Annotated in this window: 106 protein-coding genes and 1 tRNA gene (1 of these 107 running past the window's edge); 66 read left to right on the forward strand and 41 right to left on the reverse strand. The window is 67.7% G+C overall.

Going from position 1 to position 112,542, the window contains the following annotated elements:
- Positions 1 to 250 carry the 3' portion of an MFS transporter gene (locus tag AC1DEY_RS04005; RefSeq protein ID WP_476866865.1) on the forward strand. It extends 1,295 nt beyond the left edge of the window, so 250 of the gene's 1,545 nt are visible here — the last part of the coding sequence; its start codon lies beyond the left edge, outside the window; its stop codon occupies positions 248 to 250.
- 56 nt (positions 251 to 306) lie between these two features.
- Here AC1DEY_RS04005 and AC1DEY_RS04010 read toward each other — a convergent pair whose 3' ends face one another.
- Entirely contained in the window at positions 307 to 1,662 is a 1,356-nt protein-coding gene (locus AC1DEY_RS04010; protein ID WP_476866866.1) for a uracil-xanthine permease family protein, read from the reverse strand.
- A gap of 264 nt (positions 1,663 to 1,926) precedes the next feature.
- On the opposite strand from AC1DEY_RS04010, the gene AC1DEY_RS04015 reads away from it, so the two are divergent.
- The 3 genes from AC1DEY_RS04015 to AC1DEY_RS04025 all read left to right on the forward strand — a co-directional run bounded on the left by AC1DEY_RS04015 (position 1,927) and on the right by AC1DEY_RS04025 (position 4,655).
- Entirely contained in the window at positions 1,927 to 2,532 is a 606-nt protein-coding gene (locus tag AC1DEY_RS04015; RefSeq protein ID WP_441408272.1) for a malonic semialdehyde reductase, read from the forward strand.
- 278 nt (positions 2,533 to 2,810) lie between these two features.
- Positions 2,811 to 3,350, forward strand: coding sequence for a 2'-5' RNA ligase family protein (locus AC1DEY_RS04020; protein WP_476866867.1), 540 nt, complete (start codon positions 2,811 to 2,813; stop codon positions 3,348 to 3,350).
- A gap of 147 nt (positions 3,351 to 3,497) precedes the next feature.
- The gene (locus AC1DEY_RS04025; RefSeq protein ID WP_476866868.1) at positions 3,498 to 4,655 is read left to right on the forward strand and encodes a GGDEF domain-containing protein; all 1,158 of its coding nucleotides are present in this window, start codon (positions 3,498 to 3,500) and stop codon (positions 4,653 to 4,655) included.
- Here the strand turns inward: AC1DEY_RS04025 and pgm are convergent.
- Positions 4,645 to 6,306 (reverse strand): phosphoglucomutase (alpha-D-glucose-1,6-bisphosphate-dependent), encoded by a 1,662-nt coding sequence (gene pgm, locus AC1DEY_RS04030; RefSeq protein ID WP_476866869.1) that lies wholly within the window; start codon positions 6,304 to 6,306, stop codon positions 4,645 to 4,647. The genes AC1DEY_RS04025 and pgm overlap by 11 nt on opposite strands.
- A gap of 149 nt (positions 6,307 to 6,455) precedes the next feature.
- On the opposite strand from pgm, the gene AC1DEY_RS04035 reads away from it, so the two are divergent.
- A complete protein-coding gene (locus tag AC1DEY_RS04035) occupies positions 6,456 to 7,262 on the forward strand; it encodes a DUF4190 domain-containing protein (protein ID WP_476866870.1) in 807 nt (268 codons plus the stop codon).
- A 44-nt stretch (positions 7,263 to 7,306) separates the two neighbouring features.
- Here AC1DEY_RS04035 and AC1DEY_RS04040 read toward each other — a convergent pair whose 3' ends face one another.
- The 3 genes from AC1DEY_RS04040 to AC1DEY_RS04050 form a co-directional block, all read right to left on the reverse strand.
- Positions 7,307 to 8,161: a phosphotransferase gene (locus AC1DEY_RS04040; protein ID WP_476866871.1), complete on the reverse strand. Its 855-nt coding sequence runs from the start codon at positions 8,159 to 8,161 to the stop codon at positions 7,307 to 7,309.
- 4 nt (positions 8,162 to 8,165) lie between these two features.
- A complete protein-coding gene (locus AC1DEY_RS04045) occupies positions 8,166 to 9,671 on the reverse strand; it encodes a peptide MFS transporter (protein WP_441408266.1) in 1,506 nt (501 codons plus the stop codon).
- 151 nt (positions 9,672 to 9,822) lie between these two features.
- Positions 9,823 to 10,944: an alcohol dehydrogenase catalytic domain-containing protein gene (locus AC1DEY_RS04050; protein ID WP_476866872.1), complete on the reverse strand. Its 1,122-nt coding sequence runs from the start codon at positions 10,942 to 10,944 to the stop codon at positions 9,823 to 9,825.
- A 367-nt stretch (positions 10,945 to 11,311) separates the two neighbouring features.
- On the opposite strand from AC1DEY_RS04050, the gene AC1DEY_RS04055 reads away from it, so the two are divergent.
- A complete protein-coding gene (locus tag AC1DEY_RS04055) occupies positions 11,312 to 13,297 on the forward strand; it encodes a sialate O-acetylesterase (protein ID WP_476866873.1) in 1,986 nt (661 codons plus the stop codon).
- Positions 13,298 to 13,557: 260 nt separating this feature from the next.
- On the opposite strand, the gene AC1DEY_RS04060 is transcribed toward AC1DEY_RS04055, so the two are convergent.
- Positions 13,558 to 15,003, reverse strand: a complete 1,446-nt coding sequence (locus AC1DEY_RS04060) for an amidase (protein ID WP_476866874.1) — start codon at positions 15,001 to 15,003, stop codon at positions 13,558 to 13,560.
- Positions 15,004 to 15,290: 287 nt separating this feature from the next.
- Here AC1DEY_RS04060 and AC1DEY_RS04065 point away from each other — a divergent pair, with 287 nt between their 5' ends.
- The 3 genes from AC1DEY_RS04065 to AC1DEY_RS04075 all read left to right on the forward strand — a co-directional run bounded on the left by AC1DEY_RS04065 (position 15,291) and on the right by AC1DEY_RS04075 (position 16,935).
- Positions 15,291 to 15,617, forward strand: a complete 327-nt coding sequence (locus tag AC1DEY_RS04065; protein WP_390201660.1) for a rhodanese-like domain-containing protein — start codon at positions 15,291 to 15,293, stop codon at positions 15,615 to 15,617.
- A gap of 18 nt (positions 15,618 to 15,635) precedes the next feature.
- Positions 15,636 to 16,619 carry a prephenate dehydratase gene (gene pheA / locus AC1DEY_RS04070; protein WP_476866875.1) on the forward strand — a complete coding sequence of 328 codons (984 nt, stop codon included), beginning with the start codon at positions 15,636 to 15,638 and terminating at the stop codon, positions 16,617 to 16,619.
- 94 nt (positions 16,620 to 16,713) lie between these two features.
- The gene (locus tag AC1DEY_RS04075; protein WP_390201662.1) at positions 16,714 to 16,935 is read left to right on the forward strand and encodes a hypothetical protein; all 222 of its coding nucleotides are present in this window, start codon (positions 16,714 to 16,716) and stop codon (positions 16,933 to 16,935) included.
- A gap of 23 nt (positions 16,936 to 16,958) precedes the next feature.
- Here the strand turns inward: AC1DEY_RS04075 and AC1DEY_RS04080 are convergent, their stop codons facing one another.
- Positions 16,959 to 18,023 carry a diacylglycerol/lipid kinase family protein gene (locus AC1DEY_RS04080; protein WP_476866876.1) on the reverse strand — a complete coding sequence of 355 codons (1,065 nt, stop codon included), beginning with the start codon at positions 18,021 to 18,023 and terminating at the stop codon, positions 16,959 to 16,961.
- A 78-nt stretch (positions 18,024 to 18,101) separates the two neighbouring features.
- On the opposite strand from AC1DEY_RS04080, the gene serS reads away from it, so the two are divergent.
- Entirely contained in the window at positions 18,102 to 19,382 is a 1,281-nt protein-coding gene (gene serS / locus AC1DEY_RS04085) for a serine--tRNA ligase (RefSeq protein WP_476866877.1), read from the forward strand.
- Between the two features lie 148 nt (positions 19,383 to 19,530).
- Entirely contained in the window at positions 19,531 to 20,451 is a 921-nt protein-coding gene (locus AC1DEY_RS04090) for an HAD family hydrolase (RefSeq protein WP_476866878.1), read from the forward strand.
- Positions 20,452 to 20,499: 48 nt separating this feature from the next.
- On the opposite strand, the gene AC1DEY_RS04095 is transcribed toward AC1DEY_RS04090, so the two are convergent.
- The 3 genes from AC1DEY_RS04095 to AC1DEY_RS04105 all read right to left on the reverse strand — a co-directional run bounded on the left by AC1DEY_RS04095 (position 20,500) and on the right by AC1DEY_RS04105 (position 22,542).
- Positions 20,500 to 21,099, reverse strand: coding sequence for a hypothetical protein (locus tag AC1DEY_RS04095; protein ID WP_476866879.1), 600 nt, complete (start codon positions 21,097 to 21,099; stop codon positions 20,500 to 20,502).
- A 92-nt stretch (positions 21,100 to 21,191) separates the two neighbouring features.
- Positions 21,192 to 21,950 carry a DUF429 domain-containing protein gene (locus AC1DEY_RS04100; protein ID WP_476867076.1) on the reverse strand — a complete coding sequence of 253 codons (759 nt, stop codon included), beginning with the start codon at positions 21,948 to 21,950 and terminating at the stop codon, positions 21,192 to 21,194.
- A gap of 100 nt (positions 21,951 to 22,050) precedes the next feature.
- A complete protein-coding gene (locus tag AC1DEY_RS04105; protein ID WP_441408258.1) occupies positions 22,051 to 22,542 on the reverse strand; it encodes an inorganic diphosphatase in 492 nt (163 codons plus the stop codon).
- A 151-nt stretch (positions 22,543 to 22,693) separates the two neighbouring features.
- Between AC1DEY_RS04105 and dacB the strand changes: the two genes are divergently transcribed.
- The 15 genes from dacB to AC1DEY_RS04180 all read left to right on the forward strand — a co-directional run bounded on the left by dacB (position 22,694) and on the right by AC1DEY_RS04180 (position 37,976).
- Complete coding sequence (gene dacB, locus AC1DEY_RS04110; RefSeq protein ID WP_476866880.1) at positions 22,694 to 24,223, forward strand: D-alanyl-D-alanine carboxypeptidase/D-alanyl-D-alanine endopeptidase; 1,530 nt, start codon at positions 22,694 to 22,696, stop codon at positions 24,221 to 24,223.
- A gap of 97 nt (positions 24,224 to 24,320) precedes the next feature.
- Positions 24,321 to 25,472: a zinc-dependent metalloprotease gene (locus AC1DEY_RS04115; RefSeq protein WP_476866881.1), complete on the forward strand. Its 1,152-nt coding sequence runs from the start codon at positions 24,321 to 24,323 to the stop codon at positions 25,470 to 25,472.
- Positions 25,473 to 25,570: 98 nt separating this feature from the next.
- Positions 25,571 to 26,608, forward strand: coding sequence for a tRNA lysidine(34) synthetase TilS (tilS, locus tag AC1DEY_RS04120; RefSeq protein WP_476867077.1), 1,038 nt, complete (start codon positions 25,571 to 25,573; stop codon positions 26,606 to 26,608).
- Between the two features lie 30 nt (positions 26,609 to 26,638).
- Positions 26,639 to 27,190 carry a hypoxanthine phosphoribosyltransferase gene (gene hpt, locus AC1DEY_RS04125; protein ID WP_091255514.1) on the forward strand — a complete coding sequence of 184 codons (552 nt, stop codon included), beginning with the start codon at positions 26,639 to 26,641 and terminating at the stop codon, positions 27,188 to 27,190.
- A 199-nt stretch (positions 27,191 to 27,389) separates the two neighbouring features.
- Complete coding sequence (gene ftsH / locus AC1DEY_RS04130) at positions 27,390 to 29,456, forward strand: ATP-dependent zinc metalloprotease FtsH (protein ID WP_441408255.1); 2,067 nt, start codon at positions 27,390 to 27,392, stop codon at positions 29,454 to 29,456.
- 9 nt (positions 29,457 to 29,465) lie between these two features.
- A complete protein-coding gene (gene folE / locus AC1DEY_RS04135; RefSeq protein WP_476866882.1) occupies positions 29,466 to 30,110 on the forward strand; it encodes a GTP cyclohydrolase I FolE in 645 nt (214 codons plus the stop codon).
- A gap of 11 nt (positions 30,111 to 30,121) precedes the next feature.
- Positions 30,122 to 31,066: a dihydropteroate synthase gene (gene folP, locus AC1DEY_RS04140; RefSeq protein ID WP_476866883.1), complete on the forward strand. Its 945-nt coding sequence runs from the start codon at positions 30,122 to 30,124 to the stop codon at positions 31,064 to 31,066.
- A gap of 13 nt (positions 31,067 to 31,079) precedes the next feature.
- A complete protein-coding gene (gene folB / locus AC1DEY_RS04145) occupies positions 31,080 to 31,439 on the forward strand; it encodes a dihydroneopterin aldolase (RefSeq protein WP_441408252.1) in 360 nt (119 codons plus the stop codon).
- On the forward strand, positions 31,436 to 32,002 hold the full coding sequence (folK, locus tag AC1DEY_RS04150) for a 2-amino-4-hydroxy-6-hydroxymethyldihydropteridine diphosphokinase (protein WP_476866884.1): 567 nt from the start codon (positions 31,436 to 31,438) through the stop codon (positions 32,000 to 32,002). Before folB ends, folK begins: the two co-directional genes overlap by 4 nt.
- The gene (locus AC1DEY_RS04155; protein WP_441408250.1) at positions 31,999 to 32,523 is read left to right on the forward strand and encodes a DUF3180 domain-containing protein; all 525 of its coding nucleotides are present in this window, start codon (positions 31,999 to 32,001) and stop codon (positions 32,521 to 32,523) included. The genes folK and AC1DEY_RS04155 overlap by 4 nt, the downstream gene beginning before the upstream one ends.
- Positions 32,504 to 33,016: a PH domain-containing protein gene (locus AC1DEY_RS04160; protein WP_476866885.1), complete on the forward strand. Its 513-nt coding sequence runs from the start codon at positions 32,504 to 32,506 to the stop codon at positions 33,014 to 33,016. Before AC1DEY_RS04155 ends, AC1DEY_RS04160 begins: the two co-directional genes overlap by 20 nt.
- 18 nt (positions 33,017 to 33,034) lie before the next feature.
- Positions 33,035 to 34,636 (forward strand): PH domain-containing protein, encoded by a 1,602-nt coding sequence (locus tag AC1DEY_RS04165; RefSeq protein ID WP_476866886.1) that lies wholly within the window; start codon positions 33,035 to 33,037, stop codon positions 34,634 to 34,636.
- Positions 34,629 to 35,549 (forward strand): Rossmann-like and DUF2520 domain-containing protein, encoded by a 921-nt coding sequence (locus AC1DEY_RS04170; RefSeq protein WP_441408247.1) that lies wholly within the window; start codon positions 34,629 to 34,631, stop codon positions 35,547 to 35,549. Before AC1DEY_RS04165 ends, AC1DEY_RS04170 begins: the two co-directional genes overlap by 8 nt.
- A 1-nt stretch (position 35,550) precedes the next feature.
- A complete protein-coding gene (panC, locus tag AC1DEY_RS04175) occupies positions 35,551 to 36,453 on the forward strand; it encodes a pantoate--beta-alanine ligase (RefSeq protein WP_476866887.1) in 903 nt (300 codons plus the stop codon).
- A 182-nt stretch (positions 36,454 to 36,635) separates the two neighbouring features.
- Complete coding sequence (locus AC1DEY_RS04180; RefSeq protein WP_476866888.1) at positions 36,636 to 37,976, forward strand: DHA2 family efflux MFS transporter permease subunit; 1,341 nt, start codon at positions 36,636 to 36,638, stop codon at positions 37,974 to 37,976.
- An 83-nt stretch (positions 37,977 to 38,059) separates the two neighbouring features.
- On the opposite strand, the gene AC1DEY_RS04185 is transcribed toward AC1DEY_RS04180, so the two are convergent.
- The 3 genes from AC1DEY_RS04185 to AC1DEY_RS04195 all read right to left on the reverse strand — a co-directional run bounded on the left by AC1DEY_RS04185 (position 38,060) and on the right by AC1DEY_RS04195 (position 40,606).
- Positions 38,060 to 38,893, reverse strand: coding sequence for an alpha/beta fold hydrolase (locus AC1DEY_RS04185; protein ID WP_476866889.1), 834 nt, complete (start codon positions 38,891 to 38,893; stop codon positions 38,060 to 38,062).
- 128 nt (positions 38,894 to 39,021) lie between these two features.
- Entirely contained in the window at positions 39,022 to 39,648 is a 627-nt protein-coding gene (locus AC1DEY_RS04190; protein WP_476866890.1) for a thymidine kinase, read from the reverse strand.
- A gap of 46 nt (positions 39,649 to 39,694) precedes the next feature.
- A complete protein-coding gene (locus AC1DEY_RS04195; protein ID WP_476866891.1) occupies positions 39,695 to 40,606 on the reverse strand; it encodes an alpha/beta fold hydrolase in 912 nt (303 codons plus the stop codon).
- Positions 40,607 to 40,717: 111 nt separating this feature from the next.
- Between AC1DEY_RS04195 and lysS the strand changes: the two genes are divergently transcribed.
- The 9 genes from lysS (at position 40,718) to dhaM (ending at position 51,671) form a co-directional block, all read left to right on the forward strand.
- Positions 40,718 to 42,250, forward strand: coding sequence for a lysine--tRNA ligase (lysS, locus tag AC1DEY_RS04200; RefSeq protein ID WP_441408241.1), 1,533 nt, complete (start codon positions 40,718 to 40,720; stop codon positions 42,248 to 42,250).
- A gap of 2 nt (positions 42,251 to 42,252) precedes the next feature.
- Positions 42,253 to 42,435 (forward strand): hypothetical protein, encoded by a 183-nt coding sequence (locus AC1DEY_RS04205; protein ID WP_441408240.1) that lies wholly within the window; start codon positions 42,253 to 42,255, stop codon positions 42,433 to 42,435.
- A 153-nt stretch (positions 42,436 to 42,588) separates the two neighbouring features.
- Positions 42,589 to 42,915 (forward strand): histone-like nucleoid-structuring protein Lsr2, encoded by a 327-nt coding sequence (locus AC1DEY_RS04210; RefSeq protein ID WP_390201687.1) that lies wholly within the window; start codon positions 42,589 to 42,591, stop codon positions 42,913 to 42,915.
- Between the two features lie 423 nt (positions 42,916 to 43,338).
- Positions 43,339 to 45,831 (forward strand): ATP-dependent Clp protease ATP-binding subunit, encoded by a 2,493-nt coding sequence (locus tag AC1DEY_RS04215; RefSeq protein ID WP_441408239.1) that lies wholly within the window; start codon positions 43,339 to 43,341, stop codon positions 45,829 to 45,831.
- Between the two features lie 213 nt (positions 45,832 to 46,044).
- Entirely contained in the window at positions 46,045 to 48,168 is a 2,124-nt protein-coding gene (locus tag AC1DEY_RS04220; protein ID WP_476866892.1) for a S9 family peptidase, read from the forward strand.
- A 116-nt stretch (positions 48,169 to 48,284) separates the two neighbouring features.
- Positions 48,285 to 48,818, forward strand: coding sequence for an amino-acid N-acetyltransferase (locus AC1DEY_RS04225; RefSeq protein ID WP_476866893.1), 534 nt, complete (start codon positions 48,285 to 48,287; stop codon positions 48,816 to 48,818).
- 542 nt (positions 48,819 to 49,360) lie between these two features.
- Positions 49,361 to 50,362 (forward strand): dihydroxyacetone kinase subunit DhaK, encoded by a 1,002-nt coding sequence (dhaK, locus tag AC1DEY_RS04230; RefSeq protein ID WP_441408236.1) that lies wholly within the window; start codon positions 49,361 to 49,363, stop codon positions 50,360 to 50,362.
- Between the two features lie 2 nt (positions 50,363 to 50,364).
- Positions 50,365 to 50,991, forward strand: a complete 627-nt coding sequence (gene dhaL, locus AC1DEY_RS04235) for a dihydroxyacetone kinase subunit DhaL (protein ID WP_441408235.1) — start codon at positions 50,365 to 50,367, stop codon at positions 50,989 to 50,991.
- Positions 50,988 to 51,671, forward strand: coding sequence for a dihydroxyacetone kinase phosphoryl donor subunit DhaM (dhaM, locus tag AC1DEY_RS04240; RefSeq protein ID WP_441408234.1), 684 nt, complete (start codon positions 50,988 to 50,990; stop codon positions 51,669 to 51,671). The genes dhaL and dhaM overlap by 4 nt, the downstream gene beginning before the upstream one ends.
- Positions 51,672 to 51,696: 25 nt before the next feature.
- Here the strand turns inward: dhaM and AC1DEY_RS04245 are convergent, their stop codons facing one another.
- Positions 51,697 to 52,194, reverse strand: a complete 498-nt coding sequence (locus AC1DEY_RS04245; protein WP_476866894.1) for a hypothetical protein — start codon at positions 52,192 to 52,194, stop codon at positions 51,697 to 51,699.
- 16 nt (positions 52,195 to 52,210) lie between these two features.
- The gene (locus AC1DEY_RS04250; RefSeq protein ID WP_441408232.1) at positions 52,211 to 53,047 is read right to left on the reverse strand and encodes an A/G-specific adenine glycosylase; all 837 of its coding nucleotides are present in this window, start codon (positions 53,045 to 53,047) and stop codon (positions 52,211 to 52,213) included.
- Positions 53,048 to 53,451: 404 nt separating this feature from the next.
- Here AC1DEY_RS04250 and AC1DEY_RS04255 point away from each other — a divergent pair, with 404 nt between their 5' ends.
- Positions 53,452 to 54,039 (forward strand): hypothetical protein, encoded by a 588-nt coding sequence (locus tag AC1DEY_RS04255; protein ID WP_441408231.1) that lies wholly within the window; start codon positions 53,452 to 53,454, stop codon positions 54,037 to 54,039.
- Between the two features lie 32 nt (positions 54,040 to 54,071).
- On the opposite strand, the gene disA is transcribed toward AC1DEY_RS04255, so the two are convergent.
- Positions 54,072 to 55,148, reverse strand: a complete 1,077-nt coding sequence (gene disA / locus AC1DEY_RS04260; protein ID WP_441408230.1) for a DNA integrity scanning diadenylate cyclase DisA — start codon at positions 55,146 to 55,148, stop codon at positions 54,072 to 54,074.
- Between the two features lie 385 nt (positions 55,149 to 55,533).
- Between disA and AC1DEY_RS04265 the strand changes: the two genes are divergently transcribed.
- On the forward strand, positions 55,534 to 57,147 hold the full coding sequence (locus AC1DEY_RS04265) for a peptide chain release factor 3 (protein WP_476866895.1): 1,614 nt from the start codon (positions 55,534 to 55,536) through the stop codon (positions 57,145 to 57,147).
- 174 nt (positions 57,148 to 57,321) lie between these two features.
- Positions 57,322 to 58,683, forward strand: a complete 1,362-nt coding sequence (locus AC1DEY_RS04270; RefSeq protein ID WP_476866896.1) for a protein kinase domain-containing protein — start codon at positions 57,322 to 57,324, stop codon at positions 58,681 to 58,683.
- 65 nt (positions 58,684 to 58,748) lie between these two features.
- Here AC1DEY_RS04270 and AC1DEY_RS04275 read toward each other — a convergent pair whose 3' ends face one another.
- Positions 58,749 to 59,957 carry a PucR-like N-terminal domain-containing protein gene (locus AC1DEY_RS04275; protein ID WP_476866897.1) on the reverse strand — a complete coding sequence of 403 codons (1,209 nt, stop codon included), beginning with the start codon at positions 59,955 to 59,957 and terminating at the stop codon, positions 58,749 to 58,751.
- Positions 59,958 to 60,054: 97 nt separating this feature from the next.
- Here AC1DEY_RS04275 and AC1DEY_RS04280 point away from each other — a divergent pair, with 97 nt between their 5' ends.
- Complete coding sequence (locus AC1DEY_RS04280; protein ID WP_476866898.1) at positions 60,055 to 61,137, forward strand: ferredoxin reductase; 1,083 nt, start codon at positions 60,055 to 60,057, stop codon at positions 61,135 to 61,137.
- Between the two features lie 13 nt (positions 61,138 to 61,150).
- Positions 61,151 to 62,368, forward strand: a complete 1,218-nt coding sequence (locus AC1DEY_RS04285) for a fatty acid desaturase family protein (RefSeq protein WP_476866899.1) — start codon at positions 61,151 to 61,153, stop codon at positions 62,366 to 62,368.
- A 150-nt stretch (positions 62,369 to 62,518) separates the two neighbouring features.
- On the opposite strand, the gene AC1DEY_RS04290 is transcribed toward AC1DEY_RS04285, so the two are convergent.
- From AC1DEY_RS04290 to AC1DEY_RS04310, 5 genes are all read right to left on the reverse strand, one after another.
- A complete protein-coding gene (locus AC1DEY_RS04290) occupies positions 62,519 to 63,154 on the reverse strand; it encodes a class I SAM-dependent methyltransferase (protein ID WP_476866900.1) in 636 nt (211 codons plus the stop codon).
- 14 nt (positions 63,155 to 63,168) lie between these two features.
- On the reverse strand, positions 63,169 to 65,349 hold the full coding sequence (locus tag AC1DEY_RS04295) for a heavy metal translocating P-type ATPase (protein WP_476866901.1): 2,181 nt from the start codon (positions 65,347 to 65,349) through the stop codon (positions 63,169 to 63,171).
- Between the two features lie 158 nt (positions 65,350 to 65,507).
- The gene (locus AC1DEY_RS04300; protein ID WP_476866902.1) at positions 65,508 to 65,834 is read right to left on the reverse strand and encodes an SHOCT domain-containing protein; all 327 of its coding nucleotides are present in this window, start codon (positions 65,832 to 65,834) and stop codon (positions 65,508 to 65,510) included.
- A gap of 169 nt (positions 65,835 to 66,003) precedes the next feature.
- Complete coding sequence (gene radA / locus AC1DEY_RS04305) at positions 66,004 to 67,377, reverse strand: DNA repair protein RadA (protein ID WP_441408220.1); 1,374 nt, start codon at positions 67,375 to 67,377, stop codon at positions 66,004 to 66,006.
- Between the two features lie 77 nt (positions 67,378 to 67,454).
- The gene (locus AC1DEY_RS04310; RefSeq protein ID WP_476866903.1) at positions 67,455 to 68,582 is read right to left on the reverse strand and encodes an FUSC family protein; all 1,128 of its coding nucleotides are present in this window, start codon (positions 68,580 to 68,582) and stop codon (positions 67,455 to 67,457) included.
- Positions 68,583 to 68,928: 346 nt separating this feature from the next.
- Between AC1DEY_RS04310 and pstS the strand changes: the two genes are divergently transcribed.
- The 4 genes from pstS (at position 68,929) to pstB (ending at position 73,118) form a co-directional block, all read left to right on the forward strand.
- Entirely contained in the window at positions 68,929 to 70,050 is a 1,122-nt protein-coding gene (pstS, locus tag AC1DEY_RS04315; protein WP_476866904.1) for a phosphate ABC transporter substrate-binding protein PstS, read from the forward strand.
- A 197-nt stretch (positions 70,051 to 70,247) separates the two neighbouring features.
- Positions 70,248 to 71,180, forward strand: coding sequence for a phosphate ABC transporter permease subunit PstC (gene pstC, locus AC1DEY_RS04320; RefSeq protein ID WP_441408217.1), 933 nt, complete (start codon positions 70,248 to 70,250; stop codon positions 71,178 to 71,180).
- Positions 71,181 to 72,290 carry a phosphate ABC transporter permease PstA gene (pstA, locus tag AC1DEY_RS04325; protein ID WP_476866905.1) on the forward strand — a complete coding sequence of 370 codons (1,110 nt, stop codon included), beginning with the start codon at positions 71,181 to 71,183 and terminating at the stop codon, positions 72,288 to 72,290.
- A 48-nt stretch (positions 72,291 to 72,338) separates the two neighbouring features.
- On the forward strand, positions 72,339 to 73,118 hold the full coding sequence (gene pstB, locus AC1DEY_RS04330; protein WP_476866906.1) for a phosphate ABC transporter ATP-binding protein PstB: 780 nt from the start codon (positions 72,339 to 72,341) through the stop codon (positions 73,116 to 73,118).
- Between the two features lie 12 nt (positions 73,119 to 73,130).
- Here the strand turns inward: pstB and AC1DEY_RS04335 are convergent, their stop codons facing one another.
- From AC1DEY_RS04335 to AC1DEY_RS04345, 3 genes are all read right to left on the reverse strand, one after another.
- Positions 73,131 to 74,144, reverse strand: a complete 1,014-nt coding sequence (locus tag AC1DEY_RS04335) for an inorganic phosphate transporter (protein WP_476867078.1) — start codon at positions 74,142 to 74,144, stop codon at positions 73,131 to 73,133.
- A 4-nt stretch (positions 74,145 to 74,148) separates the two neighbouring features.
- Complete coding sequence (locus AC1DEY_RS04340; protein WP_441408214.1) at positions 74,149 to 74,766, reverse strand: DUF47 domain-containing protein; 618 nt, start codon at positions 74,764 to 74,766, stop codon at positions 74,149 to 74,151.
- Positions 74,767 to 75,091: 325 nt separating this feature from the next.
- A complete protein-coding gene (locus tag AC1DEY_RS04345; protein ID WP_441408213.1) occupies positions 75,092 to 75,745 on the reverse strand; it encodes a hypothetical protein in 654 nt (217 codons plus the stop codon).
- Between the two features lie 194 nt (positions 75,746 to 75,939).
- Between AC1DEY_RS04345 and AC1DEY_RS04350 the strand changes: the two genes are divergently transcribed.
- The 4 genes from AC1DEY_RS04350 (at position 75,940) to AC1DEY_RS04365 (ending at position 77,768) form a co-directional block, all read left to right on the forward strand.
- Positions 75,940 to 76,012 (forward strand) — tRNA-Lys (locus tag AC1DEY_RS04350).
- 146 nt (positions 76,013 to 76,158) lie between these two features.
- Positions 76,159 to 76,650 (forward strand): MarR family winged helix-turn-helix transcriptional regulator, encoded by a 492-nt coding sequence (locus AC1DEY_RS04355; RefSeq protein ID WP_476866907.1) that lies wholly within the window; start codon positions 76,159 to 76,161, stop codon positions 76,648 to 76,650.
- A 104-nt stretch (positions 76,651 to 76,754) separates the two neighbouring features.
- Positions 76,755 to 76,994, forward strand: a complete 240-nt coding sequence (locus AC1DEY_RS04360) for a hypothetical protein (RefSeq protein ID WP_476866908.1) — start codon at positions 76,755 to 76,757, stop codon at positions 76,992 to 76,994.
- A gap of 21 nt (positions 76,995 to 77,015) precedes the next feature.
- On the forward strand, positions 77,016 to 77,768 hold the full coding sequence (locus AC1DEY_RS04365) for a serine/threonine-protein kinase (RefSeq protein ID WP_476867079.1): 753 nt from the start codon (positions 77,016 to 77,018) through the stop codon (positions 77,766 to 77,768).
- On the opposite strand, the gene AC1DEY_RS04370 is transcribed toward AC1DEY_RS04365, so the two are convergent.
- A complete protein-coding gene (locus AC1DEY_RS04370; RefSeq protein ID WP_476866909.1) occupies positions 77,752 to 78,846 on the reverse strand; it encodes a lactonase family protein in 1,095 nt (364 codons plus the stop codon). The genes AC1DEY_RS04365 and AC1DEY_RS04370 overlap by 17 nt on opposite strands.
- A 240-nt stretch (positions 78,847 to 79,086) precedes the next feature.
- On the opposite strand from AC1DEY_RS04370, the gene AC1DEY_RS04375 reads away from it, so the two are divergent.
- Entirely contained in the window at positions 79,087 to 79,989 is a 903-nt protein-coding gene (locus AC1DEY_RS04375) for a putative protein N(5)-glutamine methyltransferase (protein ID WP_476866910.1), read from the forward strand.
- 63 nt (positions 79,990 to 80,052) lie between these two features.
- Here AC1DEY_RS04375 and AC1DEY_RS04380 read toward each other — a convergent pair whose 3' ends face one another.
- From AC1DEY_RS04380 to AC1DEY_RS04400, 5 genes are all read right to left on the reverse strand, one after another.
- On the reverse strand, positions 80,053 to 80,340 hold the full coding sequence (locus tag AC1DEY_RS04380) for a YtxH domain-containing protein (protein WP_476866911.1): 288 nt from the start codon (positions 80,338 to 80,340) through the stop codon (positions 80,053 to 80,055).
- Between the two features lie 90 nt (positions 80,341 to 80,430).
- Positions 80,431 to 80,694 carry a GlsB/YeaQ/YmgE family stress response membrane protein gene (locus tag AC1DEY_RS04385; protein ID WP_476866912.1) on the reverse strand — a complete coding sequence of 88 codons (264 nt, stop codon included), beginning with the start codon at positions 80,692 to 80,694 and terminating at the stop codon, positions 80,431 to 80,433.
- 153 nt (positions 80,695 to 80,847) lie between these two features.
- A complete protein-coding gene (locus tag AC1DEY_RS04390; protein WP_476866913.1) occupies positions 80,848 to 81,819 on the reverse strand; it encodes an aldo/keto reductase in 972 nt (323 codons plus the stop codon).
- A 98-nt stretch (positions 81,820 to 81,917) separates the two neighbouring features.
- Complete coding sequence (locus AC1DEY_RS04395; protein WP_476866914.1) at positions 81,918 to 82,127, reverse strand: dodecin; 210 nt, start codon at positions 82,125 to 82,127, stop codon at positions 81,918 to 81,920.
- 52 nt (positions 82,128 to 82,179) lie between these two features.
- Positions 82,180 to 83,145: an SGNH/GDSL hydrolase family protein gene (locus tag AC1DEY_RS04400; protein ID WP_476866915.1), complete on the reverse strand. Its 966-nt coding sequence runs from the start codon at positions 83,143 to 83,145 to the stop codon at positions 82,180 to 82,182.
- A 137-nt stretch (positions 83,146 to 83,282) separates the two neighbouring features.
- Between AC1DEY_RS04400 and AC1DEY_RS04405 the strand changes: the two genes are divergently transcribed.
- Complete coding sequence (locus tag AC1DEY_RS04405; RefSeq protein ID WP_441408203.1) at positions 83,283 to 83,540, forward strand: metal-sensitive transcriptional regulator; 258 nt, start codon at positions 83,283 to 83,285, stop codon at positions 83,538 to 83,540.
- A 99-nt stretch (positions 83,541 to 83,639) separates the two neighbouring features.
- Here AC1DEY_RS04405 and AC1DEY_RS04410 read toward each other — a convergent pair whose 3' ends face one another.
- Positions 83,640 to 84,350, reverse strand: coding sequence for a FadR/GntR family transcriptional regulator (locus AC1DEY_RS04410; RefSeq protein WP_476866916.1), 711 nt, complete (start codon positions 84,348 to 84,350; stop codon positions 83,640 to 83,642).
- A 203-nt stretch (positions 84,351 to 84,553) separates the two neighbouring features.
- Here AC1DEY_RS04410 and AC1DEY_RS04415 point away from each other — a divergent pair, with 203 nt between their 5' ends.
- The 8 genes from AC1DEY_RS04415 (at position 84,554) to AC1DEY_RS04450 (ending at position 92,888) form a co-directional block, all read left to right on the forward strand.
- Complete coding sequence (locus tag AC1DEY_RS04415; protein ID WP_476866917.1) at positions 84,554 to 86,053, forward strand: four-carbon acid sugar kinase family protein; 1,500 nt, start codon at positions 84,554 to 84,556, stop codon at positions 86,051 to 86,053.
- Between the two features lie 31 nt (positions 86,054 to 86,084).
- Complete coding sequence (locus AC1DEY_RS04420) at positions 86,085 to 86,984, forward strand: NAD(P)-dependent oxidoreductase (protein WP_476866918.1); 900 nt, start codon at positions 86,085 to 86,087, stop codon at positions 86,982 to 86,984.
- 127 nt (positions 86,985 to 87,111) lie between these two features.
- The gene (locus AC1DEY_RS04425) at positions 87,112 to 88,578 is read left to right on the forward strand and encodes a GntP family transporter (protein ID WP_476866919.1); all 1,467 of its coding nucleotides are present in this window, start codon (positions 87,112 to 87,114) and stop codon (positions 88,576 to 88,578) included.
- Positions 88,578 to 89,438, forward strand: coding sequence for a class II fructose-bisphosphate aldolase (locus tag AC1DEY_RS04430; RefSeq protein WP_476866920.1), 861 nt, complete (start codon positions 88,578 to 88,580; stop codon positions 89,436 to 89,438). Before AC1DEY_RS04425 ends, AC1DEY_RS04430 begins: the two co-directional genes overlap by 1 nt.
- A gap of 116 nt (positions 89,439 to 89,554) precedes the next feature.
- Positions 89,555 to 90,919 carry an acyltransferase family protein gene (locus tag AC1DEY_RS04435; RefSeq protein ID WP_476866921.1) on the forward strand — a complete coding sequence of 455 codons (1,365 nt, stop codon included), beginning with the start codon at positions 89,555 to 89,557 and terminating at the stop codon, positions 90,917 to 90,919.
- The gene (locus AC1DEY_RS04440; RefSeq protein ID WP_229995895.1) at positions 90,916 to 91,260 is read left to right on the forward strand and encodes a GNAT family N-acetyltransferase; all 345 of its coding nucleotides are present in this window, start codon (positions 90,916 to 90,918) and stop codon (positions 91,258 to 91,260) included. The genes AC1DEY_RS04435 and AC1DEY_RS04440 overlap by 4 nt, the downstream gene beginning before the upstream one ends.
- 127 nt (positions 91,261 to 91,387) lie before the next feature.
- Entirely contained in the window at positions 91,388 to 92,080 is a 693-nt protein-coding gene (locus AC1DEY_RS04445; RefSeq protein WP_476866922.1) for a hypothetical protein, read from the forward strand.
- A 25-nt stretch (positions 92,081 to 92,105) separates the two neighbouring features.
- On the forward strand, positions 92,106 to 92,888 hold the full coding sequence (locus tag AC1DEY_RS04450) for an SDR family NAD(P)-dependent oxidoreductase (protein ID WP_476866923.1): 783 nt from the start codon (positions 92,106 to 92,108) through the stop codon (positions 92,886 to 92,888).
- Positions 92,889 to 92,953: 65 nt separating this feature from the next.
- On the opposite strand, the gene AC1DEY_RS04455 is transcribed toward AC1DEY_RS04450, so the two are convergent.
- Positions 92,954 to 94,444, reverse strand: a complete 1,491-nt coding sequence (locus AC1DEY_RS04455) for a helix-turn-helix domain-containing protein (protein ID WP_476866924.1) — start codon at positions 94,442 to 94,444, stop codon at positions 92,954 to 92,956.
- 120 nt (positions 94,445 to 94,564) lie between these two features.
- Between AC1DEY_RS04455 and pxpA the strand changes: the two genes are divergently transcribed.
- The 6 genes from pxpA (at position 94,565) to AC1DEY_RS04485 (ending at position 100,240) form a co-directional block, all read left to right on the forward strand.
- The gene (gene pxpA / locus AC1DEY_RS04460; RefSeq protein WP_476866925.1) at positions 94,565 to 95,320 is read left to right on the forward strand and encodes a 5-oxoprolinase subunit PxpA; all 756 of its coding nucleotides are present in this window, start codon (positions 94,565 to 94,567) and stop codon (positions 95,318 to 95,320) included.
- Between the two features lie 43 nt (positions 95,321 to 95,363).
- Positions 95,364 to 95,609, forward strand: a complete 246-nt coding sequence (locus AC1DEY_RS04465) for an acetyl-CoA carboxylase (protein WP_144672119.1) — start codon at positions 95,364 to 95,366, stop codon at positions 95,607 to 95,609.
- The gene (locus AC1DEY_RS04470; RefSeq protein ID WP_476866926.1) at positions 95,606 to 96,961 is read left to right on the forward strand and encodes an acetyl-CoA carboxylase biotin carboxylase subunit; all 1,356 of its coding nucleotides are present in this window, start codon (positions 95,606 to 95,608) and stop codon (positions 96,959 to 96,961) included. Before AC1DEY_RS04465 ends, AC1DEY_RS04470 begins: the two co-directional genes overlap by 4 nt.
- Complete coding sequence (locus AC1DEY_RS04475) at positions 96,958 to 97,869, forward strand: 5-oxoprolinase subunit B family protein (RefSeq protein ID WP_476866927.1); 912 nt, start codon at positions 96,958 to 96,960, stop codon at positions 97,867 to 97,869. The genes AC1DEY_RS04470 and AC1DEY_RS04475 overlap by 4 nt, the downstream gene beginning before the upstream one ends.
- Positions 97,859 to 98,818 carry a 5-oxoprolinase subunit C family protein gene (locus AC1DEY_RS04480; protein WP_476866928.1) on the forward strand — a complete coding sequence of 320 codons (960 nt, stop codon included), beginning with the start codon at positions 97,859 to 97,861 and terminating at the stop codon, positions 98,816 to 98,818. Before AC1DEY_RS04475 ends, AC1DEY_RS04480 begins: the two co-directional genes overlap by 11 nt.
- Positions 98,819 to 98,908: 90 nt before the next feature.
- Entirely contained in the window at positions 98,909 to 100,240 is a 1,332-nt protein-coding gene (locus AC1DEY_RS04485; protein ID WP_476866929.1) for a purine-cytosine permease family protein, read from the forward strand.
- 83 nt (positions 100,241 to 100,323) lie between these two features.
- On the opposite strand, the gene AC1DEY_RS04490 is transcribed toward AC1DEY_RS04485, so the two are convergent.
- Both AC1DEY_RS04490 and AC1DEY_RS04495 read right to left on the reverse strand, forming a co-directional pair.
- Positions 100,324 to 101,379 (reverse strand): FUSC family protein, encoded by a 1,056-nt coding sequence (locus AC1DEY_RS04490; protein WP_476866930.1) that lies wholly within the window; start codon positions 101,377 to 101,379, stop codon positions 100,324 to 100,326.
- 144 nt (positions 101,380 to 101,523) lie between these two features.
- On the reverse strand, positions 101,524 to 103,125 hold the full coding sequence (locus tag AC1DEY_RS04495; protein ID WP_476866931.1) for an MFS transporter: 1,602 nt from the start codon (positions 103,123 to 103,125) through the stop codon (positions 101,524 to 101,526).
- Positions 103,126 to 103,495: 370 nt separating this feature from the next.
- On the opposite strand from AC1DEY_RS04495, the gene AC1DEY_RS04500 reads away from it, so the two are divergent.
- The gene (locus tag AC1DEY_RS04500) at positions 103,496 to 103,753 is read left to right on the forward strand and encodes a hypothetical protein (RefSeq protein WP_441408191.1); all 258 of its coding nucleotides are present in this window, start codon (positions 103,496 to 103,498) and stop codon (positions 103,751 to 103,753) included.
- 36 nt (positions 103,754 to 103,789) lie between these two features.
- Here the strand turns inward: AC1DEY_RS04500 and AC1DEY_RS04505 are convergent, their stop codons facing one another.
- Positions 103,790 to 106,471, reverse strand: coding sequence for an ATP-dependent DNA ligase (locus AC1DEY_RS04505; protein ID WP_476866932.1), 2,682 nt, complete (start codon positions 106,469 to 106,471; stop codon positions 103,790 to 103,792).
- A 40-nt stretch (positions 106,472 to 106,511) separates the two neighbouring features.
- Between AC1DEY_RS04505 and ku the strand changes: the two genes are divergently transcribed.
- Entirely contained in the window at positions 106,512 to 107,507 is a 996-nt protein-coding gene (ku, locus tag AC1DEY_RS04510) for a non-homologous end joining protein Ku (RefSeq protein ID WP_476866933.1), read from the forward strand.
- Positions 107,508 to 107,539: 32 nt separating this feature from the next.
- Here the strand turns inward: ku and AC1DEY_RS04515 are convergent, their stop codons facing one another.
- The 5 genes from AC1DEY_RS04515 to AC1DEY_RS04535 all read right to left on the reverse strand — a co-directional run bounded on the left by AC1DEY_RS04515 (position 107,540) and on the right by AC1DEY_RS04535 (position 112,299).
- A complete protein-coding gene (locus AC1DEY_RS04515; protein WP_476866934.1) occupies positions 107,540 to 107,827 on the reverse strand; it encodes a DUF7218 family protein in 288 nt (95 codons plus the stop codon).
- Positions 107,828 to 108,062: 235 nt separating this feature from the next.
- Complete coding sequence (locus AC1DEY_RS04520; RefSeq protein ID WP_018774864.1) at positions 108,063 to 108,344, reverse strand: HPr family phosphocarrier protein; 282 nt, start codon at positions 108,342 to 108,344, stop codon at positions 108,063 to 108,065.
- Positions 108,345 to 108,413: 69 nt separating this feature from the next.
- A complete protein-coding gene (locus AC1DEY_RS04525; RefSeq protein ID WP_476866935.1) occupies positions 108,414 to 110,495 on the reverse strand; it encodes a PTS fructose transporter subunit IIABC in 2,082 nt (693 codons plus the stop codon).
- A gap of 2 nt (positions 110,496 to 110,497) precedes the next feature.
- Entirely contained in the window at positions 110,498 to 111,484 is a 987-nt protein-coding gene (locus tag AC1DEY_RS04530; RefSeq protein ID WP_476866936.1) for a 1-phosphofructokinase family hexose kinase, read from the reverse strand.
- Complete coding sequence (locus AC1DEY_RS04535; RefSeq protein ID WP_441408185.1) at positions 111,481 to 112,299, reverse strand: DeoR/GlpR family DNA-binding transcription regulator; 819 nt, start codon at positions 112,297 to 112,299, stop codon at positions 111,481 to 111,483. The genes AC1DEY_RS04530 and AC1DEY_RS04535 overlap by 4 nt, the downstream gene beginning before the upstream one ends.
- Positions 112,300 to 112,542: the final 243 nt, after the last annotated feature.

The following is a 112,542-nucleotide window of genomic DNA, read 5'->3' on the forward strand; positions in this document are numbered from 1 at the left end:
CATTGCCACCTCGGCCGTCGGCGCCGTGGCGGTCTACTTCATCCGCGAAACCGCCGGACGCCCGCTCCTCGGCTCCATGCCGAGCGTGGACACGGTGGAGGAAGCCCATGAGCTGGTTGCGGGCCAGGACACCAATGACAACCTGAATCTCAACGAGATGCCTTTTGACCACACCTACGAGCCGGCGGAACCGGCCAGTGCGGAAGGCGGGGCAGGGGCAGCAGAGGCGAAGGACCGGCCGGCGGAGTAGCCAGCCCTGAGTATCGGGTTATCGCCCGCCAGCAGTGCTTTCCCAGCAGTAGTTTCCTAGCGGCGCTTCTTGGGGGTGCGCTTGACGGCTGCCTTCACCGCGGCCGCCGAGGCCGCAGCCGGCGCCGGATCTTCGGTTTCCGGCTCCGCCACCGTGCCGCGCGCCTTCGCGATCGCCTTCATGCCGTGGTAGATCACCAGGGCCGCGGCCGAGCCCAGCGCGATCCCGGTGAACTTCAGGTCGCCAATGGTCCAGGTGTAGTCCGCAATCCCGACGATCAGGGCCACGGCGGCCGTGGTCAGGTTGATCGAGTTTGAGAAATTCACCTTGTTCTGGACCCAGATCTTCACGCCCAGCACGCCGATCATCCCGTAAAGCATCGTGGCCGCGCCGCCCAGGACACCGGCAGGGACAGTGGCGATCAGCTCGCCGAACTTCGGCGAGAAGCTCAGGATCACCGCGAAGATGCCGGCCACCCAGTAGGCCGCCGTCGAATACACCTTGGTGGCAGCCATGACGCCGATGTTCTCCGCGTACGTGGTAGTACCGGACCCGCCGCCAAACCCGGCAAGCATGGTGGCGGCGCCGTCGGCCAGCAGCGCCCGGCCGGAGACGCCGTCGAGGTTCTGGCCCGTCATGGCCGACACGGACTTCACGTGGCCGATGTTCTCCGCCACCAGCACCAGCACCACCGGAACGAAGAGGCCCACGACGCCGAGGTGGAATTCGGGAGTCTGGAAATGCGGCAGGCCCACCCACGCGGCACCCTCCATCTTGGAGAAGTCCACCTCGCCCCGGATCATCGCAACCAGGTAGCCCACCAGAACGCCCACCAGGATGCTCAGCCGGCCCAGCATGCCGCGGAACAGCACGCTGACCACGATGATGACGGCCAGGGTGATGAAGGCCGTGACGGGGGCCAAGTCGAAGTTGGCCTTCGCCGCGGGCGCCAGGTTCAAACCGATCAGCGCCACGATCGCGCCGGTCACGATCGGCGGCATGACCCGGTTGATCCAGCCGGCACCGAATTTCTGCACCACGGCACCGACGACGGCGAGCGTCGCGCCCGCCAGCACCACCCCGCCCAGTGCCCCGGGGACGCCGAACTGCTGCTGGGAAGCCATGATCGGGGCTATGAACGCGAAGCTGGAACCGAGGTAGCTCGGCACCCGCCCCTGCGTGATGACCAGGAACAGGAGGGTGCCGATGCCGGAGAAGAACAAGGTGGTGGCCGGCGGCATGCCCGTGATGATCGGGACCAGGAAGGTGGCGCCGAACATCGCCACGACGTGCTGCATCCCGATCCCCACCGTCAGGGGCCAGGTGAGCCGCTCATCAGGCCGGACGACCTCACCGGGGCGGACAGACTTGCCGTTGCCGTGGAGCTTCCATTTGGTGCCGAGCATGCTCATTGCCGGGAGCCTTTCAGAGAATGTGGGGCGGGCGCGGAAGGAATCTTCCCGAGCAACTTTACCGCGCAGGGTTTTGCCGGCCGTCCGCCTCGGGACGGTTGGGGCCGGGTCTAGCAGTGGCCGCTTTGGGTGGTGTGTGCCGGAGGTCACAGGGCTTTGCGGGAAGCAGACGCCGGAAGTTGAAGTTGCAAGTAGTGACCACAAACTATGGACAGCAAAAGCCGGCCACCCAAAGGGCGCGCCGGCACAGCGAAAGGGATGCCAATGACAATCGCCCACGATGAAGCAGTAATCGAGGCAGCCGCCGTCGACGCCATCTTTGCCGAAGCCCGCACCGCGAACGCCTTTACCGGCGACGTTACCGAGCAGCAGGCCCGCGCCATCTACGAACTGACGAAGTTCGGACCCACCGCTTTCAACTCACAGCCGCTGCGCGTCACCTACGTGCGTTCCGACGACGCCCGGGCCACACTCGTGGATGCCCTGTCCGCCGGAAACCGCGCCAAGACGGCCTCCGCGCCGCTGGTCGCCGTCCTGAGCTACGACACCGCCTGGCAGGAGCAGTGGGACACGTTCCTTCCCGGCTACAACGCCCCCAAGGCCATGTACGACGCCGCACCGGACCTCGCCGCGTCCACCGGCAACAACAACGCCCACCTGCAGGCCGGCTACTTCATCCTCGCGGTCCGCTCCCTGGGCCTGGCCGCCGGTCCCATGACCGGTGCCGATTTCGCCAAGATCGACGCCGCGTTCTTCCCCGACGGGAGCCAGAAGAGCTTCCTGGTGGTCAACATCGGCCAGCCCGGTGAAGACGCCTGGGGCGCAGCCAAGCCGAAGTTCGCCTACGAGGACGTCGTCCGTACCGTCTAAAGGCCCTAGCTCGCGGAGGTGCCTCCGGCGCTGCCTATCCGCGGAGGTGCCTCCGACGCTGCCTATCCGCGGAGGTGCCTCCGGTGCTGTCTTTCCGCGGAGGTGCCTCCGGCACCATGGGGGACAGGCCGGAGGCACTCGGGATGTGATTCTGCGGTTCAGCGCACGGCCCACATCCAGGGCCACTTCTAATTTTAGTCCGCGCCCTTGTCTCCGGCACCGTGTGTTTTCGCAAAATGCCACGGTCCGTGGCGGCCTTGGCATGGCACACTTTTCCCATGCGGAACCTGATCGCGGTGGCCTTCGTGGAGCCGGTAGCCGAGGGGCTCGAGTTTCCCCGTGATGACTGGCCGCTGCACATCACATTGGTCAAGTTCGACGTCGTCGAACCCCACCAGGACGCACGCGCCGAAACCGAACCGGGCACAATGCCGGTCCAGGACGATCCGCTCGCCGGGCAGATCGCCGCACTCATGGCGGATCCGGTGGCCGCGGTCCTGGGTTCCAGCCTGCGCGTGGCCGGCGAAGCCGGTTTTGGCCGCGCCGGCTCCATCCCGGTCAGCCTGATCGAACCCAGCGACCAGCTGCAGTTTCTCCACAACCAGCTGGTCCGGATGGTGGAGCAGCTGCCCGGCAGGATTTCCACGCCTGCGTACACCCTGGAAGGGTACCGGCCGCACGTCTCCCACCACGGCGACAAACGGCTCCGGCAGGGCGACGCCGTCGCGCTGGACCGGATAGCGCTGGTGGACATGGCCCCCGACGGCAGGCACGCCACCCGCCGGGTACTCAAAATGTGGACCGAAGTCCCGGCCTGAGCACCGGAACGGCCTCCTACGAGGTCCAACACGTCATATCTGTGACCCCAGCGGTGGATTCCCGCACGACCGGTGCCATACTAAGGGCAACTTCGACGATGAAGCGATGCATTCGGGCAAGTCAAGAGCGGACCGGGGGGCCACTACATGATGCTTGACACCGCGACACTGAGGGTTTCCTTGGCGCTGGTCGACCTGACACTGCTGCTGCTTTTCTACTTCATTACGTTCCGGCGCACGAGGTCCCCCTACAGCGGCTGGTGGTGCATGGCCCTCCTGCTGTTCCTGGTCGGCAATGCCGCGTATCTGATGGACGGAACGGTCCACCAGGCCTGGGCCATTCCGGCCGGCAACGTCCTGCTGGTCGCCGGCGCCGCAAGCATCTGGGCCGGTGGGCGATCGCTGCGCGCCCCTTCACCGCGGTCCTGGCACCTCGCGGCCGGCCCCGCCGCCACCGCCGTCGCTTCAGCCTTGGACCACCCGGCCACCAACACGTGGGCGGGAGGCCCGGTGTACCTGGGATTCATGGCCCTGCTGATCGGCATGGGATCCCGGGAGCTGTTCCTGCTCGAACGCGACTACTCCCGCGTGCATCGGCCCCTCGCTGTCGGAGCCGGCATCCTGGCTGTTTTCTACCTGGGCCGCCTCGTCGTGTTCCTGACGAACGGGCCGGACAGTGCAATCTTCACCACGGTCTTCGGCTCCGGCCCCATGACCGTCTTCTCGACGATCACGCTGGTGGTCGCCTCCTTCACCATGGCCGAGCTGAGCTACGAACAACAGACCCAGGATCTGCGGGCACGGGCCACCGTGGACGGCCTCACTGGCCTGCTCAACCGCTCGGCGTTCCTGGACCTGGCGGAGAACGAACTGCGCCGCCTGCGCCGGACCGGCACCACGGCCTCGCTCATCCTGGCGGACCTTGACCACTTCAAGGCGATCAACGACCAGTTCGGCCACTCGGCCGGGGACTCCGCCCTGCAGGCCTTTGCCAAGGCCTGCGCCGGAACCGTCCGCTCCACCGACCTCGTGGGCCGCTACGGCGGAGAAGAATTCATCCTCCTGCTGCCGGGGGTCACGCCGGAGCGGGCGCAGTCAATCGCAGCCGACATCAGCGCCAAGCTCCATCAATCCGCGTCCGCCGACATTCCCCGGCTGCCCACCGTGAGCTACGGCATCGCGTCCACCGGCTCCGCGCCTGGTGGACTCGACGCCGCAGTGGTCTCGGCCGACGCGGCCCTGTACCAGGCAAAGACGCTTGGCCGGGACCGCGCCGAGTTGGCCACCGGCGGACCTACGAAATAACGCCGTCCACCAGCGCTTTCGCTTCGGCCTGGACCTGCTTCAGGTGCTCGGCGCCTTTGAAGGACTCTGCGTAGATCTTGTAGACGTCCTCCGTGCCGGAGGGACGGGCCGCGAACCAGGCGTTTTCGGTGACCACCTTGAGGCCGCCGATCGCCGCGCCGTTGCCCGGCGCCTCGGTCAGTTTGGCGGTGATCGTTTCGCCGGCCAGCTCGGTGGCAGTGACGTCCGACGGCGAGAGCTTGCCCAGCGAGGCCTTCTGCTCGCGCGTGGCGGCGGCGTCGATCCGGGCGTACACGGGGTCGCCGAACTGGTCCGTGAGCCCCTTGTAGAGCTGCGACGGCGACTTGCCGGTGACGGCCGTGATCTCCGAGGCCAGCAGGGCCAGCAGGATGCCGTCCTTGTCCGTGGTCCAGACGCTGCCGTCCATCTTGTTGAAGGAGGCGCCCGCGGATTCCTCGCCGCCGAAAGCCCCTTCGCCGGACAGCAGGCCGGGAACGAACCACTTGAAGCCCACCGGAACCTCAACGAGCTTCCGCCCCAGGCTCTGCGCCACACGGTCGATGATCGAGGAGGACACCAGGGTCTTGCCGATCACGGACTGCGGGTTCCACCCGGTGCGGTGCCGGTAGAGGTAATCGATGGCGACGGCGAGGTAGTGGTTCGGGTTCATCAGCCCGCCCTGTCCATCAACAAAAGGCGTCACGATGCCGTGCCGGTCGGCGTCGGCGTCGTTGCCGGTGGCGATGTCGAACTTCGCCCCTTCGGACATCCTCGTGATCAGCGAGGCCATCGCCGACGGCGAGGAGCAGTCCATCCGGATCTTCTCGTCCCAGTCCAGGGTCATGAAGGCCCACTGCGGGTCAACGGTCGGGTTAACCACCGTGAGGTTCAGGTGGTGGCGCTCGCCGATCTCGCCCCAGTAGTCCACGGACGCGCCGCCCATGGGGTCCGCGCCGATCCGGACACCCGCCTCGCGGATGGCATTCAGGTCCAGCACCGAGGGAAGGTCGTCGACGTAGCTGCTAAGGAAATCGAACTTGCCGGTGGTGTCTGCCGCGAGGGCTTCGGCGACGGGGATCCGCTTGACGCCGCGCAGGCCATTCTCGAGTAGCTCGTTGGCGCGGTTGGCGATCCAGCCGGTGGCGTCGGTGTCCGCGGGGCCGCCGTGCGGCGGGTTGTACTTGAATCCGCCGTCGCCCGGGGGGTTGTGGCTGGGGGTCACCACGATGCCGTCGGCCTGCGGTGCGCCGGGGGCGGCGTTCCGGTTGTGCGTGAGGATGGCGTGGCTTAGGGCAGGGGTGGGCGTGTAGCCGTGGCGGGCATCGATGAGGACATTAACGCCGTTGGCCGCCAGTACTTCGAGGGCGGAATTCTGAGCCGGTTCGCTCAGGCCGTGGGTGTCCTTCGCCATGTAGAGGGGGCCGGTGATGCCCTGGCCCGCACGGTATTCCACGATCGCCTGCGTGATGGCGAGGATATGGGGTTCGTTGAAGGAGGCCTTTAGGCTCGATCCCCGGTGTCCGGAGGTGCCGAAGGCCACACGCTGGCCCGGGTCCGAGAGGTCCGGCGAAACGTCGTAGTACGCATCCAAAAGCGCAGTGAGGTCAACAAGGTCCTGGGGTTGGGCAACTGTGCCCGCGCGGCTAGCCATGGCACCAGCATGCCAGACGACACCGGCGTGCAACACGGTTTCGCGTCAAAGCCGGTCCTATGACGAAAAGAAAACCCGCCGAAGGGCCTGGTCCCAAGCCAACCCCACGGCGGTACGCTGGACGCAGGGACTTCTTGAGGGGACATGCCATGACTGACCAGCCAAAACAAGGCAAAGACGAGACCCCGGAGGGCTACCAGCCGACGCTGCGCCTCCCGGACCAGCAGCCGGACGCTCCGCAGCAGCAGGCAGCGCCCGGTGGCGGCCAGGACCAGGAACAATCGGCGACGCAGCAGTTCGCGCAGCCCGAGCCCCCGCGGCAAGCTGAGCCCCCGCAACAGCCTGATGCCCCCCAACAGCCCGAGCCCCCGCGGCAAGCTGAGGCCCCGCAGCAGCCTTCGGCCACGCAACAGCAGTGGCAGGAACAGCCCTACACGGGTCAGCAAGCAGGCCAACCGCAGCCCGGCCAGCAAGCAGGTCAGCCGCAGCCTGGCCAGCCGGCGCCGGACCAGGGCCCGTACTCCAGCCCTTACCCGCCGATCTACGGCGACTCCGGCCGCACGCCGTATACCGCGGGATCGGCGGGCTATGGACAGCCTGCCTATGGCCAGCCCTCCTCGCCGTATGGCCAGCAGCAGTCGCCGTACGCCCAGCCGGGCAGCCCCAATGCCTACGGCCAGCCGGCGTACTACGGCGTGCCGGCAGCGCCCAAGAGCCTGAGCATCGCCAGCATGTGCTGCGGCATCGCCGCCCTGGTGGGCTTCGGATTCTTCCTGCTTCCGCAGCTGGCCGCCGTCATCCTGGGACACCTGGCCCTGCGGCGCGAACCGGCCGGCCGGGGCATGGCGATCGCCGGCCTCGTGATGGGGTACGTGGGCATCGCCGTCACCGTCCTGGTGCTGGTCATCTTTGGACTGGTCATCGGCACGGCCCGCAACAGCGGATACGGCACCTAACCGCTCCCGCGGCGGCCATCGCCGGTCTGCATCAAAGCGTCGGCTCAGCGCGTCAGCGCGGCCACCAGCGGTTCGGCATTGGCCTCAAGCCACGCGCGGCGGCGGTTGATGAGGCCGCCCACGCCGTCCTCCCACATCCGAGCCCAGCCGCCGCCAAGGGCGGCGGCGTTGTGCCGCATCCGCTCGTAGCTCAGCGCGGCGGCATCGATCCCGGCGACGGGAACCCGACGTCGTTCATTCTCCGTCCAGCCGTAGGCGTCGGCGAAAATGCGCAGCCGGCGGAATGGGTCCTGGTCTTCCCAGCCTGGCCAGGCGTCTGACGGGTCGCGGAGCGGAACCCAGTGCATGGCAGTGTTGAGCGAATCGTGGAGTGCCGTGGCGGGTCCGGCGAGGTCGAAATCGACAAGTCCCGCGGCCAGGCCGCCCCGGACCACCACATTCTGGGGTGTGACGTCCAGATGGCAGATGAGCGCGGTGGCATCGGAGGGGTTCGGCCGGACCGGCCTGGGCGGGAACGAGTGGGCCCGCGGCACGAAGCCCGCCGACGCCGTGTGCAGGCGCCGCACCAGGCGGGCCACGGAGGCCAGCAGCCTCTCGGACTGCGCCCACGCTTCCGGTTGCGCCCCGGCGCACCGGCCCTGAACAAAGGTCAGGACATCCCGGCTCTGTGCGTCGCGGCCGAGGAAGCGTGGGGAGCCCGCAAAGCCTGCGTCCTCCAGCCAGTCGAGGTACTCGGCAACGGCGAGGGATTGCGGTTGGTGCGGGCGGCGGATGGTTCCGCCAACCCGCACCACACCATCGGTCACGTCGCCCGCCGGCATGATTTCGACGTCGGACGCCTCGCCGGGGGTGGGAGTGTAGACGCGCGATTCAACCGGGACGCGACGTGCGGGGCTCATCGGGTCAGCGTACGCCGCCCATGAGCTTCTTGATCGCCGGCGAGGCGATTGCCAGGCCCACGGCCAGCAGCATCGCGGTTCCGCCGATGCCGATGAAGTAGGGCAGCTCGTCCTTCGGGTTGTACAGGCCGGACAGGATGCCGGCCAGTGTGGTGCCCAGGGAAACTGACAGGAAGAACAGGGCCACCATCTGGGTGTGGAAGGCCTTCGGCGCCAGCTTGGTGGTCACGGACAGGCCGATGGGGGAGAGGAACAGCTCTGCGAGAGTGAACAGCAGCAGGATTCCGACCAGGGCCAGCAGAGGGGTCTTGCCGCCGCCGGCCAGCGGGATGAAGGCCAGGAAGGCCAGCCCCATGACGAAGAGGCCTACGGAGAACTTCAGGGCAGAACCGGGCTGCTTCCGGCCGAGTCTGGTCCACAGGGCGGCCATGATGCCGGCAAAGATGATGATGAACACCGGGTTGATGGACTGGACCCAGGCGGCAGGCATTTCCCAGCCGAAGAGGTTCCGGTCCAGCTTCTCTTCCGAGTAGACGGCAATGAAGGTGAACTGCTGCTGGAACAGCGCCCAGAACGCGGCAGAGGCGATGTACAGCGGGATAAACGCCGTCACCCGGCCGCGCTCGACGGCGGTGACCTTCTTGCTGCTGAAGATCAGGGCGAAGTACAGCACCGACGCGCCGATTGCGGCGTAGGCCATGGACATGGCCAGGTTCTCGGGGTTCACGGTGCCGGTCACGAGCAGCGCAGCGATGATCACGGCGATGCCGCCGAAGATCAGGCCGTAGCGGGTGCGCTGGGCAGCGGGAAGGGGATTCGGGACCCGCTGTGCTGCTTCGGGCAGCTTCTTGCGGCCCAGCGAGTAGATGACAAGGCCAATGGCCATGCCGATGGCGGCGGCGCCGAAGCCCCAGTGGAAGCCCTGGCTTTCCTGCAGCCAGCCGGTGACCAGCGGGCCAATCAGCGCGCCGGCGTTGATGCCCATGTAGAAGATGGAGAATCCGGCGTCGCGGCGTTCGTCTTTCTCGCCGTACAGGCTGCCGACGAGGGCGGTGGCGTTGGCCTTCAGCCCGCCGGAGCCCACGCCCACCAGCACCAGACCGGCGATCAGGCCGGGTATGCCGGGAACGAGCGCCAGCCCGATGTGGCCGGCCATGATCAGGATCGCCGCACCGAACAGCACCTTCTCCGAGCCGAAGAGCCGGTCAGCAAGCCACGCGCCGAGGATCGTGGAGAGGTAGACGCCGCCACCGTAGGCGCCGACGAGGCCGGCGGCCATGGCCTGTGGGATCTCAAGGCCACCCTGGGCGGCCGTGAAGTACATGTAGTAGAGGAGGATCCCCTGCATTCCGTAGAAGGAGAATCGCTCCCACATCTCTACGGAGAAAAGACTGGCCAGCATCTTTGGGTGGCCGAAAAACGAGGTGTCGCCCGGCGCCTTAGCGGAGGGACTGAACGAGGGATCGCCCGGCGTTGTAGCGGGGGGATTGGATAAATGAGTTGTGCTCATTTACTTAATGGTGACATTGTGACGCGCGATTGTCACATTCGAGCAGTCCGGAGGCAAGCAACCCGGATAGTGTTTTGCCTCTCTTTCGCCTCCCTTTCGCCGGATTTTCCGGGAGCCGGCCGCGGTGGGCGGCCGGGTCCCGGGCCGGGTGCTAGGCGGGCTCGCCGCCGTCGAACATGATGACCTGCCGGATGGCCTGGCCGTCAGCCAGCTGGTCCATGGCCTGGTTGATGTCGGCCAGGGCGATACGGTCCGAAATCAGCTCCTCGACCGGCAGTTTCCCGTCCCGCCACAGCTGGGCGTATTGCGGGATGTCCCGCGACGGTACGGCGGAACCGAGGTAGCTGCCCACGATCGTCCTCGCCTCGGCGGTGACGGTCAGCGGCGCCAGCTGGGCCCGGGCCTCGGGGGACGGCAGCCCGGCCGTGACGGTGGTGCCGCCGGGGGAGGTGGCGGCGAACGCGGTTTCGAACGCGCGGGCATTACCGGCGCACTCGATCACGTATCTGGCCTTGACGCCCTCCTCGAGGACCTGCTGCGGGGTGTACGTTTCGTGGGCGCCGAGGCGGCGGGCGTGATCGAGTTTCTGCTCCAGCGTGTCCACGGCGATGATCCGCGAGATGCCCTGCGAGATGGCGGTGATGAGCGCCGCCATGCCCACGCCTCCAAGGCCGACGATCATGATGCTGTCCTGCGGGCGCGGCCGGGCCGCGTTCAGCACGGCGCCGCCCCCGGTCAGTACGGCGCAGCCCAGGACCGCGGCTATGTCCGCGGGGATGTCGTCGTCCACCGGCACGGCCGACGCGCGGTCCACCACGGCATGGGTCGCGAAACCTGAGACGCCCAGGTGGTGGTGGACCGTCGCGCCGTTGCGGCTCAGGTGCCTGGATCCGTGCAGCAGCGTTCCGTCGTTGTTGCTCTTCGAGCCCGCGGTGCAGGGCAGCCTGCCGTCTTCGGCGCAGTTCGGGCAGCTCTCGCATCGCGGCAGGAAGGACATGACCACGCGCTGCCCGGGCCGCAGGTCGGCGACGGCGGAGCCGACCGTCACGATCCGGCCCGCGGCCTCATGGCCCAGAAGCATGGGGACCGGCCGGACCCGGTTGCCGTCGACGACGCTCAGGTCAGAGTGGCAGATCCCGGCGGCCTCCATCCGGACGAGGATCTCGGTGGGCCCGGGAGCCGCCAGCTCCAGCTCGGAGATGCTGATGGGCCTGGATTCCGCGAAGGGACGCGGGCGCCCGATTTCTTCAAGTACTGCACCGGTGATCTTCATCGATCCTCTTTCGCGGCCTGGTCGGGTTTGTGTGAACGATAGCCGCCGGTCGCAGCCAGCGTCCATTTGGGCGGTGCCTTGGGCGTCCCGACGACGGCCTGAGGGGAGGAGGGCACCGGCCGGGTTGTTCGCCACTTTCACCGCTTTGACCGCGTGCCGAGGGTCGCCGCCGCGGGCAAGAAAACCTCAAGGTAGCTCGGCGACAGTGTGAGCTATGGCTAGTTGGGGAAAGCGATATGGTCCCCCGAATCCGGCACCGCCGGCTGTGAGGGTAATGCCTTCCTCCACAGCGGCCTTTATCCTGCGACCACTGCGCCGGCATTGGGCCCCGGACTCCTCCGGGCGGTCCCCGACTTCGGACCGGGGCATGTGGCTTCACGGCTTCCTGATCGGCCTGACTGTTTTTGCCCTGATGGTCGCGGGCATTGTGCCGGGGCAGGCCGCAAGGGCCATCACCACCCTTCACGTCTTCGTCGCGGCCGGACAGTCGAACATGTCCGGGCGGGGCCTGCCCCTTGACAGTACGGATGACGTGGCAGACCCGCGCATCTTCCAGTACGGAGCGAAAACCCCCACGTTTCGGCCCGCTTCGGTGCCGTTGGACATGCACGACACGCCCAACGGACTTTCGCCCGCCACGACGTTTGCTCGGGAGTATCTAAAGACCCAGCCAGCAGACGTCGGAGTCCTCATCATCCCTGCAGCGCACGGCGACACCGCCTTCGACGGCCGGCCGGCGACTTTGACCTGGTCCGTCGGCACGGCTTCCGCCCCGGAGTACGATTTGGGGGCGCTTGCTGTCAAACAGACGTTGAGCGGCACAGCGGCGGCCAAAGCAGCCGGCTACGCCGTCGTCCTCAAGGGGATTCTCTGGCACCAGGGCGAGAGCAGCTCCGCCACAAGCACTGCGAGCTACAGCGCGAAGCTGGACCAGCTCATTGCCTACTTCCGCGACCAACTGTCCGCACCCAAGCTGCCCTTCGTCGTGGGACGGATGTCGCCGGAAGGCATCGCCGCCACACCGGGCAGGGGCAACGTGGACAGGAGCCACTACCAAACCCCAGGCCGCGTCGCCTATACCGGCTTCGCGCTCTCGATGGCCTGCGCCCTGAATCCGGGTGACTCAACCCACTTCTCCCGTGAAGGTATCGAATACCTGGGCAGGACATACCTTGCCGCGTACAGGCGGGCGATCGCGAACACTCAAACGTCCGACACCGCCACGCCTGATTTCGCCGTGCCGAACTGCGCTGGCAGGGCCATCGCCATAAACCCAACCCGATTCCTGGACACCAGGATTTGGCCGGGACGGGTGGCCGCGGGCAAATCGGTATCGTTCCGCGTCGCCGGCGTTAGGGGCGTTCCGGCCGACGCGTCTGCGGTCGTGGTGAACCTCACAGTGACCTCGCCGACGTCGAACGGCTACATAACCGCACACGCCTCCGGAACCGACAATCCGAGCACTTCGAACCTGAACTATGAAGCCGGGCAGACCGTTTCCAACCTCGCCATTGTGCCCCTGGGCGCGGACGGCCGGCTGACGCTCACCAACACGTCGTCCGGGTCAGCGCATTTGATCGTCGGAGTGTCAGCGTATTTCCACGAAGGCGTACCGTCCGCACCGGGGACGTTCAGTTCCGTCGCACCCACGCGGCTGCTGGATACGCGGTTGTCCTCGGGACCCGTTTCAGGCGGTCGATCGGTGACCTTTACAGTCGGCGGCAAGCTGGGGATTCCGATGAACGCATCCGCGGTGGTCCTGAACCTCACAACGACCCAGACGAAGAGCTTCGGTTTCCTGACCGCGTACCCCGCGGGTTCCACGAAGCCGACGGCGTCCAGCTTAAGCTACACAGCCGGGCAGACGGTGTCCAACCTCGTGGTGGTCCCCCTCGGGACTGACGGGAAGGTGACGGTTGCGAACACCTCGGCCGGCACGGCGGAGGTCATGGCAGACCTCCAGGGGTATTTCCTGCCAGGCAAACCAGCGCAGGCCGGAGCCCTCCGCGCCCTGAGCCCCACACGGTTCCTGGACACGCGGCTGTCCTCGGGCCCCGTGGCGGCGGGAGGATCGCTGACGTTCCACGTGCGCGGCGTCAAGGGAATCCCCACCACCGTGGCCGCCGTGGTGGTCAACCTGACCGCCACCGAATCCAGGTCCAGCGGGTTCCTCACGGCGTTCGGTTCTGGGGCGTCCACACCGAACGCGGCGAACCTGTCCTACGCGCGCGGACAGACGGTCGCCAACTTCGCTGTGATCCCGGTGGGGCCGGACGGCAATGTCAAGATTACGAATTTCTCGACGGGATCGGTGCAGATCATCGTCGATCTCGCGGGCTACTTCCGCGGGTAGGTCTCCGATGAGCCGCTGAACGGTGCGGCACTTGGAAACGGTGGGGCGCGCTTCTTCCTTGGGCTGCCCCGCGGGACATGCCCATTCTTGGCGCCCATGCCTGGACAAGATGGCATCATGTCCAGTCCTCGAGGCTAGGGGTGGGCATGTCCGCGGTGAGCGCTGGACATATCCCGTGTTCGGTCTGAGGCGTGGACATGTGCCGTGGCCAACGGGAGGGGTGGGCATGTCCTCTGGGAAGCCCGGGGCAGGAGCGAGGGCTAGAACCCCAACTGGGCGGCCACCTGCAGCAGCAGCCCCTCGGAGCCCATCGGCCCGATCAGTTGTATGCCCATCGGCAGGCCGGAACCCGGGGCGCCGCCGGTCCAGTGCACCGGAATGCTGATGGCAGGCAGTCCGCAGACGTTCACCATGGAGGACCACGGCGCGTATTCGCATTGCTTGCGGTAGTCGCCGTCGGCGTCGCCCGCCCATTCCGCAGCCGGCCAGTAATCCCCGCCGTGCGTCGCGGCCGTGAACCAGCCCACCGGGCGGGGCGTCTGCGCCAGGGCCGGCGTGAGGATGAGGTCCCACTGGCTGTACTGGGCGATCGTGTCGCGCTGGAACTGCCGGAGGAAACCGAGGGCTTCGTTGAGTTTCGCCGCACTCCGCTGCTGCGCCCGGCGCCGGAACGTCCTGGTGAGCGGGGTCAGGAGCGCCTCGCGCTGAGGTGGGATCCGCGCGCTGCCGATCCCGGCCGTCCAGGCTGTCGTGAAAGCGGCCGCGTAGCGGTTGTCATAGCGAATCGCGGCCTCTGAGGTCGCGTGTCCCGCCGCCTCCAGCCGCGCGACGCCGTCGGACAGTGCCTCGAGCGCCTCAGGATCCGGGGTGAAGGGGAAAGCGGTTTGCCACGGGCTGTCCAGGCTGATTCCGATCCGCAGCCGGCGCGGTTCCCTTGTGGTCAGGTCGAGGTAGCTGGAACCCGGCGGGACCGCGGGGGCGGGGGCCGGTGCCGCGGGCATCAGGGCATCCAAAAGCAGCGCGGCATCGGCGGCCGAGCGCGCGAGCGGCCCGGCAACCACGAGATGGGCCGGATCGCCGGAGCTTTCCCCGGCAGGCACCAGCCCTCGCCCGGGTTTCAGCCCGACCAGTCCGCACGCCGCAGCCGGAATCCGCACCGAGCCGCCGCCGTCGGATCCGGGGGCGAAGGGCAGCAGCCCCGCCGCCACGGCGGCAGCGCTGCCGCCCGAGGATCCGCCCGAACTGCGGCTGGGTGCATGTGGATTGCGCGACGGCGGGGCGATCCGGTTCTCGCTGTACGCCGTCAGGCCGAACTCCGGGACCTGTGTCTTGCCCAGCGACACCACCCCCGCCGCCTTGAGCGCGGCGGCGAGGGCGCTGTCGGCCAGCGCGGGCTTGCGGTCGAGCGCGGCGCTTCCGTGCGTGGTGACCACCCCCGCCACATCCGTCAGGTCCTTGAAGGCGACCGGCATCCCATGCAGCGGCGCCAGGGCTTCGCCGGTCCGGGTTCGGAGGGCGTGGACGTGGTCGGCTGCCGCGGCATCCTTCCGCGCCTGGTCCGCGGTGACGGTGATGAATGCCCCGAGGTGCGGGTTCCGGGCTTCGATGCGGTACAGGAAATGATCGGTGGCCTGCCTGGCGGAGAGCTCCCCGGAACGGAGCGCCTCGCGGAGCTGGACGGCGGCGAGCTCGTGGATTTCAGCCAAGGAAGCCGGACTTCAGCCGTTCGCGGGGCCATGCGGGTTCCGTGCCCGCCGGACATGCCCATTTTTGGGACCTGCGGGAGGACACCTTGGCATCATGTCCAGCGCTCGCAGCGAGGGGAGGGCATGTCCCGGGGCGGGGGCCGCGGACGGGCCGCTCCGCGGGGTGTTCGGCAGCCATGAGTCTCCTTTGCGGTCCCCAGAAGCGTAACGTGCCGCCAGCCGGGCACCGCTGCCGGCAGCGGGGGATACGCTGGGATCGGAGCTTGAATTCTGCGGAAAGGGTGAACATGAGCGACTTCCAGAGCGTAAGCGTGTCTGGCATCCCCGATGGTGCCAAGATCGTGGACGTCCGCGAGGACTATGAATGGGCCGCGGGACACGCCGAGGGCGCCCTGCACATCCCCATGGACCAGCTGCCGGCCCGGATCGAGGAGCTCGACCCGGACGAGGACGTGTATGTCATTTGCCGCACCGGCGGCCGCTCCTACCGGGCCACCCAGTGGCTGGTGGGAATGGGATATTCCGCCGTGAATGTGGCCGGCGGCATGGACCAGTGGGTCGAGACCGGCATGCCGCTGGTCTCGGACAACGGCCTCAAACCGGTCGTCCTGTAACCGAAGAAGGAAGACCTGATGCCCGCACCCACCGTCACCTACACATTCCTCGGACCCGAGGGCACCTTCACCGAGGCGGCCCTGATGCAAGTCCCGGGCGCGGCGGACGCCATCCGCATCCCGTCATCGAATGTGAACACGGCGCTGGACAAGGTGCGGGACGGTTCCGCCGACGCGGCCATGGTGCCGATTGAAAACTCGGTCGAAGGCGGTGTGACGGCCACCCTCGACGCAATCGCCACCGGCCAGGAACTCAGGATCCTCCGGGAGGCCCTGGTGCCCATCAGCTTCGTCCTTGTGGCCAGACCGGGAGTGGCGATCGGGGACATCCGGCGGATCTCCACCCACGGCCACGCCTGGGCCCAGTGCAGGCTCTGGGTCGAAGCCAATATTCCTCATGCGGAATATATTCCGGGGTCGTCCACCGCCGCGGCCGCGATGGGCCTGCTGGGCGGCGACGGCGCCCACTACGACGCGGCGATCTGCGCCCCGATCGTGGCCGCCGAGCAGCCGGGGCTGGCCGTGCTGGCAGACAACATCGGCGACAACCCCGGCGCCGTCACCCGGTTCGTGCTCGTGGGCCGCCCGGGCCAGCTGCCGGACCGCACCGGCGCGGACAAGACTACCGTGGTGGTGCCGCTGCCCGAGGACCGGCCGGGTGCACTGATGGAGATCCTGGACCAGTTCGCGACCCGCGGCGTGAACCTGAGCCGGATCGAATCCCGGCCGACCGGGCAGTATCTGGGCCACTACTTCTTCAGCATTGACGCCGATGGCCATGTGGCTGACGCCCGGGTGGCCGACGCGCTTGCCGGCCTCCACCGGATCAGCCCGGCCACCCGCTTCCTCGGCTCGTACCAACGTGCCGACGGCACCCGGACCAGCGTGGCACCGCATACCTCGGACCAGGCATTCCGGTCCGCGCATGCGTGGGTGAAAGACATACTGGGCGGAGCATCTGCCGAGGTGGAATATACGCCGGGGGCTTCGCCCAAAGCGTAGGCAAATGCCATCCGGTGCCCTTCCACCCCCTCCCAACTGTGCGTATGCTTGCCTGATCCATATTGGGGAAGTCCCCTAACGGAGGGAGCGGGTCATGTCAGGCACCAGCACAGACAACGACGGCCAGGGAATGATCGTCAATCCCAAGCCGACGGCTGACAACCAGGACTGGGACGGCGACGACGCCGACCGCGCGGACCGCCTGCGCTTCGAAGAAGAACAGGCAATGATCCGGGAGCAGTCCGAAGCCCGGGCCGCCAAGGCTGCCGCGGAAGCGAAGAAGGCGGAAGAGGCAAAGAAGGCCGCCAGCGCCTAGTCACCGCTCCAGCCGCCGTCGGCCTAGCCGACTTCGGTGCCGTCCTTGACCCGGACCAGCAGGGATCCCGGGGCCACCTGGACGGTGACCTTCGTGGCCTCGCCGGAAGGGTCGCCGTCGACCTGGGTGGGCAGGGGTTCGGAGCTCCGGATGGTGATCTTGCCCGACCGGTAATACGTCATGACCGGCAGTTCCTTCTTGTGCTTCAGAACAATCTTTGTGTACATGGCCAGCCAGCCGATTGCACTGCGCGGGCTCATCACCACGATGTCCAGCATCCCGTCATCGATCATCGCCTGGGGGATGAAATCGATGCCCCCGGGGATCAGGCCGCAGTTCGCGAAGAGGACGCTGCGGATACTCCGGAACTGTTCGGGCTGGTCATCCAGGGCAATGGAGACCTTTTTGCGCCGCCCCACCAGGTGCCGGGCGCCGGCCTCCGTGTACGCGAGCCAGCCCACCGCCTTCTTCAAATCGTCGTTCGTATCATTGACCACTTCGGCGTCCATGCCGATACCCGCGATCACCAGGAAGGTGTATTGCGCCGACTCTCCGGTGCGTGAATTGTCCAGGGTGAGCCGCGCCGTGTCGATAAACCGCTGGTGTCCGAACAAGGCGGCCTGCACATTGCCTGGGAGGTCCCCCACCTCCAGATGCACATTGCGGGCCAGGAGGTTGCCCGTGCCCAGCGGAATCAGGCCCATCGCGATGTCCGTCCCGGCGAGGATCTCAGCCACCACGCGCACGGTACCGTCGCCGCCGCAGGCCAGGACGACGTCGGCTCCGTAGGCCACCGCCGCCCGCGCCTGGGAAAAGCCGGGGTCCTCGGCTGTGGTTTCAAAGATGCGGGGCGGCTGCCAGCCTGCCTCGGCGCACGCCGCTTCAATCAGGCTCCGCGCCTCGGCGGACCTGGCCTTGATGGGATTCAGGACCACGGCAACTCTCTGGTGGCCCAGGCCCGGGCTGTGGGTTTCCTCCCACACGGCCCTGCGGGTGTGCTTGGCCTTCAGCCGGCGCACTCCCCACCAACTGGAGACGGCAAACGCCAGGACCCCAGCGATGACGAGGTACAGCAGCCAGTCGCGCATTGTGATCCAACAGTATCCCGCCAGCGCCCCCGCATCGGGTTGCCCGGGAACGGCGACCGGATTGGATACTCTTGTCTGGTGATCGACGTAAAAGACCTCAGCGAAAATCCGGACAAGTTCCGTGCCAGCCAGCGCGCCCGTGGCGCCGACGAATCCGCGGTGGACGCGATCATCGCTGCGGACTCGGCCAGGCGCGCAGCGCTGATCCGGTTCGAGAACCTCCGGGCCGAACAGAACGTCTTCGGCAAGAAGGTCGCGCAGGCCAAGGGCGAGGAAAAGCAGGCCCTCCTCGCGGACGTGAAGGTCCTGGCCGCCTCGGTCAAGGCCGCATCTGCCGAGGCGGATGTTGCCCAGAGCGCCCACGAGGAACTGCTCCGAAGCATCCCCAACCTGATCGAGGACGGTGTCCCGGCCGGCGGCGAGGACGACTACATCGTGGTCAAGACGGTTGGCACGCCGCGCGAGTTCCCCGACTTCGAGCCCAAGGACCACCTGGAAATCGGTGAGCTGATCGGGGCCATCGACATGGAACGCGGGGCCAAAGTGTCCGGCTCACGCTTCTACTTCCTGCGCGGAGTCGGCGCCCGGCTTGAGATGGCGCTGCTTCAGATGGCGATGGAACAGGCGATCGACGCCGGCTTCGTCCCCATGATCACGCCCACCCTGGTGCGTCCGGAAACCATGCAGGGCACCGGCTTTGACGTCAAGCACGACGCCGAGATCTACCGTCTCGCCGAAGACGACCTTTACCTTGTGGGCACCTCCGAAGTAGCCCTCGCCGGCTACCACGCCGACGAGATCCTGGACCTTTCGGGCGGTCCGGTCCGCTACGCGGGCCAGAGCTCCTGCTACCGCCGCGAGGCCGGTTCGCACGGCAAGGACACCCGCGGCATCATCCGGGTCCACCAGTTCAACAAGGTGGAGATGTTCATCTACACCACTGTTGAGGAGGCGGCCGGCGAGCACGCCCGGCTCCTGGCGTGGGAAGAAGAGATGCTGGCCAAGTGCGAACTCCCGTACCGCGTGATCGACACCGCGGCCGGGGACCTGGGCAATTCAGCGGCCCGGAAGTTCGACTGCGAGGCGTGGGTTCCCACCCAGGGCGCCTACCGGGAGCTGACCTCCACGTCCAACTGCACCACGTTCCAGGCGCGCCGCCTGAACATCCGTGAACGGATTTTCAACGAGGACGGTGCGCCCAAGGGCACCCGGGCCGTGGCCACGCTCAACGGCACCTTGGCAACCACCCGCTGGATCGTTGCCATCCTGGAGCACCACCAGAACCCCGATGGGTCCGTCAACGTCCCCGCAGCGCTGCAGAAGTACCTCGGCGGCATGACGGTGTTCCCCGTCCTATAACCACCGTCCTTTAACCACCAGCCGGGCCTCCGGTGGCCGCCGGGTAAATATTCACACTGTGGACAGGCTGTGGGTGTTTACCACAAGTTAACGCCTTGCTGTGGCGTGTGTCCTAGCGGCCGTCGGGGGTGTCTGCTCTACTTGTGAGATGACAACTATGACTGAATCCTCAGTCGCCGGCAACGATGACCGGCGCACCACACACCAGAACATGACAGACCAGAACACGGCAGACCATACCAGGAACGTCCGGGACCAAAGTGCCCTGAACGGCGCCGGCAGCAAGCTGCTGATCGCTCTCGACGTCGATGGCACCCTTGTGGACCACGACGGGCACATGTCAGTTCCTGTCCGCGAGGCCGCCCAGGCCGTGGTGGCCGCAGGCCACCACGTCATGATCGCCACCGGCCGCTCCCTCAACGCCACATTGCCCGTCATCGAGCACATCGGAATCGACACCGGTTACGCAGTGTGCTCCAACGGCGGCGTGATCCTGCGCATCGACTCGGGCTTGCCGGACGGCTACGAAGTCCTCCACAAGGCAACGTTTGACCCGGGCCCTGTGCTTCGGGCCCTGCGCAAGCGGCTGCCCACCGCAAAGTACGCCCTCGAGGACGAAGAAGGTAATTTCCTGTCCACGGAGCGCTTCCAGGACGCCAGCTTCGGTGTCGAGGCGGTGGGCGTCGACTTCCAGACCATGCTGGAGGCAACCGCTGTGCGCGTGGTGGTCTTCAGCTCGGAAAACACGCCCGAAGAGTTCAACGCCGCCATCCGCCACATCGGTCTCGCCGGCGTGACGTATTCGGTGGGCTGGACGGCGTGGCTGGACATTGCCGCGGCCGGCGTCACAAAAGCCAGTGCCTTGGAGCACCTCCGCGACCGGCTCAGCATCGACACCCAACGCACGGTCGCCGTCGGCGACGGCCGCAACGACATCGAGATGCTGACCTGGGCACGCCGCGGCGTGGCCATGGGGCAGGCCCCCGTGGAAGTGATTGCCGCCGCGGATGAGGTGACGAAGTCGGTCTACGACGACGGCGCCGCGCACGTGCTTCGCAGCCTCCTCTAGCCGCCGGCGGCGGCGGCGGACGGGCGGTGCCGGTGAGAGACCCTCCGGCTAGCGGACGTCGAGGATGAGGCCCAGGAGACGGGCCGCAGCGGGACGGGCCGCGTACTCTTCGTTCCACTGGGACCGGGCCACGGCTTTGCTCACGGCCTGGGTTGTGATCCCGAGCTCCTCGGCCACCGCCTTCTGCTGACCACGCACGCCCGGGGTGAGCAGGTCCAGCACCCGCCATTCCGCCTGGCTCCGGTCGTGCACAATGTGGCCCAGGAGGCGCAGGACGGCCTCGGCCTCGGCCGCGAGATCGGCCAGCGGGCCTTCTACGGCCACACGGACCCGGTCCTTGCCGTTGCGGAGGCGATCCACGGCGCGCCGGGCGTAGATCAGCCCGTGGCCCGAGGCGTCCTTGATCTGGTTCGGCAGGGGTTCATTGACCGGCCCCACCCCAATGCCCACGTACCAGCTGCCGCTGCGCAGGGCGATCATGGCCGCCTCCACCGCCTGGTGCGGACAGTCCAGGATGCCTTGGACCTCGTCCTCCACGGAACGGTCGAAATCGAGGCGCGCCGGAATGTGCCGCAGGTCCTTGAGGAGCTGCGGCACACGGTCGCCGTCGCGCCGGCTGTCGGTTTGATTGATGGTCAGCGTGAACATTCTGGATGACACACTACCCGGTGGCACTTGCCGGGCAAGTGCCCGGCGAGACTCGCAGGGCCGGGACCGTAACAGTGGCGCTTACCGGGCGACTATCCGGCTGCTAGGTCGGAGAGTTGGCCGGAGGGCAGATGGATCCAGCCCTCGCTCAGGGCAGCCGCGGCGTGCCCGGGGCCGGGCCGCAGTGTCCTGCCGAGAGCGACTGCCCGCGCTGTCAATGAGGCAATGACGGCATCGAACATGTCATCGGACGCCGCAAGATCGTCCCGGTACCCCGAGAGGTCCAGCCACGGGGCCTTGAGCGTCAGATCCGCCACGGCGGAGGACAGCCTTTCGGCTTCTGGCGCCCCGCGTCCCTTGTAGCCGCGGGCGTGGATCCCCCAGATCTTCAGGGATGGCGCCGGATAGACCTCCGCGAGCCGGCCGGAGCCATCCCTGGCCTGCGGCCCCGAGTCCCGGGCGATCTTGGCCTGGATGACGGCGCACCTCATGGCCGGGTGGGCCAGCCGGTCCGCGGAGACGCTGAGCGGAATCAGCCCGGTCCTGCCCGTGACGAACCGGTCCGTGTCACGGTAAGCGAGCAGCCGGCGGCCCTCGATCCCGTCGTAGCTGAGGACCGGCCCGGCGTCGAAAGCCAAATGCCCTGCAATGAAAGGCAGGAAGGCGTCAGGCCAGCCGAGGGGGCAGTCGATGCCCGTCATGTCGCTGGCGCCGAAGAGGCTGAGAATCTCCTCGTCGTCCACGTCCAGGGACAGATGCGCCAGGCGGGCCGCGCCGCCGTCGTCCCATTCGATGAGGGCCGCAGCCGTCTTCTTCGCGGCCGCAGCGAGGTCGACGCCGAGGGTCCTCACCGCTGCGCCCGCCAGCACTTAAAAAACGCGGGGTCCCTTACCGCCCAATCCGGCGACCCGGATGGGCGGTAAGGGACCCCGCGTTGGAGTGCAGGAACGGTCAGTGACCGGCCGCCGGCACGTAGCGCTTGATGGACGCTTCGAGCTCGGCCTCGGCGGCGGCGCGGTCGCCCCAGCCCTCGGCCTTGACCCACTTGCCCGGCTCCAGGTCCTTGTAACGGGTAAAGAAGTGCTCGATTTCCTTGATGAGGAACTCGCTGACATCGCTGATCTCTTTGATGTGGTCGAACCGGGCGTCGGTCGGGACGCAGAGAACCTTGGCGTCGCCGCCGCCGTCGTCGGTCATGTTGAAAACGCCGATCGGGCGGGACTCGACGATGACGCCGGGGTACAGGTCGAAGTCCTGCAGGAGCACCAGCGCGTCCAGCGGATCTCCGTCTTCACCCAAGGTGTTCTCGAAGAAACCGTAGTGAGTGGGGTACTGCATCGACGTGAACAGGACGCGGTCCAGGCGGACGCGGCCGGTCTCGTGGTCGACTTCGTACTTGACGCGCGATCCCTTGGGGATCTCGATGGTCACGTCATGCTTCATGGAATGCTCCTTGACGAATTCAGGGGTGCGCGGCACGCGTGACGAAGGCAAAAAGCAGTGTCGGTGCCGCCGACTACTATTGAGGATATAGCGAGAGGCGCTGGTTTCAGGAACTAGTGAGGACATTTCAGGACTAAGGACCAGCAGCAGCATGAAACCGATAACCAGCCGCGCCGGCACCGCACCGGGGCCCGGCAGGCTTCGCGGGATCCTCGCACCGCTGCTCCAGACCGTCCTGGTGGTGGCGCTGGCACTGCCGGCCGGGATCGCCATCGCCCCGGCATTCCTCGGCCCGGACCAGCCCCGGGGCGCTTCGGCATCAACGCCGGCCTGGCAGCAGATTCCCGCGACGCTGAGCGGCCCCGGCAGCGATGCGGACGGAATCCGGCCACTCAGCGACGCCGCGCCAATCCCCGCCGGCGCAGCCCTCGCGGCACAGCTCAACGAGACCCTTAAGCCCGCCGGCGCCGGCACCTTCACCGGGATCGTCCAGGACGCCGCCACGGGAGAGGTGCTCTTTGAACGCGGGGCCGACGAGGCCCGCGTTCCCGCGTCGAACATGAAGCTCCTCACAGCCGGCGCCGCACTGCGTGTCCTGGGCCCGGACCGCCGCTTCAGCACCCGGGTGGTGGCAGGGCCAACGCCGGGCTCGGTGGTCCTGACCGGCGGTGGCGATGTCCTCCTGGGCGCCGGCGAATCCGCCCCCGGGGCCGTCCTGGGCCGCGCCGGGCTCGCCACGCTCGCCGAGGCAACGGTCCATGCCCTCAAGGCCAACGGCGCGAGCGGCGCCGTCAGCGTCCTGCTCGATGACTCCCTCTTCAGTGGCCCCTCGCTCAGCCAGGCGTGGAGCCCCGAGGACGTCGCTGCCGGGGAGACGGCCCCGCTGTTCCCGCTGGCACTGAACTCGGCCAGGTTCGATCCCGCCAAGACCACCGGAACCCGCCCGCAGGACGCCGCCATGACCGCCGCCGAGGCGTTCGCCGCCAGGCTTACCTCGGCAGCGGCGGCCGCTGGGCTCTCCGTGACCCCCGGGGTCACCCGGGTCCAGCCCGGAGACGCGCCTGACAGTGAACCCGGGAAAGCCACTGAACACGGGAAAGGCAGCGCCCCCGCCAAGGTCCTGGCCGAGGTCCAGTCCGCCACACTGGGCCAGCAGGTGGACCTCATGCTGCAGACCTCGGACAACTACCTGGCCGAGGTATTGGGACGGATGACCGCCCTCGGCGACGGCCGGGCCGGCAGCGGCGAGGACGCCATTGCCGCCGTGCTGCAGCAGGTCCGGGGCATGGGCGTTCCCACTGATGCCCTCCGTGCCGCGGACGTCTCCGGCCTGGCCCTGGCCAACCGGGTCTCGGCCCGGCAGCTCACGGACGTGGTCCGGGCCATGACCTCGGGGACGGACACCCGGTTGCGCGCCGCCCTTTCGGGATTCCCGGTCGCCGGGCTCACCGGAACCCTGGGGGGCCGGTATGTGGAGGGAGCCTCGGCCGCGGGCGCCGGTCTGGTCCGCGCCAAGACGGGCACGCTGAACACTGTCATTGCGCTCAGCGGTTACGTCGTCGACGCCGACGGCCGACTGCTGGTCTTTTCCTTCGTGGGGAACGGCCTGACTCCCGGCGCCGCGAACAAGGCCGCCCTGGACCGCTCCGCCGCCGTTCTCGCAGGCTGCGGCTGCCGCTGACGGACCCTGCCGGATCTGAACGAACGGGGGACCACCCGGTTCGCCGGTCAGCGAAAATTAAGGCGCATTGTCCGGCCCCTGTGTTCTGATGGATCCCATGGAGTCCTCTGCGCGCGAGACAACAAGCGAGCCATCACGAAAAACCTCGGGTGAGACCTCGGTCCAGGCCCAAGGTCTTATCAATTGGGAGCTCGCCGCGTCCACGGCGGCGCGCCTGACGCCCGCGGGCCCCGTCCTGGGCGCCGCAGAGATCGGCGCCGCGGTGGAAAACCTGCGGCTCATGGCAGACCTTTCGGTGCCGCACGTCCACGACATCACCGGGCTTGACGCCGCCAGGGACCTGCGTGATTCCGAGGTCCTCGTGGTGGACAGGGCCTCATGGGCCAAGGCCAACACCCAGAGCTTCGCCGTGATGCTCAAGCCCGCCATGGAAAAGCTGCTGGAGGGCCGCGCAGCCCTGAGCCCCGGAGCCACCAGCGTCAGCGCGGCCATCACCGGCAGTCAGCTGGGCGCCATCCTGGCCTTCCTTTCCAGCAAAGTCCTGGGCCAGTACGATCCCTTCTCCGCGCTGGCCGAAAACTCCACGGCCCCCGCATCCGGGCGCCTTCTGCTCGTCGCGCCGAACATCATCGCCGTGGAACGGGAACTGAAAGTCGCTCCCGAGGACTTCCGGCTCTGGGTCTGCCTCCACGAACAAACCCACCGGGTCCAGTTCGCCGCCGCCCCGTGGCTGCGGCACCACATGCTCCAGGAGATCGAAAACCTCAGCGGCATGCTGCTGGGCAACGTCGATTCGCTGGTGGAACGGGCCTCCGCGGCCGCGAAGTCGCTGAAGGACCGGGCGGCGCCCGGCGCCGCGCCGGGACGGGGCGCCATCCTGGACCTGCTCCAGAACCCGGAGGAAAAGGCGGCCCTGTCCCGCCTCACCGCCCTCATGAGCCTGCTCGAGGGCCACGCCAACGTGGTCATGGACGCCGTGGACGCCAGCATCGTCCCCTCCGTGAAGACCATCCGGCAGCGGTTCAACGCCCGCGGCCAGGACCGCGGCATGATCGAGAAATTCATCCGCAACCTGCTCGGTCTCGACGCCAAGATGCGCCAGTACAGTGACGGCGCCAAGTTCGTCCGCGAAGTGGTGGACGCCGCCGGCATGGCAGGATTCAACAAAGTCTGGGAGCACGCCGGCCACCTCCCCAGCGAAGCCGAGATCCACGACTCGAAGCTCTGGCTCGACCGGATGGGCCTCTAGCCGCCATGACTGTCAGCAGCGGTGTTGGTTCGACCTCCGTTTCCAGCGGACGACGCCGGCCCGGCCGCCTCGCGCCGGTGGTCGGCACGGCCCGGAAAATGCTGCAGGACGCCCTTGCTGCGGCCGGCTACCCGGAACGCGTCCTGGTCGCCTGCAGCGGCGGCCCGGACTCCCTGGCCCTCGCCGCCGTTGCCGCCTATTTCGCCCGCCGCGCCCATGTGGACGGCCACCCCGTGGCCGTTGGCGCCGTCGTCGTGGACCACCAGCTGCAGCCCGGCTCTGCCGGTGTCGCCGCACTCACCGCCCGGGCCCTCGAGGACCTCGGACTCTCGCCCGTGCAGATCAGGACGGTCGACGTCGCCTCCACCGGCATCGGCCCCGAGGCGGCCGCCCGGGACGCCCGCCACGCGGCCCTGGAGGCCGCGGCCGAGGAGACGGGTGCCGGCGCGATCCTGCTCGGCCACACGCTCGATGACCAGGCCGAGCAGGTGCTCCTGGGCCTGGCGCGCGGCTCGGGCACCCGCTCCCTGGCCGGAATGAGGCCCTCCCGGGGGCGGCTGTTGCGCCCGTTCCTGGGCCTGCGGCGGGCGGACACCCTGGAGATCTGCCGCGTCGAGGGGCTGGAACCCTGGCACGACCCGTCCAATACCGATCCCGCGTTCGCGCGCTCCCGGACAAGGGTTGAAGTGCTGCCCCTGCTGGAGGACAAACTCGGCCCCGGCGTCGCCGAATCCCTGGCCCGCACTGCCGCGATCCTGCAGCTCGACGCCGACTACCTCGAGGACGTGGCGAACGACACCTTCGGCCGGCTGCGGGAGCAGGCCGGTGAGGAGATCAGCCTTCCGGAGGCCGCGTTGCGGGACCTTGCCCCGGCCGTGAGGTTCCGGGTGATTGCCAAGGCCGCCGCCGCCGTCGGGGGTCAACAGCCCAGCTACCAGCGACTGCTCGCCGCCGAAGCGCTGCTGCGCCGGCAGGGATCGGCAGGCCCGGTGGAGCTTCCCGGAGGCGTCAGCGTCTACCGGCTCTCGCTCGCGGAGCTCCTCGCTGCGGGGCCGTCCGCCTCCGCCGGTGTTCCCCGCGAAGCCGCCCGCTGTGGGAAGCTTGTATTCCGGCCTCAACGGCCGCCCCGAAATTAGTCGCACCCCGCATCTACACAGGAGCCATTGGTGGATTCAAACGACGTCCAGGCAGACCTCAAACACGTTCTCTACACCAAGGAACAGATCCAGCAACGGATCACCGAACTCGCGGCGCAGATCGACAAGGACTATGAGGGACGCGACCTCCTGATCGTCGGCGTCCTCAAGGGCGCCGTCATGGTCATGGCAGACCTGGCCCGTGCACTGCACAGCCACGTTTCCATGGACTGGATGGCCGTCTCCTCGTACGGCTCCGGCACCCAGTCCTCCGGCGTGGTCCGCATCCTCAAGGACCTCGACACGGACCTCATGGGCAAGGACGTCCTGATTGTCGAGGACATCATCGACTCGGGCCTCACGCTCTCCTGGCTCAAGACGAACCTGGAATCCCGCGGCACCGCCTCAGTGGAAATCTGCACCGCTTTCCGCAAGCCGACGGCCGCCAAGGTCAAAATCGACGTCAAGTACGTCGGTTACGACATTCCCAACGAGTTCGTCGTGGGCTACGGCCTGGACTATGCCGAGAAGTACCGCAACCTGGACTTCGTCGGCACCCTGGCACCGCACGTCTACGAGTAGACCGCTCACGCAGAGGCACCCGCGCCCGGGACCCGGGCGGGGCAAGGCCCGGCCCAGCTACGCCCACAGGGAACTTTTGCCCTTCACCGTGCGTGAGTTAGTGCGACGGTGTATAGCTAGAACCTGACGCAGCACCACACGCGCGCAGAACGGTCGCCGTGCAGCACTACCAGGAGGGACGGGGCCAGCCCCCGAACAGATGAAAGCTAAGAGTTTCTTCAAGGGCCCCGGCATCTGGATTGTCGTCGTGGTGGCCATGCTCCTGCTGGCATTCGCCACTCTGGCGCCCGGCGGTGCTAGCCGGATCGACACTGACAAGGGCCTTGAACTGCTGAGCACCAGCGGCAAGGTTGATCAGGCCAAGATTTTCGACGCCGAGAACCGTGTGGACCTGGTCCTGAAGGACAACCTGCAGGTCGACGGGCAGGACAAGGGCAAGAACGTCCAGTTCTACTTCGTCAACGCCCGCGCCCAGGATGTCGTCAAGGCAGTCACGGACGCCAAACCGTCCGGCGGCTTCACCGACCAGCCCATCGAAAACAACTGGTTCTCCGGGCTGTTCTCCCTGCTGGTGCCGGTGCTGCTGCTCGGTGTCCTGTTCTGGTTCCTGCTCTCACGGATGCAGGGCGGCGGGTCCAAGGTCATGCAGTTCGGCAAGTCCAAGGCGAAGCTCGTCAACAAGGACATGCCCCAGGTGACCTTCAGCGATGTCGCCGGCTCCGATGAAGCCGTCGAGGAACTCGAGGAGATCAAGGAGTTCCTGCAGGAACCGGCCAAGTTCCAGGCCGTCGGCGCCAAGATCCCCAAGGGCGTGCTGCTCTACGGCCCTCCGGGCACCGGCAAGACCCTGCTGGCCCGCGCGGTCGCCGGCGAGGCCGGCGTACCCTTCTTCTCCATCTCCGGTTCCGACTTCGTGGAAATGTTCGTCGGTGTGGGCGCCTCCCGCGTCCGCGACCTCTTCGAGCAGGCCAAGTCGAACGCGCCGGCCATCATCTTCGTCGATGAGATCGACGCCGTCGGCCGGCACCGCGGCGCCGGAATCGGCGGCGGCAACGACGAGCGCGAGCAGACCCTGAACCAGCTGCTGGTTGAAATGGACGGCTTCGACGTCAAGACCAACGTCATCCTGATTGCCGCCACCAACCGCCCCGACGTCCTGGACCCGGCACTGCTGCGTCCGGGCCGCTTCGACCGGCAGATTTCGGTCGAGGCCCCCGACCTGATCGGCCGCGACCAGATCCTGCAGGTGCACGCCAAGGGCAAGCCGATGGCTGCCGGCGTCGACCTCAAGGCCGTTGCCAAGAAGACCCCCGGCTACACCGGCGCGGACCTGGCCAACGTCCTGAACGAGGCGGCACTGCTGACCGCCCGCTCCAACGCGAACCTGATCGATGACCGTGCCCTCGACGAGGCGATCGACCGCGTCATGGCCGGCCCGCAGAAGCGCAGCCGGGTCATGAAGGAACACGAACGCAAGGTCACCGCCTACCACGAGGGCGGCCACGCGCTCGTCGCCGCGGCCCTGCGGAACTCCGCCCCGGTCACCAAGATCACCATCCTGCCCCGCGGCCGTGCCCTGGGCTACACCATGGTGGTCCCGGAAAACGACAAATACTCCGTCACCCGCAACGAGCTGCTCGACCAGATGGCCTACGCCATGGGCGGGCGCGTCGCCGAGGAACTCGTCTTCCACGACCCGTCCACGGGTGCGTCCAACGACATCGAGAAGGCCACCGGGATCGCCCGGAAAATGGTCACCGAGTTCGGCATGAGTGAAAGGGTCGGGTCGGTGCGGCTCGGCCAGGGCGGCGGCGAGCCGTTCCTGGGCCGCGACGCCGGCCACGAGCGCAACTACTCGGACCAGATCGCGTACATCGTCGACGAGGAAGTCCGCCGCCTGATCGACGGCGCGCATGACGAGGCCTACGCCATCCTGACCGAGAACCGCGACGTCCTGGACGAGCTGGCCCTGGAACTGTTGGAGCGCGAGACCCTGAACCAGGCCGAAATCGCCCAGGTCTTCACCAATATCCGCAAACGCGACTTCCGCGACGTCTGGCTTTCCAAGGAGACCCGCCCGGTCCAGGACGCCGGCCCGGTGGAGTCACGCCGTGAAAAGGCGGAACGTGAAGCGCAGGAGGAAGCCACCCATGCCCGGCTCGAAGAGCCCCTGGATGCCCAGCCGCCGCATGCGCAGGGTGTTGGCGGGCAGGAGTCCTTCCAGGGCGGTGCAACAGATATCGGGACTGATGGTCATCCCCGCTAGGCTTCTTCTGTGACTTCTAACTTCGATGATGACGTAACCGCCCCCGCTGCCGCCCCGGCGGGGGACGGGGAATCCCAGCATTCCAAGACCAAGGTGGACCGCCCCAGGATCGAAGCCGCCGTGCGGGAAATCCTGCTCGCAATCGGCGAGGACCCGGATCGCGGCGGGCTCCTGGACACCCCGAAGCGGGTGGCCAAGGCCTATGCGGAAATGTTTGCCGGCCTGCACCACGACCCCGCCGAGATCCTGGCCACCACGTTCGACCTTGACCACGAGGAACTCGTGCTGGTCAAGGACATCCCGTTCTACTCCACCTGCGAGCACCACCTGGTGCCGTTCCACGGGGTGGCGCATGTTGGCTACATCCCGTCCCACGACGGCAAGGTCACCGGCCTGAGCAAACTGGCCCGGCTGGTGGATATGTTCGCCAAGCGCCCGCAGGTGCAGGAACGCCTGACCACCCAGATCGTCGAGGCCCTCGTCAGCCACCTCAAACCGCGCGGCGCGATCGTCGTCGTCGAATGCGAACACCTGTGCATGTCCATGCGGGGCATCCGCAAGCCCGGCGCCAAGACCGTCACCAGCGCAGTGCGCGGGCAACTGCACGACCCGGCCACCCGCGCCGAAGCCATGAGCCTCATACTCGGAAGGTAAGAACACAGACTATGGACTCCCTAGCCGCAGCCCCGGGGACCGGCCCCGCAACCTCGCCCCTGCCCATCCTGCGCAAACCGCGCCCGGCGGCGAAGTTCCAGGACCTGCCCACGGACCGGACACTCGTAATGGGAATCCTCAACGTCACCCCCGATTCCTTCAGCGACGGCGGAGACCACCCGACGCCGGACACCGCGATCGCGGCGGGGCTCCGGATGTTCTACGCCGGAGCGGACATCATCGACGTCGGCGGTGAATCCACCCGCCCCGGTGCTACGGCAGTGGGCGTCGAGGAGGAACAGCGCCGGGTCCTGCCGGTCATCGAAGCCCTGGTCAAGGCGGGCGCCCTGGTCAGCATCGACACTACCCACGCCGCTACCGCCGCCGCGGCCCTGAAAGCCGGCGCCGCGATCATCAACGACGTTTCGGGCCTGACCATGGAACCGGAAATGGCCGAACTGGCCGCCCGCACCAAGGCCCCCTACATCCTGACGCACCGCCGCGGCGATGCCAGCACCATGAACTCGCTGACCGACTACCGTGACGTCGCGCGGGAAGTCGTCACTGAACTCACCGGTGTCCGCGACAAGCTCTACGCCGCCGGCGTCGCGCCTGAGCAGATCATTGTGGACCCGGGCCTGGGCTTCGCCAAGAACGACGCCCAGAACTGGGAGCTGCTGCAGCATCTGGATGTCCTGCAGGCCATGGGCCACAGGGTCCTGGTCGCCGGCTCCCGCAAACGGTTCCTCGGCAGCCTCCTGACCGTGGCCGGCAAGGCCGCGCAGCCGGTTGAACGTGACGCCGCCACGGCCGCCGTGACCGCCATCAGCGCCTTCCGCGGCGCCTGGGCCGTGCGTGTGCACGACGTCGGCCCCAGCCTGGACGCCGTCAAGGTCGCCGCACGGATGGTTCCGGCGGCAGCGGCGGCCGGCTCCGCCGACGCCGGCACCAACTGATCCGGCCGGCACCATGGACCAGATCACGCTGAGCGGCGTCACCGCCGTCGGCTATCACGGGGTGTTCGACTTCGAGCGTCGCGACGGCCAGCCGTTTGTGGTTGACGCCGTGCTGCACTTGGACTTCAGCAAGGCCGCGGCTTCCGACGACGTCCTGGACACCGCGCATTACGGCGAAGTGGCCGACTGCATCAAGGACTGGATCACAGGCGAGCCGCTGAACCTGATCGAGGCCCTCGCGGTGCGGATTGCCGAGGACGTGCTGCAGAAATTCCCCGTGGCCGCCGTGGACATCACCGTGCACAAGCCCAAGGCCCCCATCGAGGTGGACTTCGGCGACGTTTCCGTCAGCGTTCACCGGAGGCGGCCGTGATCCCGTCCTACACCCGCGCCGTGATCGCGCTCGGCAGCAACCTGGGGGAGCGCAGCGACACCCTGTCCGCCGCCGTCGCGGACCTCGTCGACCCGCCGGAAGTGCGCCTGCTGGCCATCTCCCCGATTGTCCAGACGAAGGCCGTGGGCGGCCCGCCGGGCCAGCCTGACTTCCTGAACATGGTCATCGCCGTCGAGACGAACCTGCCGCCGCGCGAACTGCTGCAGCACTGCCACGCCGTGGAACAGAAGCATCTGCGCGTGCGCGAAGTCCGGTGGGGCCCGCGGACCCTGGACGTGGACATCATCACCTACGGGAACGTGGTCAGCTCCGACCCCGAGCTCACCCTGCCCCACCCCCGGGCCGCCGAACGGGCGTTCGTGCTCTATCCGTGGTCGCTGATCGATCCCGCGGCCGAGCTCAACGGCGAACGCGTGGGCGAACTTGCGGTCAATGCCGCCGATTTCGCCGACATTGCGACGTTTGACGGCTTCCAGAACCGTGAAGCGGATGCCACATCCCCCGGGAGCACCGGAGCCTCCGGCGCAGTGGAGCGGCCGTGAAACTGACCAGCCCCCTGCTCCTGCTGGCCATTGGTGTGGTTGTGGCGATAGCCGGCTGGCTCACCACCGTCCTGACCGGCCGCTATTCGCTGGCCACCCCCGTGCTGCCCCTGACCGGGCTGGTGACCATGGGCGTGATCGTGGTGCTGACCCTGGTCCTGGGGATCCGCGTGCTCCGGTGGCGCAACGGCAAGAAGAAGAAAATCCTCAACCCGATCCTGGCTGCGTGGACCCTGGTCCTCGCCCAGGCCTGCGCCTACACGGGCACGGTCCTGCTGGGCTGGCACGCGGGAATCTTCGTGGAGCAATTGAGGCTGTGGAACCTGCGCAGCAACCAGGACCTCACCTGGCAGGCCCTCGCCATGGCCGGCGGCGGGCTGATCATGGTGATCGTGGGCCTCGTCGTCGAGCGGTTCTGCCGGATTCCACCGGAGGACGGCGACGCCGATTCCGGTCACGGCGCGCAGGGAAAGCGCAACAAGCCCTCGGCGGAAGGCGAATATGCCTACCGAAGCGATTGATCCTCCGGGCATCGACTGGCTCAGGGTGTCACCGAAGTACGTCACCGTGCGCCTGGTGGGTTGGGGGCTGGGAAACCTGGTCGCCGTCGCCCTGCTCTCAATTCCCCTGATCCTGGTGCTGGCCGGGGCCTGGACCTGGCCTCCGCTGTGGCTGGCCGCCGCCATCCCCGCCGTATGGCTGGTCCTGGCGCTGTGGCGGCTGTTGCTGATTCCGCGGCAGGTCCGCTCGATCGGCTACGCCGAGCGGGCGGACGACCTCCTGATCCGGCGGGGCATCTTCTTCCAGCGCACCCTTGTCGTGCCCTACGGGCGGATGCAGTACGTGGACATCGCCGTAGGACCGGTCGAGCGTCCGCTGGGCCTGTGCACCCTGAAGCTTCACACGGCATCCGCCGGAACCAACGCCGAGATCCCCGGACTGCCTGCCAGCGAAGGAGCCCGGCTCCGCGAACAGCTGTCTGCCCGCGGCGAAGCCCGGCTGGCCGGGCTGTGACGGGAAGGCCATGACGGGATGGCGCTGACACCGCAGGGTCCCGGAAGCGCCGCTGGCGCCGGTGACGGCGGGGCGGGGGTTGCCGGCGGGGCCGGTGGCGAAGGTACCGGCGACGCCGGCTGGTTGCGCGTGCACCCGGCATCGCCCTTTGTCCGGGGCTGGGTGGCGCTGGCCGCACTGTTGTTCTTTTTTGGCCGCGACAGCTTCGAACGGCTCCTCCAGGGCGGCCCGGTCGTTGACGAGCGGTTCACCGGACGGGCGCCATGGCTGCTGCTTGGCGGCGGCATCCTGCTGCTGCTGACCGTTCTCGGCTACGTCCTGAGCTGGTACTTCACCCGCTACCAGGTGGCGGGCGGCTACGTGCGCGTCAACACCGGATTCCTGTTCAGGCAGCAGCGGCAGGCCAGGCTGGACCGGGTGCAGGCAATCGACGTCGTGCAGCCCTTCCTGGCGCGGATCTTCGGGCTGGCGGAGCTGAGGTTCGAAGTCGCCGACGCCGGTGAATCCGCAGTGCGCCTCTCCTACCTGCGCGCGGACGAGGCCCGGCAGCTCCGGGCGACAATCCTGGCCCGCGCCGCCGGCTTTGCGCCGGAGCCGGGGCAGCCGGAGGCCGCAGCCGTCGAGGCCCCGGAACAAGCAGTGCTGACCGTGCCGCCGCCCCGGCTGGTGGGCTCGCTGCTGCTGAGCGAACAAAGCGTCGCGATCGTAGCCGGCGGCATTGCCTCCGTGCTGCTCTCGACCTTCACCGAACACAAGAACTTCACGGTCTTCCTGATCCCCGCCCTGATCGGACTCGTCGCCTCCTACTGGTCCTCGTTCAACAAGGGCTACAACTTCACGGCCGCCGTATCGCCTGACGGCATCCGGCTGCGCTACGGCCTGCTGGACACGCAGGCGCAGACCGTGCCGCCGGGCAGGATCCAGGCGCTCAAAGTCAGCCAGCCGCCGCTGTGGCGGACGCTCGGCTGGTACCGGGTCCAGGTCAACGTGGCCGGCTACGGACTGGCCGTGAACAGCGGCGAAGGATCGGCCCGGACCACGCTGCTTCCGGTCGGGTCCCTCACCGACGTCCTGAACATCCTCGCCCTGGTGCTCCCGGATCCCGGAACCCGGGATCCGGTGGGGGTATTCACGGCGGGAATCACCGGCATCGCCGATGCCGCCGGAACCCCCGAAACCGGCGCCCCGGGAACGGGAACCCCGCAGCAGCCCGACGGCGGGTTCGTCACCACGCCGCGCCGGGCCAGGTTCCTGGCGCCGCTGGGCTGGCGGCGCAACGGCTTCACCGCAACGGACACCGCCCTGCTCCTGAGATCGGGCCGGTGGTGGCGGAACTTCGTGGTGGTGCCGCACCAGCGCACCCAGTCCATGGCGCTCCAGCAGGGGCCGCTCGCACGGCGATTCCGGGTGGTGGACCTGGTCCTGCACACCACGGCAGGTCCGGTGGCCCCGCGGCTCATCCAGGCCGGCCTCGACGAGGCCCGGGCCCTGCTGGATGCCCAGTCCGCCCGGGCCCGTGCCGCGCGCATGCTCCAGCGGAGCGAGCACTGGATGGAGCCGGCAGCCCAACCGGCCCCGCCACCCACAGACCACCCCCAGGAAGGCCCGCATCATGGCTAAACCAGGACGCCTCGGCGTCGGAATCATTGGCGCAGGGAAGGTCGGTGCCGTCCTCGGGGCGGCGCTGCGCGGAGCCGAGCACGCCGTCATTGGGGCGTCCGCCGTGTCCGACGCCAGCCGCGAACGCGCCGAAACGCTCCTGCCGGGTGTTCCCATCCTGGACGTGCAGGACATCGTGGAGCGCGCCGAGCTTGTCCTGCTGGCCGTCCCGGACGATGCCCTCGGCCCCCTCGTGGACGGCTTGGCCAAGCTCGGCGCCTGGCAGCCCGGCCAGCTGGTGGCGCACACCTCCGGACGCTTCGGCGTCGGGATCCTGCACCCGGTCCGTGCCGCCGGCGCCGTGCCGCTCGCGCTGCACCCGGCCATGACGTTCACGGGCATGAGCCTGGACCTCACGAGGCTCCTGGACTGCACTTTTGGCGTCACGGCCGACGCCGCGATGCTGCCGATCGCGCAGGCGCTCGTCGTCGAAATGGGCGCGGAGCCCGTAGCGATCGCAGAAGCCGACCGCGTCCTGTACCACGCCGCCCTCGCGCACGGCTCAAACCACATGGTCACGCTCGTGGCGCAGGCCTCGCAGCTGCTCCGCGACGTTGGCGTCGAGGCCCCGGACCGGATGCTGGGCCCGCTCCTGCGAGCCACGCTCGAGAACGCCCTCGCGTCCGGCGAGTCGGCCCTGACCGGCCCCGTAGCCCGCGGCGACGCCGGCACCGTTGCCGCGCACGCCGGCGCCCTGCGCGAGTACGACGGCGGCGCGGCCGGCGATATTCTTGAGGCGTACCTGGCGATGGCCCGGGCTACGGCCCGCCGGGCAGGAAGCCGCGGGCTCCTGAAACAGGAACAACTCGACGGCATCGAACAGGCGCTCGGCGGGCCCGGCCAGAACGGGACGCACGCCCCGGAAGGACCCTGACATGGCAATCCAACTCGTCAACACCGCTGCCCAGCTCCGCGCCGCCAGCGCCCGGCTGCTGGCGCAGAAAGGCGGCACGTCCCAGGGGCTCGTGCCCACTATGGGCGCGCTGCACGAGGGTCATGCCCAGCTGGCCCGGACCGCCGTCGCCCAAAACGACGTCGTGGTGGCCAGCATCTTCGTCAACCCCCTGCAGTTTGGCGAGGCCGCGGATCTGGAACGCTACCCCCGGACACTGGATGCCGACCTCGCGCTGCTCGACGCCGAGGGCGTGGACCTGGCGTTCGCTCCAAGTGTTGAGGAGGTCTACCCCGGCGGGGCACCGCTCGTGCGGATCACGGCAGGACCCCTGGGCGACAAGTGGGAGGGCGCCTCCCGGCCCGGACACTTCGACGGCGCCCTGACCGTCGTCGCGAAACTGCTCCACTACGGAATCCCGGGGGCAGGGCTGCCGGGCGGTGGCCAGCCGGCCTACCGCGCCTACTTCGGGCAGAAAGACGCGCAGCAGCTGGCGCTGGTCCAGCGCATGGTGGCGGACCTGAATTTCCCCGTGGAGATCGTGCCCGTTCCCATCGTCCGCTCGGCCGACGGCCTGGCCCTGTCCAGCCGGAACCGTTTCCTCTCCGAGGACCAGCGTGAGGCCGCCCTGGTGCTCTCCCGTGCGCTGCGGCTCATCGAGGAGCGCGCCAACGCCCACGAGCCCCTGGACATTGAATCCGCGCAGGCCCTGGTCCGCTCCCAGCCGCTCGTGGAACTGGACTATTTCGAGGTGGTGGATCCGAGCACCCTGGAGCCCCTCGCGGAGAACTGCAGGGATACCCCGTTCCGCGGCGAAGGGCTGGCGATCATCGCCGCCAAGGTAGGACCCGTCCGGCTCATCGACAACGCGCCCCTGAACTCCTGACCCCGACCTCCAACTAACAGCAACGCGGAGTCACTTCGCGCCCATGGTGGGGCCCTCAATGAGCCGTGTCTGACCCCGCGTTATTTTTCGATGACGGGAATGCGCCCGGGGCTTAGACTGTTGGAACCTGCAGCAGCGCCGACGCTCGCCGGACCCACACCAAGCTCCCCGAGGGAACACCCATGTCAACAGACGTCTCTTCCAACGCCTCTGGCGACCCCACAACGGGCGCTGCCCCCGTCATTCCCGCACCGATCGCGCCGGCGGCACCAACCGCGCCGGCCAAGATGTCCCGGGAGACCATGGCGGTGGTGATTCCGACCACCGGGTTCATCCTGCAGCGCCTTTCCACCCGTGCGGTGTTCATGCTGGCCATGGGGCTGTTCTCCGGCGGCACGCTGCTGGCCGCCGTCGCGCCCGGCTTCGGAGTCCTGCTGCTGGCCCGCATCGTCCAGGCCGGCGGCACGGCCATCATGCTGCCGCTCCTGATGACCACCATCCTCACGCTCGTCCCGATTGAACGCCGCGGGGCCGTCATGGGCAACGTCAGCATCGCCATTTCGGTTGCCCCCGCACTGGGCCCCACTGTCTCCGGCCTGATCCTCCAGCACTTTTCCTGGCGGTTCATGTTCGTTTTCGTTCTGCCGATCGCCCTCGCCGCGCTGGCCATCGGGGCCAAGTACCTGACCAACATCGGCGAAACCGAGAAAACCCGGCTCGACGCCCTCTCAGTGCTGCTCACGGTCCCCGCGTTTGGCGGCCTCGTGTACGGCCTGAGCCAGATCGGCGGGGGACAGGCCGGCTCCCGCACCCCTGCCGTGCTGGCACTTGCCATCGGCGTGGCAGCGTTGGCGGCGTTCGTGCTGCGCCAACTGAAACTGCAGAAGGTCGATGCCCCCCTGCTGGACCTGCGCGCCTTCAAATTCCGGATGTTCACGGTATCCGTACTGCTGCTTGTCGTGGCGATGATTGCCCTGTTCGGCGCGGTGATCCTGCTGCCGCTGTACCTGCAGGAGATCCGCGGCCTGAAATCACTCGAGACTGGCCTGGTGCTGCTCCCGGGCGGCCTCGCCATGGGCCTGCTGGGGCCATTCATCGGCCGCGTTTTCGACAAGGTGGGGCCGCTGCCGCTGACGGTGACGGGCTCGGTCATGATGGTGCTGTCCCTCTGGCAGTTCTCCATGCTGGACGCCGCCTCACCGTTGGGCTGGATCATTTCCTTGCACGTGACACTGAGCCTGGGCCTGGCACTGCTGTTCACCCCGGCCTTCACCGCCGGCCTGAACCCGCTGCCGCCGCACCTGTACTCACACGGCTCGGCCATCATGAGCACCCTGCAGCAGGTGGCCGGCGCGGCCGGGACTGCGCTTCTGGTCTCGATCTACGCCTTCGTGGCAGAGTCCTCGGGAATGGTTGCCGGCATGCACGCCGCCTTCCTGACGGCTGCCGTCATAGCCCTCGCCGCCGTCGCGCTGTCCGCCATGATGCGTAAGACCGCAGGCGTGGCCCAGCCCGCCCACTAGACCCCAGGCAACGACCAACGCGGAGTCCCTTAGCGCCCATTCCGGACGTCCGGAATGGGCGCTAGTGACCCGCGTTGCTTGGGTCAGCCCGCGTAGAACACGCTGAGCTCGGAGATGAGCTTGTCCGGCGCCTTGTTGACGCCGTCGTGGCCCATGCCCGGCAGGATGGTGTAGCTGGAGCCTGAGAGGACGTCGTGAATCTGGGCGCAGGCCACGCCGAAGTAGGCCGGGCTCTTCTCGCCCACGATGATCAGCGTCTCCAGCGGCAGTTCCAGGAACGGCTCGGCCGGCATGTCGGCGGCGATGATCGCCTTGATCTCCCGGACACCGGTCTGCATGAGGTCCCGCAGCTGCTTGCCCATCGGGGTGGCCGCGGAAAGCTTGTTCGCCAGCGTCAGCATGGACAGCGGCATCCGGGACAGGGCGCTGCCGGTCTCCAGGCCTCTGAGCAGCACGGCGAGGGCGCGGTCGTCGTCGCCGGCGGCAGTGGCCCGCTCGTATTCGGGTGTCCAGTCCGCCGTGACGCTGTGGTTGACGGAGACTGCGGGGTCGTACACCGCGAGCCGTTCCACCGGCAGGGTGCGGGCCGCGTGCAGGGCCACCGCCCCGCCGAAGCTGTGGCCAAAGACGTCCGTGCTGTTCGTTTTCTTCATGACCGCGTCGAGGTCGTGGATATCCACGTCCAGGGTGTAATCCTCCGGCTGCGGGGAGGACGAGCCGCGGCCGCGCCGGTTGAAGGTGTGCACCGGCCGGCCCAGCGATGCACTGAGTTTCTGCGCGAAACGCGTGTAATCGGCGGCTGTCACCATCGAGGCCGGCACGACGACGATGCCCGAACCCGCCGAGGCGAGCTCGGCGCCCGTGCTGAAAAGCTCGATGGTTCCGCCGTCGGGGGTATTGATGTTCTCGCGGGTCATGCTCCGAGCCTAGCCGAGCCCACGCCGCGGTGCAGTAAGCGCCAGTTCACACGGCAGTTCAAACACCAGTTCGGCAGGGCGCAATACGCCGCAGGCCGAAAGCCCGCGGGAACGCGGGGGAGCGGGCGCTAGCTGCCCAGCCGGCCGCCGGAGACCTCGAGGTAGCAGGCGCCGCAGAGCGACTCGTACCAGACATCCTGGCCATCGATCGCGACCTGGTTTCCGTCGAAGACCACCTGGTCCCCGATCCGGCGGGTGTTGAAGATGGCCTTCCGCCCGCAGCGGCAGATGGTCTTGAGCTCTTCGAGGGTGTGCGCAATCTCCAGGAGCCGGAGGGAACCGGGGAAGGCGCGGGTCCGGAAGTCGGTGCGGATGCCGTAAGCCAGGACGGGGACATTGTCCAGGACCGCTATACGGAAGAGGTCGTCCACCTGCTCCGGTTCCAGGAACTGGGCTTCGTCGACCAGCAGGCAGGCCACCGGCGCGGTGTCCACGTGCTGGAGCAGGGCGTCCGGATCATCCCCATGGGCCTGGGCGGTGAAAAGCCCGCGGGCCGACGCGCCGGCGGGGATCAGGAAGTCCACCGAACGGGTCATGCCCAGGCGGGACACGACGTCGGCGTCGCCCTTGGTGTCGACGTCCGGCTTGGCCAGCAGAACCCGCTGTCCGCGTTCCTCATAGTTGAACGCCGCCTGCAGCAGCCCCGTAGATTTGCCGGAGTTCATGGCGCCGTAACGGAAATAGAGCTTGGCCAAGGGGGTCCTTTCGAAAGGGTCGCCCCCGATTCTAGCGGTCGGACGCTTAGCCGCCGTCAGCGGCCGTGCCCGGTTCCGGGGACACGGCGGCCGCCCCGCCGAGGAGGAACCGTGCCACGCGGAGGGCCAGCCGGTTGCCCGGCCGGATGGGTCCTTCGTGGAGCTGCCCCGGAACCACGGCGAAGCTGAGCGCCGGAACGGCGTCGGCAAGCTGGCGGCCCGTCCCGGCGAAGTAGGCAGGGCTCCAGCCGCCGCTGAGCATGAGCGTCGGGGCGGTGATGGCGGCAAAATCGGCGATTTCGGCGTCGGCGTCCAGCACGGCGCGCATCTCGGCAACAGCCGTGGGCAGCAGTTCGCGCATTTCCGCCCCCAGATTGGTGCGGGCAGAGAGGATGCTCAGCATGCGCAGCGCGCCCAGGGGCAGCCGGGACACCGGTCCCGCCGTCCCCAGGCCCTGCACCAAATGGGCCCAGGCGTCGTCGAGCTTGCCCGCGGCCACGGACCGCTCAAGCTCGGGCCGCCAGCGCCGGTTGAGGTTTCCGGAGAGGCTGACGGCCGCGTCGTAGGTCACCATCCGCCGGATCGGCACGCTCCGGGCCGCCTGCAGGGCCACAAACCCGCCGTAGCTGTGGGCCACGACGTCGCTGGCACCGGTCTCACGGAGCACGGTGGCCAGGTCAGCCACCTCGGTGGCGGCAGAATAGCCGGCGGGCTGGGGCGAGGAACCCGCGCGCCCACGCCGGTTGTAGCAGTGCACCGGCTGGCCCAGCAGCCGGCCGAGTTTGCCGGCAAAGGGCCGGTAGAGCGTATCGGTCACCAGGGTTCCGTGCACGACGACGACGCCGGATCCGTCGCCGCGCGGTTTTGGGACCCGTTTTGGGCCCTGCTCCGCCGGACGGATGGTGTGCAACTCGAGGTGACCCTCGCCGTCGTCGGTCCGCACAGTCCACGTCTCCACAGCCCCGAGTCTATTCCCGCGGCCCGTCCGCCCTGCTGCCGCCCGGGCAGAACCGGGCCGCGACCTGAACGGGACCTGACCGAGCGCAAATCGACGGTAAACTTGGGGATTGTGACTTCCCAAAACACCCCCGCCCCGACCAACGCCGCCGAGCCGCACGATGCCCCCGAGCAGACCCGCATCCGCATGGAGAAGCGCGCCAAGCTGATCGAACGCGGCGTCGAGGCATATCCGGTGGGTGTCGAGCGGACCCACTCGCTCACGGAAATCCGTGAGAAATACGCCCACCTGCAGGCCGACGAAACCACCGGCGACACCGTCGGCGTGACCGGCCGCATCGTCTTCATCCGAAACACCGGCAAGCTCTGCTTCGCCACCCTCCAGGAGGGCGGTGTGGACGGCAAGGCCGTGCGGCTTCAGGTCATGCTGAGCCTGGCGAATATCGGCGAAGAGGCGCTCGCGGAGTGGAAGTCCCTCGTGGACCTCGGCGACCACGTCTTCATCAAGGGCGAGGTCATCTCCTCACGCCGCGGCGAGCTGTCCGTCATGGCGGACTCCTGGACCATGGCGTCCAAGGCGCTGCGCCCGCTGCCCGTGCTGCACGCCGGGCTGAACGAGGAAACCCGTGTCCGCCAGCGCTACGTGGACCTCATTGTCCGCGACGAAGCCCGCGAAATGGTCTACACCCGCGCCGCGATCACCCGGTCCATCCGCGAAACCCTGCACCGCCAGGGCTACGTGGAGGTCGAGACGCCCATGCTGCAGCTGGTTCACGGCGGCGCCACGGCCCGCCCCTTCGAGACGCACATGAATGCTTTCGACCAGAAAATGACGCTGCGGATCGCGACCGAGCTGTACCTCAAGCGCACGGTGGTCGGCGGGATCGACCGGGTCTACGACATGGGCCGGGTCTTCCGCAACGAAGGCGTGGACTCCACGCACAGCCCCGAATTCACCACCCTGGAGTCCTACGAGGCGTGGGCGGACCAATTCGTCATGGCGGACCGGATCAAGGAGATCATCCTCGACGCCGCCGACGCCGCCGGGGTGGGCCGCGTGCTGCAGACCGAAGCCGGGGAGATCAACCTCGACGGCGACTGGGCCTGGCTGGCGGTCTACCCGGGCCTGTCCGACTTCGTGGGCCAGGAAGTGACTCCCGATACCCCGGTTGCCGAGTTGCTGGAACTGGCGGCCAAGCACGAGGTCAAGGTCGACGCCGGCTGGGACGCCGAGAAGCTCGTCGTCGAACTCTTCGGCGAACTGGTGGAGCCCACGCTGCTCAACCCCACGTTCGTCTACGACTACCCGCCCTCTGCCCAGCCGCTGGCCCGCCAGCACCGCGAGGACGGCCGCCTGATCGAGGCCTGGGACCTCATCATCGGCGGCATGGAGCGCGGCACCGCGTTCTCCGAACTGATCGACCCGGTGATCCAGCGCGAACGCCTCACCGAGCAGTCCCGCCGCTCGGCCGCGGGTGACGTGGAGGCGATGCAGCTGGACGAAGACTTCCTCCGTGCGCTCGAGTACGGCGCGCCGCCCATGGGCGGGATCGGCCTGGGCATCGACCGCCTCGTCATGCTCTTCACCGGCGCGGGCATCCGCGAAACGATCCTCTTCCCCCTGTTGAAGCCGGAAGGACACTGAGCATGGACTATATCGCCGTATTGCTGCCCCCCATCGTGGTGGGCCTGCTTTTCTGGTTTGCCATGAAATCCATATTCAATGCGGACAAATCAGAGCGGCAGGCAGAAGCACGCGCGCATGCTGAAGCGGAAGCGCGGGCGGAAGCTCAAACAGGGGAACAGGATTCTGGGGCCGTCGGGAGCTAATTGCCGGGAATGAAGTAATAGTTCCCTATTGCGGCCTGTGGTTTTCCTTTGAACAGAGTTTTACGCTTTGACTCCCTGCTGTAACGCGGAGGATACTTATTCCAGATACATCCTGCTTTTCTTAACGCTCGATCTTTGGAAAGAGAGTCCTTTATGGCACAGAAAGTAAAAATCATCCTCGTTGATGATCTGGATGGGGGATCCGCGGACGAAACTGTCCGGTTTGGCCTTGACGGCGTGAGCTATGAAATAGATCTGTCGTCAGGCAATGCTTCAGAACTGCGCTCTGCGGTTGAACGATTTGTGGCGCATGCACGCAAGACGTCAAGCGGACGCGCCACGCGCACCAAAATTTCCAGCGGACGGAATCAGGACTCTGCCCAGATCCGTCAGTGGGCACGGGACAACGGCTATGCAGTAAACAGCCGCGGACGTATCCAGGCCGAAATTCAGGAAGCCTACCAAAAGGCCAATTCCTAGCCCGGAACCCGCTTCGGGGCGCACTATCAAAGCCCCGCATCGAGCCGGAATCACGTCTCTCAGTCGAGCGTAACGGTCAAATGCCAATGCCTCCGTTATCTGACGGGGGCATTGGCATTTGACGGCGCCATGCCCTCCCCGCCGGCAACCCAGGAGGCCTGCGGGCAAACCAAGAAGGCCCGCCGGCAACCCGGGAGGCCCGCCTGCCCACGCGCGAAGGGCCCCGCGAAGGGCCCAGCCAAGGGCCCGCCTGGCCCGGACTGCGGCGCCGGCCGGCAGGCTTCCGGGCGGTTCACGCCGCCGTCGGGGACACGGTCCGGGCGGGGGCGCGCAACCCACGGGTTTCCCCTGTGGCGAACAAGCCCCAAATCTGGAACCCGGCCACGTAGCATCAAAGTACGTCGTAGCTAGGAGTGTGGCGAAATGTTTGAGCGATTTACGGACCGTGCCCGTCGCGTAGTTGTGCTTGCCCAAGAAGAGGCACGCATGCTGAACCACAATTACATTGGTACCGAACACATCCTCTTGGGTCTGATCCATGAGGGTGAAGGTGTTGCCGCCAAAGCCCTTGAATCCTTGAGCATTTCGCTCGACGGTGTCCGCGAGCAGGTGCAGGAGATCATCGGCCAGGGCCAGCAGGCGCCGTCCGGCCACATCCCCTTCACGCCCCGTGCCAAGAAGGTCCTGGAGCTCTCGCTGCGCGAGGCCCTGCAGCTGGGCCACAACTACATCGGTACCGAGCACATCCTCCTCGGCCTCATCCGGGAGGGCGAAGGCGTGGCCGCCCAGGTGCTCGTCAAGCTCGGCGCCGACCTGAACCGGGTCCGCCAGCAGGTCATCCAGCTGCTCTCCGGCTACCAGGGCAAGGAAACCACCGGCGCCGGCGTCGGCCCCGGCCAGGCCGAAGGGACCCCCGCCGGTTCCGTCGTCCTGGACCAGTTCGGCCGCAACCTGACCCAGGCAGCGCGGGAGAACAAACTGGACCCTGTGATTGGCCGCGAGCAGGAAATGGAACGCGTCATGCAGGTCCTTTCCCGCCGCACCAAGAACAACCCGGTACTGATCGGCGAGCCCGGCGTCGGCAAGACCGCCGTCGTCGAAGGCCTGGCCCAGGCGATCGTCCGTGGGGATGTCCCGGAGACCATCAAGGACAAGCAGCTCTACACGCTGGACCTCGGCTCCCTCGTGGCAGGCTCCCGGTACCGCGGTGACTTCGAAGAGCGCCTGAAGAAGGTCCTCAAGGAAATCCGCACCCGCGGCGACATCATCCTGTTCATCGATGAGATCCACACCCTTGTGGGTGCCGGTGCCGCCGAAGGCGCCATCGATGCGGCCTCGATCCTGAAGCCCATGCTGGCTCGCGGTGAGCTCCAGACCATCGGTGCCACCACGCTGGACGAATACCGCAAGCACATCGAGAAGGATGCCGCGCTGGAGCGCCGCTTCCAGCCGATCCAGGTCAAGGAACCCTCTGTTGCGCACGCGATCGAGATCCTCAAAGGCCTCCGCGACCGGTACGAGGCACACCACCGCGTCACCATCACCGACGGCGCCCTCGCCTCGGCCGCGGCCCTCTCCGAACGCTACATCTCGGACCGGTTCCTGCCGGACAAGGCGATCGACCTGATCGATGAGGCCGGTGCGCGGCTGCGCATCCGCCGCATGACCGCTCCGCCAGAGCTCAAGATCATGGACGAGAAGATCGCTGCCATGAAGCTGGAGAAGGAATCCGCGATCGACGCGCAGGACTTCGAAGGCGCCGCGTCGCTGCGCGACAAGGAGCAGAAGCTCATTGCCGAGCGCGCCGAGAAGGAACGCCAGTGGAAGACCGGCGGCATGGACGACATCTCCGAAGTCGATGAGGACCTCATCGCCGAGGTGCTGGCGAACTCCACCGGCATCCCGGTCTTCAAGCTGACCGAGGAAGAGTCCTCGCGCCTGCTGAAGATGGAAGACGAACTCCACAAGCGCGTGGTCGGCCAGGACGAGGCCATTAAGGCCCTGTCCCAGGCGATCCGGCGCACCCGTGCAGGCCTGAAGGACCCCAAGCGTCCGGGCGGCTCGTTCATCTTCGCCGGCCCCACCGGCGTCGGCAAGACCGAGCTGGCCAAGGCCCTCGCGGAATTCCTGTTCGGCGAGGAAGACGCGCTGATCACCCTGGACATGTCCGAGTACTCGGAGAAGCACACCGTCTCCCGGCTCTTCGGTGCCCCTCCGGGCTACGTGGGCTACGAGGAAGGCGGCCAGCTGACCGAGAAGGTCCGCCGTCGTCCGTTCTCCGTGGTCCTGTTCGATGAAGTGGAGAAGGCGCACGCCGATCTCTTCAACTCGCTGCTGCAGATCCTGGAAGACGGCCGCTTGACCGACTCCCAGGGCCGCGTGGTGGACTTCAAGAACACCGTGATCATCATGACCACGAACCTCGGCACCCGGGACATCTCCAAGAGTGTGGCCACCGGCTTCCAGTCCGGCACGGACACGCAGACCGGCTACAACCGGATGCGCGCCCGGGTCACGGAGGAGCTCAAGCAGCACTTCCGCCCCGAGTTCCTGAACCGTGTTGACGATGTTGTGGTCTTCCCGCAACTGACCCAGGACGAGATCATCGAGATCGTGGACATGTTCGTTGGCCGGCTCGAGAAGCGCCTCAAGGACAAGGACATGGGCATCGAGCTCACGTCGGCGGCCAAGGTGCTCCTGGCAACCCGCGGCTACGACCCCGCCATGGGTGCCCGGCCGCTGCGCCGCACCATCCAGCGCGAGATCGAGGACCAGCTCTCCGAGAAGATCCTCTTCGGCGAGCTGCACGCCGGAGACATCGTGGTGGTGGATGTGGAAGGCGAGGGCGACACCGCGAAGTTCACCTTCGCTGGCAACGCCAAGCCGCGCATCCCGGAGATCGCTCCCAGTGTCTAGGCAGTAATTTCCTAGGGCCCCGTCCGTTCCGAAAGGAACGGACGGGGCCTTTGCGTTGTGCGCTCACCTCCAGCGGTCAGGTGGGAAATCGCGCCGGCGGCGCAACGTCGCAGGTCAGCGCCATGTGGCCCGGCCCGACGCCGGTCTGAAAGCATTGGTTCACTCTTAGTGAACTTTTTGTGATCAACGCCACAGAGGGTGTTGAATCGGTGCATGGCTGCCAAGGACTCAGAGACCCTGAGCGAACAACCCGAGACCCCTTTCCATGATCTGGACCATTACCTCGCAATCCCCAAGGTGAGCGGTTTGGCGCTGAGCCCCGACGGCTCCCGGCTGGTCACCACCGTGGCCACGCTCGGCGCGAAGGGCACAGACTTCTGCACCGCGTTGTGGGAAGTGGACCCGGCCGGAGTCAAACAGGCCCGCCGGATCACCCGCAGCGCCAAAGGGGAGGCCGGCGCGGTGTTTGCCGCCAACGGCGACCTCTACTTCACCTCCGCGCGTCCTGACCCGGAGAGCCCCGACGCCGACCCCGTCAGCGCCCTCTGGATACTCCCGTCCGACGGCGGCGAAGCACGGGTGGCCCTGTCCCGCGCCGGCGGAATCGGCGCGGTCCACGCCGCCAGGGATGCCGACACCGTCGTGGTCACGGCCTCGGTCCTGGCCGGCTCCACCGACGAGGACAACGACGAAGAACGCCGCAAGACGCGCAAGGACAACAAGGTCGCGGCCATCCTGCACAGCGGCTATCCCGTCCGCTACTGGGACGCGGACCTCGGTCCGGCGCAGCCGCGGCTGTTCGCCGTCGAATCCGGAGGGCCGCTGGAGGCCGGAAAGCCGACGACGGTCGACGCTGCGCCGCCGCTGCAGCTCCGCAACCTGACGCCCGACGCCGGGGCCGGACTCCGGGACGCCGTCTCGGTGGTCAGCCCGGACGGCCGGACCATCTACAGCAGCTTCGCGAAGCCCCTGGCGAACGCCGATTCGCGTTTCGTGCTGGTCGCCGTCGACGTCGCCACCGGCACCCGGACCGTCCTGCTGGACACGGAAGGCATGAGCTACTTCCCGGGACCTGTCAGCCCGGACAACCGGAGCCTGGTGGTGGTCAGCGAAAGCGACACCACGCCGTTTGAGGCCCCGCAGGTCAAGCTGCACCTCCTCGACGTCGCCGGTCCGGCAGCGGGCGAGGGCACGCTCACGCCGCTGGCCCATGACTGGGACCGGTGGGCCCGCCCAGCCGCCTGGCTGCCGGACGGATCGGCCCTGCTGGTCACCGCTGACGAGGACGGCGCGTCGCCGGTGTTCCGGATCGTTGTGGCAGGGGAACCGGGCGAGGCCGGCCAGGTGCTGCGCCTGACGGACGACGCCGCCGCGTACACCGACGTCGTCGCCGCACCGGACGGACGCAGCGCGTACGCCCTGCGCAGCTCGTACGAATTCCCCGCCGAACCGGTGCGGATCGACCTCGACGGCGGCGGCGTCGTCCGCCTGCCCGCGCCGGCGGAGCGCCCCGAGTACAAGGGGACGCTGGAGCGTGTGGAGACGACCGCTGCCGACGGCGCCAGGGTGCCCGCGTACCTGGCCCTGCCGGAGGGCGCGTCCGCGGCGAGCCCGGCCCCGCTGCTGCTCTGGATCCACGGCGGCCCGCTGGGATCCTGGAACGCCTGGACCTGGCGCTGGAATCCGTGGCTGCTGGTGGCCCGCGGCTACGCCGTGCTGCTCCCGGACCCGGCCCTCTCCACCGGCTACGGCCAGGACCACATCCAGCGCGGCTGGGGGGAATGGGGCAAGGCTCCGTTCACGGACCTGATGGCCATTACCGACGCCGTGGTGCTGCGCCCGGACATCGACGAGACGCGCACGGCCGCCATGGGCGGTTCCTTCGGCGGGTACATGGCCAACTGGGTGGCCGGGCATACAGACCGCTTCAAGGCAATTGTCACGCACGCCAGCCTGTGGGCCCTGGACCAGTTTGGCCCCACCACGGACGCCGCGCAGTACTGGCTCAAGGAAATGACGGCCGAGATGGCCCTGGAGAACTCCCCGCATCTGCACGTGGAGAACATCCGGACCCCCATGCTGGTCATCCATGGCGACAAGGACTACCGGGTGCCGATCGGCGAAGGGCTGCGGCTCTGGTACGAACTGCTCGCCAAATCGCAGCTGGCGGCCGACGAGAACGGCGAAACGGATCACCGGTTCCTGTACTTCCCGGACGAGAACCATTGGATCCTGCAGCCGCAGCACGCCAAGGTCTGGTACGGCGTCGTGGAGCACTTCCTGGCCAGGAACCTGCTGGACAAGGACATTCCCGTCCCCGACGAGCTGGGCCTCTGAGCCTGACCTTCCTGCCCAACTGACTCGCAGCAGGGGCCGTTATGAGCGTTGAAAACGGCCCCACCTGCGAGTCAGTTGGGTGGGGGAGCGGCCAGGGTCCCCCGTAGGATTGTGCTGTGACTGAGACCGTGACCGAGACCGCCACTGCGACGATCCGCATCCGCCCTGCCCGCACCAGCGACGTTGGCGCCATCAAGACGCTCGTGGCGCCGCTGGCCGACCAACGGATCCTCATGGCCAAAGAAACCGTGGCCTACTACGAAAGCCTGCAGGAATTCCGGATCGCCGAATCCGCGAACGGCGAAGTGATCGGCTGCGGAGCGCTCCACGTCATGTGGGAAGACCTCGCCGAGGTGCGCACCCTGGCCGCCTCGGATGCATGGCGCGGCAAGGGAGTTGGCCACGTGCTGGTGGAGCGGCTGCTGGAAGATGCCCGCGCGCTGGGGGTCTCGCGCGTCTTCTGCCTGACGTTCGAAGTGGATTTCTTCAAGAAGCACGGCTTTGAAGTCATGGCCGACCAGACCGCCGTCGACCCCGTGGTGTATTCGGAGCTGCTCCGCTCCCATGACGAAGGTGTGGCCGAATTCCTGGACCTCGCGCGGGTCAAACCGAACACGCTGGGCAACACGCGGATGATCAAGGAATTGTAGCGCCCGCAGCATCCGTCGGACCGGGACTTCCCATCAATAAATTTGGTGGATAAACTGATCCCGGCCCAGGGGGTGGGCCGCAATACTTTTCGGAGGCAGAAAATTGCTTAACGACGTGATTTTTCCCGATTTCTCCGCTTTCCACAGAACAGCCGCCAGGGCCGCTGACATGCCGGCAGAGCCGCCGGGGTCGCCAGTCCAGACGCCAAATCAGTTGCCCGCCCGGTTGCTCGAGGGCGCAGCGCCGGAACCCGCCAACCGCTCGTCGCCCGCCGCGCCGCCGTTCTCCTGGCTGGGCGTGGACGCCTGGCCGCACTTCCCAGCGCGGGCCGACAAGCAGGCCTGACGCTTCCGCGGGACGAAGAGCGAACCGCATCAACCCCGCCGACCGGAATTCGCAGCCCGCCGCGCATTTGCGGCTCATCAGTGCACTTGCGGCTCCGCCGTGGAGCCCCGGGCCGGGGAAACGGGAGCCTACCGCCGGCCGTGCCCCGGTAGTAGGGTCTAAGCACAGCCAGGACAACCATCCAGGGAGCGCCGCCATGAAGAAACTCATCAATGATCCCAAGGCCGTGGTCGACGAGTCAGTGGAAGGGTTCGGGCTTGCACATGCCGACCTCGTGACCGTCTTCGCGGACCCGAAATACATCGTGCGCAAGGACGCGCCGGTGGCGGGGAAAGTCGGACTCGTTTCCGGCGGCGGCAGCGGACATGAGCCGCTCCACGGCGGGTACGTCGGGGTGGGCATGCTCGACGCCGCCGTTCCCGGCGCCGTCTTCACCTCGCCCACACCGGACCAGATCCTGCCGGCCACCCTGGCAGTGAACTCCGGCGCCGGCGTCGTGCACATCGTGAAGAACTACACCGGGGACGTCCTCAACTTCGAAACCGCCGCCGAACTCGCGCAGGCCGAAGGCGTCGAGATTCGCACAGTCCTGGTCAACGACGACGTCGCCGTGGAAGATTCGCTGTACACGGCCGGCCGCAGAGGCGTCGGCGGCACCGTCCTGGTCGAGAAGATCGCCGGGGCGGCAGCCGAGCGCGGCGACAACCTTGACGCCGTGGCCGCGATCGGGGACCGGGTCAACCAGAACGTCCGCAGCATGGGCGTGGCGTTGTCGGCCTGCACCGTTCCGCACGCGGGGGTGCCCAGTTTCGAGCTCGAGGAAAACGAGATCGAAATCGGGATCGGCATCCACGGCGAGCCGGGACGGCACAGGATTCCCATGGAAAACGCCGACGGCATCACCGACCGCCTCTTGGATCCTGTGGTCAGCGACCTCGGACTGAATTCCGGGGACAAGGTGCTCCTGTTCGTCAACGGCATGGGCGGCACCCCGGCGAGCGAGCTCTACATCGTGTACCGCCGGGCGGCCCAGAAACTCGCCGAGCAGGGCGTTACCGTGGCGCGCTCCCTTGTGGGCAACTACATCACCTCCCTCGAAATGCAGGGTTGCTCCATCACCGTCCTGCGCCTCGATGACGAAATGACGACACTCTGGGACGCTCCCGTGCACACTCCGGCCCTTCGCTGGGGCGTCTGACCGTGGGGCTGGATGTCGGCTGGGCCGTGCGCTGGCTGACGCTCTCGGCGCAGGCCATGGCCGATCACCGGGTGGAGCTGATCGAGCTGGACCGGCCCATCGGGGACTCGGACCACGGCGAGAACATGGACCGCGGCTTCAAGGCCGTGATGGACAAACTGTCCGAGGCGCCGCCGGAAACTCCGGGAGCGGCCCTGAAGCTGACGGCCATGACGCTGATGTCCAAGGTTGGCGGGGCCGCCGGCCCGCTCTATGGCACTGCTTTCCTGCGGGCCGCCACGGCGCTGGGTGACACGTCCGACGTCGACGCCGCCACCTTGGCAGCCGCGCTGCAGGCTGCCCGCGACGGGATTGTGGCCCGCGGAAAGGCCGAGCCGGGGGACAAGACCATGGTGGACGCCTGGACTCCTGCGATCGAGGCAGCCGCCGCCGAGGCCGGCGACGGCGATGTCCGGAAGGTGCTGCTCGCCGCGGCAGAGGCCGCCGAGGCCGGTGCCGTGTCCACGGATCCGATGCTCGCCCGCAAGGGCCGCGCCAGTTATCTGGGAGAGCGCAGCATCGGCCACCGCGACCCGGGAGCGGTCTCCAGCGCGCTGATCCTGCGCGCCGCGGCCGGAGCCACTGAATGACAGTCCGGCTGGTGGTCGTCTCGCACAGCGCCAAGATCGCCGACGGCGCCGCCGAGCTCGCCGCCCAGATGGCGCCGGACGTCCTCATCCTCCCCGCCGGCGGCACCGACGACGGCCGGATCGGCACGAGTCTGGAAAAGGTCATGGCTGCCCTGGAGGAGGCCGCCGGTGACGGGGCCGGTGAAGGCGTCGTGGTGCTCACTGACCTCGGATCCGCCGTGATGACGGCCGAGTCCGCAGTAGAGTTCGCGGCGGATCCGGGATCTGTGCTGCTCGCGGACGCGCCACTGGTCGAAGGACTCGTTGCGGCCGCCGTGGCTGCCCAGGCGGGGGCCGAAGCGGCGGCGGTCAAGGACGCGGCGGAGGCCGTCTACCGGCCCCCGGCCCATCCTGCGGCGGCCGAGCACGGACACCAGCAGCCCCCGGATGCCACGGGGGACTTCGAACTCGTCAACCAGGCGGGAATGCACGCCCGGCCGGCGGCGAAGATCGCCGGAGGCCTGTCCGCCATGGACGCCGACGTGACCGTCAACGGCGCCGATGGCGCCTCGATGACAGAGCTCATGATGCTTGCCGCCGGCAAGGGAACCGTCCTGCACGTGGAAGCCAGCGGCCCCGACGCCGCCAAGGCGGTCGGCTACCTCGAGCGCCTGGTCAGCTCGGGGTTCGGGGAACCGTAAGCGGGCCCGGGCCATCGGATCCGGGCTATGGGGCCCGCCGGAGTCCGTCCGAGTCGAGCACCACGCTGGCTGTGATGAAAGTTCCGCACTGCTCCCCAAACGGATGCGCCGTACGGGGCGTGAAGGCGGCTGTGCGTGCCGGCAACGGATTTCCGGCGGTATCTGTGCCCGTAGCCGTAACTTCGATGCGGCTGGCCGTCAGCGTGTCCATCATCAGCATGCCGGTGAGGGTGCCGTTGGGGGAAGAAGTGGCCGAGCAGACGCCGTCGCCGCCGGAGTGGCCCGGCTCGCAGCCCTGGTCCACGGTGGTGCTCCCTGGAACGAGTTCCAGGTTAGCTTCCTTGCAGCGGCCGTCCTGGCAGGCCGAGAGGTGGATGGTCCGCACCGACGGGGCGTACTCCCGGGCCACGGTAAGGGAAACAACCGTTGCCTGGGCGATCGCCGGGCAAGCGACCTCCGCCCGGCACGAGGTGGCCACGACGGCGGTGAGGGCCAGTGCGGCCGCGGCCGCCAGCATTCGCATGCTCCAGCGTAGATCCTCAGGCAGGGAGCCGGAAGCCGCCCAGGTGCAGTTCCGCGAGGCCGTCGCCCAGCAGGCCGTCCAGCGCGCGTTCGAGCTGTTCGGGAGCGGCATTGAGCCGGTGCAGGGCCGCGAGCGGGATCCCGATCCCATGCGGTTCAAAGCCCAGGTCCGCCGGGGCCTCGTGGAACAGGACCGGAGCCACGGGGTCCTCGGCCACCCGCAGCACGGCCATGACGGCGCCGCGCACCTGCCGGTCGGTGCCGTGCCAGGACTGCCCCTTGGGGGTGTACGTTGGCGGCGGCTCGCCGGCCGCAAGCCAGGCGCAGGACTCGCGGACCGGGCATTGGCCGCACTTGGGGGCCCGCGCCGTGCAGACCAGCGCGCCGAGTTCCATGACGGAGGCGTTCCAGCGCACCGAGGCGCCGGGGTCGGCGGGGAGCAGCGATGCCGCCAGCCTCATTTCGGCAGCGGTGAGGGCCTGCGACGGCAGCGCCGAGCCGGAGACCAGCCGCGCATGGACCCGGCGGATGTTGGTGTCCACCACCGTTTCACGGCGTCCATACGCGAATGCCGCAACGGCAGCGGCGGTGTAGCTGCCCACGCCGGGGAGCTCCAGGAGCTCGGCGTAGGAGCCGGGGACGGCGCCGCCGTGGCTGTCCCTGATTGCTGCGGCGGCGGCATGCAGGCGCAGGGCGCGCCGCGGATAGCCCAGCCGGCCCCAGGACCTGACGGCTTCCCCGGCCGGTTCCCCGGCCAGATCGGACGGCTCCGGCCAGCGGCGCAGCCATTCCTGCCAGACCGGAAGGACCCGTACCACCGGCGTCTGCTGCAGCATGACCTCGCTGACCAGCACGCCCCAGGGCGTGCACTCCGCGGCCCGCCACGGCAGTTCCCTGGCGTTCGACGCGAACCAGCCATCCAGGGCGGCATGGAGGGCGGGGAGATCCGCGGCGCCATCGCACGGCCCGGCGGGCAGGGACTCCCGCTGTGCCGCGGCGGATACTGGGGGCGTGGGGGTTAGAGTTTCGATCCATCCAGCGTAGTAGATCGGGGTAACGGATCGGGACGGCGGCGGGTCCAGCGGCGTGGTCGGACGCCATAGCCCACGCGGTTCTCTAGGCTAGAAGAATGGTCAGGCAAGGCAGTTCAGGAACAGGCGGATCGCGGCCGAAAGGTTCCGGCGGAGGACTGCCCGGGCGAAAGCCCGGACGGCCCCCGCTTACCCGGGTCTACCGCCGTCGCCGACTGGTTGCCGGCGTGGTCCTGCTGCTCATCATCGCCGTGGGCTTCGGCGGCTTCGTGGCCATCTCCAACGCCATCGGCGGCGGCCAGCCGTCCGGCCAGCCGACCGGGGCAGGATCGGCTCCCGCGGGCCAGCCGACCGCCTCCGCATCGGAAAGTTCCGCGGCGTCCGAGGACCCTTCGGCTTCGCCCACGCCGTCCTCGGGAGACGGCTGCGAGCAGAATCTGGTGACCGTCACGGCCGCCACCGACAAGCAGGCCTATGCCGCCGGCGAGAAGCCGATGCTGAGCCTGAAGGTGACCAACAACAACAAGGTCCCCTGCGAGATCAACATTGGGACCTCGCAGATGGAATACATGATCACCAGCGGCTCGGACCGGATCTTCTCGTCCAAGGATTGCCAGGCCGAGAGTACGGACCTGATGAAGACCATTGCTCCGGGCAAGAGTGAAACGGCGAACTTCCCCTGGCAGCGCAACCGCACGGTGCAGGGCTGCGAATCCATCGACGCCAAACCCGGCGCCGGGGGCGCCTACTATGTCTTCACCGCACGGCTGGCGAATAAGACAAGCGCCAAGGGTGCCGTGTTCCAGCTCAACTAACCGGGGCGCCAGGCGTGTGCGGGGGTGAGGGTTTAGAGGAACCGGTCCAGCAGGCTTGCCTCGGCCATCCGGCTCAGACCCTCCCTGACGGTCCTGGCGCGCTGGTCACCGATCCCGTCCACGGTCATGAGGTCATCAATTGTTGCCGCCATCAGGAACTGCAGGCCGCCAAAGTGGTCCACGAGCCGGTCGGCGACTGCCTTCGGCACGGCTTTGAGGCCGGAGAGCAGACGGTAGCCGCGCGGCTGCACGACGGCGTCGAGGTTGGCTTCGCCGCCGGCAAAGCCAACGATCCCGGCGATCTTGCCCAGGTCGATCAGTTCGGTGGGGCCCAGGCTGACGAGGGCCTTGACCGCGTTGTCGATGTCCTCCGCGGAGGCGGCGGGGCCGGAGTAGTCGCGGATGATGACGTCGCTGCCCGGGCCGCGGCCCACGGTGAGCTCGTCCAGCTGCAGCGAGAGCAGGCGGCCGTCCTCGCCGAGTTCCAGGACATACTGGGAGATTTCCTCGGAGATCCTGCGCACCATTTCCTGGCGCTGGAGGGTGACCGCGACGTCGCGGACCGTCACCATGGCCTCGATTTCCAGGGCGGAGAGCGAGCTGGTCACCTGGTCCAGCCGCGAGCGGTAGCGTTCCAGGGTTGCCAGTGCCTGGTTGGCGCGGGCCAGGACCTTCTCTGAGCCCTCCAGGACGTGGCGCAGACCGTTCACGTACAGCGCGATGATCTGCATGGACTGGCTGACCGAGATGACCGGGACGCCCGTCTGGATGGCCACGCGTTCCGCCGTCCGGTGCCGGGTGCCCGATTCCTGCGTTTCGATGCTCGAGTCCGGGACGAGCTGGACGGCCGCGCGCAGGATGTTGCTGGCGTCCTTGTCGCAGACAATGGCACCGTCCATCTTCGCCAGTTCCCGCAGCCTGGTGGGGGAGAAGTCGATGCCGATCTCGAAGCCGCCGGAACAGATGGACTCAATGGTCCTGTCGATGCCCAGCACGATCAGGGCGCCGGTCCGTCCGCGCAGGATGCGTTCCAGGCCGTCGCGAAGGGCCGTGCCCGGTGCCACTCTGGCCAGGGTCGCCTTGAGCGCATCTTCAGGGCTCCGAGCCATAGATTTCCCTTCAAAGGTGCAGGCGCATGCCCGCAAGTGCGCCGGTTTCCAGGGTCTCCCGGCAGGATCAAAAGTACTCAGTTCCCCGCTCTCCCCATGATAGGGGTAAAGCAGGGCCTCTTCCGCACAAGCAAGCCTTAAAGTGGTCCATTGCGACGTTCCGCCGGAGCTCCCGGAAGTGCCGCCGCGGGGACCGTTCGCGGGGGCATTTTGCCGGTGCCGGACCGCCGCTTCGGGCTCCCTTTATTCCCCTGTCATGTCCCCTGCGAACCCAAGTCATGCCCGCTTCGTGCGCTGTCCGCGGCCTGCGATAAACTTGAACCCTTGGGTGTACCGCGGGTTCTCCGCGCCGTGACCCGTCCACAGCCGCAGCGAAAGTAGCATCGTGTCTCAAGAAGTCCTCAGCCCCGCCCGAGTCCAGGAGATTCACAAGCAGGCGGCCCGGCGTCGGACTTTCGCGGTCATCTCGCACCCCGACGCCGGCAAGTCCACCCTGACGGAGGCCCTCGCGCTGCACGCAAAGGTGATCGGCACTGCCGGCGCCTCCAGCGGCAAGGCCAACCGCAAGGAGACGGTCTCGGACTGGATGCAGATGGAAAAGGACCGCGGCATCTCCATCAGCTCCGCCGCGCTGCAGTTCGCCTACCGGGACACCGTCATCAACCTCCTGGACACCCCGGGCCACGCTGATTTCTCCGAGGACACCTACCGCGTCCTCGCCGCCGTGGACTGCGCCGTGATGCTGGTCGACGCCGCAAAGGGCCTGGAAACCCAGACCATGAAGCTCTTCGAGGTCTGCAAGCAACGCAACCTGCCCATCATCACGGTCATCAACAAGTGGGACCGGCCCGGGCTGGACGCCCTGGCCCTCATGGACGAGATCACCGAGCGAACCGGCCTGCAGCCGATGCCCCTGACCTGGGCCGTGGGGATCTCCGGCGACTTCCGCGGCGTCTGGGACCTGCGCAATGACCGGTTCGCGCAGTTCAAACGCAACAACGCCGGCGCCAACATCGCCCTCACCGAGTACTTCACCCCCGACCAGGCCGCCGCCAGCCAGGGCGAGGACTGGACCAACGCCGTGGACGAGGCCGGGCTGGTCATCGAATCGAACCTGGCGTTCGACGTCGAAGCCTTCCACGCCGGCCAAGCGACACCGATCCTTTTCAGCTCGGCAGCGCTGAACTTCGGCGTGAAGGAAATCCTGGACGCCCTCGTCGACTTCGCCCCGCCCGCTGCCCCGCGGCCCGACGTCGACGGCGATCCGCGCCCGGTTGATGCCCCGTTCGCCGGATTCGTCTTCAAGGTCCAGGCCGGCATGAACAAGGCCCACCGGGACCACGTTGCCTTCATCCGGGTCTGCTCCGGCATGTTCGAACGCGGCATGGTGGTCACCCAGGGGCGGACCGGGAAATCCTTCGCTACCAAGTACGCCCAGCAGGTCTTCGGCCGCGAACGCGAAGTGATCGACGAGGCCTTCCCCGGCGACGTCGTGGGCCTGGTCAATGCCTCCTCGCTCCGCGTGGGGGACAGCCTGTTCCTGGACCAGCCCGTGGAGTTCCCCGCGATCCCGCTGTTCGCCCCGGAACACTTCCAGGTGGCCCGCTCCAAGGACCCCAGCCGGTTCAAGCAGTTCCGCCGCGGCATCGAACAGCTCGAGCACGAGGGCGTCATCCAGGTGCTCCGCTCCGACATCCGCGGCGACCAGGCGCCCGTGCTGGCCGCCGTCGGCCCCATGCAGTTCGAGGTGGTCGAAGACCGGATGGCGCACGACTTCAGCGCCCCAATGCGGCTGGAACGGCTCCCGTATTCCATGGCCCGGATCTCCACCGTCGAGGCCATGCCGGCGCTGGCCAACGTCCCCGGCGCCGAGGTCCTCCTGCGCTCCGACGGCGAATACCTGGCCCTGTTCAACGACGTCTGGGCCCTGCGCCGGATCGAAAAGAACCACCCCGACCTCACCCTGGTGCCGATTGGGACCCACAACCCCGCAAAATAGCGCAAGGCGCCGGACAGAAAGACCGTCGGGACGTCTTCCGGAATCCGGTTTCCGCGTTATCATAAGTAAGCTTGCTTATTATGCGGGTGCCGGGACGAGATTTCCGGCTTCGGACTGATCCGCCTGATTCCAGCGGCGGCCCCATTAGAGGGACCACGTAGAACTTTGACAACCATGGACCCCGGTTTCCTGCTCAGCGGGCGCTACCGGATCGAAGAACTCATCGGCCGGGGCAGCCAATCAAGTGTGTACCGTGCCACGGACGAGGTCCTGAGACGCGAGGTGGCAGTCAAACTTTTCCGCGACGGCACTGTGGACGAAGAACGGACCCGCAGGCAAAGCGAGGAAGTGCGGATCCTGGCGGGGATGGCCCACCACGCCCTCGTAACACTGTTCGACGCCGGGACAGAGCTCAGGGACCCGGACCGCCGGCTCAGCTTCCTGGTGATGGAACTGGTCCGCGGCCCCGACCTGCGTCGCCGCTCGGCCGAGGGCCCGCTTTCGGCGGCCCACATGGCGCTGATCGGGCACGATCTCGCCGACGGACTGGCCCACATCCACCACCACGGCATCATCCACCGGGACGTCAAGCCGGCCAACATCCTGCTCGTTGACTACAGCGCCGAGGACCGGCGCCCGCGCGCCAAACTCAGCGACTTCGGCGTGGCCATCACCATCCGGGAAGGCCACCGCGGCGACCCCGACGACAGTTCCGGCACCCCGGCCTACCTCAGCCCCGAACAGGCCGCCGGCGAACCGGCCGGCCCTGCCAGCGACGTCTATTCACTCGGGCTGGTCCTGCTGGAAGGTCTGACCGGGAAAATGGCGTACCCGGGCGCGCCTGTCCAGTCCGCCCTGGCCCGGCTGCTCCAGGACCCGCACATCCCCGAAGAGCTTGCGCCTCTGTGGGCGACACTGCTGACCTCCATGCTGGACAGGGATCCGGCGGCCCGCCCGCCGGCCCGCGAAGTCTCCCTGGCTCTGCGCCAGGAAGTCATCAATGGCGCGGGCCGCCACCGCCGTGACCAGGCCGCGCTGCTGACCGACGAAGAAGGGCGCATGCAAGCGGTCGAGCGGTACCGGATCCTCGACACCCCCGCGGATGGCGCCTTCGACCGGATCGCGGCGCTGGCCGCACGCATGTTCTCGGTGCCCGTGGCGATTGTCAGCGTTGTGGACCATGACCGCATCTGGTTCAAGGCCCACCACGGCACGGACGTCACGGAGATCGGCCGGGATCCCGGGTTGTGCGCCTCCGCCGTCCTGCAGGGCGATGCCTGGATTGTCCGGGACGCCATCAACGATCCCCGGACGCTGACCAACCCCCTAGTAGCGGGCGAGTTCGGCCTGCAGTTCTATGCCGGGGTGCCGCTGCGCACTCCTGACGGCTACAACCTGGGCACCTTGTGCATCCTGGACCGTGAGCCGCGCGAGTTCAGCTATGAGGACACTGCTGCGCTGGAGGACCTGGCGGCGCTCGTGATGCACGACTTGGAGCTGAGGCTTCACAGCCGGCGGGCGCTCGCCGGGTTGTAAGAGACACGCCTACCGCCGCCCCCGAAGTCAGGTGCCGGCGTCGGACCCTCCTCCCGCCGGGCCGCCTACCGCCGGCCGGCGTGCAGGGCCAGTTCGAGCTCGAAGCGCGCGGTGGGATCCTCAAGGGCGTCGCCGAAGAGCTCGCGCAGCTGCGCCGCCCGGTAGCCCACTGTCTGCGGATGGATCCCCAGTTCGGCGGCAACCGGCGCCCGCTGGCCCCAGTGGCGCAGCCAGGAGAGCAGGGTTTCGGCGAGCCGCTCGCGTTGCGCGGGCCGGAGTCCTTCCAGGGGCGCCAGCCGCCGGTTCGCCAGCTCGGTGATCGCCGAGGGCTCCGCCGCGAGAATCACCTGGGCCAGGTGCTCGTCGGCCCAGATCGGGGGATCCTCGGGACCCTCGCGCGGCGGCAGGGCCGCGGCGGCCAGCACGGCCAGCCGCAGTGAATCCGGAACCCTTTCCCAGCTGCCGGAGGGCCCCACGGATGCGCCGCGCCCCTTCAGGACGCGGTCCAGGTCCTCGCGGGCGGACCGAGACTTCCGCGCCGGCACCAGCGCCACGACGTCGGTCTCACGCTCAATCACCAGGGTTCCGGGACCAAGGCGCAGCCGCAGGCCGGCGGCCCGGTCCAGCGGCAGCGTCACCACCGCCATGCGCGCAGGCAGGGACCAGTCCGCCATCGCCGCCGTCTGGCGCAGCGCCGCCTCGTCGGCCTGGCCGAGCAGGAGCAGGTCCAGCAGCTCGGTCCGCCGCCGGTCCACCGCTCCGGCGCGCTCGGACTGTTCAAAGGCATAAGCCTCGGCGCTGACCGCCGACAGCTCATCGATGTACGCGAGGATCGATTCGCCCAGATCCACCACGACCCCCTGGCCCAGATGGTGTTCCACGGAGACCTTGGACATTTCCCGGAAGGTCACACGGGCACCCATCCGGTACGCGCTCAGGAGTGCGTCCATGCTCCGCCCCTGCCGGAACTCGCCGCTGCCCAGCCCGGCCACCAGCTCCCGGCTCTCTTCGGACAACGCCGGCAGCCGGGTCCCTGGCAGTTGCAGGAACCGGTCCAGCGCCGCTGCCACGCCCCTTCTCAGGCCACGGCCGAATCGGCCCTCAATCGGCCTGGCGTACGCCGGAACGAGCTGCGGGACGGCCTCGATGATGGCCTCGACGATGCCGGGCATCCGGGGACGGAGCATATCGCTGACCTCCCGCGGCAGGGCCAGCCACGGAGGATCGTAGGCGGGGGCGGGGCCGGCGGCCTCCCGGGCGGGGGATACATTCATGGACAGTCCGTTGAGTTGTTGCGGCGGGATAGTTTTATCAAGTCGATCGTATGCCTTGGGTGAAGAAGTATGGCGCAAACTGACATAAGGTTGTTAGATGATCCGGCTCCGTAAGCTGGCGCGCGCCGCATCTCTACTGACCACCCCACTAGCTCCAGAAGACATTCTGTCGCTGTTCAATCCTGTGTTTTCCGCCCGCCAGTTGCGCGGCGTGGTCACCAGGGTGGTTCCAGAAACGGCCGATTCCGCCACCATTTTCTTCCGTCCCGGCCGCGGCTGGCAAGCACATCTTGCCGGCCAGTGGGCCCGTATCGGCGTCGAGCTCGACGGCGTCCGCCACTGGCGGTCGTATTCGCTCAGCGCCCCCGCGGGGCAGGACCCGGCCATCACGGTTACCGACATGGGCGCCGTCTCCGCGGCCCTCGTGCGCGGGACCAAGCCCGGTGACGTGCTGTTCCTGGCTCCTCCGCAGGGCGACTTCGTCCTGCCCGAACACCCGCGCCCACTGCTCATGCTCACCGCCGGCAGCGGGATCACCCCGGTGATGTCGATGATCCGCACCCTCGTACCGCACCGTCCCGACGCCGACGTCGTGCTCATCCACACCGCCCGCTCCGCCGCGGACGCAATTTTCCGTGAGGAACTCGCCGAGCTCGCCGACCAGTTCCCCAACTTCCGGGTAACGCACTGGTTCACCGGTGACCAGGGACGGCTGGACTTCAGCTCAGCCGCTGACCTGGACCGGCTGTGCCCGGACTGGCGCCAGCGCGCAGCCTATGCGTGCGGCCCTGAAGACTTCCTCAATGACACCGAGGCGCTCTGGGAGGCCGTAGGCGAGGTGGACCTGCCGGAGGCTGACGCCCCCGCAGGCTCCCTGACCATCGAGCGCTTCAGCACCAGCCTCGCCGGCGGCGCCGGGCACGACGGCGGACTGGTCACCTTCGAGGCCTCCGACCGCGAAGTCGAGGCCGACGGCGACACCCCGCTGCTCGACGTCGGCGAGGACGCCGGTGTCCTGATGCCCAGCGGCTGCCGGATGGGCATCTGCCACAGCTGCCTCATTCCACTGCGTGCCGGCCATGTCCGGGACCTCCGCACGGGCGAAGTGCACGGCGAGCCCGGCCAACTAATCCAGACGTGCGTGTCGGCAGCCGCCGGCCCCGTTAACCTCGACCTCTGAGGAGTATCACCGCATGACGATTGTTTCCAGCAAACCGGATCTATCCGACGTCGACACCACTGGCGGCGCCTCCGCAGACGGCGCCCCGGCAGCAAAGGTGGTGACCGCCGCGAAGACGCGGCCCGGCGCCCTCGCCGAGACCGGCAGCCCGCTGCTGCGTCCGCCCGCTGCTGCCCACCTTTCCGACGAGCAGGTGGCGGAGCTGGGTCGCGAACTCGACGCCATCAAGGACGACATCCTCGCCAAGCGCGGCGCGTCGGACGCCGCCTACATCCGCCGGATGATCAAGATCCAGCGCGGCCTGGAACTTTCCGGCCGTGCCGCGCTCCTGGTCAGCAAGAACAAGCCCGCCTGGATCGCCGGCACCACACTGCTGAGCTTCGCCAAGATCCTGGAAAACATGGAGCTCGGGCACAACATCCTGCACGGCCAGTGGGACTGGATGCGGGACCCGGACATCCACTCCACCACGTGGGAATGGGACTTCGTCACCCCCGCGCGGTCCTGGCAGCACACCCACAATGACCTCCACCACCGCTGGACAAACGTGGTCGGCAAGGACAACGACATCGGATACAACCTGTTGCGGATGGATCCGGAGCAGAAATGGGTGCCGTTCAACATCGGCAACCCGGTCTACAACGCGCTGCTGGCACCGGTGTTCGAGTGGGGCATCGCGATCTACGACCTCGAACTCGTGGACTACAAAGAGGGCCGGAAGTCGAAGGAAGCCTTGACCAGGGACTTGAAGGCCCTCGGCCGCAAGGCGCTGAAGCAGTTCACCAAGGACTATGCCGCCACGCCCGCCGTCGCGATGCTGACCGGTTCCGGCAAGCAGGCCCTGTACGGCACCCTGACCGCCAACGCCGTCCGCAACGTGTGGGCGCACGCGGTGATCTTCTGCGGCCACTTCCCCGAAGGCACCGACACTTTCACCGAGGAAATGGTCGAAGGCGAGACCCGCGGCGACTGGTATGTGCGGCAGATGATTGGCTCGGCCAACATCTCCGGCTCCAAGTTCATGCACCTCATGACCGGCAACCTCTCGCACCAGATTGAGCACCACCTGTTCCCGGACCTGCCCTCTAACCGTTACGCGGAGGTGGCGCCGAAGGTGCAGGAAATCTGCAAGCGCTACGGGCTGCCGTACACCACGGGCCCGCTGCTGAAGCAGGTCGGCTCCACGTGGGCGAAGATCTTCAAGCTGGCCCTGCCGCCGAAGAAGGCCTAGCCAGGCAGGCCCGACTTCAGGGTCAAACCACCCGGTTTGAACCGGTTTGAATGGGCTTGAATGGGTTTGAAGGATTAACCAGAGGGGCGTCTGCCATCGCGGCAGGCGCCCCTCGCGTCTCGTATGGGGCTTTGCTGACCGGCGGCCGGCTCAGGACTTGCTCGCCACACCAAGGATGTGGGCCAGCCGCGGGTTGCCGGGGAGGACCGAGAAGCCGAAGCGGTCGATGCGCTGCACGGTGAGGCCGGCCCCGGCGATCATGGCGGCGGTGTCGCGGTTCGGGTGGCATCCGCCTGCCACCCGGGTCCACAGCGGTGTGAGGAGGTCTTCGGCGGCCGCCAGCACGCGGTGCGCGGAGCGGACGTGTTCATAGAACAGCAGCGAGCCGCCGGGGCGCAGGACCCGGACTATCTCCGCGAGGGCGGCGGACTGGTCAGCCACGGTGCACAGCACCAAACTCGAGACGACGACGTCCACCGAGGCGTCTGCGGCCGGCAGCGCTTCGGCCACGCCGTCCTTCACTGTGACAGGCACGGGTGCCTTCGCGGCGGCCGCGCCGGCCAGCCCCCGGAGCGTGGGGTCCGGTTCGAGGGCCAGCACGGAAGTTACCGCGGCAGGGTAGAACGCGAAGGTGGCCCCGTATCCCGCGCCGATTTCGACGACGACTCCGTGCGCAGGTTCCACAAGGCGCCGGCGGTGCTCCGTTGCCCCGCGGGCGTCCATCCGCGGGCCCACCCGGGCATAGGATCGCCCGAATGATGAATCGCGGCGGCTGGTCTCCGGCATGAGGCTCCTTCCGGTCAGCGGGCCGCGGCAGGATCGAGGGTGAGCCTGCGCAGCAGCTGCGCGTTGAGGGCAACCACAATGGTCGACGCCGACATCATCACGGCGCCCGCGGCGGGGGAGAGCACCACCCCTGCGAAGGCGAGGACGCCGGCTGCCAGGGGAACAGAAATGATGTTGTACCCGGTGGCCCAGACGAGGTTTTGCCACATCTTCCGGTAGCTCGCCTTGGACAGGTCGAGCAGCGACAGCACGGCCCGGGGATCGTCGCCGGCCAGGACCACGCCGGCCGATTCCACCGCCACATCCGTCCCCCCGCCAATCGCGATCCCCACCTCCGCCCGGGCCAGCGCCGGAGAGTCGTTGACGCCGTCGCCCACCATGGCCACCTTCAGTCCGCGGCCCTGCAGCTCCGCGACCTTCTTGTCCTTGTCGGCCGGGAGGACCTCGGCGAACACTTCGTCGATGTTGAGCTCGGCGGCGACGGCGTCCGCCACCTGCCGGGCGTCGCCGGTGACCATGGCCACCGTGATGCCGCGCGCCTGGAGGGCCCGGACGGCCTGGCGCGACTCGGGCCGAACTGCATCCTCCAGGCTGACCGCTCCCACCACGGCGCCGCCGTCCACGACGTGGAGCACTGCCGCGCCGCGAGCCAGCCAGGCGCCGGTCGTGGCGGCCAAATCCTCCGGTTCCTGCAGGCCGAGTTCGCGGAGCAGGGCCGGGCCGCCCACCTGGACTACGCGGCCATCGACCGTGGCCCGGGCCCCGCGGCCCGTCAGCGCGGTGAACCCCTCCGCCGTCGGAATCTTCAGTTCCCGTTCCCGGGCGGCGGCCACGATCGAGCGGGCCACCGGGTGTTCGCTGTCCGCCTCCACAGCGGCGGCGAGAGCCAGCACCGCGTCCCGGCCTGCGGCTGAGGCCGGCCCCATGCCCGCGGTCGCGGCAACTTCCTTGAGCTCGGGTTTGCCCCTGGTCAGGGTTCCGGTCTTGTCGAACAGCACGACGTCGACCGTGCGCATGCGCTCCAGCGCCATCCGGTTCTTGATCAGGACACCGGCCCGGGCGGCCCGCTCCGTGGAGATGGCGATAACGAGCGGGATGGCAAGGCCCAGGGCGTGCGGGCAGGCGATCACCAGGACCGTCACGGTGCGGGTGACGGCCTCGGTGACGCTGCCCATCAGGGTCCAGACGACGAAGGTCAGGGCGCCGGTGCCGGCGGCGAAGTAGAAGAGGAACGCCGCTGCCCTGTCGGCCAGGGCCTGGGCCCGGGAGGAGGATGCCTGCGCCTCAGCCACGAGTCGCTGGATCCCGGCCAGGGCGGTGTCCTCGCCGATGGCGGAGACTCTGACCCGCACGGAGTTGTCCGTGGCGATGGTCCCGGCCACCACGGGATCGCCAGGTGCCCGCAGGACCGTCCGTGACTCGCCGGTGATCATCGATTCGTCGAATTCGGCCCGGCCGTCGCTGACCGTGCCGTCGGCCGGCATCCGTCCGCCGGGGCGGACCAGGATGGTGTCTCCGGCGCGGAGCATCGAGACGCTGACGGTCTCCGTGCCGGCGCCGGTGACGCGTTCCGCCTCGTCGGGCAGCAGCGCAGCCAGGGCGTCCAGCGCGCCCTGGGCCGAGCCGAGGGCGCGCATCTCGATCCAGTGGCCCAGCAGCATGATCGGAACCAGCAATGCCAGCTCCCACCAGAAGTCGAGGTCGAAGCCGCCCAGGCCCAGGCTGGTCACCCATGAGGCAATGAACGCCACGCTGATGGCCATGGCGATCAGCAGCATCATCCCGGGCTTGCGTGTCCTCACTTCGTTGAGGCCGCCCCGGATGAACGGTTGGCCGCCGTAGATGAAGATCGCCGTGCCGAATACCGGCGGAATCCAGGCGGAGCCCGGAAACGCCGGCGGCTGGTAGCCCAGGAGGTCCGCGAACATGGGGCTGAAGAAGACCACGGGAACGGCCAGGGCCAGTGACACCCAGAACCTGTCCCTGAACATCGCGACGCTGTGCCCGGCATGCTGGCCGTGGCTGTGGACAAGGTGGTCATCCGCGGCGGAGCCGGCAGCGGCTCCGGGGCCTGCAGGATGGTCTGCCCGGCCGCCCTGCGGCGTCCCGTGGATGCCGTGATGGTGGGTGCTGTGAACGCCGATGCCGGGATCTATGCCCGGATCGAGGTCCCGACTGCTGTGCCGATGGTCCATGGTGTGCGCTCCTGGAAGGTGTTCAGTCGTGTGCAGCTACGGCAAAGATACCCCCAGGGGGTATTTCTGACAAGAGCCTGGCGGCTCAGCCGACCTCGCGGTTGTGGCCACACCGAGGTAGGCCAGGAGCAGGGCATGGCGGCGGCTGAGGGGCTGCACTAGGACTCCTCGCCCAGCACCTTCAGATTCTCGCGGTACTGCTCGGCCGTGAGCTCGCCCCGCGCAAAGCGTTCGTCAAGGATCAGGCGGGCCTGGGATCGTCCGCTCGGCACTGACGGCTGTGGAGAAACGGGGGTTGGACCGGGAGGCCCGCCCTGCCCCTGCGGAGGAATCTGCCCCTGGCCCGGCAGCAGACCAGGGCCGTCATGACGAAGGCCTCCGGTGAGGAGCCGGACGGCCAGGATGACCAGCACAGTAATTCCGGCCAGCAGGAACACGCCCCACAGCCACATCCAGCCGAGTTCGTACCCGTAACCCCACATCATGTCGCACCCCTCTGGTGCGGCCGGCGCGGCTGGGACGGTTGGATCGGCCGGCCGCATCCGCCAGCCACTATCCCATCGTGCGGCCGCCGGGGCGGCGGCGTTAGGGTCCTAAGTCGCTTCTGTGTACGCCGCCGGCACGTCCCAGGCCCCGGGCCCGTCCTCCGCGGCGTCAGCTGATCAGCAGTCCCAGGGCCTCGGCAAGGTGGCCCACCTCGCGGACCGAGAACCCCGCGGGAACTGGCCCGTGCCCGTTGGGGCTGGCCGGCACCACTGCATGGGTGAAGCCGAGCCGATGCGCCTCCTGGATGCGCTGGTTGATGCCGGGGACCGGGCGGACTTCGCCGGCCAGGCCTACCTCGCCGAAGGCAATCAGCCGCTGGGGGAGCGGCTTCTTGGCTTTGGCGGAGGCCACCGCCAGGGCCACGGCGAGGTCGGTGGCGGGTTCGCTGAGCTTGACCCCGCCAACTGTGGCCACATAGGAGTCGTCCTTATGCAGCAGGCAGCCGGCGCGCTGCTGCAGGACGGCGAGCAGCATCGCCACGCGCGAGCTGTCCAGTCCGCTGGTGGCGCGGCGGGGCTGGGAGCTGGCGCTCTCGGCGAGCAGCGCCTGGACCTCGGCCAGCAGCGGCCGGCGGCCCTCCAGCGTGACCGTGATGCAGGTTCCCGAGACGGGCTCCTTGGTCCGCGAGACGAACAGCCCGCTGGGATCGGCGAGGCCCTCGATGCCGTCCTCGTTCAAATCGAAGCAGCCGACGTCGTCGGTAGGTCCGTAGCGGTTCTTGACGGCGCGCAGCAGCCGCAGCCGCGAATGCCGCTCGCCCTCGAACTGGCAGACGACGTCCACGAGGTGCTCCAGGAGCCGGGGCCCGGCGATGGAACCGTCCTTGGTCACGTGCCCGACCAGCAGCGTGGTCATGTTGCGGCGCTTGGCCGCGGCAATCAGGGAGGCCGCAACCTCGCGCACCTGGGACACCCCACCGGCGCTGCCCTCGACGTCGGCGCTGCTGAGGGTCTGCACGGAGTCCACCACCAGCAGCCGCGGCTCCAGCTTCTCCACCTGCCCCAGGGCTTGCCCGAGGTCCGTTTCGGCGGACAGGTACAGGGACTCGGCCACGGCGTCGATCCGGTCCGCACGGAGCTTGACCTGGGCGGCGGATTCCTCGCCGGTGATATAGAGGACGTCCTGCGCGGTGCGGGCGAACTTGGCCGCCACGTCCAGCAGCAGCGTGGACTTGCCCACCCCGGGTTCGCCCGCGAGGAGGATGACGGCGCCGGGCACCAGCCCGCCGCCCAGGACGCGGTCCAGTTCGTCCACGCCGGTGGGCAGGAAAGCCGCGGTGGTGGCGTCGATGTCGGCGATCCGGCGGGCCGGTTCAAGGACCGTTGTGGCCGCCGTGGTGCGGGCGACGGCGGCGCCGGTCTCCTCCACACTGCCCCATGCCTGGCATTCGCCGCAGCGGCCCACCCACTTGACCGTGGTCCAGCCGCATTCGGCGCATTTGTAGCCGGGCGCCTTGGGCCCCCGGGAAGTCTTCGTAGCCATTGGTCCACACTATCGGGGGCCGGCGACAACGAAGCGCGCCGGCCGGGCCATGTGGGCCTGCGCGGCATCGGCGGCGGCTACAGCGGGGGAAGGATGTCCCGGGCTTCCTTGGAGTCCACGCCGGCGGCCTCCAGGAGGTCCACCATGAGCGGGCGGAACAGCATGACCACCGTTTCGCCCTCAAGTAGCTGGACATCCAGCATCCGCGGATGCAGCCGGACGGCAATCTCCCGCAGCTCGGACCGGGCAGTGCGCAGATGCGCGCGGCGGGCGCCGTCGTGCACTTCCGCCAGGCCCAGCGACAGCTCATCGACGGCGGCGGCCGTCTCCTGCAGGACGTCGGCGATGTTCTGGGTGGCCTCGTCCGAGAGGGCCGCATGGTTGATGGCGCTGGTCAGGCGGCGCGCAAAAACCCGGCTGTTGCGCAGCGCGAGATCGATGTAGTCCAGTGACTGCTCCATCTGGTCCAGCTCTTCCCGGTGCCTTCGGTATGCGGGGGCCAGGGTGGCCACCTCGCCGGAGGCGCGCAGCGTCTGGCGCATGGCATCGACGAGGGGCTGGCAGTTCCGCCCCCGGATGAGGGCATGCCAGGCCTGGGTGGAATCGCTGTAGCTCAGCGCCGAGGCGCATTCCCGCAGGACCTCGGCGAGCTCGTGGAGCAGCTTCTTGACGTCATTGCGGGGTTCACGCCGGGGATCCTTGGGAACCAGGACGGTCATCAGCAGCGCAAACACCCCGCCCACCACGGCGTCGATGCTGCGCGTGAACGGCCCCCCGATCGGCGCCGGCAGGAGCACCACGAGCACTGACTGCAGGCCCAGCTGGGTGGTGAAGATGGTCCCGCTGTCCAGGAACCTCGCCAGCAGGATGGAGAACAGGAGAACGACGGCGGCCTGCCAGATCCCGGAACCCAGCCAGTGCAGCAGCAGGTCCCCGACGACGATGCCGAGCGTGCAGCCCAGGCCCACCTCGATGACGCGGCGCAGCCTCGGGTCCCGGGAAAAACCGAGGGCAATCAGGGACGATGTGGCAGCAAACAACGGCCCGTTGTGGCCCAGGACGTATTCGGCGAACGCGTAGGCGCCCACGGCGCAAGTGGTCATCTGGATGGCCGGCCCCAGGGAGTTCCGGCTCCGGACAAAGCCGGTCCGGACCCGGCCGCGCAGGAATCGTGCGCTTGCGGAGAGTCCAGTCGCGGAGGCCATGCCCTCCAGTCTATTTGCTGCCCCGGGGCGGCCGGCACGGCCGGTCTGCCCCTCCCGCCCGTTGCTCTATCAGTTGTGGTCCCCATTTTCGGGTTTTGGCGGGTCTTGGCGTGCGGAAGTGATAGCGCAACGTGGAGGGGCATGACCGATACGACTGTGACCCACAGAACACAATGGCTCCCCGGCAGATGTAAGCCAATGGCCCAGCGTCGTTAACCGGCCGTTCACCTTGGTCCGCAATTCTCTTCATCTGGGCCACTTACCGTCGGTAAAGGTACAAATCCGTACGCATCCCTGCTGGCCTTCTCCGGCCCAGCACGCAAAGCCCTGAAAGGGGTACATCTAAGTGAAGGCTCTCCGCTTCGGCCGCAACGCGGCTATCGCTGTTATCGCCGCCAGCGCACTCGCGCTGACCGCTTGCGGTTCGGACAATGCAACCAACACGGCCCAGACCGCGGCTCCGTCCGCGTCCGGCCCCAAGGTCACCGGCACCCTGACCGGCATCGGCTCTTCCGCCCAGGGCGCAGCCATGGACGTCTGGAAGACCAACTTCGCTACCGCGAACCAGGGCGCCACTGTGCAGTACTCCCCGGACGGCTCCGGCGCCGGGCGCAAGGCAATCCTCGACGGCTCGGCACAGTTCGCCGGCTCCGATGCCTACCTCAAGGATGACGAGCTCGCCAGCTCCAAGGACAAGTGCGGCCCCGACGGCGCCCTCGACATCCCGGTCTACATTTCCCCGATCGCCGTGGCCTTCAACCTGCCGGGCATCACGGACCTGAAGCTCGACGCTGCCACTGTTGCCAAGATCTTCCGCGGCGAGATCGCCAACTGGAACGACCCCGCCATCGCGGCCCTGAACCCGGACGCCAAGCTTCCGGACCTCAAGGTCACCCCGGTGAACCGTTCGGATGACTCCGGCACCACCTCGAACTTCACGGACTACCTGTCCGCCGTCGCCCCCTCGGTGTGGACCGACAAGGCCGCCGGTGTCTGGCCCGCGAGCCTGAAGGGCGAGAACGCCAAGGGCACCTCCGGCGTCGTCAAGACCGTCACCGACACCCCCGGTGCGGTCACCTACGCCGACGACTCCGCTGTCAGCGGCAAGCTCGGCACGGCGCAGATCAAGGTCGGAGACTCCTTCACGAAGATCTCCGCCGACGCTGCTGCCAAGGCAGTGGACCAGGGCAAGCCGGTTGAAGGCCGCAACGCCAACGACCTCGCCATCAAGCTGGACCGCACCACCACCGCCGCCGGCGCCTACCCGATCGTCCTGGTGTCCTACCACATCGTCTGCAGCACCTACGACACGCAGGCCACCGCTGACCTGGTCAAGGCCTTCGTCAAGTACGCAGCTTCCGACGCCGGCCAGCAGGCCGCCGCAGACGCCGCCAAGTCGGCGCCGCTGTCCAAGGCCCTCCAGGACAAGGCAATCGCTGCCGTCGACGCCATCAAGGCCAAGGCCTAGGGATAACGCCGCACCGCGAGGCATAGTGGAAACACGAGCCTGATCAAGGTTCCCTGCATCATGGCGGCCGTCACCGGCGGCCGCCATGGAGCAGGGAACCGACGCGTTTGTTCCAAACATCAAGATTTGCCGGACGCCGGCGGCGGAGGCCTCCGCAGCCGGCGCCCGGACCTCCACCCAAACCGAAGGACCGTGAAGTGACCACCACCTCCCTGACCAAGTCCCGGGGCGCAGGCCACACCGGCGACAAAGTCTTTTCCGCAGCCGCCTTGGCGGCAGGGTGTCTGATCCTCGTCGTGCTCTTCGGCGTGGCACTGTTCCTGGTCATCCAGGCGTTCCCGGCCCTCGTGGCATCGCCGGACAAGATCCAGGGCGGCGAAGGGTTCTTCACCTACATCTGGCCGCTCGTCATCGGCACCCTCATCGCCTCCGTGATCGCCCTGGTAATCGCGACGCCGATCGCGATCGGCGTCGCGCTGTTCATCTCGCACTACGCACCGCGCAAGCTCGCCTCCGGCCTGGGCTACGTCATTGACCTGCTCGCCGCGATCCCGTCCGTGGTCTACGGCGCCTGGGGCGTTGCGTTCCTCGCCAAGGAAATCTCCCCGTCCTATAACTGGCTGGCCAACAACATGGGCTGGCTGCCGATCTTCCAAGGTCCCGCCTCGGCCACTGGAAAGACCATCCTCACGGCCGGGATCGTCCTCGCCGTCATGGTCCTGCCGATCATCACGTCCCTGACCCGCGAGATCTTCCTGCAGACCCCCAAGCTGCACGAAGAGGCCGCGCTGGCCCTCGGCGCCACCCGCTGGGAGATGATCCGGATGACCGTCCTGCCGTTCGGCCGGCCCGGCATCATCAGCGCCGTGATGCTCGGACTCGGCCGGGCCCTCGGCGAGACCATGGCCGTGGCGCTGGTGCTGTCCTCCGGAGCCCTGACCGCCAGCCTGATCCAGAGCGGAAACCAGACCATCGCCGCCGAAATCGCCCTGAACTTCCCCGAGGCCAGCGGACTGAAGGTCAGCACGCTGATCGCCGCCGGCCTGGTGCTGTTCGTCATCACCCTCGGCGTGAATATGATCGCCCGCGGGATCATCACCCGGCACAAAGAATTTTCGGGAGCCAACTAAATGACCTCCACCCTGACCCCCGTGCGCAAGCGCTCGGCACTGACCAAGGGCCAGCTGCCCAAGGCCGCGCCGTACATTGTCCTGGCCGTAGCACTGGTCCTCGGTGCCGCCATCCTGGCCCTGATCGGCTTCAACGCCTTCGGCTGGGGGCTGGTCTCCGGCATCCTCTTTGCCGCCGGACTGGTCGGCTGGAGCCTGGTTGTGGAAGGCGCCCGCAAGGCCAAGGACAAGTTGGCCACCTGCCTGGTGGTGGGCGCCTTCCTGGTCGCCCTGCTGCCCTTGTTCTCGGTGATCTGGACCGTGCTGGTCAACGGCCTCCCCGGCCTCCTGGATCCCGGATTCCTCACCACCTCCATGAACGGCGTCACCGGCGCCTTCGATAACAAGACCGTCGAGGAAGGTGCGCCCCTGCTCGGCGGCATCTACCACGCGCTCATGGGCACCCTGCTGATCACCGTGCTCGCCACCCTCATCTCGGTCCCGGTGGGCCTGCTGACCGCGATCTATCTCGTTGAATACGGCGAGGACCGGGCGCTGGCCCGGGCCATCACCTTCTTCGTGGACGTCATGACCGGCATCCCCTCGATTGTCGCGGGCCTGTTCGCCGCTGCTGCCTTCTTCGCGCTGGTCGGCCCGGGCACCAAGACAGGCGCCGTCGCGGCCGTCGCACTCTCTGTGCTGATGATCCCGGTGGTGGTCCGCTCCAGCGAGGAAATGCTCAAGATCGTTCCCAACGAACTCCGCGAGGCCGCCTACGCCCTCGGCGTCCGCAAATGGCGGACCATCCTCAAAGTGGTCCTTCCGACGGCGATCTCCGGCATCGCGTCCGGCATCACCCTGGCGATCGCCCGCGTGATCGGCGAAACCGCGCCGATCCTGGTCACCGCCGGATTCGCGACCACAATCAACACCAACGTGTTCAGCGGCTGGATGGCCTCGCTGCCAACGTTCATCTACACGCAGATCCTGAACCCCACCTCGCCGTCCAACCCGGATCCGTCCTCCGAGCGGGCCTGGGGTGCGGCCCTGGTGCTCATCATCCTGGTGATGCTGCTCAACCTCGGCGCCCGCCTGATCGCCCGCGTCTTCGCCCCCAAGGCCGGCCGCTAGGCCACCGCCGCGCCCGCCGAATAAACCTCCAGCAAGTGAAGGAACACCATGTCTAAGCGCATCGACGTCAAAGACCTGAACGTCTACTACAGCAAATTCCTGGCCGTCGAAGGCGTCAACATCAACATCGAGGCCAAGTCCGTCACGGCCTTCATCGGCCCGTCGGGCTGCGGCAAATCCACCTTCCTGCGCACGCTGAACCGCATGCACGAGGTCATCCCCGGGGCGAGGGTTGAGGGCGAGGTACTGCTGGACGGGGACAACCTGTACGGTCCCGGCGTCGACCCGGTCACCGTGCGTTCCCAGATCGGCATGGTGTTCCAGCGGCCCAACCCGTTCCCCACCATGTCCATCCGGGACAACGTGCTGGCCGGCGTGAAGCTGAACAACAAGAAGATCTCCAAGGGAGAGGCCGACGTCCTGGTGGAGCGCTCCCTGCAAGGGGCGAACCTGTGGAACGAGGTCAAGGACCGCCTGTTCAAGCCCGGCTCCGGCCTCTCCGGCGGCCAGCAGCAGCGCCTGTGCATCGCCCGGGCCATAGCCGTAGAGCCCCAGGTGATCCTCATGGACGAGCCCTGCTCCGCCCTGGACCCGATCTCGACCCTGGCCATTGAGGACCTCATCAACGAGCTCAAGGACCAGTACACGGTGGTGATCGTGACGCACAACATGCAGCAGGCGGCCCGCGTGTCGGACAAGACGGCCTTCTTCAACATCGCCGGCACCGGCAAGCCGGGCAAGCTGATCGAGTTCGGTGACACCCCGACCATCTTCAGCAACCCGACCGAGAAGGCTACCGAGGACTACGTCTCCGGCCGCTTCGGGTAACCGGCAAGTCCCTTACAGGCCGGCCACCGGCGTGAGCGCCAGCTGCAGGACGAACGCGGCGGCGGCGGTGACAACCGGGGTCAGGACCCAGAACGCCAGGATGCGGATCACCAGCCGCCGGTCCGTGCCCGGGAAGGACTGGTTGGCGCCGGCGCCCAGCGTTGCCGCCGTCACCGTGTGGGTGGTGGAGACGGGCCAATGCAGCCCGATCGCGCCCACCAGCAGCATCACCGAGCTGTACATCTGGGCGACGAATCCACGCAGAGGGTCGATCCGGGTCAGCCGGTAGCCGATGGTGTAGGAAATCCGCCAGCCGCCCGCCAGGGTCCCCGCCGACAGCAGGACGGCCGTCATCACCGCCACCCACACCGGCACGGACCCGCCGTCGGAGAGCCCGGCCGCCAGCAGCGCCAGGATCACCACTGCACTGGTGCGCTGGCCGTCCTGTAACCCGTGGCCGAAGGCGACGGCGCCGGCTGCAATGGCCTGGGCCCGCCGGGACCGGGTGTTGACGACGTTGGGCGGCGTGTAGCGGGCGGCCCAGCTGGCAGGCCAGACCAGCAGGAACGACCCGACATAGGCGATCACCGGGGAGACCAGCAGCGGCAGAGCCACCTGGTACAGGAGCGAGTTGTCCACGCCGGTGACGGGGTTGCCGCCGACGGCGACGCTCGCCACGCCTGCCCCGGCGAGGCCGCCGACCAGGGCGTGCGTGGAGGAGGCCGGGATGCCACGCCACCACATATAGATACCCCAGAGGATGGCGCTCACCAGCGCGGCGAGGAGAATCGTCAGGCCGTTCGTGCCCGTCGGCAATGTCAGCCACGTCTGGCTGACGGCCAGAGCAAGCGCGGCGCTCAGTCCGGCGCCGATGAAGTTGAACAGGCTGGCCAACAATACCGCCACGGTTGGGGTCAGCGCTCGCGTCCGCACGGCCAGGGCAACCGAGGAGGACGCATCCCTGAAACCGTTGAGGAATGCGAAGGCCCCGGCGCAGAGTAGCACCAGGGCAAGGAAGAAGAACACCACGTCAGGATTCCTTGACGATGATGCTGCCCACCTGGGTGGCGATCCGGCGCATGTCCTTCGTGACTTCGACAAGCTGGTTCGCGATGTCGCGGTTGCGCGCGTACTGCATCGCCTTCATCTCGTGGAGCATGTCCGCGACCCAGACCCGGTGAGTGCGTTCGGCGCGTTTGGCCAGCCGGAGGATCTCGATCCAGTAGTCCTCGAGTTCGTCCAGGTTGTTCAGCTTCCGCATGGCATCGACCGTGAGCTCGGCCTGCCGGCTGATGATTTCCAGCTGGTCCGCTGCGCGCTTGGGCAGCCGTTCGAGCTTGTACAGGGACACGAGCTCGGCGGCGGCGTCGAGCTTCTCTATGGCCTCGTTGAGGAAGCGGGACAGCGTGTACATGTCCTCGCGCGGCAGGGGATTCACGAAGCTGGTGCGCATATGGGTCAGGAGGGCAAAGTGCAGCTCCGCCGATTTTGCCTCGTGGTTGTGCATGTCCTCCACCAGCCGGGCATGCTCACTGGCCGGGGCGCCGAGGATCTCCGAGAGTGTTCCAGTGGCCAGCACGATCTGGCGCGCCATTTGTGAGAGCAGGTTCAGTCCGGCGGACTCCTGCGGGAACAAGCGCAGCTTCACGTTGTGTCACCGGTCTTCCGAGGAGTGGGTCGCGGGTAGGCTCGGCCGCCTGTGTGACTTGACGGAGACCAGCGCATGCGCCTTACTTTACCGTCCGCGCCGGGCCCGGACCGGCCGGACGCGGCATATGACGGTGCCGGCACGCCCTCAATCAAAAGAGGGCATAAAAATGGTGCCGAACCGGATACGCCTCTCGGCGGTAGGCCGCTCTAGGCGGCTAAATGTTGAAGCCCGGGGGTTTCGCGGTTCGGCACCGCTTTCAGTTTTCTACGTAGGTTCTTTCAAGTCAACATTGACAGCCTGCCCGGGCCGTGCGTGGTGGCCCTTAGTCCAGCTCGCCCAGCCGCCACGCGTTGGCTGCGTGTTCGAGGTCTTCCGCCGTCTTGACCAGCAGGTGGGAGTTGCGGGTGAGCTTGCTGGCGTGGTTCTCGTTGCTGTGCTCGGCGTTGTCCGCAATCGTTGCCTGGCCCAGGGCAACCACGCGGCAGAACGCGGCAGAACGTTCCAGCGCGACGTCGAAGTCGCCGTCGAACGCCCCGGAGAGGATGGCGTCCGCCATGGATTTCATCTCATCCGCGCCCGGCGGTTCGGCCGCGCCGGCCACCACATGCGAAACCTGGGCCGTGTCCTTGCCTGCCTTGAAGTAGACGGAGATCCGTTCGGGGTCCTGGATGGTGGCGGCCCGCAGGGCGTAGAGGCGCCACAGGGCGCCGGGGAGGGACCGTGCGGGGCTTTCGGCCCACATTTCGGCGATCGCCTCCAGTCCCTGCTCATCGGCGAGCTTGACCAGCCGCTTGGTGACTTTGGGGTCGTCGCTGTCGCGGCCGCGGCGCACCAGCGCCTGCGCGGCCAGATGGGCCGCCTCCGAGACGCGGGCGGGATCGGCCCCGCCGGCGAACGGCTCAAAGTCGATCGGCGCGAAGGGTTTCGGCTTGTGGTGCCGCGGGCCGGGGGCGCTTGATCCTGCTTGCTCGCTCATGCCCCCACGCTACTCCAGTGCCGCCGGGGAATCGAGGATCGGGCCGGCGGCGCTGCCGCTGACGTGCGACGCCGGTCCCGGCAGTGTGAATAAAGTCGGCCCAGGTCTGGGGTACAGTATTAACGTCCAGAAATGGACTGGGCTGAAACGCGCCGCAGCGACGGATTTATCCGCTGTTTCGGAGCTATCAGTTGGGGCCTTTAGCTCAGTTGGTAGAGCATCGGACTTTTAATCCGTGGGTCGTGGGTTCGATCCCCACAGGGCCCACTCTTTTAGCGAAGAGTGGAAATTCCCCGGCTTCCTGGCAACAGGAGGCCGGGGATTTTTTGTGCCCCCGGGCCTTTTGGTGCTGACGGGCCCTAGCCGCTGCGATTGCACGGAAGGCTAGTTATCAGTTCGGCTAGGCTTGCCGGATGGACTCCCACGGCGCCTCCGGATACTGGTACGGCCCCGATGACAGCCTTGACCCGCCTGCTGCCATCCTGCAGGCCCTTCGCGACTACAGGATCTCGGAGGTGGCGACCCGGCGGTCCACGCGCGATTCGATGGGGATGGGCGAGACGGACCTCCTGGCCCTGCGCTACCTGCTGCGGGCCAAGGCCACCGGCGAGCGGGTCGGCCCCAAGGACATCAGCCGTGTCCTGGGCATCACCACCGCCTCCACGACCTCGCTGATCGACCGGCTGGTGGCCAGCGGACACGTCCGGCGCGAGCCGCACCCGACCGACCGGCGCTCGCTCGTGATCGTGCCGACGGTCTCGACGGACTCCGAAGTCCGCGCCACGCTGGGCCACATGCACCGGCGAATGATGGAGGTGGCCGAGTCCATGAGCGCCGAGGACGCCCGGGTGGTCATCACCTTCCTGCGCCGGATGGGCGAGGCGATTGGCGAAGGGCGGCACTAGTTTTGCCCCGCACAACCGGGAAACTAGCTCGTTTAACTAGTTAGTTATTCTATTTATATGTATGCTTACTACTTGTTTTCCGGCCATCAACGAGAGTAGGCGTCATGCCTGAATCCGCAACCTTTACCGGGGGCACAGGCGGCAGTCCCCTTCTCCCGCGGCACTGCGGCGCCCCCATGGAGTGGCACACCCCGGAGCCGGCTGCGATGTCCTCCTACTCGTTCGGGCCCGCCGAGCGTTCCTTGGCCCTCCCCGCGTTGTGGCGCTGCCGCTGCGGTTTTCAGCTGGACGACGTCGGGCAGGGCGCCGCGGAGCCGGTGGCAGCCTACTCGCACAGCCATTGACGACTCCGCCGGCGGCCCTGGATCCATGACGAAGCCCGTATTCTGTCCGGGCTGGACCACCCGGCGGTAGTGGCCTTTGTGGGCGGGGGGCGCGTGCCGGACGGACACCCGTGGGCGGGCCGTCCCTTCCTTGTGGAGGAATTTGCCTACGGCGGGAGCCTGGCGGAACGGATCCATGCGGGTCCGAGCGAGCCGCAGGATGTGGCCGGCTGGGCCGCGGCTGCCCTGTCCGGGCTCGGCCACGTGCACGCCGGCGGCTTCGTGCATCAGGACATCAAGCCCGCCAACATCCTTCTTAGCTCACTGCGCAGGTCCCCGGTGAGGATTGCGGATTTCGGGATTGCCGTACCCGCGGGAACTGTCCTCGTGCCGGGATCGTCGTCGGGCACCGTGCATTACATGAGTCCGCAGCAGTCCAACGGGGGACCGGCGGATCCGGCGGCGGATGTCTACGCCCTGGGTCTGGTCCTCCTGGAATGCCTGACCGCGGCCAAGGCGTTCCCGGGGACGCCGGTGGAGTCGTTGGTGGCACGGACTCTGCGGAGCCCGGTGATCCCGCCCGGTCTCGGGCCCCGCTGGGTGTCGCTGCTGGGTGCCATGACGGCTATGGACGCCGCGGACCGGCCCCCGGCCGATGTGGCCGCCGCCGAGGCCGCGGCTATCATCCACCGCCCCGTACCGCCGCTGCGCGATCGGGCGGCCGGGTTCTTTTTCGGCGCCCCGAGGACGGCACCTCCCGCGCCGGGGCGTCAGCCCCTCAACCCCGTGGCGTGAGCCCGGCCGGCACCAGCGCGGTGGGGGAGGCCACGTCCAGCCGGTCCAAGGGGGTGCCCGGCACCCCTGTTTCGGGGTCCAGGGGAAAGGTCACGACGTCGCCCGAGCGTTCGTGGGCGACGTGGAGCCATCCCTCGCGGACCACATGGTGCCGGGGCCAGTCGCCGCCGCTGGGAACATCGGCCACCGGCCGCAGCGCCGCGCCTCCGGCCGCCACCTCCAGCACGCTGATCCGGTTCGAGCCGCGCACGCCCACATAGGCGTGCCTGCCGTCGGCTGCCAGCGCGATTTCTGCCGCAGAATCTCCCGGCACGGCACCGCCGGCGGTGGCCGGCCCGACGAATCCGAGCCGGAAGGCACCGGAGTCCGGCGACAGCGAGGCCGCGGCCACCTCAATTGAATACTCGGTCACCACAAAGACGTCTCCGCCCGGGTGCTGGACCAGGTGCCGGGGGCCGCTGCCCTGCGGCAGGACCACCTCATGGTCCAGGACCGGCCGCAGAGCCGGCCCCGGCTCGGAGCGGACGGTCCAGATCCGCAGGAGGTCGTGGCCCAGGTCCGTGGTCATCACCCGGCCGTCGGCCAGCATGAGCGCGGCATGGGCGCGGCTGGGCCGCCCTGGTTTTTCGGGGGCTTCCGCGTCGGGAGCGGAGCCGTAGGGGTCGCGGGACTCGGCGGCGGCGGCCCGGTCCAGGATTCCGCCGTCGGCACCGAGTTCGTAGAACAGCACCTGGCCGTCGCCCCAGCAGCACACCACCAGGAAGCGCCCGGAAGGCTCGACGGCGACATGGCAGGCCGCGTCACCGGCCGGCCACGCGGGTCCCGCAGGCTCCAGGCCAAACGCGCCATCCCGGCGGTAGGCCCGCACGGTCCGCGCATGCTCGGCAACGGCGTAAACCACAGGAAGCGAGGGGTGGACCGCCAGGAAGGACGGCGAGTCGGCCTCCGCCGCAAGACCGAGCCATCGCAGGGTGCCGTCGGCCGCCGCGGCGACGGCGCCGATCCCCGAACCGCTGCCGCCGGAGTCTGCAGTGTAGGAGCCGGTCCAGATGAGGTGGTGTGCAGGGATGGATTCCATGCTGACATCCTGCCAGCCGGGCCTTCCACGTGGCGGCAAACCGCCGTGGCAAGAGGGCGCGCAAACCCGGCTGGCCCCATCGCGGCGGCTGGGAGCCTTGGGTAGCATAGGATTCCGGGCAACTGCAGCAGAAGGAGGTGGGTCCCGTTCACGCAAGTCCAGAAAGGGCGCCCTCCCAGCGGTGCCGGCTGCGGCCAGCTCACGGTGAGGGCGTCTGACACCAGACCGAAAGGCGCTCCCATGCCACTAGTTGGCCAAGATTCCCCGCACCAGAGACTCACGGCCAGGCTCCGTGCGGCCGGCTGCGTGTTCGCCGAAGACGAGGCCAGCCTGCTGATCGCCGCCGCCCCGACGCCGGCCGAACTTGATGAGATGGCCCGCCGGAGGGTTGCCGGCCTCCCGCTTGAACACATCCTCGGCTGGGCGGAATTTTGCGGACTCCGCATCGCCGTGGACACCGGAGTCTTCGTGCCGCGGCGACGCACGGAATTCCTCGCCCGGCAGGCCGCCGCGCTCCTGGACACCTGGCGGCAGGAGCCGGCCGGGGCAGGCCGGCCCGCGCCGGTCGTTGTTGATCTCTGTTGCGGCTCCGGCGCGGTCGGGGCGGCGCTGGCCGCGCTCGCCGGCCCCAAGGGACGGCGCAGCACTATCGAACAGCCCGGCCCCATCGAACAGCACAGCGCCATCGACCTGCCCTCCGCCATCGAACTTCATTGCGCCGATATCGACCCTGCCGCCGTGGCGTGTGCGCGCACCAACGTGCTGCCCTTGGGCGGGGAGGTCCATGAGGGCGACCTCTACGATCCGCTCCCGGCGGGACTCCGGGGCCGCGTCCGGTTGCTGGCCGTCAATGCCCCCTACGTTCCCTCGGCCGACATCGAAACCATGCCGCAGGAGGCGCGCGTGCATGAGCCGCGGGCCTGCCTCGACGGCGGCGCCGATGGGCTGGAGGTGCAGCGGCGGGTCGCCGCCGGCGCACGTCAATGGCTGGCGCCAGGCGGCCACGTGCTGATCGAGACCAGCCGCCGGCAGGCCGCACAGACGTCCGAGATCCTTCGCAGGCACGGACTGAGACCACGGGTGCTGCGCTCGGAGAAGCTGGGGGCCACGGTGGTGGCTGGCGCGTTGCCGTTTTCCGGCTGAGCCGGGCCAGCCGGCCGGCCGGCTGAGGGCGGCGGGCCCGGTTAGGCGTCCTGCGCGGGGCGCCTAGGGCAGCTTGTCCGCCGCGGTGGTGCTCCCGTGTCCGGCCTCGCGGTGGACGGCGGAGCTGATGACGGTACCCGCGCGGCGGGCGGCCTCGCCCAGGTGGTCGGTGACCTCTGGGGCCTTGTCCTTGACCGTTTCGGCCGCGGCGGCCACCTTGTCCTGGACCGGCTTGCTGTGCCACAGTTCGGTGCCCCGGGCCTTGAGCTTCTCATAGGCGGCGCGGCCCGACCGTGAGCCGAGGACATACCCTGCGGCCAGTCCGGTGGCGAAAAGAAGTTTGCCCTTCATTTTGTGCTCCTTCTCCATGCGGTACTTGAAGATAATGCAAAAAACCGGCCCTGGGTATACCCCAGGACCGGTTTCCGGCCAGTCTCCGTATTAGCGGACTGAGCGCTTGCTGATCATGCCGTAAACCAGCAGCACGACGATCGAACCGCCGATGGCCAGCAGCCAGGTCGACAGCGAGAAGAACTCGTTGAGGCCCACGCCGAACAGTGCGCTGCCGATGAATCCGCCCAGGAGGGCGCCAACGACGCCGAGGATCAGGGTGATGATGATGCCGCCACCCTGACGTCCCGGAAGGATAGCCTTAGCGATTGCTCCGGCGATGAGGCCCAGAATCAGAAATGCGAAAAAACCCATTTTTATCGTTCCTTCTTCTTTCATAGAGGAGGCACCTGGATCGTCAGGTGCGCTTCATCCTTCTGCCTCAATAGTAATCATGCTTAGTATCAAAGGCCACCCGGCGCCCCGTGGGTGGGGCGGGCGGGATGCCAAATTTCAGCCACATCCGGCCTACCAGGCGTAGTCTTCCGGTGCAGTGCGGTGGCCCGGGAAAATCTCGTCAAGGCGCTTCAGCGCGTCGGCGTCGAGCTTCAATTTGTGCGCCCTGACGGAGGATTCGAGCTGCTCGAGGGTGCGCGGGCCGATGATCGGAGCGGTGACTGCCGGCTGGTGGAGCAGCCACGCGAGTGCAACGTCTGCCGGGTCCTGGCCCAACTCTGCGGCAAAGTCCTCATAGCGCCGGATCTGTTTCTGGTGCGCTTTGAGCGCCTCGAGGGCGCGGCCCGCGATGCGGCGGACGCCGTCGCCCTCCTTCTGCAGCACTCCGCCCAGCAGGCCACCGTGCAGCGGCGACCACGGCAGGATTCCCAGGCCGTACTGCTGGGCGGCCGGGATGACTTCCAGTTCCGCGTCCCGGGTCAGCAGGTTGTAGATCGACTGTTCGCTGACCAGCCCGTAGTAGTTGCGGCGGGCTGCGGTTTCCTGGGCGCGGGCGATGTGCCAACCGGCGAAGTTGCTGCTGCCGGTGTACAGGATTTTGCCCTGCTGTACGGCGACCTCGACAGCCTGCCAGATCTCTTCCCAGGGCGTGTTTCGGTCCACGTGATGGAACTGGTACAAATCGATGTAGTCCGTCTGCAGCCGTTTCAGGCTTGCATCCAGGGCCCGGCGGATATGCAGTGCCGAGAGCTTGGACTCATTGGGCCGGTCCGTCATGGTGCCGAACAGCTTGGTGGCCAGTACCGTGCGCTCCCGGCGCTCCCCGCCCTGGGTGAACCAGCGGCCAAGTATTTCCTCGGTCCAGCCGCGGTGGCTCGAACCGCCGTACACGTTGGCGGTATCGACGAAATTGATGCCGGCGGCCTGAGCGGTGTCCAGGATGGTGAAGGCCTGCGTCTCCTCGGTCTGCGGGCCAAAGTTCATGGTCCCCAGGCACAGGCGCGAGACGGTCAGGCCGGAGCGGCCCAGATGCGTGTAGCGCATGAAGCGCTCCTCTCCGTCCTGACCTCCTCCGCCCTGACGCGTTGCGGGTTTTCTCCGAAGGTGGGCCGGTCTGTGCCGTCCGCGCTCCGGAGCGGGCGTCAGCGCTCCAGGCGGAACCCGAGCTTGATGGTGACCTGCCAGTCCGCGACCTGGCCGTTTTCAAGGTGCCCCCGGATCTCCTTGACTTCGAACCAGTCAAGGTTCCGGAGGGTCTTGGCGGCCTCCGTGATGCCGTTCCGGACCGCCGCATCGACGCCTTCGTTCGAGGTTCCGACAATTTCAGAAATGCTGTAGGTGTGATTAGACAACTTCGCTCCTCGTGATCGTCATCGATGACCGGCTGTGGGCCGTTCCTGCAGACTAGCCCACGGAACCGGGCCGGACTAGGGGGATGGGACCGGAATCCGGGACCCCGGGGGGCGGTGGTCCCGGCAGCGGCCGCTTTGCCTGCCGGGGAAAGGCGTCGGCCCGCGGCCTGATCTTGCTCACCATCCATGGCAGCATGTAGTGCGCCACCCAGGCCAGATCGCTGGCCCGGGTTTCCCGCCAACTCCCCGGCGGCATGGGCTTGGGCTCAAGGGGGCGCAGCCGGTGTGGCACGTTGAGCGTGTCCAGGACCATGGCCGCAATGGTGTGGTGACCCAGCGGCGAGAAGTGCAGGCGGTCCGGATCCCACATTCGGGCATCGCCCAATTGCCGCAGTGCCCACAAATCAGCAATGAGGACATCGTGCCGGGCGGCGATGACGCGGATGTTCTCGTTGAAGACCGCAACCTTGCCCCTGATGTGCCCGAACACGGCGGTCTCGCCCCAGTCCGGCCCGGTGAACAGGACCACCGTGGCCCCGGTGGCTGAGAGCACTGCCACGGCCGCGTCGAGGGAGGCGGCCATCCGGTCCGGATCGCCGCGATGGAACACGAGATCGTTCCCGCCGGCCGAGAGGGTGACGAGGTCCGGTTTCAGGTTCAGGGCCGGCTCAAGCTGCTGGTCGAGGATTTCGCGCAGGACCAGGCCGCTGATGGCGAGGTTGGCGTACCCGAACTCTCCGCGGCCCTCGCCGAGTTCCTCGGCTATCCGGTCCGCCCACCCCCGCATGCCGCCGGGGCTCAACGGTTCCGGGTCGCCGACACCTGCCGTGAACGAATCTCCGAGGGCGACGTACCGGCTCCAGGGCGGTGAACGCCATGCACCTGACTGACCTCGTGCGGAGCCCTGAAACCCCGGCTGCCGCCGCCCCGCCGCGGGAATATTGTTGCCGGTATGGCCGGCGTCCGGCTCGAGGAACCTGGCGGCGTTCACATCACCACCAATACGCCGATAATCCATGCCGCGCTAGGTACTTATGCCCCTAGCGAGGCGCCGAGGCGGCGTTGCCGCGGGAGCGGAGACCCCCTTCCCTTCGGGGCCGAAAATACTCAGGGGGGTATGATGTGGAACCTGACGCGCCGATCCCGGAGGTACCAATGGAACTCGATCCCACCGACATGAAGCCTGTCATCAACCGGCTTCGCCGCGCGCAGGGGCAGCTCGCGGCAGTCACGAGGATGATCGAGGAAGGCCGCGACTGCAAGAGTGTCGTGACCCAGTTGGCGGCCGTCTCCAGCGCCCTGGACAAGGCGGGATTCGCCATTATCGCCACCGGCCTGCAGCAGTGCATGCAGCAGGAAGACCCCAGCCTGGACCGGGCAGAACTGGAGAAGCTCTTCCTCTCGCTGGCCTGAACGGCTCCGCCAAGCGTGTGCCAAAGCAGCACGCCTAAGCAGCACGCCAAAGCAGCGCGCCTGAGCAGCGCGCCTAAGCGCCCGCCGGTCGTTTGGGCGTCAGGCGCTGCCTTCGGCCAGGACGAAGGTCTTCAGGTCATCGAGGGTCTGCTGCATGTGCGCGTCCATGGCGTCCCGGGCCCGGTGCGGGTCGCGGGATGCCAGCGCGTCCGCGATGTTCTGGTGGTGCCCGATCGCGTGCTTCTGGATGTCCGGCACCTTGGACGTCTCGGTCCGGCGCTTTTCCAGCACCCGGTGCAGCGGTTCGAACAAAACGGCGACGAAGACGTTTTCGGATGCCTGCAGTATGAGGTCGTGAAAGGCGAGGTCAGCCTCGACGAACGCGGCGAGATCGTTGGTCTCATGGGCCTGCCGCATCCTCTCGACCTGCGCGCGGAGGGCCTGGATGTCAGAATCCGCCATCCGACCGGCCGCAAGTTCGCATGCCCCCGTCTCCAGCATCCGCCGCAGCTCAATGAGCTGGATGGCGGCCGAGGCGTCATTGGTGCCCTCTGAGGCTGCCCGCAATACGGCATCCAGGGAGCCCCAGCGGTTGATCGGGTTCACGAACGTGCCGCGGCCCCGTTCCACACTGAGGATCCGCTGGGCTTCGAGGGTCTTCATGGCCTCGCGGACGGTCATCCGGCTGACTTCATGCCGGGAGCTGAGCTCAAGTTCGCCGGGGACGCTCGCGCCGGGCGGGAACTCGCCGGCAATGATCCGGTCCAGCAGTTCGTCGGCCACTACGCCGACCAGCGATTTCCTAGCCAATTCTCCCCGTCCAGCGACTGCACTCAGCCTGATGACTTGCCTGATGGCGTGCTCCTGATGGCCAAGTCTACTTGCGTGTCCTTGTGCCATATGCCACACTAGCACTCAGATATAAGATGTCTGACATCTTACATTTAGCCCCTTCTGCGGCTCCCGGAGTACCGCAGGTTTCCACCGATCGATCCCACACAATGGAGTGCATAGTGCCCCTCGAAGCAGACGTGCTGGCCGCTTTCCCCGCGGAAGTACAGATCCCCGCCCGGCTCGTGGCAGACAGCGTGGCGGCCTCGTCCGAGACATCCCCCCGCGTCCTGGTAGTCCTCGACGACGACCCCACCGGCACCCAGTCCGTGTCGAACCTGCCCGTCCTCACCCGCTGGGAAGTGGGGGACTTCGCCTGGGCGTTCGGCTACGAAGTCAACGGCCAGCGCCAGCGCGCGGTCTACGTGCTGACCAACACCCGCAGCCTTGACCCCGCCGAGGCCGCAGCCCGCAACGAGGAGATCGTCCGGAACGCCCTCGCTGCCGCCGCATCAACGGCAGGAACGGCTGAGGGAGCACTGCGGCTCAGCTTTGTCAGCCGGAGCGACTCCACCCTTCGCGGCCACTACCCGCTCGAACCGGACGTCATCGCCGCCACCGTCACCGCCGTCAACGGCGAGACGACCGACGGCGTCGTGATCGTTCCCGCGTTCCCCGACGCCGGCCGCGTGACGATCGGCGGCGTGCACTTCACCCGCGGCACAGGCGAGGACGCCGGACGGCTCACCCCCGTGGCAGAGACCGAATTCGCCCGGGACGCGAGCTTCGGCTTCGCCAACTCGGAGATGGCCAAGTACGTGGAAGAGAAGTCGAACGGCCGGTTCCCCGCGGACTCGGTGATCGTGCTGGACCTGGACATCATCCGGGCCTCCACGGATCCGAGCATCTCCGCCAAGGCGATCGCCGACGCCATCGACGCCGCCACGAACTCCACCCCGATCGTGGCGGACATCGTCACCGAAAACGATCTGCGCGCCCTGTCCCTGGGCCTGGAGGAAGCAGAACGCCGCGGCAAGAAGCTCCTTTACCGTGTGGGCCCGCCGTTCGTCCGGGCACGGATCGGCCAGGAAATCCGCACCGAACTCAGCGGCGAAGAAGCGTTTGCGGGCAACACCCCCTCGGAAGCCGGCGGCCTGATCGTCGTCGGCTCGCACGTCGGCGTCACCACCCGCCAGCTCAACGCCCTCACCGCGCAGCACAGCGCGGCCCGGACCGTGGAGATCGACGTCGAAAGACTGCTCGGCGAGAACGCGGGGGAGTACCTCGACGAAACCGTTGACACGGTGGTTGCCGCGCTCCGCGGCGGCGACGTCATTGTCCACACGAGCCGGCTCCTGATCAAGACCTCCGACGCCGCCGAAAGCCTGCGGATCGCCCGGACCGTCTCGGCCGCCGTCGTCGCCGTCGTGAACCGCACGCTGAAGACCTTCCCGCCCCGCTTCGTGATCGCCAAGGGCGGCATCACGTCCTCGGACGTGGCCGCACACGGCCTGGAAATCCGGCACGCGATCGTCCGCGGGCCCATGCTGCCGGGCATCGTCAGCCTCTGGGAGCCGGTGGACGGCCCGGCCAAGGGCATTCCGTACATCGTCTTCGCCGGCAACGTGGGCGATGACCAGTCCCTCGCCGATGTCACGCGCAAGCTCAGCAACACTTTCTGATTCCACACCACATCATTCGATGGAGAACACCATGACCAGCACTTACACCATCACCGTCCTGGGCCTTGGCGCCATGGGCCTGCCCATGGCCACGCGCCTGGCCAGCCAGCTCAACGTCCACGGCTTCGACATCGCCGAGCCGCGCCTGAAGCTGGCTCAAGACGCCGGCATCCGCACGTTCGACTCCGCCCAGGAAGCCTCCAAAGGCGCCGACGCCCTGCTGCTGGCAGTGCGCAACGGCGAGCAGCTCAACGATGTCCTCTTCGGCGAGAACGGCGTGGCCTCCGTGCTCAAGCCGGGCTCCGTCGTGATCCTGGGCAGCACCGTGGGCACCGACGCCATCCCGGCCACGGTGGACCGCCTGGCCGAATACGGCGTCGAACTCGTTGATGCCCCGCTCTCCGGCGGACCCAAGCGTGCCGGCGAAGGCGACCTGCTGATCGTGGTGGGCGCATCGCCCGAGGCCCAGGAAAAGGCCCGCCCGGCCCTGGAGCTGCTGGCCTCCACCCTGACCGTGGTCGGCGACAAGCCCGGCGACGGACAGGCCCTGAAGACCGTCAACCAGCTGCTTTGCGGCATCCACATCGCCGCCGCCGCGGAGGCCATGGCCCTGGCCGACGCCCTCGGCCTGGACCAGGCCAAGACCCTCGCCGCCCTCGAGGCCGGCGCCGCGGGCTCCTTCATGCTCTCCAACCGCGGACCGCGCATCCTGGAGGCCTACACGGAAAACGGCGCGGAGGTCCTCAGCCGCCTGGACATCTTCGTCAAGGACATGGGCATCGTCGGCAAGGCCACCCGCGCCGCCGGCCTCGCCGCCCCCGTAGCCGCCGCCGCGGAGCAGCTCTACCTCCTGGGCCAGGCCCAGGGCCTCGCCGCCGCCGATGACTCCGCCGTCATCAAGGTCCTCGCGCCCACCAAGCGCACCGCCTAACCCGCCACCCCACCTCCGGCGACGGCGGTCCCCCCTCCGCCGTCGCCGGGCACCACCCCGCCACTCCACTTTTACCTCGCGATTGAATCGTCGGAGAATATTCCCCTGTCAAAGGAGACATCCCCTCATGACCCCCCTGCTTAATTCCCTGATGGTGCGCGCGGCCGACGCGCCCGTCATCAAGCCTGCCGTGGAGCTGGGAACTCCGCTGCTGCTGACAATCGCTGCTGCCGGCGTTGCCCTGCTGCTGGTGATGATCATCCGCTTCAAGATCCAGGCCTTCGTTTCCCTGCTGACCGTGAGCATCCTGGTGGCTGTGGCCGCGCAGATCCCGCTCAAGGACATCTTCACCGTGGTGGCCACCGGGGTGGGAGGCACCATGGGCAAGGTCGCGCTCCTGATCGCGCTCGGCGCCATCCTGGGCCGGATGATCGAGGTCTCCGGCGGCGTGCAGTCCCTCGCCGACCACTTCACCGCCAAGCTCGGCGCCCGGCGCGTGGCCGTGGCCCTCACCGCAGTCGGCTTCCTGGTCGCGATTCCGGTGTTCTTCGAAGTGGGCATCATCGTCCTGGTGCCGATCGTCTACGCCTTCTCCAAGATCGCCAACGTCCACCCGGTGAAGTTCGGCCTGCCCATGGCCGGCATCATGCTGGCCATCCACGTGGCCGTGCCGCCGCACCCCGGGATTGTGGCCGGTGCCGGCGTGCTCGGCGCCGACATCGGGCTGATCGCCCTGATCTCGCTGACGATCTGCGTGCCCTTGGGCTTCCTGTCCTACTGGGTCGCAGCCATCATGAACCGCAGGAACTACGAGCTGCTGCCCTCCGTCAAGGCCCAGGTGGACGAGTTCGGCTCCGCCACCATGGTCCGTGTTGGCCACGAGGGCCCGGGCAGCAAAGCCATTGCCCCGCCGCGTCCCGGCCTGATCATCTTCCTCATCGCCACCCCGATCGCGCTGATCCTCCTGGGCACCGTCGGCACCCTCGTGATCGACAAGAACGACTTCTGGTACGGCGTCGCCGCGTTCGTCGGCAACCCCGTCTTCGCCCTCCTCGTGGCCGTTGCCCTCTCCTTCTTCCTCCTCGCCGTCCGACGCCAGTGGTCGCTCGTGGAAACCGGCGAAATCTTCGAAGGAGCCCTGCCCCCGATCGCCTCCATCCTCATGGTCGTTGCGGCCGGCGGCGTCTTCGGCGGCGTCCTGCAGGTCAGCGGAATCGGCAAGGCGCTCTCCGAATCCCTGGACACCCTGGGCGTTCCGTTGCTGCTGCTTGGCTTCATCATCTCCCTCGCCCTCCGCGCCGCCCAGGGCTCGGCCACCGTCGCGATCGTCACCACGGCCGGCCTGCTCTCCTCCGCCGTGGCCGGCGGCGGCTACACCCCGGCGCAGATTGCCGTGATCGTGATCGCCATCGGCTTCGGTGCCCTGGGCCTTTCACACGTCACCGACGCCGGGTTCTGGGTGGTTGTGCGCTACTACGGCCTGACCGTCGCCGACGGCCTCAGGACCTGGACCGTGCTCACCACCGTGCTGGGACTGGCCGGTTTCGCGCTGACGTTCGTCGCCTGGATCCTGGTGGGAGGCCTGAGCGCCTGATGCGTACCCAACTCGACACCCTGGTCGCCGGGGCCCTGCAGCAAGGCTCCGCGGTCCCTGCGTTCACCTGCTACGACTTCACCACCGCGCTCGCCGTTGCGGGCGCGGCCGAGGAATCCGGCCGGGGCGCCATCCTGCTCGTTGCGCCGAAGACCGCGGCCACGCCCAACGGGCTGCGGCTGATCGCGGCCCTCCGCGGACTCGCCGACGCCGCCGGCGTTCCGATTGCCGTGCAGCTGGACCATGCCGCCGACCCGCAGGTGATCGCCGACGCCGTCAGCGCCGGAGCCGACTCCGTGCTGGTGGACGGGTCCTCGCTGCCGTACGAGGACAACATCGCCCTGGTCCAGGGCGTCCGGGCAGCCCTGGCAGCGCAGGGGAGGGCCGACGTCGTAATTGAAGCCGAACTCGGCGGACTCGCCGGCGACGAGGACCGGGCCTTCGGGACCGGCGTGGCGGACGAACCCGCCGGCCTCACCGACTCCGCCCAGGTGGAGGACTTTGTGGCCCGCACCGGGGCGCAGCTGCTCGCCGTGGCCGTGGGCAACGTCCACGGAAAGTACAAGGGGGAGCCCCGGCTGCGCTGGGACGTGCTGCAGGACATCGCCGTGCGGACCCGGATCCCGCTGGTCCTCCACGGTGCCTCGGGCATCCCGGCCGAGGAACTGGTCAAGGCCGCGGCCATGAACGTGGGCAAGGTCAACTTCAACACCGAGCTGCGCACCGGCGTCCTGGCGGTCCTTGAGGATCAGACCACCGCCCACCGGGCCGACGGCGAGAACCTCCAGGCGCTGCTGGGCCACTGGGATGCCTCGGCCCGGGCGTTCGCCGCGACCGCACTGGGCACGCTCTCCCGCTGACGGAACCGCCGGAACCGGCGGAACTCCGGCGCGGACCCGGGCCCAACTGCTCTGGCCGTCCGGCCGCCCCAAGGCCACAATGGACGCTTACACAGCAGGCCTTCCCAGGGGGCGTCATGGTTCCACAGCAGCGGTCAGCCGGCGGTCCGGCCCCGGCGCCGGACCGCGACCGCGACCGCGACCGCGACCGCGACCCGGTGATCGACCTCGCCCGGTTCTTCTGCCTGGTGCTGGTGGTGGTGGCACACACCATGATGGTGAGCCCCGTCCTGCACCCTGACGGCACCGTGACCACGGAAAACATCCTGGGCAATCAGCGCTGGTTTGAGCCTGTGGTGTGGGTCCTGCAGATCATGCCGCTGTTCTTCGTGGCTGGCGGGATCACGGGCCTGCAGTCCTGGCGGCGGCTCCGGGCCCGGGGCGGCACGGGCGTCGATTTCATGCAGGGCCGGCTCCTGCGCCTGATCCGTCCAGCTGCCGTCCTGCTGGCCGCCATGTTCCTCGGGCTCTCGGCGGCACGCCTCACAGGGGTTGCCCCGCAGGTCATCGAGCTGGTCGCCAGCGGGGCGGGAATGCCTCTGTGGTTCCTCGCCGCGTACCTCGCCGCGCAACTGAACCTGCCCTGGCTGGCCGCCCTCCACGACCGCGCGCCATGGCTGAGCTTCGCCGGACTCGCCGCCCTGGTGGTGACGGTCGATTGCCTGCGGGGGGTGCTGCCGCCGCTGGCCTACCTGAACATGGTGTTCCTGTGGTGCGCCGTGCAGCAGCTCGGATTCATCATCGCGGACGGCCGGCGCCTGCAGAGCGGCCGGCCGGCACGCTTCGGCATCATCGTTGCCAGCAACATGCTGCTGGGGCTGCTGGTCCTGCTGGGGCTGTACTCCGGGAACATGCTGGTGAACCTCAACCCGCCCAACGTGACGCTGCTGCTCCTGGGCATTTCACAGGCCGCCGCCCTGCAGCTCTTCCGTCCGGGGCTGTCCCGGATCGCGTCCCTGGCCTGGGTGCAACGGATGATGGGCGTGGCCGGCCGGCGGTCCATGACGATCTATTTGTGGCACCTGCCGCTGCTGGCGGCGATGTCCGGGCTCCTGCTGCTGACGGCTTTTCCCCAGCCGGCCGGCGGCAGCGCGGCCTGGTGGTGGGGGCGGCCCCTGGTGCTGCTGGGCGTCGTCGCGCTGCTGCTGCCGGTACTTGCGCTGTTTGGCAGGCTGGAGGAGCGGCCGACGGCGTCCGGCCAGTCGCGGAGCCGTCCGGCCGCCGCCGTGCTGCTGGCCGCCGTCGCCGTTTTTGTCCCGGCAGTCGACGCTGCCCTCAACGGGCTCACGCTCGGGCTGCTCGGCGGGGGCGCCGCATGCTTCGCGCTCGCCGTCGTGCTCCTGGGCCGGATTCCGGCCCGGCTGACAACGCCAGCTGAGCCGTCCGGGGGATCAGAACCGCCATTGCCACGCCCGCCATTAAGTGCCAATGTCGAACCATGACGGAGAACTCTGCAACCACGGAAGACACCTTCGCTCCGGACGTCTCCACCATCCGGAACGACGAACTTCACCGCTACGAACTCCGCGTCGGCGGCAAGCTCGCCGTCCAGGTGCGCTTCATCGACAGGCCCGGCCATATCGACTTCATCCACACGGACACCGCAGAGCAGTTCCAGGGCCAGGGGCTGGCCAAGGTGCTGGCGCACTTCGCCCTCGACGACGTGGTTGCATCCGGCAAACGGATCATCCCGAACTGCCCGTTCATGTACCGCTACCTGCGCAAGCACGAGTCCTACCACCAGTACGTGGACTGGCCGGAGCGGGTGCCCGAGGGAGCCTGACCGCCCTGCCCGGCGTCCCTGAGGGGCCGACCGGCGAGGCCTGTCTTGTGGGCAGGACAACAACCTCGTAAGGTTTGAGCAGAGTTATGCAGTTGGCTCTTGGACAGGTCCTTTTTTGGAGAACCCCATGAACCATAAACTGCGTGTGTTTGTCCGCGTGGATGTCGATCCCGTGCACGTCACCCTCGAAATCACCGGTTGCGTTACCCCGTCGGATTCGGCTGCCCTCATGCACATCGTGCGTCGCGCCTGCCGCCTCGGTGCAGGTGCCGAGGTGGTCATCGACCTCCACGGCACGTCCCACCTGGACCCGGAAGTGCTGCTGGACCTCCGCAGGCTCGCCGATGCCGGACCCTTGCCGTCCGCGTCTCCATCGCCGGACGCCGAAGCGGCCGTGCCGTTCCACCTCACCCTCGACGAGCCGGCCGAGTTGCCCATCTGCCTCCTGCACGTCGGCGCCGAGGCCGGTGTCCTCGCCGGGCTGGACACCGGACTGGCTTCCGGTTCCGGGCCGGGCGCGGCCAACAGCCCGCTGGCCGCCGAAGCCGGCGGCGCCAGCGGCGTTGGCACCATCGATGGCCTGGCGCTCTCGGAATACTTCGAGGACACCCTGGATCCGGCGGCGACCGTCCGCGCCCTGTCCGACACCGCCTTGTGCCGGCTCGCCGACGCCCTGTACCGCCACCTCGACACCAGCAGCCCTTTGTACGGGGCACACACCTGGTACGAGCTCGCGGCCGAAGAGATCCAGAACCGCCACTTGGCGGACGGCGACGGCCCGGCCGGGGACGAATTGGCCCCGGACAGTGCCTTGGCCTGAGCCGGTGCACCGTTAGGCTGTCGCTATGAACCCACAAACAGCGTCCACGCCGGGCACCACCGCCCTCATCACTGGCGCGACGGCAGGCCTCGGGGCCGAGTTCGCCCGCCAGCTGGCCGAACAGGGCCACCGCGTGATCCTCGTGGCCCGCGACGCCGGCCGCCTCGCGGCCACCGCGGCGGAGCTGGAGAACAGCTACGGGGCCACGGCGGAGACGATCTCCGCGGACCTGACCGACGACGCCGGGATCGCCGCCGTCGTCGCGCGCCTCAGCGATCCCGAACGCCCGGTGGAAATCCTGGTCAACAATGCGGGAATCGGCTTGTTGCGCTCTTTCGAGGACAACGGGATTGCCGAAGAGAAGAAGCACCTGAAACTTCATGTCGAAGCGGCCATGGAGCTCACCCATGCCGCCCTGCAAGGCATGCTCGCGCGCCATTCCGGCAGGATCATCAACGTCGCCAGCGTGGCGGCCTTCCTGCCCCGCGGGACGTACTCCGCAGCGAAGGCGTGGCTGCTGAGTTTCTCGCGGTCGGCCAACATGGCCTACGCACCGCGCGGGGTGAAGGTCACCGCCGTGTGCCCGGGCTTCACCCACACCGAGTTCCACGACAGGATGGGGATGGACAAGACGGCGACGCCGCGCTGGCTGTGGCTGGACGCCCGGCTGGTGGTCAGCGAGGGCCTGGCAGACAACGCCAAGGGCAAGGCCGTCTCGATCCCCAGCAAGCGCTACAAGGTCCTGACCACGGTTTCGCGGGTGTTGCCGTCCCGGCTGGTCGCCGGGCCGCCGCGGCGGGCCAAGTAGGCGCGCCAAGCAGCGCCGGACCGCTGTCGACGCGGAAAGCGCGGCGGACCGCGGGCCGGCGGTGATCAGGGCGCAGCGTCGGTGATGCGGACGGCCAGCATGCAGGTCGTGAGGCCCTCCAGGGTATCGAGGCGGACATTCAGGAGCCCTGACATCAGGGCCAGCCGCTTGCTTAAGGTGTTCCGGTGGATATACAGAGCCTGGCAGGCCTTGGATGGCTGGGCGTCGTGGTCGAGGTAGGCCCTAAGAGTGGGCAACAGCCGGCCATTGTTGGCACGGTCGTAGTTGAGCAGTGGCGCCAGCAGATTTTCGGCAGCGGCGTGGGCGCCACTGCCGGCGGTTGCGACTACGAGTGACTCGATGCTCATCGCGGCTGCGATAGTGGGGCCCGTGACTTCCCGCACCAGCCGTTGGGCATGGGCCAGGCCAAGCCTCAGCTCATCCACGCTGCGAAGCGGCCCTTTGATAACCAGGGGAAGGCCGGGAACTATCCGCCGGAGCGAGTCCAGCAGCCTGTCCGGGATCACTTCCCAGTCCGCGGCGGTGTCTGTCCGGGCCTGCGCGATTGCGTAGAACGAGCCGCGGTACGTGAAGACGTGGGCGTTGTTCAGGTGCTCCTGGACCGCCAGCCGAATCCGCCAGGCGTGCGGCAGTTGGGTCCTGTCCGGTGCGGCGACAACCAGGAAGGTGGGCGCGTGCGGGTCCAGGCCCGTCGCACGGAAGGTCCTGGTCAGCTCCTTGAGGGCCACTCCCTGCCAGTCCTCCAGTTGATTCATCAGCCGCTCGAGCTTGGCCTGGTGCGGGACGCTGGCTTTGAATGCGCTGTTGAGCTGCATGGCAAGAATGGACGACGCCGGCCCGATCAGTGTGGCGAGCGGCTCCCCGCTTGTCCCGCCCCGGACCACCAGCTGAAAATGGTCTGTTCCGCCGGTGGGGAGCGCGAAGCTGGACCCGGACGTACTCCGCTCATTGCGGGGGAGATCCTCGGCTGTCCAGCGTGAACCGGCCGGCCAGCAGCTGATCAAGGCTCCGGTGGTGTCGAAGATCGCACATTGGCCTCCCGCGGCGGAGGCCACCTCCGCCAGCACGGCAGTGAGGGACCCGCCGGAGCGGGCCGCCTTTGCGCACAAGTCGGCCAGCTCCCACGATTGCCGGGTCAAGGCAAACCGCTCGGCTTCGAGGACGCTCGTGACGAAGCGCTGCAGCTGCAGGGCCGGAACAACGCTGGGAACCTCCAGCAGGGGAATCCCGTGGGCCTTCGCCGCCTCCAGCAGTGGTGTGGGGATCAGCCGGTGTGCCACTCCCGTGACGAATGCGATGGCGCAGACGGGGACGCCCGCCAGCCGTTCGACATAGGCGTCCCACGTCCGTTGGTCGAAGAAGTTGAAACCAATACCGTGGGTGATGAGCAGGCAGTTGGCGCCCAGGAACGGCGTGGGGTCCAGGAACTCGGCCGGGGCGGCGTAACTGATGGACGTGGCCAGGCTCCTTGTCGTGGACGGTGTGTGCAGCCTGAGCTGGAGCGAGTCCTCCGCCAACAGATCCTTGACTCTCATCATGCACTCCCGGTGCGCTGTCACCCTGTGAAACCGGTGTGCAGGCTGCACACTTGCTAACAAAGTTAGTGGACATTTGCCCACTATGTAAGGCGTGGTGCAGTCCCTAATGTTGAAGGCATGAAGAATGTTAATGTGGCGAATGTCACAGCCGGAATTGAGATAAATTCGGACCTGGGCGAAGCGTTCGGGCTGCACAGCTTCGGTAACGACCTGGCGCTGATGGAGATCATCGATGTGGCCAATGTGGCCTGCGGTTTCCACGCCGGAGACCCGGACACCATGGAAGAAACCGTCGCGGCTGCCAAGGCCCACGGCGTGCGGATCGGCGCGCACCCAGGCCTTCCGGATCTGACCGGCTTCGGGCGCCGGGAAATGAAGCTGACTCCGTCAGAGGTCGAGTCCCTCATTCTGTATCAGACAGGTGCCCTGGTGGGCTTCCTGAAGAAGGCCGGGCTGGAACTCAACCACATCAAGCCCCACGGTTCCCTGTACGGGATGCTCTCGCGGGACCCCGAGCTCATGCGGTCCGCCGCGAAAGTCGCCGCACTCTACGGGGTTCCGATGTTTGGGCTTGCCGGAACAGCGCACGAAAGCGTCTGCGCCGAAATGGGGGTTCCGTTCGTCGCTGAACTCTATGTGGACCTGAACTACAACCCCGCCGGCCAGCTCATTATCCAGCGCCGGCCCGAGGCCACGGACCCCGCAAAGGCCGCCGAACGGGTGCGCCGGGTCCTCGACGACGGCCTGGTGGAAACCTCCGACGGCTCAACCGTGAGCATCGAGTTCACCAGCATCTGCGTCCACTCCGATGCCGCCAACTCGCCGTCGGTGGCGCAAGCCGTGCGCGGAGCCCTGGACGCCGTCCGCCAATGACCTGTCATGCACTGCCCATCCCACCGCAACCGAAAGGCACACCATGTCTCACCAAGTGACCTCGCCCCTTCCCGGAGTGTTCTACCGCAAGCCCGGCCCCGACAAGGATCCCTACGTGCAGGAAGGCGACCACGTCGAGGCGGGCCAGACAATCGGCGTCGTCGAAATCATGAAGCAATTCAGCGAAGTCAAGACCGAAGTGTCCGGGAACCTGGTCAAGTTCGAGGTGTCGGATTCAGGCACGGTCAACCCGGGTGACGTTATTGCAGTGATTGAGGAAAAACCATGAAGAAACTGCTCATAGCCAACAGGGGGGAGATCGCAGTTCGGATTATCCGCACAGCCCGGGAATTGGGGATCCACACAGTGGTGGTGGCCAGCGAACCCGACGTCGACGGGCTGGCGGCCCGCCTTGCGGATGAATACGCGGTCATCGGCCCAGCCCCGGCCAGCCAGAGCTATCTGGACCACGGCGCGGTCCTGAAAGCTGCGGCGGACTTCGGCTGCGACGCGGTGCACCCCGGTTACGGGTTCCTGTCCGAGAACGCCGCGTTTGCCCGGGCGGTCTTGGATGCCGGGCTCATCTGGGTGGGTCCGTCCCCGGAAGCCATCGAGCTGATGGGGGACAAGGCGCAGGCCCGGAAAGCGGCCGAGGCGGCGGGGGTACCCACCCTGCGCGGAACGCACGGAGAAGCCCCTACCGGTGACTCCTTGCTGGCGATCGCAGCGGAGATCGGCTACCCCTTGGTGGTCAAAGCAGCCGCCGGTGGCGGCGGGCGCGGAATCCGGCTCGTGACACGTGCGGAAGACCTGGCCTCCACCGTCGAAGTGGCGCAGGCCGAAGCGGCCGCCGCGTTTGGCAGCGCCGCCGTCTACCTGGAGAAATTTGTGGAGCGCGCCAGGCACGTCGAGGTTCAGGTCCTCGGCGACGGCACCAACGTTGTCCATCTCGGGGACAGGGACTGCTCCATGCAGCGCAGGCAGCAGAAAATCCTGGAGGAAGCGCCCGCCCCGGACCTGCCGGATGACGTCCGCCGGCACATGCTGGAGTCTTCGGTGGAGCTCGCCCGGCAGTGCCACTACAAGGGCCTGGGCACAGTCGAATTCCTCTACGACGCTCTCAACCATGAAGTTTCCTTCATCGAGATGAACACCCGTCTCCAGGTGGAGCACCCCGTCACTGAAATGGTCACGGGCCTTGACCTGGTCCGGGAACAGCTGCTGATTGCTGCCGGGGAGCCGCTCCGGATGCGCCAGGAAGACGTTGTTTTCCGCGGCCACGCCTTCGAGTTCCGGCTCAACGCCGAGGATCCGTCCAAGGGCTTCATGCCCAGCCCCGGAAAGCTGGAGCGCCTCGACTGGCCGGGCGGCCCCGGTGTCCGCATCGACTCCGGATTCGTCGCCGGTTCCACGGTGATGCCGTTCTACGACTCGCTCCTGGCGAAGATCATCGTCTGGGACGAAACCCGGGACGAGGCAATCGGCCGGTCCATCCGCGCCCTCGACGAGATCACGATCGAAGGCGTCTCCACAACGATTCCGCTGCTCAGCGCCGTGCTGCACCGGCCGGAACTGAAATCCGTGGAGCACCACACCAAGTTCATCGAAACCTGCCCGGAGATCCTGGGGGACCTGTCATGAGCGATACCCTGAGTACCGGCTCACTCAAAGGCGCGGCGCGCTACACGTGGGGTGGCGACGAGTTTCTCTTCGTGGAGATCTCCGAGGCGATGAGCCTGGCCGCGAACTTCAAATCCAACTCGATGGCCACCAGGCTCGGCGGCCGGGAGCTGGCCGGCGTGACCGAAATCTGCCCGGCCAACGCGTCGCTGCTGGTCCGCTTTGACCCCGATGTACTGGACGCCGCGGAGCTGGAAGCCACCATGCGGGAGATCGAAGTCGAGGTGGACAACGCCACCCACCCGGTGCTGAACACCCGGCTGATCGAAGTGCCGGTCTGGTACGACGACCCGTACACGCGGGAGACCGGTGCCCGCTTCCGCGCCGGCCACCAGCGGCCCGAGGGGACCGATTTGGACTTTGCGGCCGAGGTCAACAACCTCTCCGATGCCGCGGAATTCATCCGGCGCCACCACAGCAGTCCCTGGCTGGTTTCCATGGTCGGGTTTGTCGCCGGCCTGCCCTTCATGTTCCAGATGGTGCCCCGCGAGCAGCAGCTGGAGGTGCCGAAGTATCTCAGCCCGCGCACGGACACGCCTCCCCTGACGGTCGGTCACGGCGGGTGCTTCGCCTGCATTTATTCCGTCCGCGGCGCCGGCGGCTACCAGATGTTCGGCATCGCGGCGGCTCCGATTTTCGACCCCGCGCAGTCCCTGGCTGACTTCAAGGACTTCATGGTCTTCTTCAAACCCGGCGACATCGTCAAGTTCCGCCCCGTCACTGAGGACGAATACAAGGGCATCAAGGACCAGGTGGAAGCGGGCACTTACGTCTACAAGCAGGTGCCGGTCACCTTTGATCTGGCCGAGGCCCTCGGCGACCCCGAGAGCTACAACACCAAGCTATTGGAGAACCTCAATGACTCTTGAGATCTTGGAACCCGGCCTGTCGACGACGGTCCAGGACCGGGGCAGATTCGGCCACTACAACGTGGGAATCCCGCAAGGCGGCTCCATGGACCAGCTCTCCGCGGAGATCGTGAATGCCCTGGTGGGCAACAGCGCCGAGGAAGCAGTGCTGGAATGCACCTACCTGGGCCCGAAATTCCGGACTTCCGCCCCAGCGGTGATCGCCGTGGGCGGCGCCCCGGTGGAAGTGAAAGTGAACTGGGCAACCGCCCCTCAGTGGGAAGCCATTGAACTGGCCGCCGGGGACGAAGTCTCCTTCGGCTTCCTCCAGGGCGGCACCCGGTACTACGTCGCAATCCGCGGCGGCATCGACGTGCCTGTGGTGCTCGGCAGCCGTTCCACGTACGCGCTTGGTGCCTTGGGCGGCTATAAGGGGCGCAAACTCGCCGCCGGGGACGAGGTCCCGGTCGGCGACACGGCGTCCGGGGATGTCCTCGCTGGAATCGCACCGGAACTGCGGCCGGCGTTTCCGGCCGAAACGGACATCAGGGTCCTGCTGGGCCTCTACGACCACCGGCTGACCGGGTCAGGGCTCGCGACCCTGCTGGACTCGACCTGGGCCCTCACGCCGGTGGCCGACAGGACCGGCCTGCGTTACAGCGGGCCGGAGATCGAATGGGAGGCGCGGGAGCAGCCCTTCGGCGCCGGCTCTGATCCCTCCAACATCGTTGACGCCGGATACGCGGTGGGTTCCATCCAGATCCCCGGCGGCAAAGAACCGATCGTCCTGCACCGGGACGCCGTGTCCGGGGGAGGCTACGCAATGGTCGCAACCGTCATCAGCGCGGACATGGACCAGCTCGCCCGCAGCGCCCCCGGCACCAAGACGCGGTTCGTCGCGGTGACCATGGAGGAGGCCGTTGCGGCCCGGGCGGAAGGCAAAGCCCTCCGCCGCTCCATCTGGGGATAACCAACCCAAAGCCCCGTGGCTCCCGCCACGGCTCCATAAACGCATCACTACAACACCAGAGGTGTCGCTTTGTCGTACTCAAATTTAGTCATGCCCGCGGATCAGCGGGTCGGCAAATGGTCGCTGACCATGGCTTGGTGGGCCCTTTTCTCGGCCATGTTCTGGATCTACGTGGCCGTCGCCTCGGCTGGCGCCGTGGGGGTACCTAACACCATCATCGGCATGGTCCTCACCATCGCCACCTACGGGATCATCAACCTGGTGCTATCGCGCTACGCTGCCCGGACCGGACTGACCGTGAGTGTTTTCTCCCGGACCCTGTTCGGGCTCCTGGGCTCGGCGCTCGCGTCACTGATCTTCGCCGCCACGGCGATTTACTACGCCGTCTTTGAAGGCTCCATCATCGCCGTCGCGTTCCACGAGTATTTTGGCGGCGACATCCTGATCTGGTACGCCGCAGTGGTGATCTATGCCGTTCCCCTGGCTGTCGGCGGCGTCCAGCACTGGCTGGACCGGCTCAATGGGTTCCTGCTGCCGTTCTATTTCGCGGGGCTCATTGCCGTCGTCGTCGCGGCGACCGTCATCCGCGGCGTGCCCACCAACTGGATCGGTGAGGCTGCGGCCAGTTCGGCGCTGCCCGGCTGGCTGACGTCCTACCTGATCTACATGGGCGTGTACATCATGATGATGTACACCTTCGACTACGCCCGGATGGGCAAACGCCAGGACCGGAAATTCCTCGGCAATGTCACCTTCGGTTGGGTGTTCTACGCCTTCACGTTCGGGCTGAACGGCCTGGTCGGCATCTACATCATGAGCGCCTGGGGCCTGGAGGCCTCGGAGACGGGCGTGGTCACGGCGTTCATCTCCTCGCTGGGAATCTGGGGCCTGCTGGTCATCTTCATCTCGCAGACCCGCATCAACACGGCCAACTACTTCCTCGCGTCGACAAATCTCTCAGCCTTCGCCCACCGCGTGTTCGGCCTCAATTTGCCACGGTATGTCTGGGTGATCACCGCTGGCGTGCTCGCATACCTGCTGATGCTCACGGACGTGCTGAGCTACCTGCTCAAGGCGCTGGCCTGGCAGGGAGTCTTTGTCACCGCCTGGGTGGCGATCGCGCTGACGTATATTGCCATCAACTGGAACGAGGAACGGTATTTCCCGGAAGTCCGGCCGGGCCGGCTGAAGCCGGTCACTGCCGGAGCTATCGCGTGGCTGATCGCCTCCGCCACCGGCATCCTGCTGACCGAGCAGACGGTGGTGCCCGTGGTCTCGCAACTGACGCCGTTGATCACCATGGCACTGGCCTCCGGCTTGTACTACGCCGCGTACAAACTGTCCCCGCCCCCTGTCATGGACGGGCATAAGGACCTCACGGCTCAGGAGCACGCCGAGCTCCTCGCAGCGGAGCCGCAGTAGCCGGACTGTCCGTGCGGCCGCTCGCGTCATCCTCCGCGGAAGATGACGCGAGCGGCCGCATGTCCTCTCCGGCGACTGGACCGTTACCGCCGTCGGCGGACCAGGACTACCACGAGGATCCCGACGGCGGCGCCCACCGCCGTCTCGATGGCCCGTTCGGCGATGAGGACATGGGGATCGGCTGGCGCGGCCAGCTGTCCGATCAGCAGGATCACCGGGGTGAAGGAGACCATGGCGAGGCCGTAATGCCGGGTCATGAACAACTCGGTGCTGAACTGCAGGCCAATCACCAGGAAGGCCAGCACGGCGGCCTCCTGTCCGGGGAAGGCCAACAGGGGCGACCCGGGCCACGGGAACAGGACGGTGGCGACCACCACGAGCCCCAGGAGGGTGCCGACGATCCGGTGGACGCCGCGGTACACGCTGCTGGGCAGGTCCGCCCCTGCAAGCGGCACGGCGGCCGCGGCCATGGCCCAGTGCGGGTGGCCGCTGCCGCTGAGGACCCCGACGGTCCCGGCGGCGCCGACGGCGGCAACATAGCGGGCGGCGTGCAGCCGCGCTGCCCGGCGGCTTGCGCCGTGAAGCAAGGTGACGTCCCGACGCCACCCGCTCTTCAGCCGGCTCCGCCACGTGCGGCTCAGGAACCATCCGCCGAAGCCCACCAAAATCGCGAATGTGGCAGATGCGGCGGCGATCAGGACGGCACCATGCCACGGCACTGCGGCCGGAACGGACGCGCACGCGCCCAGGGCCAGGATCCCGAAGAAGGGGCCGGCGGGTTTCAGGGCTGTCCTGTCCGTGAAAAGCGACCCCACGCCGGCAAACGCGGCCTCCGTGATCACCAGGGCCCACGAATGGATGTGCTGGACGGAGAGGAAGACGCCGACTCCCACGCCGGCGAGCAAGAGGACGGCCGCCTGGCCTTGATGGATGAGCCGGAGCTGGTGGGGCTCGGTGCGGCCATACATGCCCGTCAGCGCGCCGAAAACGGCGTAGCCGATCAGCTCCGGACGGCCGGCGGCCAGGAGCGCCAGGGTCGGCACGGCTACGCTGATCGCCACCCGCCAAGCCGACACGTGGTCCTTGTTGGCCGGGGCCAGGCTGTGCAGCGAACGGAGGTGGTGCAGCAGGGACGTCACAACTGCCTCCGTCTTCCTGGGACTGATAAGTGTGCGGACACGCCTAAGGCCTGCCCCGTACGCTTCCCCCAACGGGTAAGCATACGGAACAGGCCTCAAAGGGCGGGGCTATGGGCTACTGAGCCTGGATTGGGACCGGGCGGCTCAGGCTGGGGTCGGAACCTTTTCGGCTTCCCCGCGCCCTGCGGTGGAAGTTGCGGCCGCTGCGACCATGGGCATGTCCATGTGATCGAGATCGATCAGCGGGTTCTCATCCTGGGTCGCGACCAGTTCGCGGGCCTCGGCCTGGGTGTCCACGCTCGGCATGGAGCCAGGCAGCGGCATCTGGGCGGATTCCTTGAGGAAGTAGATCGCCACAGCGCCGATCGCCGAGGTGGCCATCAGGTAGTAGGCCGGCATCATGTCGTTGCCGGTTGCGTTGATCAGGGCGGCAACGATGAACGGCGTGGTTCCGCCGAAGATGGCCACCGAGAAGTTGTACGCGATGCCCATGGCGCCGTAGCGGCTGGCCGTCGGGAACTGGGCCGGCAGGGCCGAGGCCAGGTTGGCCACGTAGAAGGTCACCGGGAAGGCAATCAGGGACAGGCCGGCCAACGTGGACCAGATTTCGCCGATGCCGATCAACAGGAACGCGGGGGTGGCCAGGACGACGGTGCTGATGGCGCCGATCCACAGCACGGGGCGGCGGCCGATCCGGTCAGAGAGCTTGCCGGTCAGCGGGATGCAAAGGCTCATGATGACCAGCACGGGGATGGTCAGCAGGGTGCCGTGCAGCTCGTCGTAGCCCTTGGACTCCGTGAGGTACGTCGGCATGTAGGAGGTCAGGGCGTAGCCGGCGGTATTTGCGGCCGCCACCAGGATCATCGCGACGATAATGGAGCGCCAGTAGGCCTTCACGATGCCAACCGGGCCCTTGGAAGCTGCGGCGTCCGAGGCGGATGCATCCTTGGTGAGGCTCTCCTGGGCATCCAGGGTGGCCTGGAACTGAGGGGATTCCTCGATCTTGCTCCGGAAGTACACGGCGATCAGGCCAAGCGGACCGGCCAGGAGGAACGGAATCCTCCAGCCCCACTGCTCCATGGTGTCCTGGCCGAGAGTCAGCTGCAGCACGGAAACAAGCGCGGCACCGGCTGCGAAGCCGAGGTAGCTGCCCATGTCCAGGAAGCTGGCGAAGAAGCCGCGGCGTTTGTCTGGGGCGTACTCGCTCACGAACGTCGTGGCGCCGGCGTACTCGCCGCCGGTGGAGAAGCCCTGGATGACCTTGAACAGGACGAGCAGGATTGCGGCCCAGATGCCGATCTGTGCATAGCCGGGCAGGAGCCCGACGGCGAAGGTGCTGGCGGCCATGATCATCAGGGTCGCGGCGAGGACCTTCTGGCGGCCGACCTTGTCGCCAAGCCAGCCGAAGATGACTCCGCCGAGGGGGCGGGCGATGAAGGTGGCGGCGAAAGTTCCCAGCAGGAACAAGGTCTGGACGGACTTGTCCGCCTCCGGCAGGAATACCGGTCCCATGGTGGTGATCAGGTAGCCGAACACGCCGACGTCGTACCACTCCATGGTGTTACCCACGATGGTGCCGCCGAGCGCCTTCTTAAGCATCGGCTGGTCGACAACGTTCACGTCGGACTCACGGAGTCGACGGCGACGCAGCTTCGGTTTCTTCGCACCCTTTGGTGCAGCTTGGTTGGTTCCGCTGGCGTTTATAGCGCCTGCTGAAGAGTCGGTCATGCTTCGGTCTGTGGGCATTTGGGAAGCTCCTAGGGAGATCATTTGCTTGCGACTTGTAGCTGCCCCGCTCTGGGCAGGCTTTCAATTTTACGGGATTTCTCTGGAGTTTCCGAGTTCGGTGCCGTATGATCCCTCATTTCGGGTGGCATATAGGGGCAATCCGCAGAATTCTTTTGCCCGATTTCGCCGCGTGGTTACTGGGAAACGGCGAGGTTCGCGGCGCCGCGGCTAAAAATTTCCGCACCGGCCCCCGCAGGCGCGGGCTTTCGGGCCGGATTCGCGCCGCAGGAGAGCCCGCCACAGCCACTACAGACAACTCATCCCGGCCGTCCTACGATTGATGGACACTTCATTTCAAAGCGGTAATTTACAGCGGAAAGGAAGATCAATGGCGGACCATCAATTCGGAGAAGATATCGAGCCCGAGGTCGCGAGCCATCTCGCGCAATCCATGGCTGAAGCCCCCGGACCGGAGACCCTGCACCATGCTCCCCCCGGGCCGGGCCAGGGACAGCAGTGGCCGGACGGCAGCGGCAAGCAGCGTCACCCCAAGGACCGCGATACCGCCCGCGGGCGGCAGAGCCAGCAGGTGGCCGCCGGGGCCATGCACCGGCAGAGCCGTCCGCAGTTGCCCCACCACGACTAGCCCCATCACAACCGGTCCCGTGGCTAGGTTACGCAGCTAGGGGCCGGGGGCCGGGTCGACCACGACGTCGGCTGGCGCCTTATCCAGGCGCCAGCCGCGCCACACCGGGTGCCTGAGCTTCCCGGTACCGGTCCATTCCCCGAAGGTGACCTCGCCGACCAGTTTTGCGCTCACCCAGTGGGCGTCAGCGGCGTCCGCGCGGGGCACGTCCCGGAACGGGGAGGTCTTCCGTGGCAGGGCATCCAGTTGCTGCCTGAGTTCCTTGAGCTCACGGTCGCTGAAACCGCTGCCCACCCGCCCCACATAACGGAGTTTCGAACCGTCCGGAATCCCCAGCAGCAGCGAGCCCACGGAATCCCCGCGTTCGCCCCTTCCGGGCCGCCAGCCGCCCACCACCACCTCCTGGGTCCGCTCAATCTTGAGCTTGAGCCAGGACCGGCTGCGCTGGCCGACATAGCGCCCGTCCCGGCGCTTGGCCATGACACCCTCCAGCCCCAGCTCAGCGACGCTTTCCAGGATGTGCGAGGCGTCGCCCTCGATCACGCCTGAGAGCTCCACCGGGCCGGCGGAGGGGTGGAAGAACAGCTCGAGCCGGCGCCGGCGCTCGCCGAGCGGCAGGCGCCGCAGGTCCTCGCCGGCCTCGGAGAGCAGATCGAACAGCATCAGCCGCACCGGCGTCGAGGCCTGCGCCTTGCGGACGTCGGCGGCTTTGCTGAGTTTCATCCGTCCTTGAAGAAGGCCGAAGTCGGGCCGGCCGGAGCGTCCGACGGCGATGATCTCGCCATCGGCGACGAAGTCCTGTTCCGGCCAGCGGGACCGGTCCGTCAGTTCGGGGTAGCTCACGGACATGTCGATGCCGTTGCGGCTGATGAGCCGGATGCCCGTGGCGTCGCCGATGACCAGGGCCCGCACGCCGTCCCATTTGAGCTCGAACTGCCAGTCCAGGTCCGGCAGATCCGCCAGGGTCCCGGCGCTGGCAAGCATCGGACTGAACGCGGTCGACGATACAGTCGCGGACGAACTTGTGCCGCCGGTTGTGCTGCCGCCGGCGGCCCTGCCGGTTCCCGGGCCGCCCTCGCCGCGGTCGTGGTCTACGTCGGCTGCGCCCGCCTCGGCTGCGCCCGCCTCGGCTGCGCCTGCCTCGTCGTCGTCGTCCTCCTCGTCGTCGTCGTCCTCCTCGTCGTCGTCCGGTGCGCCGGCTGGGCGCCGGGCTCCCGGATGGTCTTTCGTCGAACCCGGCGGGTCCATCAGGTGGATGAGCCATTGGTCGTTGGCCTGGCCCGTGTGGATCAGGGCGAATCGTTGGGCCCCGCCCAGGCCCCCGCCCTCCGCACCGGTCAGGGTCGCGATGACCTCCTTGCCGGCGACCCACTTTTCGCAGTCATAGGTTCCGTGGTCCCAGATGCTGACTGTCCCGGCACCGTACTGGCCCTTGGGAATGTCGCCCTCGAAGTCGGCATAGTCCATCGGGTGGTCTTCGGTCTGGACCGCGAGGTGGTTGGTGGCCTTGCTGGTCGGAACGCCCCTGGGCAGCGCCCAGGACACCAGCACGCCGTCGCGTTCCAGCCGGAAGTCGTAATGCATCCGCCTGGCGTGGTGCTCCTGGATGACGAACTTCTCCCGCCGCGTCCCGCCGCCGTTTTCGGCGAGGTGACGTTCTGCAGTGAAGGGTTCGGGCGTGCCTGCCTTGTCCCGCTTGGTGCGGTATTCCTCCAGCCGGGGGTCGGTGTCGCCGCCGTCGCCAGCCTGCTCGGGAGGCGTTTCAGCCCCTCCGGCGAGGCGGTCCGCCCGGTGCCCGGCCGCGTGGCCCGCCGCGGCGCCGGCGTCGTGCCGCCCGCCGGAAACCGGAGCAAACGGATCCTTGCCCGCCGCCACGCGCTTCATCACCTCGTGGAAGTCCAACTGGTGCAGGGACGGGGAGCTGAGTTCGCGCCACGTGCGCGGCGCGGCCACAGTGGGCCGGAGCCGGCCGCGCAGCGAGTACGGCACAATCGTGGTCTTGGCGGCGTTGTTCTGGCTCCAGTCGACCAGCACCTTGCCTGTACGGAGCGCCTTTTTCATGTCGCTGACGGCCAGGCCAGGGTGGTCTGCTTCGAGTGAGCGGGCCAGTTCGTGGGCGAATTCGGAAATCTGATCCGAACTCTGGGAGCCGTCCAGTGCCGCGTAGAGGTGGATGCCCTTGCTGCCGCTCGTCACGGGCACGGGGTCGAGGCCCACATCCTGCAGGATGCTGCGTGCCAATTTGGCCACCTCGACACACTCCGCCAGGCCCGCACCTTCGCCCGGGTCCAGGTCCAGCACCAGCCGGTCGGGCGGGAGCGCATTGCCGTGGGAGTCCACCCGCCACTGGGGCACGTGGATCTCCAGGGCCGCGCTCTGGGCCAGCCAGATGAGCGTGGCCGGATCATTGACCAGGGGATATTGGATGGTCCGGTCTTTGTGCGTGATGGCGGCCCGGGGCACCCAGCCGGGGGAATGGTCCAGGTTCTTCTGGAAGAACATCTCGCCGGGAGCGTCGGCTGTCCCGACGCCGTGGACCCAGCGCTTCCGGGTAGCTGGCCGGTTGAGGGATGCCGGGATCAGCACCGGCGCGACGGCGGCGTAGTAGGCAATGACGTCGGCCTTGGTGGTGCCCGTCTCCGGATACATGATTTTTTCCAGGTTGGTGAGCGCCAGTTCGCGTCCGGCCACGCGGACGCGCTCTTTACCGTTGGCCAAAACCCTTCACCTCCGCGCCGCCGTGATGTTCACTTGATCCATGAGAGCCATCTGGAAAGGCGCAATAGCGTTCGGGCTGGTCAACGTGCCGGTGAAGGTCTACAGCGCCACCGAGGACCACGACATCAGCCTCCACCAGGTCCACAACGCCGACGGCGGCCGGATCCGCTACCAGCGCCGGTGCGAGGTCTGCAGCAAGGTAATCGAGTACGAGGACATCGACAGGGCGTATGAGGACGATGGCCGCACGGTGGTCCTGACCCGCGAGGAGCTCAAGTCCATCCCGGCGGAAAACAGCCACGAAATCGAAGTGGTCCAGTTCGTTCCCGCCGACCAGCTCGATCCCATGATGTTTGAGAAAAGCTACTACCTTGAACCGGACTCCAAGTCGCCCAAGGCCTATGTGCTGCTGCGTCGCGCCCTGGAGGACACGGACCGGGTGGCGATTGTGCAGTTCGCGCTCCGGGACAAGACCCGGCTCGGCGCGCTGAGGATTCGCGACGACGTCCTGGTGCTGCAGTCGCTGTTGTGGTCCGACGAGGTCCGCGAGGCCAGCTTCCCCGCCCTCGAGACCTCCATCCGGATTTCGGCGCAGGAACGGGAGATGTCCGCCGCCCTTGTTGACTCGATGGCCTCCGACTTTGAGCCGGACCAGTTCACGGACGAATATCAGGAACAGTTGCGCCAGCTGATCGAGGCGAAGCTGGACAAGGGGGAGTCGCTGGATACGGAGGAGACCTTCGGCGCTCCGGTCGAGACTGGCGAGGGCGAAGTGATCGACCTGATGGAAGCCCTCAAGCGCAGCATCGAGAAAAAGCGCGGAGGGACCGCCGAGGCCCCGGCCAAAGCCTCCGGTCCTGCGGCCAAGGCCGCCCCGAAGGCCGCCCCCAAGACGGCGGCGGCTAAGTCCGCCGTCGCCGATTCGGCCGCCACCAAACGGGCGACTGCCAAGACCGCTACCACCAGGACGGCGTCCACCAAGACCGCAGCGGATTCCAAGGCGCCAGCCGCGAAGACAGCCCGAAAGGGTGCCTGAGGCCGGAATCGGCGAGGCCGCGGCCATCGCGGTCAGGAGTTCCGCAGGGCGGAGATAAGCTCGCTCTTCTTCTTGGCCGAGTAGCCGGTCAGGCCGATCTCCTTGGCTCGTGCCTTCAGTTGCGGCACGGTCCAGTCCTGATAGTCGCCGGCCTTGCCGCCCTTGCGGCCTACCTCGGAACGCCCGCGCTTGGCCGCGGCGTTGGAGACCCTTGCCGCCTTTTGCTTGGAGGCGCCGTCCTCGAGCAGCTTCTCGTAGAGCTCGGGATCCTTGATGCTGGGGCTCTCGGAACCACTCGGTTCACCCTTCTTCGCTGGCATGGCTACGCGTTCATCTCCTTCGGCACGAACACCTCCGAGGCGGCCCGCGGACAGTGCGGCCGCGGATTCCAAACTAGCGGCGCCGCCGGCCGGTGACAAGCACTTACTAAGGCCCCTTACAAAAGTTGCCCTGACGCTCCGCCGGCAGGCAACGCGAAGGCCCGGCCGGCCCCTCATCGGGGGCGGCCGGGCCTTCTACTGCTGCCGGTTTTCCGGCGGGCGCCGGAAGGTGAGGCTATTCGGCGTCGTGATCCGTCTCAAGGATCTGCACGAGGCGGTCCAGTGCCGCGTCGGCGCCTTCGCCCTCGGCACGCAACACCACAACCTCGCCGTGGGAGGCGCCCAGGCTCATCAGCGACAGGATGCTGGCGGCGTCCATGGCCTCGTCCTCCGGTTCGCCCAGGCGGGCGATCGTGATCTCGAGGTTGTCGAACTCGCCTGCAGCCTCGGCGAAGATGGCTGCCGGACGGGCATGCAGCCCAACGCGGCTGGCAATGGTGGCGTTACGTTCGGTCATTTCTGCTCCTTGAAGTCAGCTTGGGTGTATATCAGCTGTGGGTATCTGCTTGAAAAATCGTGCACCGGTTCAGACGGCTACGGGAACCGTTTCCACCGTATCAACCGGCTTCTTGACTGCCCAGCGCTTGAGCGCGATCACTGCGAAGGCACTCACGACGGTACCGGCCGCAATGGCGACGACGAACATCAGGAAGGGATCGATCGCGAAGAAGACGAAGATTCCACCGTGCGGGGCCTTGGACCCCACGCCCGCCGCCATCGAGATGGCGCCGGTCACGGCTCCGCCGAGCATGCTGGCGGGGATGACGCGCAGCGGGTCGGCGGCGGCGAACGGAATCGCGCCTTCGGAGATGAACGAGGCTCCCAGCAGCCAGGCGGCCTTGCCGTTTTCCTGTTCCGCGAGGCTGAAGAGCTTCTTGTTCAGCACGGTCGCAGCCAGTGCCATGGCCAGCGGCGGGACCATGCCGGAGGCCATGACGGCTGCCATGATCTGCCACGGTGCCTGGTTGGTGATCGAGGCGGCACCCAGGCCGGCCACGGCGAAGGAGTAGGCAACCTTGTTGACCGGACCGCCGAGGTCGAAGCACATCATCAGGCCGAGGACAATGCCCAGGGCGATGGCGCTGGCACCGGTCAGGCTGGACAGCCAGTTGTTGAGCCCGACGGTGACCGCGGCGACGTACCTGCCCAGGAAAATGAAGAGCAGGCCGGACGCCGCGATGGACGCCACGAGCGGGATGATAACCACCGGCATGAGGCCGCGCAGCCAGCGGGCCACGGTGAGCTTGCCGATCTCATGTGCCACGTAGCCGGCGATCAGGCCGCCCACGATGCCGCCAAGGAACCCTGCGCCCATGAAGACGGCTACGGCGCCGGACACGAAGCCCGGGGCGATGCCCGGCCGGTCAGCGATGGCGTAGGCGATGTAGCCGGCCAGTGCGGGAACGAGGAAGCCGAGGGACAGAGCGCCGATCTTGAAGAACACGGCACCCAGGAAGGCGCCCAGCGGGCCCCACGCCAGCGCCGGGTAAACGGTGGGCAGGTTGAAGAGGCTGTTTTCCGCCAGGATCTTGTCCGCGAAGGCCGTGATGTCGTAGCCGCCCAGCAGGAAGCCGAGGGCGATCAGCAGACCGCCGCCCGCCACGAACGGGATCATGTAGCTGACACCGGTGAGCAGCGCCTTCTTCAGTTTCGTGCCGATATGTTCGCCCTTTTCCTCGGCGTTGTGTTCGGCCTGGTCCTCCGCGAAGTGCGGGACGCGGCGGGCGTGCGGGTTGTCCGCGGCCGCCAGTGCTTCCGCAACCATCTTGTCCGGTTCGTCAATGCCGCGCTTGACCGGCGCGTTGATCACCGGCATGCCCGCGAAGCGCTCCTTGCCGCGCACATCCACGTCCACGGCGAAGATTACGGCGTCGGCGGCGGCGATCACGGCGGGGTCAAGGGCCTTGGCGCCTGAGGATCCCTGGGTTTCCACCTGCAGGTCCACGCCGACTTCTTTGGCCGCGGCGACGAGCGAGTCGGCGGCCATGTAGGTGTGGGCGATGCCGGTGGGGCAGGCCGTCACCGCGACGAGACGCTTGGGGCCCTTGGCCTTCCCTGCACCTTCCGCACCTGCGCCCGCGGCGGCTCCTGCTGCGGCACCCGCAGCACCCGCGGAAGCGGCCGCAGCGGCTTCGGCAGGGGCGTGGGCGGCCGGCTTGTCCGCCAGGGCGGCTTCGACGAGCTCGACGATCTCCGCCGGGGAGGTCGCGGCGCGCAAGCTGGCTGTGAAGTCCTTCTTGATCAGCGACCGCGCCAGCTTCGAGAGCAGCTTCAGGTGCTCCTGGTCCGCACCTTCAGGGGCGGCGATAAAGAAGATGATGTCCGCGGGGCCGTCCTTGGCGCCGAAGTCCACCGGCTGGGACAGCCGCGCCATCGCTAGCGTGGGTTCGGTGACCGCCGTCGAACGGCAGTGCGGGATAGCGATGCCGCCCGGCACACCCGTGGCGGTCTTCGATTCCCGGGCAAAGGCGTCGGCGAAGAGGCCCTGGGCCTCCGTGGCGCGTCCGGTGCCGGCAACTCTGCCTGCCAGATGCCGGATCACGTCCTCGGGCGAGCTGCCCAGATTCTGGTCGAGCTCGACCAGTTCGGTAGTAATGAGCTGTGTCACTGTCAATCCTTCCGGAGGGCCGTGATGGTTACGGCATCAGGGGTGGTTTGGTTGACTGCCGGGACAGTGGAGCCAGGCAGGGAAGCGGCGGCGGCACCATGGGCCACCGCCTGTCGGAGACAATCGACCGGGGCGGCGCCCTGGCTGGATGCGAGCAGGTATCCGGCCAGCGACGAATCGCCGGCGCCGACAGTGCTGACCGCGGTGACCGGCGGATGCGTGGCCAGCCACGCGCCGTCGGCCGTCACAAGAACGGCACCCTTTGAGCCGAGGGTGGCCAGTACAGCACCCACTCCGGAGCGCACGACGGCGGAGGCGGCCGCTGCTGCAGCCTCCGGGTCCGCTTCTAGCTCCTCGGCGGATTTGTTCGTGGCGAACCCGGCTGCTGCAGCCAGTTCCACCAGTTCCTCGGCGTTGGGCTTCAAGAGGTCCGGCTTGCCCGAGGTATCGCCGGAGACCGCTGCGGCGAGGGGTTCGCCGGATGAGTCGACGGCGACCCGTGGTGCGGCCTCGCCGTCGAACATGGAGCGCAGCCGCCGGGTGACGGTCGCGTAGAAGTCGGCGGGAACCCCGGGTGGGAGCGAGCCGGCAAGGACCACCCAGGCGGCGCCGCGGGCGTGGTCCAGCAGGAGGCTGATCAGGGCTTCCTGCTGGTCCCCGCTGAGGACCGGTCCGGGTTCGTTGATCTTGGTGGTGACGCCGCCGGGCTCGGTGAGGGCCACGTTGCTGCGCAGCGGCTCGCCGATCGGGAGGGCCGCGAACGGCACCTCGGTCTCCCGAAGGCCGTTCAGGACCGGGTCGGCCTCGGCGCCGGGGAGGACGGCGATTGTCTTCAGCCCCGAGGCGACCAGGGCGCGGGAGACGTTGACTCCCTTGCCTCCGGATTCCTGGCGGACGGAGATGGCCCGCTGGACTTCGCCGCGGAGGAGGGGGCCGGGCAGCGCTACGGTGCGGTCCAGGCTGGGGTTGGCGGTGAGGGTGACAATCACGCGACCACCACCTCCACTCCGGCTTCCGCAAGGGCGTCGGCGAGTTCCCGGCTGGGTTGCGTGTCTGTGATCACGGTGTCCAGATCTTTCAACGAGGCGAACTGGACAAGCGTCTCCGCGTCCAGCTTGGAGGAATCAACCAGCACCACAATGCGGCGGGCTGATTGGACGAAGGCAGCCTTGACCGCGGCTTCTTCAGGATCGGGTGTGCTCAGCCCGAAGGCTGCATGAATGCCGTTGGTGCCGATAAAGGCGATGTCCGGGCGGATCCGGCGGGCGGCCTCCACGGTGGACTGGCCGACGGCGGCCTGGGTCAGGCCGCGGACCTTGCCGCCGAGCAGGTGCAGTGCGATGCCGGGCTCGCCGGACAGGCGGGACGCGATGGGCAGGGAGTGGGTGATGACGACGAGTTCGGCGTCGGCCCCGGACGCCGGCAGGCTGCCCGACGCGGCGGCTCCGGCGGCCCGGGCGGACAGGAGTTCGGCGAGGGCCTCCGTGGTGGAACCGGCGTCGATCAGGATGCTGCCGGTGAGGCCCGGGGGCATGAGGGCCAGGGCGGCCTCGGCAATGCGGATCTTCTCGGGCTGCCGCTGCACGGTCCGCTCGAGGATGCTTTCTTCGGTGGTGCTGAAGCGGTCTGCCGAGACGGCGCCGCCGTGAACCCGGCGCACGCTGCCCGCGGCTTCCAGTGCGGCGAGGTCCCGGCGGACAGTTTCGGTGGTGATGCTGAAGCGCTCGGCCAGGTCGGTGACGCTGGCGCGGCCGCTGGCGGAGATGAGCCCCACGATCAGCTGCTGGCGTTCTTCGGCGAACACTTACCCTCCATTGCGTACTGCGTCTGTCCCGGTTATTGCCGTAGTGCCGGAGCGTTGGTTCTGCGGAACGTGCTGCCGCGGGATTCGCCCCTGCCGCTTCGGTGACTCCCGTCACATGAAGTGGAATTGTTTGACTTTATCTTCGTTCGTGTTGGTTTGTCAATGAAAAACCACACGAACGCAGAAATCTGTTTCCCGGGGCCGGGGGGCATGTCCAGTGGCGGGGCGGGGAGTGGCGGGCTG

This window comes from Arthrobacter sp. 05T47, from assembly GCF_056395825.1.

Excerpts from the sequence above, each read along its gene's own strand:
- AC1DEY_RS04010 (WP_476866866.1), bottom strand. The coding sequence starts at position 1,662 with ATGAGCATGCTCGGCACCAAATGGAAGCTCCACGGCAACGGCAAGTCT.
- AC1DEY_RS04015 (WP_441408272.1), top strand. The coding sequence starts at position 1,927 with ATGACAATCGCCCACGATGAAGCAGTAATCGAGGCAGCCGCCGTCGAC.
- AC1DEY_RS04020 (WP_476866867.1), top strand. The coding sequence starts at position 2,811 with ATGCGGAACCTGATCGCGGTGGCCTTCGTGGAGCCGGTAGCCGAGGGG.
- AC1DEY_RS04025 (WP_476866868.1), top strand. The coding sequence starts at position 3,498 with ATGATGCTTGACACCGCGACACTGAGGGTTTCCTTGGCGCTGGTCGAC.
- pgm (WP_476866869.1), bottom strand. The coding sequence starts at position 6,306 with ATGGCTAGCCGCGCGGGCACAGTTGCCCAACCCCAGGACCTTGTTGAC.
- AC1DEY_RS04035 (WP_476866870.1), top strand. The coding sequence starts at position 6,456 with ATGACTGACCAGCCAAAACAAGGCAAAGACGAGACCCCGGAGGGCTAC.
- AC1DEY_RS04040 (WP_476866871.1), bottom strand. The coding sequence starts at position 8,161 with ATGAGCCCCGCACGTCGCGTCCCGGTTGAATCGCGCGTCTACACTCCC.
- AC1DEY_RS04045 (WP_441408266.1), bottom strand. The coding sequence starts at position 9,671 with ATGAGCACAACTCATTTATCCAATCCCCCCGCTACAACGCCGGGCGAT.
- AC1DEY_RS04050 (WP_476866872.1), bottom strand. The coding sequence starts at position 10,944 with ATGAAGATCACCGGTGCAGTACTTGAAGAAATCGGGCGCCCGCGTCCC.
- AC1DEY_RS04055 (WP_476866873.1), top strand. The coding sequence starts at position 11,312 with ATGTGGCTTCACGGCTTCCTGATCGGCCTGACTGTTTTTGCCCTGATG.
- AC1DEY_RS04065 (WP_390201660.1), top strand. The coding sequence starts at position 15,291 with ATGAGCGACTTCCAGAGCGTAAGCGTGTCTGGCATCCCCGATGGTGCC.
- pheA (WP_476866875.1), top strand. The coding sequence starts at position 15,636 with ATGCCCGCACCCACCGTCACCTACACATTCCTCGGACCCGAGGGCACC.
- AC1DEY_RS04075 (WP_390201662.1), top strand. The coding sequence starts at position 16,714 with ATGTCAGGCACCAGCACAGACAACGACGGCCAGGGAATGATCGTCAAT.
- AC1DEY_RS04080 (WP_476866876.1), bottom strand. The coding sequence starts at position 18,023 with ATGCGCGACTGGCTGCTGTACCTCGTCATCGCTGGGGTCCTGGCGTTT.
- AC1DEY_RS04090 (WP_476866878.1), top strand. The coding sequence starts at position 19,531 with ATGACAACTATGACTGAATCCTCAGTCGCCGGCAACGATGACCGGCGC.
- AC1DEY_RS04095 (WP_476866879.1), bottom strand. The coding sequence starts at position 21,099 with ATGTTCACGCTGACCATCAATCAAACCGACAGCCGGCGCGACGGCGAC.
- AC1DEY_RS04105 (WP_441408258.1), bottom strand. The coding sequence starts at position 22,542 with ATGAAGCATGACGTGACCATCGAGATCCCCAAGGGATCGCGCGTCAAG.
- dacB (WP_476866880.1), top strand. The coding sequence starts at position 22,694 with ATGAAACCGATAACCAGCCGCGCCGGCACCGCACCGGGGCCCGGCAGG.
- AC1DEY_RS04115 (WP_476866881.1), top strand. The coding sequence starts at position 24,321 with ATGGAGTCCTCTGCGCGCGAGACAACAAGCGAGCCATCACGAAAAACC.
- tilS (WP_476867077.1), top strand. The coding sequence starts at position 25,571 with ATGCTGCAGGACGCCCTTGCTGCGGCCGGCTACCCGGAACGCGTCCTG.
- ftsH (WP_441408255.1), top strand. The coding sequence starts at position 27,390 with ATGAAAGCTAAGAGTTTCTTCAAGGGCCCCGGCATCTGGATTGTCGTC.
- folP (WP_476866883.1), top strand. The coding sequence starts at position 30,122 with ATGGACTCCCTAGCCGCAGCCCCGGGGACCGGCCCCGCAACCTCGCCC.
- folB (WP_441408252.1), top strand. The coding sequence starts at position 31,080 with ATGGACCAGATCACGCTGAGCGGCGTCACCGCCGTCGGCTATCACGGG.
- AC1DEY_RS04160 (WP_476866885.1), top strand. The coding sequence starts at position 32,504 with ATGCCTACCGAAGCGATTGATCCTCCGGGCATCGACTGGCTCAGGGTG.
- AC1DEY_RS04165 (WP_476866886.1), top strand. The coding sequence starts at position 33,035 with ATGGCGCTGACACCGCAGGGTCCCGGAAGCGCCGCTGGCGCCGGTGAC.
- AC1DEY_RS04170 (WP_441408247.1), top strand. The coding sequence starts at position 34,629 with ATGGCTAAACCAGGACGCCTCGGCGTCGGAATCATTGGCGCAGGGAAG.
- panC (WP_476866887.1), top strand. The coding sequence starts at position 35,551 with ATGGCAATCCAACTCGTCAACACCGCTGCCCAGCTCCGCGCCGCCAGC.
- AC1DEY_RS04180 (WP_476866888.1), top strand. The coding sequence starts at position 36,636 with ATGTCAACAGACGTCTCTTCCAACGCCTCTGGCGACCCCACAACGGGC.
- AC1DEY_RS04185 (WP_476866889.1), bottom strand. The coding sequence starts at position 38,893 with ATGACCCGCGAGAACATCAATACCCCCGACGGCGGAACCATCGAGCTT.
- AC1DEY_RS04205 (WP_441408240.1), top strand. The coding sequence starts at position 42,253 with ATGGACTATATCGCCGTATTGCTGCCCCCCATCGTGGTGGGCCTGCTT.
- AC1DEY_RS04210 (WP_390201687.1), top strand. The coding sequence starts at position 42,589 with ATGGCACAGAAAGTAAAAATCATCCTCGTTGATGATCTGGATGGGGGA.
- AC1DEY_RS04215 (WP_441408239.1), top strand. The coding sequence starts at position 43,339 with ATGTTTGAGCGATTTACGGACCGTGCCCGTCGCGTAGTTGTGCTTGCC.
- AC1DEY_RS04220 (WP_476866892.1), top strand. The coding sequence starts at position 46,045 with ATGGCTGCCAAGGACTCAGAGACCCTGAGCGAACAACCCGAGACCCCT.
- dhaK (WP_441408236.1), top strand. The coding sequence starts at position 49,361 with ATGAAGAAACTCATCAATGATCCCAAGGCCGTGGTCGACGAGTCAGTG.
- dhaM (WP_441408234.1), top strand. The coding sequence starts at position 50,988 with ATGACAGTCCGGCTGGTGGTCGTCTCGCACAGCGCCAAGATCGCCGAC.
- AC1DEY_RS04245 (WP_476866894.1), bottom strand. The coding sequence starts at position 52,194 with ATGCGAATGCTGGCGGCCGCGGCCGCACTGGCCCTCACCGCCGTCGTG.
- disA (WP_441408230.1), bottom strand. The coding sequence starts at position 55,148 with ATGGCTCGGAGCCCTGAAGATGCGCTCAAGGCGACCCTGGCCAGAGTG.
- AC1DEY_RS04270 (WP_476866896.1), top strand. The coding sequence starts at position 57,322 with ATGGACCCCGGTTTCCTGCTCAGCGGGCGCTACCGGATCGAAGAACTC.
- AC1DEY_RS04275 (WP_476866897.1), bottom strand. The coding sequence starts at position 59,957 with ATGAATGTATCCCCCGCCCGGGAGGCCGCCGGCCCCGCCCCCGCCTAC.
- AC1DEY_RS04280 (WP_476866898.1), top strand. The coding sequence starts at position 60,055 with ATGATCCGGCTCCGTAAGCTGGCGCGCGCCGCATCTCTACTGACCACC.
- AC1DEY_RS04285 (WP_476866899.1), top strand. The coding sequence starts at position 61,151 with ATGACGATTGTTTCCAGCAAACCGGATCTATCCGACGTCGACACCACT.
- AC1DEY_RS04290 (WP_476866900.1), bottom strand. The coding sequence starts at position 63,154 with ATGCCGGAGACCAGCCGCCGCGATTCATCATTCGGGCGATCCTATGCC.
- AC1DEY_RS04295 (WP_476866901.1), bottom strand. The coding sequence starts at position 65,349 with ATGGACCATCGGCACAGCAGTCGGGACCTCGATCCGGGCATAGATCCC.
- AC1DEY_RS04300 (WP_476866902.1), bottom strand. The coding sequence starts at position 65,834 with ATGATGTGGGGTTACGGGTACGAACTCGGCTGGATGTGGCTGTGGGGC.
- radA (WP_441408220.1), bottom strand. The coding sequence starts at position 67,377 with ATGGCTACGAAGACTTCCCGGGGGCCCAAGGCGCCCGGCTACAAATGC.
- AC1DEY_RS04310 (WP_476866903.1), bottom strand. The coding sequence starts at position 68,582 with ATGGCCTCCGCGACTGGACTCTCCGCAAGCGCACGATTCCTGCGCGGC.
- pstA (WP_476866905.1), top strand. The coding sequence starts at position 71,181 with ATGACCTCCACCCTGACCCCCGTGCGCAAGCGCTCGGCACTGACCAAG.
- pstB (WP_476866906.1), top strand. The coding sequence starts at position 72,339 with ATGTCTAAGCGCATCGACGTCAAAGACCTGAACGTCTACTACAGCAAA.
- AC1DEY_RS04345 (WP_441408213.1), bottom strand. The coding sequence starts at position 75,745 with ATGAGCGAGCAAGCAGGATCAAGCGCCCCCGGCCCGCGGCACCACAAG.
- AC1DEY_RS04355 (WP_476866907.1), top strand. The coding sequence starts at position 76,159 with ATGGACTCCCACGGCGCCTCCGGATACTGGTACGGCCCCGATGACAGC.
- AC1DEY_RS04360 (WP_476866908.1), top strand. The coding sequence starts at position 76,755 with ATGCCTGAATCCGCAACCTTTACCGGGGGCACAGGCGGCAGTCCCCTT.
- AC1DEY_RS04370 (WP_476866909.1), bottom strand. The coding sequence starts at position 78,846 with ATGGAATCCATCCCTGCACACCACCTCATCTGGACCGGCTCCTACACT.
- AC1DEY_RS04375 (WP_476866910.1), top strand. The coding sequence starts at position 79,087 with ATGCCACTAGTTGGCCAAGATTCCCCGCACCAGAGACTCACGGCCAGG.
- AC1DEY_RS04380 (WP_476866911.1), bottom strand. The coding sequence starts at position 80,340 with ATGAAGGGCAAACTTCTTTTCGCCACCGGACTGGCCGCAGGGTATGTC.
- AC1DEY_RS04385 (WP_476866912.1), bottom strand. The coding sequence starts at position 80,694 with ATGGGTTTTTTCGCATTTCTGATTCTGGGCCTCATCGCCGGAGCAATC.
- AC1DEY_RS04390 (WP_476866913.1), bottom strand. The coding sequence starts at position 81,819 with ATGCGCTACACGCATCTGGGCCGCTCCGGCCTGACCGTCTCGCGCCTG.
- AC1DEY_RS04400 (WP_476866915.1), bottom strand. The coding sequence starts at position 83,145 with ATGGATTATCGGCGTATTGGTGGTGATGTGAACGCCGCCAGGTTCCTC.
- AC1DEY_RS04405 (WP_441408203.1), top strand. The coding sequence starts at position 83,283 with ATGGAACTCGATCCCACCGACATGAAGCCTGTCATCAACCGGCTTCGC.
- AC1DEY_RS04420 (WP_476866918.1), top strand. The coding sequence starts at position 86,085 with ATGACCAGCACTTACACCATCACCGTCCTGGGCCTTGGCGCCATGGGC.
- AC1DEY_RS04425 (WP_476866919.1), top strand. The coding sequence starts at position 87,112 with ATGACCCCCCTGCTTAATTCCCTGATGGTGCGCGCGGCCGACGCGCCC.
- AC1DEY_RS04430 (WP_476866920.1), top strand. The coding sequence starts at position 88,578 with ATGCGTACCCAACTCGACACCCTGGTCGCCGGGGCCCTGCAGCAAGGC.
- AC1DEY_RS04435 (WP_476866921.1), top strand. The coding sequence starts at position 89,555 with ATGGTTCCACAGCAGCGGTCAGCCGGCGGTCCGGCCCCGGCGCCGGAC.
- AC1DEY_RS04440 (WP_229995895.1), top strand. The coding sequence starts at position 90,916 with ATGACGGAGAACTCTGCAACCACGGAAGACACCTTCGCTCCGGACGTC.
- AC1DEY_RS04445 (WP_476866922.1), top strand. The coding sequence starts at position 91,388 with ATGAACCATAAACTGCGTGTGTTTGTCCGCGTGGATGTCGATCCCGTG.
- AC1DEY_RS04450 (WP_476866923.1), top strand. The coding sequence starts at position 92,106 with ATGAACCCACAAACAGCGTCCACGCCGGGCACCACCGCCCTCATCACT.
- AC1DEY_RS04455 (WP_476866924.1), bottom strand. The coding sequence starts at position 94,444 with ATGAGAGTCAAGGATCTGTTGGCGGAGGACTCGCTCCAGCTCAGGCTG.
- pxpA (WP_476866925.1), top strand. The coding sequence starts at position 94,565 with ATGAAGAATGTTAATGTGGCGAATGTCACAGCCGGAATTGAGATAAAT.
- AC1DEY_RS04465 (WP_144672119.1), top strand. The coding sequence starts at position 95,364 with ATGTCTCACCAAGTGACCTCGCCCCTTCCCGGAGTGTTCTACCGCAAG.
- AC1DEY_RS04470 (WP_476866926.1), top strand. The coding sequence starts at position 95,606 with ATGAAGAAACTGCTCATAGCCAACAGGGGGGAGATCGCAGTTCGGATT.
- AC1DEY_RS04475 (WP_476866927.1), top strand. The coding sequence starts at position 96,958 with ATGAGCGATACCCTGAGTACCGGCTCACTCAAAGGCGCGGCGCGCTAC.
- AC1DEY_RS04480 (WP_476866928.1), top strand. The coding sequence starts at position 97,859 with ATGACTCTTGAGATCTTGGAACCCGGCCTGTCGACGACGGTCCAGGAC.
- AC1DEY_RS04485 (WP_476866929.1), top strand. The coding sequence starts at position 98,909 with ATGCCCGCGGATCAGCGGGTCGGCAAATGGTCGCTGACCATGGCTTGG.
- AC1DEY_RS04495 (WP_476866931.1), bottom strand. The coding sequence starts at position 103,125 with ATGCCCACAGACCGAAGCATGACCGACTCTTCAGCAGGCGCTATAAAC.
- AC1DEY_RS04500 (WP_441408191.1), top strand. The coding sequence starts at position 103,496 with ATGGCGGACCATCAATTCGGAGAAGATATCGAGCCCGAGGTCGCGAGC.
- ku (WP_476866933.1), top strand. The coding sequence starts at position 106,512 with ATGAGAGCCATCTGGAAAGGCGCAATAGCGTTCGGGCTGGTCAACGTG.
- AC1DEY_RS04515 (WP_476866934.1), bottom strand. The coding sequence starts at position 107,827 with ATGCCAGCGAAGAAGGGTGAACCGAGTGGTTCCGAGAGCCCCAGCATC.
- AC1DEY_RS04520 (WP_018774864.1), bottom strand. The coding sequence starts at position 108,344 with ATGACCGAACGTAACGCCACCATTGCCAGCCGCGTTGGGCTGCATGCC.